Here is a 114,057-nt window from a genome sequence, read left to right on the forward strand (position 1 = left end):
TCATTTGTACGTCAACGCAAGCGAACTACGGCACGACAACAAGTACCCGGCGAGGTTCGACGTCGTGGAGTAAATCCAGCACAAAAACGACGACGAAGATCACGAATAGACCAGTTTGAATTGCCAGAGGAACAGGTTCAGGATTTGCTGAGTCGACGATTATAAAATAGCTAGCTGTGGTTTAATTCTATAGTTTTAAGGGTTGATCACATTCTCGATAGTGGAGACCTACGTGTATTTCAGAAGCTATTAAAACAATAACAAACATGATGCTTATATGCACGCTAGCTACACGCGAAGAGAGCTTATCGCAAGCGGGTCCGCAGGAGCAATAGTGGCGGTCGCCGGTTGTTCGGAGTCGGAAAGCGACCCAACTGACAGTAAATCTTTAGAAGGAAATGACGAGCCTAGTCAGCAGAGTGTCTTCCAAGAGATCGATATCGGAACTGATCTCTCAATCACCGTTGAACAATCGAATGTAGAGAAGGTGCGTATCGCTGGCCCTGACGGATCCATGATGGCACAGGAGTCACCCGGAGAAATGGATAACACCGTCACTATAGACCTCCTTTCGGGCTACACCCCAGGCCAACACGCGATCGAGGCGGTGGACTCACAGGAAGAAGTAATCGACACCGAGACAGTCACGATCGAACCTGAAATTAATTTCACCGGGTTTGGGTTTGATAAAGAGTATGAAAAACTGCGTCAGCAGGACACTAGTTGGGATTCGAGACCTGTGTTCCACGTGGAAAACACGGGGAACGGTCCCGAAAAAATCTTTCAGATCCATGCGAGTGGTGAGTATGTCTCGGGAAGATATGCACCGTCATTTGTCGTCGAATTTGACGAACCGTTTGAGGAGTACATCATAACCCAAGATGATGAAGGGGTAACTATCGCTCCCGGCGAAACAAAGCGGATTCGTGTAGAGAAGGAGCTTGTTAAGTTTGACACGCCTTGTGAAAAAGGCCTGATGTTTGATTTCACAGCTGACATGCTTGCGAGTGATGACGAAGAGTTCTCGGGTGTCGTTAGTAGTGCAGAACCGATATCTGGTTCTAATCGTGATCCGTCACTCAGAATCCGCTGTGAGGTCGACAGCGAAATCCAATAATTGGGTCGAATACGTCCCGCGACTAAGTATTTACAACGTGAGCAAGTAACACAAGAATTGGCTGTGAGCGAGTGCAACTTTGTATTCAGAATGTATAGATCTATATAACACGTATATAAGATACTCACCTTGTATTCAGCAACCAACTCTCGAACACTTCGCAAACTGGTTAAACTCTCGGTGGTCATTACACCACGCATCGAGCAGGTGATCTTGCCCAATTGTTTCAAAAATATATCATTTTGTAAACCGGTCTACGATAGCCCATTCAGATTGTGATCTGAGGGTGAATCAGCGAACGTCATCTAATCCCTAGTTAGTACGTAGAAGGGCATATACCAGATATTTCTGGCCGCTTCATTGCGATGGTGGTGTGTGTCTGTGCGTCTCTCCGTTACGACTGAACAATAGCTTTTAAAGAGATAAAATACCATTAAATTACTGAATTATTATACTACTCTGGCAGATATCGCCGACGTTGTTGAAGTTTCTCTTTCGCCGACCGCTGGTCGTAGTGACGTTCCAATACATCCATGCCGACGTCCATACGGTCGCTCACGACCTTCTCCGGCGTGTCCTGTTGCAGGTGGTACGTGATCGCCCCGCGACGGAACGGATGTGGACTCATCGCTGAGGGACAGGCGTACGCGCGGGCAGTCGAGAGAGCCTCGCAGGCTTCCTCGTCTCTGTCGTGTGGGCACTCGTTCGAGTACACACACGGGCGAGTGTACTGGTAGGCGATCGTCCGTCCGCGGTTCTTGCTCAGTCGAGCCCGTCGCGTCGCGAACAGTGGCAATCGCCCGTAATCATCCTCGACGCCCGGGTGGTTCACCTCGAGCCAGTCGTCGAGGACAGTACAGACTCGCTCGGACAGGGCGACGAAACGCTCGCTATGTGCGCCGTTCTTCAACGGCGTCCCATCGGCAGGACGGTGAACCAGATCCAGATACTGTTCGTCGGCATCGTAGTCCTCCACGTCGAGGCTGATCGCCGCACCGATCCGCAGCCCTGTATGCCAAAGGACCGAAAGCAGTGCGTGTTCCAGCGTAGCGTAGCGATATCGGTCGAGATGTTCGAGGATCTGTTTGGCACGGTCGGGATTGACGAGTTCGTCACGGGCGTCCTCCGCCGTCGTCCGCGGGAGAATGATCTTTTCGTCCATCCCGGGCTCGACCCCATCGACGCTCGCACAGAATCGGAGGAAGATTCTTAGCGTCGCGAGTTGCCCCTTCATAGTCGCTGTAGCAAGGTCGTCCCCGTTTCGTCGGTCGACACGGAAGCGATGAACGTCTCGTCCGGAGAGTTCGTTCAGGTTCTCGATGCCGTCCTGGTCGCACCAGTCCACAAATTGCTGGAGTCGGTAGCCGTGGGACTGGATCGTCGCGGCAGCGAGTTCGTTGCGTCGCTCGTCGAGGTACATCTGTCGGGCGGTCGCCGGGTCGAGTGGATCAAGATCAGTGGACATGTGAACGCTCTGGCGAAACCGGACGTTGTTGCACCCGAGTGCTCACGGGCACGAGGTCCGCGTTCGCGCCAAACTGGTGATTCTCGAGGTTCGCCACGTGGACGTCCGATTTGCGCTTGTTCGAATGCTCGAACCGAGCCATGAAGATCAATCGCCGGTTGTGGCCTTCGTTGGCTCGTTCGATTCTGACGGTACGGAGTTCGGCGTGCGCTAATGACGGCGGTTCCTTTGCAAGAACGACCTCATCCGGCAGTCCGTCGCAGGCAGAGACGTGGACACCTGACTCCCAAAACAATCGTATGAGGACACTATACGCTCCATTGATGTTCTACACCACAACACCCATATTAATGTGGTTGATAACATCATACGTCGATAGCACCCGGAAACGACGTTCGTGTGTTGGAGGGCACGGAATGACTTCGACGACGGTAGCGTCTTCCGTGTCCCTGTGCTGTCTGTGCCAGAGTCTGAGAAGTTTCCGGATGGGACCAGGTAAGTCTCCACTACGGCACCAGAGATGGCGTGACGTACGTTACGATCACTGCCACGGTGTCCACGAACGACACACACGAAAAGGACTCGACGAAGACTACGACTTCTCTGGCTACGACAACATGGAGAACCAGTTTGTATAGCGGCCGAACAACACTGCGACAAAATCACCAACTCATGACCCGAAACACGCTCATCGTGACTGTCGAATCGATCAGTACCGTCCAACAGCGCACCCGTAACGCGTTCGACCAGGCGCTCGCCGAGGATGTCTCGGCTGAAGAGGCCCCACAGCGGCTTAGCTTCGAAACGACCGATCAGCTAGCACAGGTCTTTACACCGCGGGCGATCGACCTGCTACAGGCGATCGCAGAGGGCGAGCCGGTGAGCATCCGTGAGGCCGCTCGGCTGGTTGACCGGGACATCAAGCAGGTGTCCGAGAACCTAGAGCGGCTCGAAGAGTATGGTATCGTTGAGTTCGTGGACAAGGGGCGAGCGAAGCAACCCATTGTTCACTACGACGAAATCGACATTCACCTCCCGCTTCGGGAGGCAACTGATCCAAATATAGCGCCGGCGTAACTCGGAACGGTGCAGAACCGAGAGCTAGCATGATCTCGTTCCAGTTAACAGCCGCAAGTCACAGGCCACCTACTCAGCTTGAACTGTTTGCCGAAAACTCGATATTCGTTAGTAGCTCCTGATTCACCATCACGGCCGTTCGTGCCGACATACGCATAGATGATGCTCAAGACTGTTCTCCGAGTGACCCCATTCAACACTCGTAAACGAAGAAGAACCGACTGAAGCCTATTCGGCAAGTTCGTCGGAGAGGCCCCGATCCTTGTCGATAATGCGACGAACCCGGGCTAGGAGATTCCGTGAGAAATCGTCTGGTGATTCTTTCAGTCTCATTGTACTATTTTACCCGGAGTGTTGACATTAATCTTTGCCATTAAGGGTTTAGCTTCCCGTCATCGATTTCGCCATTGGAAAGCCACTCAGCGAGTTCTTCGGTTTCGAAGCGTTGGATATGCCGAAGAATTGTAGCGACACGTTCGGACTCCTGGACAGCTGGGCCCGTCCCGTGCTGATTCAGGGAAAGACGTGTCACTGTCCACGCTGTACGCTTGTTTCCGTCCTCGAAGAAATGCGCCGAGATTAGACGACGAAGCAGTGCAGCAGCTCGGAAAATAAATATTTCGACTGACACGTCCACGGGGAAAGGTCCTTTGGGTGGCTCCTCGCATCTATCGGTAATGTCATTGATCGGCTTCCGCCGCGAGGATGACGAGATCGAGTATTTGGAGGAGGTGGAGTACAGCGAGGAACATCTAGAGGACGACCTACACAAGGTGATCCACAGTGATCCGAGGCTAGTGATGGGGACGCTCACGACCCGAGAGAACGTCGTTCTTGGGAGTAAGCTCCAGTTGCCGACCGGCAAGGAGCCGGATCTACTTGTTTGTGACAAACGCGGGACGCTCACGACGATCGAGTTCAAACGCGACCGGTCGCCCCGATCTGCCGTGACCCAACTCTTTGATTATGCATCCTCACTGGCCCGGATGGACCAAGACGAGTTTTTCGACCTCACCGACTACGAGTCTCTGGAGGAACTCTACGGGGCGTTCGATCACGAAGAAGACTCGGAGTTCGACATCGACGACTTCGAACGGGAGTTCACTGAGGGACTGGAGTCGCCCCAGCTCATGCTGGTCGCGTACACGATGACCGACGATGTCCGGCGAATGACGCGGTGGCTACGGGATGCACACGACCTGAAGATCAACTGCGTCGAATTCGATTACTACGAGAAGAACGACGCCGAGATGTTCGTCCCGACGATCATCGGTGCCGACGAGACGCAAGAAATCAAAGAGCAGGAGGAGTCACCGAAACAGAAGAAGTATAGACGGTTCTTCGGCGAGGTGCTTGAACGATTTAAAGAAGAACTCCCCGGCGTCACCAGCAGGAGTGCCAGTAGCGACAGCTGGCTCACGATTCCGGCCGGCCACACGGATGTCGAATTCGTGTGGCACTTCAAAGGGGATCCTGGCGACAAGGAGTTCCACGTCGTGATGAACTTCCAGTTTGACGAGTCCGCACAGAACGAGGAAATGCTTGAGACGATGCAGTCGGCGATCGAAGACCGTTCACTGGACATTTCCGGAGAGATCCACTCAGAAGAGTACGGCAGTAGCGGGTACACGCGACTCTATGTCAAACGTGAGGTGGGCCCACTGGACGACGCTCTGGAAGACGAGGATCTCAAAGTGTGGGCCGTTGACCGGCTGGTGGAATTCCATGAACAACTGACGCCAGTTTTAAACGAGGAATTACAATAGAACGGCGGGAAAGAATTGCCCTTAGTGATGGAAAGAACGTCTACGCAGACTATGTTCGACGATGGATCGGAGATGTGGGGAGAATCTTTTGTCAGTTCCAGATCTTAAGTTCATCATGTCCCGTATTCGTCAGGCTCTCGATCTCGCAATCGAGTCTACTGCAGAGTCGTTCCTGGAGAATCCAGCCAACTTTAGCGATGAGCGAGCCCTCGCTGAGGATATCCGTTCCCGATTGAATACACTACTGCAACCAGTTTCTGTGGTTACTGTGATGGTTGAAGAGTCGTCGGGAGCGAAGGGAAATATCACGAACCACGAAGCATATACTGCGCACTATCGAGAAACCACAGAGATTGATCGCGCACAGTGCGAGGTTGGAGGGAAAGCGTTCCCAATTGGCGGACAAGAACGGCTTGACATGGGTATTTTCTCGGACAGCATTGAGATTCGGGTTGTTGGCGGGACACAGGAGTTCAATCCGTCCGATCTGTCTACAGCACTCGAATTCAAGTACGTCAAGAACACGAACTACCTTCGTTACCGGCCCGACGACAAGGACAGCAAGTACCACGAAATTGCTGATGACATTAAACGGCTCGGGACTCTTTCCGGCCACATTGATTGCCGGTGCGTTGTCTTCTCTAACTACGACCTGTTTCGACGGGACAGGGATGCAGACGCCAAGCGGAGGCTGCTAGAGCTAGCTGATCAAAGTGGTGTAACTCTCCAATTCGTCTTGCCGGCTCCGCTCCAATCCTCAAGCTGAAACGAACTCTTCCGACGGTAAACGTCTCCGAGATAATGGATATCACCCAGCCTGGCGAGTGCGCCCGTATCCTTAAGACAACTGTTGTTGGGATTAGATGATAATTGCAAGAAACGAAGGGCACGTTCAGGGTGAATTAGCAGAATTCGCGGTTGCGGCGGATTTGGTTAAGCAAGGATGTCGCGTCTCGTATACCCACGGAAAATACAAATACAGCCTCGTCGCGGACAGCGAAGATGACCTTCACAGAATGCAGGTCAAGAAGGCGATAGGGACGGCGACAAGCCGTGGAAGTACCGGCTGTTCACTGACCGGTACGAGGATGGCGATGTCGCCCTTTCGCCAGGTATGTGTTTGAAGAGGACGCTGTATTTTACGTCCCTGATGAAGAAGTCGGATCGGAATTCCGAATCAACATTAGATCGAAGGACGAGATGAACGAGGCCAATGCTGAACGGGCCAAGCTGATAGATTACTATACCCTTGACCGGGCGCTTTCTGCTCTTACCGATAGCGAAACCTCTTGAGACGAAGAGCCGATAAACGGAGGACCACCATCGATCATACTCATACTGAATAGCACGGCGTACGTCACTGGAAATGAATCAGAGTTAATTGTGTGGTGTGTCTGTAGCTCCTGATCCACCATTTCACGGCCGTTTTCGCCAGCGCATCTATGGCTAATGAGCCAGAGCGATCTGGAAGTTCTCCGAGCGGGCCCATACAGTGTGCCGCGAACGACAGTGAGCGGCCGCTGTATCATCCCCGAGGAATTGAAGGAGACGAGTCGCGCGCAGCGATAGCGAGCACGTCTCGGCGTGGTTCACAATCCGAGCGGGCCCATGCAACAGTGAGGCGTTCTGTGGCTGTTCAATATTCCGGGTAGAACCACCTATCAACCCCAATATCGGCAAGAACGCATGTTCGGGGATAGGGGTTCGAAATCACCGACTGGACGGGCTGGTCGATTACGACAGTCTAGAACTGGCTCGACGGCCACGACATCGAGACGCGAGAGCAGAGTGAGTCCCACGACCTCGACGACGAATTGCTCGAATACATCGACTGGTTGTCGCCAAAGAAACGCGAGGACTTGCGGGCGATCGCGATCGAGAAGCGAGGGACTGAACAAGCGCGGTGACGCGGCGTCGAGCCTGCCACAGTAACAGACGCAAACCCGAGCCGTCGACCGGCTCGAAACGATCGCTGAAGAGCAAGAGTAATCTCGCCGGACAGGGGGGAGGGAAGCCCGGCGAGCGGCAATTGATGGCATCGATCGAGAGAGTCGATCGGGAAGGCCATCGGGGGCGACCACAGATAGCCATTCACGACGGATCGCGGGCGACGTATCCGTGGTCCGGACAGCAGTCGACCGTGATCGCGACGTTCGTGGGACCGGCGAGGTGGCCGGCCCAGGTAAACTCTCTGGCGGACAGGTATGTAAATCCAGTGGATAGTTTCAAAACCGGAAGCCGACGCCGCAATTTCAAGATCTGAAAATGCCGTCAGACGGGTTCTTAAGCAACGTGAAAACGGTAGTTCGGAGCCAAACAATCAATTATAGTTTTTATACTACTGGGTGGACGTGTCTGTGTCGCATGAAATTGAAAACGTTCCTCTTCGACGAGGACCGAGGCGTATCGCCCGTAATCGGCGTCATCCTGATGGTCGCCATCACGGTCATTCTCGCGGCCGTGATCGCGACGTTCGTGATGAACATGGGGCCGAGTGAGGAGCAGGCACCGACGTCGAGCTGGGACTTTGAATATAATAGTACTCTGAACTTCGTCAACGTTACTCACGATGGTGGTCAAGATGCAGTGAAGTCCGAAATATCATTCAGTGAGTCCGTTGACACGGACTTCCCAGATGATACAATTTCCGCAGGTGATAGAGCCATTATTGACGTTAGCTCCCTATCGTCGGGGGACACGCTTGAGGTCATCTGGAATTCCGATGAGGAAGACAAGTCAGATGTCCTCGCAACGTACGAGATCCCATGAACCTGAAAAGCTACCTACTTGACGACGACCGAGGCGTATCGCCCGTGATCGGCGTGATCCTGATGGTCGCGATTACCGTGATCCTCGCGGCCGTGATCGCGACATTCGTCATGAATATGGGGCCGAGTGAGGAACAGACTCCAACGGCGAGTTGGGACTTCGATGAGGGGACCAACTCATTAACGATCAAACATGATGGTGGTAGTGCCGTTCAGGCCAACGAACTGAAGGTCGTCGCGAAATCCTCGTCTGGTGGGAGTGAAGAAGTGTACTTCGATGATGCTAGTGGTGTGACTGGTTCCTGGTTATCGTCCACTAGTGAATACGGTAGTAGTGACCAAATCGAAGCGGCCGACACATACACCATTGTTGATAGTAGTGGATCGCTCTCCGGCAATGGGGCTAAAATGAGTACGTCTAGTACCGGAGGAGACCCAGGTCAATTTTCAGATATTGAGGAAGTGCAAATCGTCTGGGAATCCGCCGAAGAGGACAAATCGGATGTCCTCGCAACCTGGGAAGCCTGACGTAGCGCCGTAGAAGTTCTCTTCTCGCTTTTTTCTCACACGCCCGCGACACGTTGGTAGCCCGTGCCACGCGTCCGGGCCTCGCAGACGCTTGTCGGCAGGCGACGGCATTACTCTCAGTCGCTTCCTTCCAGACGATCGAGACCGCTGTCAGTGATGAAATCATAGGAGTTGGTTGACGACGGATTGCTTTCGCTCGGTTTGATTACACTGTCACGTCGTTTGCCGTATCGACGCGGAAGAGATCGGCCAAATCGACGAGATCGTTGAGGATATTCTGAAGCGTCCGATACGAGAACGTCACCCGGTACTGGCGGTTGAGTATCACCGGAAGAACGCAATTGACAATCAAGAGTGTATTCAAACAGTTCTAACACTCTTAACCCAGGGAACGAGTCCTGAAGTAGCCGGGAGGAACGATTCGAAGCTTACGACGTCGCTTCCGCGCGCTGTCCGCCGCGCTGGATCGCGTCGGCGAGTAGCGGGCGCATCATCCCAACGAGCGGCGCGGTGTCGCCGTCGGTCCAGACCGCCCGGTGCTTGCGGACGCCGGGCAGCGACGTCTGGATGTCGGCACTGACGAGCAACTGTGCGCCGTCGACCATCAGGATCGCGCTGACGGCACCGGGCTGGATCGGGTGAGAGTCCCACCACGTCCAGGTTTCCTGGACGCGGGCCTCGGGCAGCGCCGTGCGAAGCCGCTCGCGAACGGACTCGGCCGGCGACCCGATCACGATGTCGACGCCGCGATCGCTGGCTGCCCGCAACGCCGTGAGCAATTCGTCGGTCAGCAACTCCTCGACGGCGATCGCGAGCAGCACCTCGTCGGTCGCGTCGTCGAGCAGCCCCTCCATGCGCTCGCTGACTTCCGCGTCGCCCTCCATGACCCAGACGTCGCCGTCTTCGTCCCCCTCCGACGCCGGCGACTGGAGCCGGGGGAGCAGCGTGCCGATCCGATCGAGTACCGTCGACAGCTGCCGGTCGAGCATCGACACCGCTTCGTCGGGGTCGACCGCGCGGAACTCCCGTGGAGAGCCCTGCTGGACGTCGACCAGCCCCCGCTCTTTGAGTCCGTCCATGCAGTCATAGACGCGAGCACGCGGGACGTCCGCGACCTCGCTGACCTCCTTTGCCGTCCCCTGGCGGATGCGCTCCAACCCCACGAAACACCGGGCCTCGTACTCGGTGAAGTCCAACGTCTCGAACAACTCGACGACCTCCTCGACGACTGATCGGTCCTCCGCGGCCGAACCGGATGATTCCCCTGTCATTGTCGTGTTGACGCCCCGCCGGTTACCCACTGTTCGGGCTACGGCAGAATAATCCTTTGGACGTTTCTACGCGTATCGTAACACACGAGCCGACTCTGACAGGCCGGAGATCGGGAGAATGCGGTGTAAGCAGCCAACAATGCGGATGCCCTCGAACATAGTACGATCGAAGTAATCACTCTGTTTCTACCAAAGTAAAAAATAGACGTAACACCTAAATGTCCCCGTCGGTTACGAGAGGATACGCGAGACAGGCGGCAGACCCATCATGTCAGGAACGAATTCGGTACGGACGATAGCCGAGCACCGGACGAGCGAGCGGAGCACCGACACGAAGCAATCCGGTCGCGTCGAGACCTGTCCGGAGTGTGGCGGGACAGTCACGACCGACGACGGGCACGGCGAGCGCGTCTGTGAGCAGTGTGGCGTCGTCCTCGAGAGCGATGCAATCGACCACGGCCCGGAGTGGCGCGCGTTCACGCCGTCCGAGAAAGACGAGCGCAGCCGGGTCGGCTCGCCGACGACGAAACTCCTCCACGACGAGGGGCTCTCGACGAGCATCGGCTGGTCGGACAAGGACGCAAGCGGCCGGACGCTCTCGCCGTCCCAGCGCGAGAAGATGAGTCGCCTCCGGGTCTGGGACGAGCGCTTTCGGGCGACGGACTCGCGGGATCGAAACCTCAAGCAGGCCCTCGGTGAGATCGACCGCATGGCATCGGCGCTGGGCCTGCCCGAGAACGTCCGGGAGACCGCGAGCGTGATCTACCGGCGCGCACTCGACGAGGACCTGCTTCCGGGCCGATCCATCGAGGGGATGGCGACGGCGTCGCTGTACGCCGCCGCTCGACAGGCGGGGACGCCCCGGAGTCTCGACGAATTCGAGCCGATCAGTCGCGTCCGCCGCCAGAAGTACGCCCGCGCCTACCGGTATCTCGCCCGCCAGCTCGAACTCGGCATCGCGCCGGCGGATCCCGCGGAGTACCTCCCACGGTTCGTCTCCGAGCTCGAACTGAGCGACGACCTCGAACGCAAGGCCCGGGAACTACTCTCTGCCGTCAAGAAGACAGGCCAACACAGCGGAAAGAACCCGACCGGCCTCGCCGCCGGCGCAATCTACGCCGCCGGCCTGCTGACCGGCGATCGCATCACCCAGCAGGAGGTCGCCGAGACGGCCGACGTCAGCGAAGTCACGATCCGGGACCGGTACTCCGAGCTGCTCGAAACCCTCGAGGGCGATCAGATCGACGCCCGCAGCGAGCGCGGCGGGAACTAACGGGGCGCTGACTATTTCGACAGCCAGGCCCGACACGGCTTGGCTGTCGACACGCCGGAGGCGTATCGACGAAATCAAACGTCCGAACCGGCTACCACGCAGTGATGGATGTCCAGTTTCTCGGCGGGGCCGGCGAGGTCGGCCGGAGCGCGATCCTCGTCAACGACTCGCTCCTGCTGGATTACGGGATGCAGACGGGGACACCCCCGCAGTTTCCGGTGGGTTCCGTCGAGCCCGAGGCTGTCGTCGCCTCCCACGGCCACCTCGATCACGTCGGCTCGATCCCGTCGCTGCTCTCGGGCGACCGACGCCCGCCGATCCACTGGACGCCGCCGACCCGGGAACTCGCGCTGACGCTCGCCCGGGACACGCTGAAACTCCACGGCGGCACCTACGACTGTCCGTTCACCGCGGTCGACGTCAGGCGCGTCACCCAAGTGTCGGAGACGCACGGCTACCGCGAGCCCTTCGAGGCGGCCGGCCACGAGGTCACCTTCTTCAACGCCGGCCACATCCCCGGCAGCGCCCACGTCCTCGTCGACGACGGCGAGACCCGCTTGCTGTACACCGGCGACTTTCACACCGACAACCAACGGCTGGTCGCAGGAACCACGGCTCGTCCGGACGCCGACGTGGTCCTCACTGAGAGCACCTATTCGGACGTCTCCCACGAGGACCGGGCGACCATCGAGGAGCGCTTCACCGAGAGCGTGAAGACGACGCTGTGGGAGGGCGGGACGGTCGTGATCCCCGCCTTCGCGATCGGCCGGACCCAGGAGATGCTCATGATTTGTGAAGCCCACGACATCCCCTGCTACGTCGACGGGATGGGGAAAGAAGTGACGAAAATGCTCCGCCGACATCCCGACTTCGTCCGCGATCCCGACGCCCTCCAGCGGGCGAAATCACACGCCCGGTTCGTCGACGGTCGCGACGGCCAGCGGAAACGCATCGCGGCACAGAACACGGCGATCGTCACCACCAGCGGGATGCTCAGCGGTGGCCCCGCGATGTCGTACATTCCCGAGATCCGGGATCGACCGGTCAACAAGATCGCGCTCACGGGCTATCAAGTCGAGGGGACGCCCGGCCGGGAACTGCTGGAGACGGGCAGCGCCGAGATCGACGGCCAGCGCATGCCCGTCGCCGCGAGGGTCGAGTCCTACGACTTCTCTGCCCACGCCGACCGGGACGGTCTTCGCTCGTTCCTGGATGCCTACCGCGAGACGCAACTCCTCGTCAACCACGGCGACCGGTGTGAGCAGTTCGCCGCCGAACTCGCCGAAGACGGCTACGACGCGACGGCCCCCGCGATCGGCGAGACACTCACCGTCTGAGATCAGTGGCCGGATTCCCGGGAGACGGACGAGTCGGTTTGGTGACCGCGATCGACCACATCGAACGCCGACAGCGTCGCGTCCCGCTCGCCGGCGAGTGCGTCCCGGACGTCCGCGTCCGTCCAGCCCAGCGGGCCGAGGACGCCGGTCGCAGCCCTGATCGCCGCCTCGCGGTAGTACCCCGCGTCGTAGTCGCTCCCGTTGTCAATCTCCGGCGCGAGTCGTACCCGGCCCATCCCGTCGCGGTCGTCGTCGCGAACGACATAGACGACATCCTCGCCCGGCGCGTAGTCGAGCCCGATCGAATCCGCCCGCTCCAGCGCGGCGACGGTGCGGGTCCGGTGCGTGTAAGCGTCGACATCCTTCGAAGCGCGATTCCGGACGAGCAGGTCCGTCGTCGGGACATCGCCGGCCGCCAGAACCGCGAGGTGGGCTGCGAGCGTGTCGATCACCGCGCCAGCCTCACGCGTCTCGTCGAACGTCTCGACGAGCGAGCGCTGGAGCCCCGCGACCCACGCCGGCGTCGAGCGCTGCCGGCAGGCGAGGCCGCGCACTTTGTAGGGGTCGTCCTCGCCAGCGTTGCGCCGCCGGCCGACGTACTTCGTCAGCGCCCCGCCCTCGCCGTCGCGCCGGGGACAGAACGCCACCCACTCGAAGGCCCCCTCGTGCTCTAGGGCGATCCCGACGTCGTCGGTGATTTCCGCGGCAATAGCGTCGAGTGGTTCCTGGGTCGCCCCCTCGCGGGCCGTCACCCAGATCGAGTCGACGATGCCGTGAAGGACGCGCCAGCCGCCGGCTTCCAGGCGCTCTTTCGCCGTGAGGAGGACGTCACGGGCGTGGGCGTTGATCGCCTCGTGGACCTCGATCCGGCCGAACTTCGCGTTGCTGAACCCCTGGTAGCCGAAACACGAGACCAGAATCCACTTCAGGGCGTCTACCTGCCCCTGGATGGCACGTCGCTCGGCGGCCGAGAGGTCGTCCTCGGCCAGCCGGCGTTTCATCTCCGCCCGGTCGTCGACGATCGGCTGGAGGACGTCCGGAAGATAGCCCTCGCGATCACAGACGGAATAGCCCAGCTCGGGCACGTCCTCGCCGTCGTGACACGAGCACCGGACCGTCTCTGGCGAGAGGTTGTGCTCGCAGATGACGTTGGGGTACATCGACGCGAAGTCGAGTTCGTGGACGGCGTCGTGGACACCGACCGCCGGCGAGAGCGTCGTCCCACCCCGATCGGCGTCGTGGAGCGTCCGGGCGGTCTTGAAGCGCTCCGGTCGCCAGGCCCGCCACTGGACGAGGACGTCCCGCTCGCGGACGGCCCGGATCTGGATCGCCGTGAGGACGTTGCCGATCGACGCCCAGGACAATTCCTGGAGGGGCTTGCCCGATCGGGCAACGAGATCGAGTGCCCCCGCGAGGTTCGTCTCGCCGAGGAAGAACGTGTTCGAGCGGTCGATCACGACCCGGCCGGGGACGTTGTACCGCGCCGGGGAGTGCATCCGTCGCCCGTAGGACTCGAACGTCGACGCCCCCGCGAGTCGCTGGACGGCCGGGATTTCGTCCCGCGATTCACCGCTCGGGACGCGCTGGAGGCCGAGATCGATCCCGTACTCGGTGGCCGTCTCGTCGAGCAGGGGAAGGATATCGGCCCGTTCGACCCAGAGCACGTCCGGATCGTCGGCGGCCAGCCGCCGTCGAAGGGTCCCGAGCACCGCTTCGACGGTGTCGCCGGCCGGTCGCATCGCCGCCGAATCGGGCGAAGTGGTGGCCGTCGAAGCTGTCGGGGCCGTCGTTCGCGCGCCGATCGCCAGTGCGGTGAGATCGCCCGCAGCCGCCGCCGTCCGGGGCAGATCCAGCCGGAGCACGCGCGGGGGCCGCCCAGGCGTCGGGTCGATCCCGGTTTCCAGACAGTACCGGAACTCCGGCGAGAAATCCACGTCGAACGCCCGGTAGGGAACCCGACCGGGCGGGCCGCGATCCTCGACGAAGCGGGCGACTTCCCGGACCGCACCGACGCGATCGACGGCGATCCGGAGGACGGGCTGGTCGGCGAAGCGAAACCCCGGTGACTTCCACTCGAAGCGGAGGTCTGCAACCGCCGGGTGCATGTCGAGATCCGCCTGGAGATCCGTCAGATCGGCGATACAGGCCTCGGGGTCGAGGTCGCGGTCGGTCATCCCACGCGCCGCGACCGCGTACACCGTCGGGCGATACGCGGCCGCGCGCGATGTCGACCAGGACGGCTGCTCGACGGTGCCGTCGAGCGACCACACGAGCGGGTCGCCGTCGCCGAGGAAGTCGATCGTGAAGACCATCGCCCGAAACCTCACCCTGTTCTTTCGTGTGGAGATGTCTCATTCTCCGCCGAGATTTCGTCGTATTGGTGCCCGAGATCGTCGATCTGTGCTTCGAGGGCGTCAGTTCGATTCGCCTGCTCGCCGATCTCCCCTTCGAGTTCGTCGAGTCGCGCTTCGAGTTCGTCGAGCCGCCGTTCCTGGGCGAGCCCGATCGCGAGCAGGACCGGCACGATCGGGGAGTGGTGGTTCAAATTGCCCGCCGCGTCGGCATGCGTCCGAGCGTGTCCGAGGAGGCGATCGAAGCGCTGCTGGTCCTCGTAGCGTAGCGCCCGCCGAAAAGGGGTCCAGCGGTCCTCGACCGACCGGAGCACGTCCCGGAACGTGGGATTGGTCCGTCCCATCGCGATCACCTGATTTCCTCCGGCCCGATGGTGGGCGACTGTGCGGTCGAACCGGTTCCGCCCGCCGCGACGGAGCCGTCGGACGCGACGGCCGGATGCCGAGCCCGGAGGATCGCCGCCCAGTAGGTGATCGTCGTCTGGTGGATGCCATCCCCGACGCGGTAGACCAGCGTCTCGAAGTCGAGGTCGTCGCACACGAAGCGGGGCCCAAAGCGCGTCTCCTCGAGGCCGATCGTCGTGGCGGCCGTCTCGATCGGGTCGGTGTCGCTGTCAGTCCTGGCCCGCGTCAGGACGACCGGGATGTCGTGCTCGCGGGCGAGCGCGGCGAGGGTCGCCAGCGAGTGGGTGAGCAACCGTCGGGCCTCAACATCCCGGAGTTCCCCCTCGCGATAGAGCGCGTCCAGCGCCGGGGCGACGACGACCGCGGGGCGGTCCGTCGCGGGTGCGCCGAAGGGCGAATCGCCGTCGTCCCGGAGCCACTGGCCGACCTGCTCGACCAGGGTGTAGTGCTGGTGGGTCGTGAACGCCCGAGCGACGTGGACGCGGTCGAGTGCTCGCTCGGCCGGGGCGACGCGGGCGAAGGCGTGGGTCGTGGCATGACCGCCTGCGTCGATCCAGACGACGTCGCCGCCCGCCGAGAGCGCGGTATCGAGTGCGAGCGCGTGAAGCGGGCCGACGACGGCGTCGCGTCGCGATCGCGCGGTTCCCGCGTCGGGTTCCAGCAGATAGAGGTTGTCTTCGAGCGTGGGGAGTTCCGGGAGTGCGAGGCCGTCGTCAACGTCCACGGCGGTCGCCGCGTCGTCGACTGCGCCGCCGGATCGCTGCCGGGCACACTGGCCCGGGAGGCCCTCGCGACTCGAAGCCGGCCATCGCGGGTCCCCGATCGACGAGCCGCCTCGCCGGCTGTCCGTTCCCATCCGTCCGGTGATCGCGTCGTGTTCCATACGACAACGATCCGCCGGGACCGTCAAACCGGCTAGTGTGTCGTTTCATGGTTTCCGGATCGGCCGAAAACAGGGTGAAACCGGGGGACTGCACCGCTATCGGCGTCGTTTCCGGGTCGGTTCCGGATGCCGGGTCGCCATATTGGTTTCCGGAAGCGTCACATGGGACTCACTCCCAGAGGTCCTCGATCCCGACCCGGATCGTGACCGGCCCGTCGGGCGATTCGAGGATCACGGGCGAGCGATCCGCGATGTCTCCCGCTATACTGACCTCGTACGTCGGGGTTTCGAGGCGCACGGTCCCGACGCCGGGCTCGAGCAGGCCGATGGCGTTCCGGAGCCCCGTCGCGTAATCGACGGTCATGATCTGTTCCGGGAGGACTCGCTCGTCGGTCTCGGCCTCTGGGGCGCGCTCGACGGTGAGCCGGTGGTTCCGCCGACTGGTGTCGACCTCGGGATGGACCGCCTCGATGGTGTCACCGCCGCGTTCGATGGACAGATCCGTGGCCGGCGTCACCGCGACCGGGTCGCCGTCGAGTTCGAGTAGCGCCGCGTAGCAGCGGTACGTGTCCTCGAACATGAGGTCACGCGCGTAGGCGTATAGCCCCGGCCCGAGGTACGGAACCGTCCGCCGGTAGCTGTCGTCCGTGTCGTCGAATCCGGGCGGACCGCCGAGCCGCCGCCCGTTGAACAGTGTATGTGTTTTCCGAGCGATGCTCCCGGGCTGGAGCGATCCACCTGGCAGCGGAATGTTCTGGGGTGCGATGTGATACCACGTGTCGTCGTGCAATTTGTATAGTCCCCAGTTGTACGGGTTGAGCCCGAACGCCTGCTCGACGGTGTGATTGACGAGCGTGAAGTCGACCCGCAGCGGGAGGGTTCCCGACTCCGTTCCCGGACGGAGGAAGACCGGGGTCTCCGGGCCAGTCTCGTGGTACCAGACCGTCTTAGTCACGTCTTCGCGGGTGGAAGGCGGCGGCGGGACGTCCCGGCCCGCGTGGATGGATTCTTCGCTCGGCCCGGGCGCGGTCCGGTCCCAGATGCCGATCGACAGGTGGACTTCGGAGGTGTCGGCGGTACTGTATCGCCCGAGGACGGGCACTCGGCCGTCGAACTCGACGGTGTCGGCGACGAGCGCCCACTGCCCGTAGATGGTCTGGCCCGGGGCGAGTCGCAGGTAGTCCGGCGTGTCACGATCGGTGCGCTCCCGGACCCGCCAGACGCCTTCCCCATCACGGGCGAACGACGACTCCCTGTCGGCGAAGTCGTGTGCCGCCGTCGGCTCCAGCAGATGCACAAAGTCGCGTTCCCTGCCCGGGATCGACACGTCCAGATAGTCGTCCGGCCGGAACCAGCCGGTCCCGTCGAACAGCGAGAGCTCCTCGAAGGCGATCACGCGCTCGAAGTCGCCCTCGTTGGTGAGCGTCCCCTCGACGATAGCGGGACCGTCGGCGTCCGGTTCCGACACGAACTGAAAGCTGTCCCACAACCAGTCCTCGTCACCGCCCCCACCGCCCCCACCGCCCAACGCGTAGACGCGGTCGGTGGCCGACGACATCACGATCCGCGACCCGTCCGACTGGAGCGGATCGCGCTCCGGGTCTGGCTCGGGCGGGGTCGCCACCGTCGGCCCCGCGACGGTCGTCGTTACCCCGGGCGTCTCGTCGCTCGCGGGGGCCGTACACCCACCCAGCCCGGCGGCGAGGACCGTCCCGAGGAAGGTACGCCGGCGCATGACCCGGGAGTTCGTCCGGTGCCTGCATAAGTTTTCATCCGACTATCAGTTCCGTGACGTGGGTTCGACCCTGACTGTCGGGTCGTCACCACTCGGCCATGGGTTCCATCGCTCCCCGAAGGTGGACGAACGCACAGCTACTCCTCGGCGATGACGCGATACGTCCGGGTCGGGCCACTCCCGTCGGCCTCGACGAGATTGTACTGTTCGAGTTTCTGGAGCCACGACCGGACCGTCCGCTTCGTCCGGGGATCCTCGACCGCCGCGACGTAGCGATCGTAGACCTCCCGCGGCGGGAGCCCATCGCTCTCCTGGAGGATCTCGAATACGTTCCGTTGCTCCTTGTGGAGTGCCTCGAGGGCCCGCGACCGGACTTCCCGGCGAGCTTCGGGGATCGCATCGTCGACGTGGTCGTCGCGGACAGCGTCCGCGCCGTCGCGGTCAGCCCGCCGAGCGGCACTTCGGAGAATGCTCAGTCCGACCCGGGCGTCGCCGGCGGCGGCGTCGGCGATCCACCGGAGTTGGTCGAAGTCGACGGCATCGGCGGACAGCCCGTGGTCGACGCGGTCGGCCATGATGTCGGTCAACTCCTCGACGTCGTAGCGATCGAAGTGGATCGTCTGGGCAGTGTGAAGCCGGGAGCGGACGCGCTCGTCGAGGCCTGCCAGCAGTTCCTCCTCGTCGTTGGTGATCAACACGACCGCGAACGCCGGGAGGCGATAGAGGTCGTAGATCAGGTGGCCGTCCTCGAGCTGGTCGACCTCGTCGAGCGTGACGATCACGGGCGGGCCGTCGTAGGCTTCGAGCCGATCGAGGAGTTCGTCGTGCGGCGTCGACTGGCGGTGGACGTCGATCGTCCGACCGAGGCCCTCGAGAATCCGGTAGAGGGCTTTGAACCGCGTGTACGATTGCCAGCAGTTGACGTGGATCGACTCGACGTCGAGGGCGGTCTCCCGGAGGCGGCCGACGACGAACTTCGCGATGGTGGTCTTGCCGGCCCCCGAGGGCCCGGTAAGCAGTGCGGACTCGGGCGGTTCGCCCTCGACGACGGGTTCGAGGACGGCCGAGAGCGCGTCGACCTCGCCGTCGCGGTGGACGACGTCGTTCGGGACGAACTCCTCGCGGAGCACGCGGGCGTCCTCGATCATCAGGCGATGGCTTTCGCGGCCAGCGTGATAAGCGGCCGGGGGTCGTTTCCGGGTTTCCGAGTTTCTGGTTTCCGGGCTTCAGGATCGACGCGATCGTGGACATTCTCGAGAGCCCTGTACGCTACAAGTTGATCGACAGGGACGGGAACGGGCGTCGGACCGTGTACTCCGTATATAAGTAGGCCCGCATCCGTATGTTATCGAGTCCATAGGCTTATTCCTATGGAGAACATCACATAGGGTAACGGATGGCGTCCTACACGACCGTCGAAGACTGGCAGGCTGTCGAAAGCGGCTACGTCGTCGACGTGACCATCCGCCAAACGGAGGTTGAGAAGTATCCGAGTGGCTGGGACTACAGCCTTCACCTCGGGGAAGTCGGCGGCGACACCATCCTCCGCTACGACAACGCACACGAACGGACGAAAGGCCACGAGCGGCATACCCGGGACGGTGTCGAAACTATCCAGTTTCCGGGAATGCTGACACTCTACGACCGGTTCAAACGGGAAGTCGAAGCGCAAACCACCGTCTCGTGGGATTGGTCGGCGTAGGACGCCTCCAGGAGAGACACCATGCCCACGCTCAAAGTCACCGTCGGCGAACGCGACCGCCTCGATCAGCGCACGCGCAGCCGCATCAAAGCTGCCCAGGAGGGTGAAGATCTCGACGACGCCCAGCCAGTGCTGAACTTCGGCTCGTACGCTGAACTCAGTCGGCTCCTGAGTCCGAAGAACCTGGAACTGCTTGAAACGATCTCCGAACACGAGCCGGCGAGTATCAGCGAAGCCGCCGAGCTGGTAGATCGCGACTACAAACAGGTCCATCGAAACCTCTCTGAACTCGAAGACATCGGCGTCATCGAGTTCGACGGCGGCGGATCGGGGCAAGCGAAGCAGCCGACACTGGCGTACGACGGTCTCGAGATCGATATTCCCTTTGGGGGATCGAACGGGAACGTCGGCGCAGCCGCGCCGTGATCTAACCGTCCTCAGCGGGTTATAGAACCGTCCATGGCGAATTTTGCGATGCAAACAGGTGGAAAAGCATTCTGAACGGAGTATGATTGCAGAAGGCCGTGCAGGATGGAGAAGAGAAGGTCAGCAGAGAATCAAGAGAACTATTCGCACGAAGTGCTATAATTTAACATGCACTCTGTATTCGTTAGTTGGCCGTCATTCCCTCCGATGCAATTAAGTGGGGACCACACCGAGAAAATTTCAACTTCGTAAGAGACATCCGAGACTCCCTCTCCCAAATCATGGAACTACTCAACGTAAATATCCAAGGATACAAGTCGATTCGAGAAAATCAGAGTATCGAAATTAACGACCTCAACGTTTTACTTGGGGAAAATAACGTAGGGAAGTCAAGCGTCATCGACGCCCTTCAAGACTATCAGGACATCTTCCCCGTTGCAAATGGAAAGGTGTCAAAGTGGGCTCACAAACGAAATACAGGAAAAGAAGCTCGCGGAGAAATAAGGTTCGAACTCGAGTTCCTGTTGACTGAGGAGGAGCATCGTAAATTCCTTGAAGGCGTTAGTGAGGATTCGCAGTTGGGAGAGCAAAAACGAAACCGATGGATAGAGAATGACCAACTCCGTACAATCGAGCACGAGTTGATTCTTCATTCTCAGAGAGATCCCAAGGCACCTCTGAGAGGTGAGTCTAACATGTATGGTAACTTCCGGGATCAAACGGTTCCTCTTCGAATAGGCACCCTCCAAAGTGGCGAATATCTGAATTTCAGAAAGCTGGAGAGTGAATCGTATGGGGGTGGTGAAAGTTCCACGGACGACGATGAATTGATTGACGACGAGATATTGACCGAGAAGAGGAGGGCTTGGGCGAATCTCAAAGATGTTATGGAAGATTCTATCGAGAGTTGGAACTTCATTGAGGCGTTCAGGAATCCAGAGGGCAGGGTAAAAGCGACACGAGATTTGGACCTGGACGGGACCGGAGAGAATCTGTCTAAGGTGTTGTTGACTCTCAGAGGCGAGAAGGGGGACGCTTTCGAAAGAATCTCCAAAGAATACGCCGACATCATGGCAGGGGTTGATGGTATTCGAGCCCCCCTCCCCGAAGAAGACCAAACGACCGTTGTGGTGGATGAGAAGCAATACGATACTGGATTCAATCTAAATGAGGTTTCAGCCGGTTCCAAGGAGATTCTAACCCTTATTACGAAGATAATCCTTTCAGAGACGGACACTGATTTGTTACTAGTTGAAGAGCCAGAATTACACTTACACCCAGGGGCAGAAAGAAAGATACTGGACCTCATCAATGACGAACTCGTCAACAAGTGCCCGCAAGTGATTATGTCCACCCATTCAAGCGTTTTCGTTCATCATTTAGATGTGAAGAACGTATATCGGGTCAAACGAGAAGAAGATACCAAGGTCTATTCCACATCTACATCTGCTATCGGCGCGGACCTGAGAGAATTAGGTTATGAGTACGCTGGGATGTTCCAGTCGGAAGCAGTGGTTCTCGTAGAGGGACTGACGGACAGAGTTGCCCTCCGATGTATCGGCGAAAAGTATGGATTAGACTTTGACGAATACAACATCGGTGTACTTGAACTGGGATCAGGTTCACAGCTGGTAACTCATGCCAAACCCGTATCTCGTCTCTTAGAGGTATTCAATATTCCATACCTCTTTATATGCGATTCAGACTTGGAGGACGAACTAAAGAAAAATGGCGATCCCGCCGACACACCCGAGAAAATAGAAGGTAGAATTGTTGGTAAAGTTAATTCAGATAGTTCTAGGAAAGACGAATGGTCGGATTTAGACTGTGATGACGTTCATGCCTGGCGAGAGACAGAGTTAGAACATTACTTACTACAGGACTTAGACACCCTTGAGAACGTATTCACTACGTTGGACGTAGATGAGATCGAGGAGGACCTCGAAGATACAGAAGGCCAAAAACCAGAGGCTAGGCTCGATGATTTAATTACTAAAAACCATCCGGGAGTGTCAGAGATGAAGGACGAGGTCGATAAAACCACATATATTGAGGAAATAGCTCGAACAATCCGGTTAGAGGAACTACCGAATGAATTCCACGACGTTATGGAAGATATCGGTGCACTCGTTGACGCACGGAACATCGTGAGTGACGGGCGGCCATCGAGGGATTGAAAACATGTCTGAAAAACAAGATTCGGAGTTGAAGATGCGGTTCGACTTGAACGTCTTACAGCACCTTGGGCTTCGAATGTACACAAGTCTTCCTGCCGTCGTGTCTGAGTACGTAGCAAATGCGTGGGACGCGTGGGCGACTGAGGTTGAGATTGAGATACCTCAAGATGAGTCAATGTCTCCAAGTTATGCGATTACTATTGAAGACAATGGTCGGGGGATGACAAAGGAAGAGGTGAATGATGAGTTCCTCGTCGTCGGTCGGAACCGGAGGCAGGATGAAGATAAAGACTACGTTGAGAAAGATGGTCGGCATCGGAAAGTGATGGGGAGAAAAGGGATTGGAAAATTAGCAGGATTTGGGATTGCAGACAAAGTCCAAATCCGGACCTGCAAAGAGGGGAGATACGTCGAGTTCGAGCTAGACTATGGAGAGATGAGGGATGAGGCAAAGAAGGGAAAAGATGCAACGACTACTTATCGGCCGACCATACTTGACGAGGGAGAGACGAACGAAGCAAGTGGAACGCAGATCGTCCTAACCAACCTCGACAGAGAGAAACGTCCACGTGCAAAATACGTTCGCCAACGTCTCGCTCGACGATTTAGTGTCATCGGCGACGACTTTGAGATGGAAGTGAACGGAACGGAGGTCACCGGTGACGAGAGAAATCTCAAAGAACGGTGTGAGTTCCTACGAACATATGAGGACGAACCGATTAGAGAGGGGAGCGAATACACTGTTGACGGTTGGATTGGTACATTACCCAAACCAACACCAGATAATGTCGAAGGTGGGGTTGCCGTGATGGCACGGGGAAAGACAGCCCAAAAGCCGATTACCTTCGGAGTTGCGGAAGGCGGGACTCGTGGGCAGATGGCACTACAATATCTCGTCGGAGAAGTTCACGCTGATTTCCTTGACGACGGACAGAAAGACCTAATCGCGACTCACCGAAATGAAGTTCTCTGGGACAAGCCGGTTGCAAACGAACTTCAGGACTTCTTAGTTGCCGAAATCAAAGAAATTTGTTCTCAATGGCCTGAGAAGCGACGGGAAGAACAGATGGAAGAAATTCGGGACGAAGAGCCATATCAACGGTACATTAAACCGCTTGACGACCGTGAACAGGAATTAGCAGACTCCTTCCTCGGCGAACTCGCGGAAAAGGGAGACTACGACGACGATACTCTCGGAGAAATGGCTTCTTACGTCTCCAGTGGCGTTCAGCAAAAGTCATTTCAGAAACTCCTTGAGGAGATTGAAAATTCGAATATCTCTAACACAGAGCGCTTAGTCGAACTCTTTGACCAATATGAAGTCTTGGACGCAATGAACTCTCTCAGAATCGTTAGGGGGCGGTTCTATGCGATTCAAAAATTCGAGGAACTCATCGAGGAGGGTGAGTCCAACCTAAAGGACCTGCATGGTTTCATTAGTGACAACCCTTGGTTGATAGATCCTCGGTGGGATTATCTAGACGAAGAGCTCGAGGTCCGCAAAGAAATTCAGAAGAACTTTGACACTACGGACCAGCCTAACCGCGTCGGATTCATCAGTTTGGGTGATGCGGATTCGATTCGGTTAGTAGATATCCGACGCACAGATTATATAATCAAAAAGGAGGACCTGGATGAGTTCAAGGATTACATTGACTTCTTACGTTCTATCAGTAATATGAGTCCCATTGACGGACGAAATGTGGAGGGCTATATCGTTGCTTCTGGTGCCGCTGACGCTCGGAATGTGCAAAGCGAAATTCGGCGAATGAAAATGGATGATATGCGAATCCGGACTTACGATGATATCAAGGACATCGCTCGTAGGTCCCACCAAGCCTTCTTGGACGTATTCGAACGGAAAGCTGATCGCACGGAGAGCGAGATGCTCCAAACCTACCTTCGCGAATCCGAACAAATTGGGTTAAACGAATTTTCGTCTGGCTCAGTATAACGAAACATTCGACGTTGAGTCTAGAGGCAAAAAATTGGTCGTGTCGCAAAGTCCTCTAGAGTTCAGTAACTGACTCCCCTGAGGAAGGGGACGCCTCTGGTGTCCACTCCGAGAGGTGCCCCATGCACGCCACAATCGACGTGCGGTTGACCGTTAGCATCGACGACGACAAAACGATACCGCTGGCCACGCTTGCCGAGTTCATCACCGATCAGAACATCGAATCAGTTCTTCTCGAAGGACTCGTCGAGAGCCTCGACGCGGCTCGCGTCGAGGCGCTCTGTGGTGAAAAACACGCCCACGGCAACGGTGACCAGCGCTACCAACGCGCCGGTACCGATACCCGCACGGCCGTCACAACCGCCGGTGAGCACGAATTCGACCTTCACTACGTCGAAGATACCGCCGCTGACCACGACGAACCCAGCTACTTCCGCCCCGTCGAAGATGTTCTTAGCTTCGACGGAGAAAACCGTTATCAGCAGGACATTGCGGCCAAGAGCGTCGATCTCGCTACCTCGCTCAGCTATCGTGACGCCGCTGACCACGGCGACGGCATCCTCTCGGAGATGCCGTCGCCGACCACGATCAACCGCCGCGCCAGAGAATACGGCAGCAAGCTCAAACAGTTCCTTCCAGACTGTGTCGCTGACACAGACGCTGATGCGGTTATTCCTGACGCCACGAAGTGTCACAGTCAAGACGACGACCGCTCGTACCACTCCGTCCAAGCCACGCTCGGCAAAGATACTGCCGAGGAGTCCCGCTCCCTGCTGGATCTCTCGGTCAACGCTGACTGGGACGAGACAGCCGCCGACCTCGACGACATCGACGCAGTCACTGACGACGCGACGGTCGTCAGTGACGCTGAGGAGGGTATGGTCACGGCCTTTACCGACGAAAATCGCAATCACCAACTTGATCTCGTCCACGTCGGCCGAACACTGGACTACAACCTCTGGGACGACGGCGTGTTCTCCTTGGATCGACGAAACGAGATCGTCTCGGAGGTGATCGACGAGGTGTTCCATCTGAAGAATTCGGTCGCCAAGCACCGGCCGGAAGAGGAGTTCGCGGCGATCCGCGAGCGGATCGCGCGAACGACCGAGCGTATCGAGAAGACAGCGTGGCAGTTGGATCAGTACGGGTCAGAGAAGGCTGCGGGGTATCTTCGGCGGTGGGTGCCGTCGATCGTGACGTTTGCCGAGCAGGCTGTCGAGGGGTTCGAGGTGCCGTGGACCTCGAACCCCGTCGAACGGCTGATGGGCGAAGTCAGCAAGCGATGCAAGAACCAGTGGATGCGCTGGACAACGGAGGGATTAGAGGCGATACTCCAGCTTCGGCTGGTGAAGTACGCTGATCCAGAGCACTACCAGGCGTTCCTTGATGAACTGCTCCAGCGATCGACCAAAACAGCAATGAGCTGTGACCTCTCAATTGAGAGTACCAGAGGCAAACTCTAGACCGCTTTGCGACACGACCAAAAAATTCAATCCCGATTAGTCCATTGACCGAGTTATGAGACAAAATAGTTGGAAGAAGGTATTTTGTAATCTCCTCTGTTGGCTAGTCTCCTGTGGAGTGGACGTCTCTTCACCGACAGATTTAGACGTCGGAAGAGCTAAACGAATTCTATGACGAAAGGGAAAGTCGTCGACCTGTTCTGCGGTGCCGGTGGGGCCTCACTTGGCTTCGCTAAAGCAGGGTTTGAGGTGGTCGGCGCGGTTGATGTCGATGAGCGCGCGCTCGAAACCTACGAGGCCAACCTCTGTGGCGGGAACCTCCTCGATGAACACGAGGGTGAAGTCTCGTTTGACGAACCGTTACGCGCCGACCTCGGCCGAGGGTATGAGGAACCCCCCACCGATGACGATATCCCCACAATCGACTTCGATGACATCCGGGAATTCTTCGACCTCGATGAAGGCGAAGTAGACGTAATCTGTGGCTGCCCTCCGTGCCAGAACTTCAGTAGCCTTCGCGATACTGAGCCGTGGCCTGAAGACCAGCCGAAAGACAATTTGCTACGCGCGTTCGTGGATTTCGTCGAAGAGGAAGTACCTAACATCGTCTTCTTCGAGAATGTCCGCAATATCATGACCGCGGGGGACGACGAGCCGACCACGTACGTTGACTGGCTCACACGTTCGATGAAGAACATAGTCCGGGACCATGACTCTCAAGAAAGCGGTGGTTACGGCGTCGATCTCAGCGTACTGAACACTGCGAACTACGGCGTACCGCAACGTCGAAAGCGTACCATCGGCCTCTTCGTCTACGGTCGCTCAGATGAGGAGGTTTCCCTTCCCGAGCCGACGCACGCTCGAGATCCTGGGGAAAGTGACAAGAAAGAGTGGAAGTCGGTAAGTGAGACGTTCAGGAGAGCCGAGGGACTGAAGATGAATCTGGAGTCCGGAGAGAGACAGGTCGGTGTTGAGGGATATCCAGACGACAAAGCCCATCGCGCTCGAAATCATCGCCAGCCAACGATTGACCGAATGAGGGCGATTCGACGCCACGGCGACAGTTGGCGCGATCTCGAAGGAACTGACGACGATCATCACATCGTTGACGCCCATAACGATGTCGAGGGTGGGGCCGGTTCAGCGTACGGAATCATGGACGGCGAACTTCCCGCACCAACGCTCACTACTCGCTGTACGACTCCCAGCTGTGGTCGATTCACGCACCCAACCAAGAATCGGGGTCTTACTCCACGGGAAGCAGCGCTACTGATGACATTCCCGCGCTGGTTTGAACTCCCCGCACAGAACGACGCTGCTGAGAGAGTTGTCGGTAACGCCGTTCCCCCTGATTTTGTGGAGACAGTTATGTCCCGAGTTCCTGAGTCAGCCTTTCGCCAAAAGACAGTGGGATTTTAACTGGACGCGTTCCGGTAGCCGCACCGAAACAGTCCATTTTGTTTCGTGTCGAGCCCCATCACCCCTTTCTCCGGCAGAAAATCCTATACAATTATAAACGTGGACGGGCCGTCACCACACGACATGGATATCGACGCGGCGGCAACGCAATGTCGGGAGGTAATCGACGTGTTGAACGAGGCGGTCGTCGCCGACCGGACATTCTTCGAGGACCTCCTCGTGGGGTTGCTCGCCGGGGGACACGTCCTGATCGAGGACGTGCCGGGGACGGGAAAGACCCTGACGGCACGCTCGACGGCGACGGTGCTGGGGCTGTCGTTCTCGCGCGTCCAGCTCACGCCTGACCTTCTGCCGGCGGACGTCATGGGCAGTCAGGTGTTCAACCAGCGCGACCGCGAGTTCGAGTTCCGCCAGGGGCCGCTGTTCGCGAACGTCGTGCTCGCGGACGAACTCAATCGCGCGCCGCCGAAGACCCAGTCGGCGCTACTGGAGGCCATGGAGGAGCGACAGGTCACCATCGAGGGCGAGACCCACCCGCTCCCCGCCCCCTTCTTCGTCATCGCGACCCAGAACCCGATCGAGGAGAGCGGCACCTTCGAACTCCCCGAGGCACAGAAGGACCGCTTCCTCATCAAGACCCAGCTGGGGTATCCCGATCGGGGCGGCGAGCGGACGATCCTGGATCGGCGACTCGCGCGTGACGCGGCGACGCCGTCAGTAGAGAAACTGCTCGAATCCGGGACAGTCGATTCCCTCCGAGAGGTTCCCGAGGCAGTCACCGTCGAGGGCGACCTCCGGGAGTACATGCTCGACCTCACGCGGGAAACCCGCTCGCATCACCACGTCCGGACCGGTGTCTCCCCGCGGGGGACCCAGCGCCTGCTGGAAGCCAGCCGGGCCTACGCCGTGATCGAGGGGCGAGACTACGTGGTCCCGGACGACGTCACCCGGATGGCCGAACCGGTCCTGGCACACCGGCTGGTGCTCACGCCCGAGGCGACCGTCCAGGAGATCGAGAAGCGCGATATCGTCCGGGAGATCGTCGAGGAGACGCCAGTCCCGACAGTTCAGGCGGACGCGACCGCCTGAGGAGGATGGCCGGAAACCGCACTCGGGGGGTCGTTGCCCTCCTCGCCATCGTCGCCGTGATCCTCGCAGCGATCGCTGTGGGGCCGCTGTTCGACGCCGAGCAGGGCGGCGACCGGATCGGGCTAGAACAGCCCCCATTGGACGGCACGAATTCCCAACCCGAGGAGGTCCAGACGCCGATCCGGCCGATCCTGACTGCGATGGCCGTGATCGGAATCCTGGCGACGCTCGTGCAGTTCGTCACCGAGCCCTGGGAGAGTTTCAAATGGCTCGTCGGCGTGACGGTCGGGCTTGCGGTGACCGCCGCCGCGTTCTGGGTGATACTCTTCGGTCCGCTGGGTGGCGCGTCGACGCCGGGACCCCCATCACAAGCGACAGCAGCAGCGTCGCCCGAGACGCCGGCAGGGACGCCGGGCTTTGGCGACGGATCGGAGACGCCGCTGGCGCTGCCGGTTGGCGGGGCCACCGGAATTATCATCGCCGCGGGTGTCCTCGCCGTGGTCGTCTTCTTCGCCTGGCGGTCCGACTCGCTTCGATCGGTCCTGTCGGCCGAGGACGGCGGCGAGGCGGACGCTGTGGACTCCGACCTCTCGACGCTCGCGCAGGTCGCCGGCGACACCGCCGACCGCGTCGAGGCCGCCGAGACGCCGCGGGCCGCCGACAACGCGATCTATCGCGCCTGGGGGGAGATGGTCACGCTGCTGGGCGTCGGTGACCCCCAGGAGGCGACCCCCAGACAGTTCGAGGCGACGGCGGTCGAGGCGGGGATGAACCCCGACGACGTCCACGTCCTCACGGAGACCTTCGAGGAAGTCCGGTACGGCGACGCGGCGCTGACCGAGACACGCCGGGAGCGCGCCGTCGCCGCGCTCGAACGCATCGAGGCCACACACGGCCCCGACGAGAGGGACGCGTCGGGACGACCTGACGGGGAGTCGAACGGAGGTGGGGAGACGTGAACGAGCGCCTCCGACGGTTCGCGGTCGTGATCGGCCTCGCGTCGCTTGCGGGTGGCGGCGTCGCGATCCTGACGGGGGGCGCGGGCGGCACCTCGAGCCTGACCGCCGTCCTGTACGGAGGTGGCGGCGTGCTCGCCGGCGTCATGGCACTGGTTGTCTATCGCGACTGGCGGACGGCGAGTCGCGTCGAGCCCCCGGCGGTCGAGCGGACGCCGACGCCGCCGACACCCGGAGACGCCTTCGACCGGACGGTGGCGCAGTTCGACGGCACCGGGACGGGCTACCTCCCGGACCGTGCGGACATCCACGACCGGATCCGTGAACTCGCGGCCAGGGTTCTCGCCCGCAAACGAGGGACGACGCCGGAGGCGGCCCTCGCCGCGATCGACGCGGGCGACTGGCCGCCCGACGAGGCGACGGCTGCGTTCCTCCGGAACGCCGACGCGTCGGTCGAGGAGTCCCTCTCGGAGCGGGCCCGGGGGATCCTCAGCGACGACGGGTCGGATTTCCAGCGCCTGGTGAAGCGGACGGTCGCCACGCTCGAGGCGGAGTCCGATCTCCTCGAAGACGCGGACGAGGGGCGACTCGTTCGCAAGGCAGACCGGGAGACAGACGAACGCCACACGACAGCGCGTCTGGCTTCCCAGCTGGTCGGCGGGAGTCAGGTGTACGGCGTCGTCACCGCCGCGCGCTTTCGACCGCTGATTCCGCTGGGAATCGCGTTCGTCGGCCTGGGGCTGTTCGTCCAGGACTCCGGCGTCGTGCTCACCGGGGCCGTCCCGATCGGGGTGGCAGCGCTTGCCGGACTCGTGACGCCACCAGAAGCCGATCTCGCCGTCGAGCGGACAGTCGATCCCCTCCATCCGGATCCTGGAGACGAGGTCACGGTAACGACGACGGTTCGCAACGACGGCGACCGGACGCTGCCCGATCTCAGACTCGTCGACGGCGTCCCGGAAGGACTCACAGTGGTCGAGGGATCACCCCGGCGCGGGACGGCGCTTCGCCCCGGCGAATCGACGACGATCGAGTATACTGTGACGGCGCGCCGCGGAGCCCACGAGTTCGAACCGCTCTACGCCGTGGTCCGGGACTACGCGGGGCGGTCGGCACGCACACAACTCGTCGACGCCGGCGAGGACGCCGACCGGTCGCTGTACTGTATCCCGGCGTTACAGGCCACGCCCGTGACGGTCCCGCTGTTCGAACACGCGAGCGAATCGCTCGGCCGCATCCCCGCCGAGGGTGGCGAGGGCGTGGCGTTCTACGCGACGCGGGAGTATCGCTCGGGCGACCCGACGAACCGCATCGACTGGAAACGCCTGGCACGCTCGCCGAGCGAGGAACTCACCACTATCGAGTTCCGGGAGGAACACGCCGCGACTGTCGCGATCGCCATCGAGACTGCGGGGTCAGCCTACACCGCGGCCGAGCCGGACGACCCGACCGGGATCGAGCGGTCGATCGCCGCCGCGCGGCGGGTGTGTGGGTCGTTGCTGGGGACCGGCGACCGGGTCGGAATCGCGTCGCTGGGGCCAACGCCAGTGTGGGTCTCGCCGGGGACTGGATTCGACCACCGCGAGCACGTCGAGCGCACGCTGGCGACCGACGACGCGTTCCCGGCGACACCCCCCGAAACCGACACGTTCAGTCCGCGGTGGGTCCGGGAGTTTCACCGGCGGTTCCCCGCGGAGACCCAGATCTTGCTGGTCTCGCCGCTGACGGATCCCACCTACCACTTCGTGATCCACCGACTGCGCGCATACGGCCACCCGGTCACGGTCCTGAGTCCGGACGTGACCACGGACGAGACCGTCGGCGAGCGCTTCGTCCGTCTCGAACGTCGCCACCGGATCGAATCGCTCCGGGAGGCCGGCGTCCGCGTGGTCGACTGGGGAAGCGACGAAGAGCTGGGCGTTGCACTCACGCGGGCCGGATCGAGGTGGTCAGCGTGAGCGCCGACGCACGATTTACTCACCAGCCTGGGGCCGTCCTCAGAGCGGGTGCGCTCGTGGCTGCCCTCGGAGTCGCAGCGCTCGTGGCTCCACTGTCGACACTTTCCCTGGCCGCGAGCGTGATCGGCGTGGTCGGCCTCGCCGTCGGACTGACCCGACACGTCCGGCTGGTGACTGGACTCGGGGCCGCCGCGGTAATCGGGGCCGTGATCGCCACCGCGTTCGCGGGGGTCGCCGTCGAGCGGTTGCTCCCGGCGGTCGTCGGAAGCGTCCTCGTCTGGGAGTTCGCGCTGGGAGCGTTCACGGCGGAGACGGAACTCGACGGGGGCAGCGTCGAACGCGCCGAGTTCCTCCACGTCGCGATCGTGACTGTCGTCGCGTCGCTGGTAGCGCTCGTGGCCTACGTCACCTACGAGACACTGACAGTCGGGGTCTCGCTTCCCGGTGCAGCGCTGCTGGTCGTCGCCGCGACGGCACTGGCGCTGGGCTTGCGGGACTAGCGAGACGAGGCGACCGGCGATTGACCGCGTCCGTGGCGGCGGGGCGATCACCGGTAGACGTTAGGGCCGGGCTCCCAAACAGCCCTACCATGTCACGAACCCGCACACTCCAGCAGAGTTTCCTCGCTGGGGTGTTCCTGGTCGCGCCGCTCGTGGTGACGATCGTCGCGCTCAGACTCCTGATCGGGTGGCTGTCGGGCTTTGTCGATCCGATCGTCACGGCGACCGCGCTATCTCAATACACGGCGAACATCACGCTCGTCGCCCAGAGTATCACGTTACTCACTCTCCTGACCGTGATCACTGGGCTGGGATATCTCGCCCAGCGGTCGATCGGCGATTGGGCGTTCGCGTGGTTCGACCGGGCGTTCGGCATCGTCCCCGTCGTCCGGGTCATCTACACGAGCGTCCGGCAGATGACCGATGCACTACGGAACCGGGAGAATCGCTACGAGAACGTCGTATTGCTCGAATACCCGCGAGAGGGGCTGTTCGCGATCGGATTCGTCACTGGCGAGAGTCCGACCACGACCCAGTCAGCGACCGGCGAGGCGTACAACGTCTTCGTCCCGCACAGCCCGAACATCACCGGCGGGCGACTCGTACTCGCACCGAAAGACACCGTCCACGAGGTCGACATCAGCGTCCGCCGAGCCATCAGATTGCTGATGACGACCGGCATCGCCGAAGAGCAATCCGACGTCGACGCACTCGCGAGCCAGGCCGACGTCGACATCCCCGACGTCAGGGCCGAGGACGGCCCGGCGGGGACAGCCGACCCGGACGACGCCTGACTGCAGGGCCGATCCGGGAACGCAGCTATTGACGGCAAAAACGCCCGATTGTCCCGATCGCTAGTCTTTTAGGCTACCCTAAACAATCGGACGTACCGATGACAACCCAGGACGTCTGCGTCGTCGTGCCGACGATCAGGAACCACGAGTTCCTCCGGGCGTACGCCGAGAACGCCCGCGAGCACGGGTTCGACCTCGATCGACTGTTCGTCGTCCTCGTCACCGAGGACTTCTGTGACACCGGCACAATGGAAGCGATGCTCGACGAGGAGGGCCTCGACGGGGCCGTCTTCGACGAAAGCGACCGCGAGGCGTGGTTCGACGAGCATGGAATCGCCGCGTACGAACACCTGATCCCGGCAGCCAGTCACGCCCAGACGTCCTTCGGCCTGCTGTATCTCTGGGCCCACGATCGCTTCGAGTACGGCGTCTTCCTCGACGACGATACCGCCCCGCACGACGACGTCGACTTCTTCGGGACCCACCTCGACAACCTCGCCTACGAGGGCGACCTCACGGCCGTCGAGTCCGACGAGCAGTGGGTGAACGTCCTCCACGAGACCGAGGATCTCTACCCCCGGGGGTATCCCTACAGTGCGATGGACGAGGACCGGACCGTCTCGACCGAGCGCGTCGAGAACGTCGTCGCCTCTCAAGGCCTGTGGACCAACGTCCCGGACCTCGACGCCGTCCGGATCCTCATGGACGGCGACCTCCAGGGACAGGCCCAGACCCGCACGACGCGGGCGGACTTCGGGGAGGACTTCGTCGCGGGCCGTGGGAATTATCTCACCGTCTGCTCGATGAACCTGGCCTTCCGGCGGGAGGTCGTCCCGGCGTTCTACCAGTTCCCGATGGACGACAACCCCTGGGACGTCGGACGCTTCGACGACATCTGGTCGGGCCTCCTCCTGAAGCGCGCGGCCGACGTCCTCGGCGGGCGGATCTACAACGGCGCGCCGCTGTGTGAGCACAACAAAGCGCCGCGGTCGACTTTCGGCGACCTGGCGAACGAGGTCGCCGGCCTCGAACTCAACGAACACGTCTGGAAACTCGTCGATCGGGCGGGGGCGGACGCCGACTCCTATGCGGGAGTGGCCCGCGCCGTCGCCGCGGAACTCCGGACCGGCGCGGACGACGAGTGGGAGAACGCCGACTTCCTCACCTACTGTGGGGAGTACCTCGACGACTGGCTGGACTGTCTGGCGGAACTCGACGCCGACGCAACTCGACGTGCAACGGCGGTGATCGCCGAATGACCGACCCCGAGCGTCCCCGCGGCCACGGTGAGGACGGGCGGACGGAACGGTCCGGTCACGAGGCCGACGGGAGAGAATCGGCGAAACCCGGGCGGAATCACGGAGTTTATACGTATTTAGGCAAACCTAAATCCAAGATGACACGGAGATCGACGAGTCGGCGGCAGTTCATGGGTGCGCTCGGCGCGGGCGCGCTGGCCGGGCTGGCGGGCTGTGCCGATCCGTTCGGCGGCGACACGACGGACGCGGGCGAGGAGATCTCGGTCCCCTCACTCGCGCAGTTCCGCGGCTCCGGCGCGCTCGCGGAGGGACGACCGGCCCCGGGCGGCACGTCGATCGACGAACTGCCGGATCTCTCCGGCACGTTGAATATCTACATGGGCGGCGGCGAGGGTGGCATCTACGAGCGCTTCATCGAGATGTTAGCGGAGATCTACCCGGACTTCTCGGGGTTTACCGACGACGCCCCCTCGGCGTCCCAGGCCCAGTCGATCGTCGAGGCGGTCCAGTCCGGGGGCTCCCAGGCCGACGTCTTCTGGTCGATCGACGCCGCCTCGCTGGGCTACGTCGCCGAAAACGACGCCTACGAGCCACTCGCAGACGAAGCGCTCGAACCCGTCCCGGCGCACTTCCAGGGCGCGGACGGGGCGTGGGTCGGCGTCGCCGGCCGCGCCCGGAGCGTCCCCTACAACACCGACGCGATCGACGCGAGCGAGATCCCGGAGAAGGTTGCGCAGTTCCCCGGGACCGACGCCTTCCAGGGGACGATGGGGTGGGCCCCGACCTACGGCGCATTCAAGTCCTTCGTGACCGCGATGCGCCTCCAGGAGGGGGCCGAGACGACTCGCCAGTGGCTGGAATCGATGCGGCAGGCCGGTACCGAACGCTACCCCAACGAGTACGTCGTCACCCGGGCCGTCGCCGACGGCGAACTGACCGCCGGGTTCGCCAACCACTACTACGCGATGCGGGTGAAAAACCAGCGCCCCGACGCGCCGCTCGATCTGGCCTTCACGAGCGGTGACGCCGGGGCCTTGGTCAACGTCGCCGGGATCCTCCAGATCGAGGGCACGGAGAAGGACGCGTTGATCACGGACTTCGTCCGGCACCTGCTGTCGGCGGAGGCCCAGGAGTTCTTCGCCACCGTGAGTTACGCGTATCCGATGATCCCGGAGGTCGAACCCGTCGGCGGGCTGCCGACCGTCGACGAGTTGAACCCCCCGGACATCGATCTCGCGGCCCTCGCCGATCTCGAACCGACACTGGAACTGATGTCCGAGGCCGGCGTCCCGGGATGAGCCGCGAGGGCCGAGTCGGGGGCCGCCGTGAGCGCCTGTCGGGAGCCCCCGGCCTCGGTCGGCCGTCCGGGCTGACGCTTCTCGCCGCCGCCATCGCCGTCGCGCTGGTGGCCCCCCTGGGCTGGCTGTTTCTCGAGGTCTTCGACCTCGGCCCGCGCGCGCTCGAACTCGCCGTCGACGGGCGGACCATCGAAATACTGCTCCGCAGCGTCGGCCTCGTCGGCGTCGTCACGACGGCGAGCGTCCTCGTCGGCGTTCCCATCGCGCTGCTGACGGCCCGAACCGACCTGCCCTTCGCTCGGCTGTTCACCGTCCTCGCCGCCCTCCCGCTGGCGATCCCCAGCTATCTCGGGGCGCTCGCCGTCCTCTCGGCCTTCGGGACCGGCGGCGTCCTGACGGGCGTGCTCGCTCCGGTCGGGATCGAGCAACTCCCGGAGATCAGCGGCTTCGCCGGCGCGGCGCTCGTGCTGACGCTTTACACCTATCCGTACGTCCTCCTGACGACGCGCGCGTCGCTGCTGTCGCTGGACACCTCCCTGATCGAGGCCGCCCGGACGCTCGACGCCGGGAGACTCGAGGCGTTTCGCCGAGTGACACTCCCCCAGATCGCGCCCGGGATCGCTGCCGGGGCGCTGTTGGTCGCGCTCTATACGCTCGCTGACTTTGGGACGCCCAACTTCATGGGCGTCGAGGTGTTCACCCAGGCGATCTACGCGCGATACAACAACCTGATGCGACCGTGGGCCGCGCTGCTGTCGGTCCAGTTGCTCGGCGTGACGGCCGCGATCCTCTATCTCGAGTCCCAGGTCGGGGCCGACGACGAGGGTGCCTATCAGAGTCGGGGGACGCGGGGGGGTGCCGTCCTCGAACTCGGAGCCTGGCGGTACGTCGCTGCCCTGGTCCCGGCCGTCGTGGCGGGGCTGGCCGTCGTGCTCCCGGTGGTCGTCTTCGGGCTGTGGCTCACGAACGACGTCGGCGGCTACACGGCCGGCGGACTGGCGTTCTCCTGGACGTACGGCTGGAACTCGGTGTACCTGGCCGCCCTCGCCGCCGGCGGATCGTTGCTGGTCGCGCTGCCGGTGGCGGTCGCGGCCGCACGTGGTCGGTCCCGACTTGCGGCCCTCGCCGACCGCGTCTCCTACGTCGGCTACGCCACGCCGGGGATCGTCCTCGCCTTCGCCCTGGTGCTGTTCGCGCTCAACGCGCTCCCGTCGTCGCTGCGGACCACGGCCGAGAACCTGCTCGTGATCCTCGTCTTCGCGTACGTCGTCCGGTTCGTCCCACAGGCCATCGGTGCGATCCGGACCGCGACGATGCAGGTCGACCGCCGCCTGATCGAGGCCGCCCGGACGCTCGGGCGCACCCGGATCGAAGCGTTCCGGGCGGTGACGCTGCCGTTGATCGCGCCCGGGATCGCGACCGGTGCGGCCCTCGTGTTCCTGACGACCATGAAGGAACTGCCGGTGACGCTACTCTTACGGCCGTTCTGGTTCGATCATACGTTAGTGACCTATATCTGGAAAGTGCGTGAGGCGGGCCTCTACGGCCGGGCAGCTGTCCCGGCCCTCGCGTTGATCGCCATCTCCGGCGTGTCGATGGCCGTCATTCTCAGCCAGGAGGGTTCGAACACGTGACTGCCACACCACCATCGACTGCCGTCGATCCACAGCCCCGGACGACTGGCACAGCTGAATCAACCGGCGAGGACCCCGCGGTCCTCGAACTCGACGGCGTCACCCGACAGTTCGGGGCCGAGACTGCCGTCGCGAACCTCAGCCTGTCCGTCCAGGAGGGCGAACTCCTCACGCTGCTCGGACCGTCGGGTTGCGGGAAGACGACGACGCTTCGCCTACTCGCTGGGCTGGACGAACCCGACGCCGGGACGATTCGGGTCGCCGGGAATCGCGTCGCGGGCGAGGGGACGTTCGTCAAGCCGGAGGAGCGCGACGTGGGCCTGGTCTTCCAGGAGTTCGCGCTGTTTCCCCACCTCTCCGTGGGCGAGAACGTCGCCTTCGGCATTCAGGATCGATCGGACGACGAAATCGACCAGCGGGTGACCGACCTCCTCGAACTCGTCGGCCTCGGGGACTACGCGGACGCGAGTCCGGAGGACCTCTCAGGCGGCCAGCGCCAGCGCGTCGCACTCGCGCGCTCGCTCGCACCGGAACCCGACGTCCTGCTGCTCGACGAGCCGTTCTCGAATCTCGACGTGGGGCTGCGCGAGGAGATGCGTCGGGAAGTACGGCGGATCATCAAGGAGACCGGCGTCACCGCCGTCTCCGTGACCCACGACCAGGAGGAGGCCCTCTCGATCAGCGACCGGGTGGCCGTCATCGACAGCGGGCAAATCGAGCAGATCGGCCGCCCGGAGATTGTCTTCCAGCAGCCCGAATCACGCTTCGTCGCGGAGTTCCTCGGCCAGGCCGGGTTCGTCTCCGGGACCTTGGCAGACGGCTGCGTCGACACGCCGCTTGGGCCGCTTTCGGCCGATCGAATCGATGGACTCGGCGACGAGTACGACGGGGCCGAGATCGACGTGCTCGTCCGCCCGGACGACATCCGCGCCGTGCCGGCAGATCCGGCGGGCACCAACGGCCGGATCGTCGATCGCCAGTACACCGGCCCCTCCTTCGTCTACACGGTCGAGTTGGACTCGGGTGCCGTCCTGCACTGCGAGCACAACCACGCCGAGGAACTCGGAATGGACAAACGCGTCCGGGTTCGCCTGGCGACCGACCACCCCCTGGCCTGGTTCCCCGCGTGATGGACCGACGCCGTTTCCGCATCGCCACGCTCGCACTCGCCCTTCTCGGCGCACTCGCTGTCTGGCTCGTCTCGACGGACCTGTTTCCGTCCCACTCGCTAAATCACGACGAGGGCGTCTACCTCCAGCAGGCTGCGATGTTGCTGGAGGGCAAACTCCACCTCACGCCGCCCGTCGAGGGCGTCTTCCGGCCGTGGTTCTTCGTCGAGGGGGGCGGGAGGCTCTACCCGAAGTACAACCCTGTCCCCGCCGGGCTGTTCGCCCTCGGGGAACTGTTGGGAGGCTATCGGCTGGCACTGCCCGCCATCGCGGCTGGGATTTTGGCGGGCGTCGCCGGCGTCGTGCGCGAGGTCTTCGACCGCCGAACCGGACTCCTTGCAGCTGCTTTCGTGCTGACCTCCCCCCTCTTCCTCCTCGATACCGCGACCTTCCTGCCGTACGCGCCGACGACGCTGCTGAATCTGGCCTTCGCCTTTGCCTACCTGCGGGCCGACCGGACCGACGGCCGGCGGTGGGCAGCGGCGGCGGGCGTCGCGATCGGTCTGGCCTTCTTCGCCCGGCCGTACACCGCTGTCCTGTTCGCGGTGCCGTTCGTCGTCCACGCGTGCTGGACACTCACCCGGGACTGGCGGACCGCATTGCCCCGGCAGGCGGCGACTGCCGCGCTCGGCCTGGTAGGCGTCGCGCTCACCCTCGGGTACAACGCGGCGGTGACCGGTTCGGCCCTGACCTTCCCCTACGAGGCGTTCGCGCCGCTGGACGGCCTCGGGTTCGGGCACCGCGAACTCCTGAATCACGCTATCGAGTACACGCCGGGGCTCGCGTTCGAGGCCAACTGGAACGTCCTCGCGACGTTCGTCGACCGCTGGATCGCCGGCGGGATGGTCGGCGCGGCGCTCGCTATCGTAGGATTCGTCGTCGCCGTCCGCCGGACGTGGTCGCCCCGCGTCGCCGTCCTCGCCGGCCTCGGGGTCTCGGTCCCCGCCGGGAACCTCTACTTCTGGGGGAACTACAACCTGCTCGGCGACCTCCCAACCCCCGGCGACGGCCTGATCGCCTCGCTGGGCCCGTACTACCACTTCGATCTCCTCCTCCCGGTCGCCGCCTTCGGGGCCGTCGCCACCCTGGCGGCCGTCGATACCCTCCGAAACGCCCTCGACGCCCGTCTCGACCGCCGGGCCGCCCTCGCGGTCTTCGCGGCCGTCGCCCTCGTGAGTACGCTCGTCCTCGGCGGGATCACGGCCAGCCAGGCCGCCGCACCCGTCGAGCGAAACGCCGACGTGACGGACACGTACGAGCGGGCCTACGCGCCGTTCGAGCCCGCGCCGCCAGCCAACGCCGTCGTCCTCACACCGACGCCGTACGGCCCCTGGCTCAACCATCCCTTCCAGGCGCTCCGGAGCGATCCGGGCTACGACAGTCGGACGGTCTACGCGATGGACGATCGCCCGTTCGCGGTCGCCGAGGCGTTCCCCGACCGGGATCTCTACCGGTTCGGCTTTCGCGGGGTCTGGGACCCGCTCGGTGACTCGCCCGAGGCCGCCCGGCTCCAGCGCGTCCAGGAGCGCTCGGGCGAGTCGGTCACCCTGAACGCACGCGTCGGCCTCCCCGAGCGGGTCACGAGCGCGACCGTCACCGTCGAGACGGCCGACGGGACGGCCCACTACGTCGCGAGCGACACCGGCGACGACCTGGCGTTCGAGGTGGCCATCGAACCCGAGACGGTCCGGGTGATCGGCCCGCTCGAAGCCGTCGGCGAAGAGCTGCCGGCAGTCGGCGACAGTGACGACGTCGAGGTGACGGTCTTCGCCGACGACGGCGTCGGCGGATTCGAGTACCGGCTGTCGGTGCCAGTCGAAACGGAGGGCGGGCAGGTGCGCGCGCTGACGCCCAGCGTCGAGTACTGCCTCGACGCCCGTGCCTGCGGCGGCGCGGCGATGTACGTACCCGAAGAGTCACCGGACGGCGTCTTCGTCCGGACCGAGCTGCGAGCGACGAACGAGACACAGGAAGAGACATGACCCACGAACTCACCAGACGCGACGCGATCGCAGCGCTGTCGGCCGTCGGGGCGTCGCTGGCCGGCTGTGTCGCGCCGGTAGCGGATGGCGACGAGCAGGCAGACGAGGAGGCGGACAGCACGCTCTCAGATCACGACCACGAGACGCTGACTGCCGCCGCGGAGGTGCTGTATCCCGACGATGTAACCGAGATCGAAACGTTCGTCCAGCGCTACGCGACGGGACGGACGGCCGACCGGCCGGAACACGCCGACGGGATCGCCGACGCCGTCGCCTACCTCGACAAGTACTGTCGGGCGTGGTACGACGCCAAGTTCACGGCGTTGTCGCCGGACGAGCGTGACGAGGCACTCCGGCGGATGGGGGCCGACGACGCCGACCCTGATCCCGACGGAAGCGACGTCGAGCGCCTGCGCTACTACGTGATCAACGACCTGCTATTGGCGCTGTACGCCTCGCCGACCGGCGGCGAGTTGGTCGGGATCGAGAACCCGCCGGGCCACCCGGGCGGGCTCGCGAGCTATCAACGGGGGCCACAGTCGTGAGCGGTGGTCGTCGGTCGAACGACCGCGCGGATCGCACACCGATCGAAGACGCAGACGTCTGCATCGTCGGCGCTGGTCCCGCCGGCGCGCTGATCGCCCACCGGCTGGCCGCCGTGGGCCACGAGGTGGTCGTCCTGGAGGCTGGGCCGCGATTCGACCCCGAAGCCCGGATCGAGCAGATGGAAGACGCGCTGCGGCCGGCCCATGGCCGACCCGACGTCTGGGGGATGGGGGGCGAGCGCGACGCCTATACGTCGAGTGGCGATCGACACTACCCGCTCAATCACACTCGCGTGAAGGGCGTCGGCGGGTCGACGCTGCACTGGCAGGGGATGGTGATGCGCCTCCACGAGCGCGATTTCGCCGTCGCGTCGCAGGATGGCGTCGCCGCCGACTGGCCCATCGAGTACGACGACCTCCGGCCCTATTACGCCGAAGCAGAGACGGCGCTGGGGATCGCCGGTGCGAGCGACAACCCGTTCGAGCCGCCACGCGAGCAGCCCCACCCGATGGCTGCCTTCGAGCCATCACACAGCGATTCGATCTTCGCCGAGGCCTGCGAGGCCCTGGGGATCACGACCCACTCGGTACCCAACGCTCGCAATTCCGAGCCCTACGACGATCGATCGGCCTGCGTGGGCTACGGCACCTGCCAGCCCGTCTGTCCCTCCGGCGCGAAGTACGACGCCACGAGTCACGTCGAGAAAGCCGAGGCAGCAGGGGCGCGAGTGGTCGACCGCGTCCCGGTCCAGCGCCTCGAACACGACGACGCGGGCGAGGCGGTGACGGCGGCGGTCTACGCCACGCCCGACGGTGAGACGTATCGCCAAGAGGCCCGGGAGTTCGTCCTCGCGGCCGGCGGCGTCGAGACGCCGCGACTCCTCTTGCTGTCGGACTCGCCACAGTATCCCGACGGCCTGGCGAATTCGAGCGGGCTCGTCGGGCGGTACTTCCACGAGCACCTCTTTGCCGGGACGAGCGGCGTGATCGACCGGGAGACCCGCCAGCACCACGTCGGATTCAACACCACCGAGTCCCACCAGTTCTACGACGAACCGGCGGCTGGAACGGGACAGGGGATCCCCGCGGCCGAGGCCGACGCGGACGATCTCGGGCCGATCAAACTCGAATTCCGCAACTACGGCGGTCCCTCACCGGTCGGCCTGGCGCTGTCCGACGGCGGCTGGGGCGAGGCGCTACGGGAGCGAGTCGCCGACGCCTACGGCAACCACCTCACGGTGGGAGCGCTTGTCGAGCAGACGCCGCGGCGGGAGAACCGCGTGGCTCTCGATCCCTCGATCACCGACGACCACGGCAATCCCGTCCCGGAGATCCACTGGGATCTCGACGATCGCACCCGGCGGACGCTCCGGCGGGCCAACGCGATCCAGGAGGGGATTCTCGAGGAACTCGACGCCGAGATCACCTGGCAGATCGGCCCCGAAAACACAGGGCCAGCGTTCCACCACATGGGGACGACGCGGATGGGGGCCGATCCGGAGGAGAGCGTCGTCGACGGGCGGGGCCGGACCCACGATCTGGCGAACCTCTGGCTCGCGGGGTCGAGCGTCTTCCCGACCGGCGGCGCGATGAACCCGACGCTCTCGATCGCTGCCCTGGCGTTGCGGGCGGCCGACCACGTCGCGGAAAAGCTGTGACACGGATTCGTCCTGGGCGCGTTCGACAACAGCCCCGTTTCGGGCCGACCGCCGGGCAAAGAATGATCACCGTTCGCTGAGAAGCACGATCATGGCTACAAACCCCAGCGACTGGAACCTCCGACGGTTCAACGCCGCGATGGCCGTCCTGCACTTCCTGCAGGGCGCACTGATGGTGTACCTGAGTTCTTCGCGGGAGTGGACGATCACGGCGGTCTACCAGGAGTTCGATACGACGACCGAAACGCTCTCGCCGGTCATGGAGTCGATCGGGACGATCGAGTTGGCCTACCTGGCCGCCGGGTTCCTGTTCATCTCGGCGATCGCCCACGCGCTGATCGCGACCGTCCTCTACGATCGGTACGTCGCGTATCTCGAGCAGGGGATGAATCCCTATCGGTGGTACGAGTACGCCGTCAGCGCGTCGTTGATGATTGTCCTGATCGCGATGCTCGCCGGCGTCTGGAACCTGGGCACGTTGATCGCGCTGTTCGGCCTCGTCGCCGTGATGAACCTCTGTGGGCTGGTGATGGAACGCCACAACGCCCTCACCGAGGAGACCGACTGGAGTTCGTTCATCGTCGGTTCGCTCGCCGGCGTCGTCCCCTGGATCACGATCGCCGTCACGATCGTCGGCACCTACTCCTTCGGTGAGGGGAGCCCGCCGGACTTCGTGATCGCGATCTACGTCTCGCTGTTCGTGCTGTTCAACCTCTTCGCGATCAACATGCTGTTACAATACCGGGGCGTCTGGAAGTGGAAAGACTACCGCTTCGGCGAAGTCGGCTACATCGTCCTGAGCCTGGTCGCGAAGTCACTGCTCGCCTGGCAGGTCTACTTCGGCGCGCTCAACTCGCCAGTGTAGCGGCCAGAACGCGGCTTCGCCCCTTCTTTAGGCCAACCTAAAGACTCAAGTGTACCCCGACGAACGGGAGAGTAATGAGCGACGACGGAGAGAGTGACCACGGAACCAGGACGGATGCGTACACGTTCGCGGACGTCAGCGTCGTGATGGGGACCTACAACGAGCGCGAAGCGATCGGGGCCGTCCTCGAAGACATCGAACGCGTGACCGACGGACAAGCCGAGGTGGTCTGCGTCGACAGTTCGAGCGACGGGACGGCAGAGGTGGCTCGCGAGCACGGGGCCAGAGTGATCGAACAGGAACCGCAGGGCTACGGCGTGGCCGTCCACGAGGCGATCGCGACGCCCGACCGGCCGGTGATCGTCACGACGGACTGTGACGACACCTACCCGATGGAGCGACTGCCGGACTTCCTGGCAGCCATCAACGATGGGTACGACGTGGTCAGCGGCGACCGGCTCACCGGCGGGGCCGAGACGATGCCCCGGTTCAATCGGCTGGGGAACCACGCCTTCGCGTGGCTGGCGAGTGCCCTGATCGGCGAGCGCGTCCACGACACGACCACGGGGATGCGGGCCTACCGCCACGAGGTCATCGACGCGATCGAGTGGACCGAGAACACCGGGCTCTCGGCCGAGTTGCTCCTTCGGCCGCTGGTTCGTGGGTATCGGGTCACGGAAATCCCCATCGACTATCGCGAGCGCGTCGGGGAGACGACGCTCGACCCACTCGCCGGTGGGGCCGCGATCGCGAAGTCCATCGCCAAAGTCTCTCTTCAGGAGCGCTGGCAAAGTCGATCCGGGAGTGAGCCAGCAGGGCTCGACCGAACAGTCGACGGGCAGTCTCGCTAGTAGTGCGCACGGAGCGCCTCACTTCCGCAAGAAATCGGGCAACTCCTCGCGTTCGAGTCCGTCCTCGAGTCGCCGTTCGAGCATCTCGATAGAACCGAGCGCGTCCGGGAGCGAGTCCCGCCCCTCGGGGACGTCTTCGGCGTCGACGGTCGTCTTCTCGCCGTCCCCCTCGATCAACTCGTCCCAGACCGCCGTCGACGCCTCGACCTCGTCGCGTCGGCCCGCAGCCTTGCGTTTGCCCTCCTGGTAGGCGAGTTCGATGAGACTCCGATCGTAGGACCGGCCCGTCGTCTCCAGGACGCGTTCGTACTCCTCTGGATTGGGGTCGCCGAGCACCGCCGCCACGCCGAGAGCGAAGGCACGCTCGGTGGCCTCGTCCTTCCCGAGTGTCTCCCAGTCTGTGCCGTAGGTGCGTTCGTACATTATGTCTGGACCTTGCTATCGGGGAACACCCGCAAGCCCTGCTCGGAGAACTCGATCTCACGGATGTCACAGTCGATAGCGGTCCCGCGCATCTTGATGACCTGCACGCCGCGGGTCATGCTGCCCGAGTCCAGGAAATTGTGGAAGAAGATGACGCCGTGTGCGAGGTAGTGCTCGTCGGAATACGCGCTGGGATCGGTCATCTCCGAGATCAGGACGATCGTCGCGTCGGTCTGTTTCAGCGCCGAGAGAAAGCCCGTGATCTCCTCGGAGACGTCGGTGAAAAAGTGCTGGAGTAGCATCGTCGAGTCGATGACCGCCCGGTCGATGTCGTTGGCTTCGATGTAGGCCACGAGCCGATTCGTCAGGCCGCCGTCGCTCCCGAACTGCGAGATCGTCCGCTTGCCGCTCTCGGTCACGAGGTTCAGAAACTGAACCGTATTCGACTGCATCGCCCGGTCGAACCCGAACTCGAAGCCGGCCATGTCCTGGCTCAATTCGGACTTCGTCTCGTGCATCGTCACGTACAGACACGTATCCCCCTCTTTGGCACCCTGGGTGATGAACATCGACGAGAAGGTCGTCTTCCCGCTGCCCGGCGGCCCACTTACCACGTAGAGCCGGTTCGGCAGCAGTCCACCCTCGACGAGTTCGTCGAACCCCGGCACGCCACTGGCCAGACGCATACCGGACGAAGACACCGTCACCACTAAGGCCTTTCTTCGTCGTTCTCAGGAGTGATACCGCCGGGCCCATTCGAAAGGCGTAGCGTGACGGACGCCTACCGGTACTCCCTGGTACACTCCCGACAGTAGGTGTAGCTCGGATCGAACTCGTTTTCGGCCCCACAGTGTGGACACCGGACCGTCTCGCCTCCCGTCAGGTGGTCGGTGTCCCGCGATTCGACTGTCTGGCGCGGCCCGCGCTCGCCAGTCTCCGGGGTCGTGCGCTCGAGTGACGTCTTTCCCTCCCCGAGATACCAGTAGATGAGCAACTGAAAGAGCAGAAATCCCAGGACGTACGCGACGATCCAGCCCCAGACGGGAGCCATGTGTTATCTTTTAACGTGCTCGTACTTGGATTTTCGGATCGGGACCGTCCTGGCGGCAGTCACGCTTCCTCGTCGAAGTCCTTGAACGCCGTCGCGAAGTCGTCGTCGTCGAAGGAGCCGATCGTCTCGTCGAGGCGCTCGCGAAGTTCGTCGCGTCGATCGAGCAACCGCCCGTAGGCGTCGTTGTGTGCCAGTTCGGTTTCGCTCTTGTTGGATCGGAGCGTGGCAACCTTCGAGGACACCCGGTAGAGTTCCTGGAACTGCTTCTCGTAGGACTGGAAGGTAAGCAGGCGTTCGATGGTCTCGAACAGTTCCTCGCGGGAGACTGGTTTGGTGATGTAGGCGTCGAAGGGCATCTCGATGATGTCGAAGTCCGGATCGACAGCCGTGACCATGGCCACCCGGCAATCGAGGCCCCGATCGCGGATCCGTTCGAGCACGTCGTCACCAGAGAGTCCCGGCATCCGGCGGTCGAGCAGGACGACGTCGACGGTATCGTCGAGCGTCTCTAAGGCCTCCTGGCCGCTATACGCCGTCAGAACGCTGTACTCACCCTCCAGCTGGGCGGCGTAGGCGTCGGCGACGTCCGGCTCGTCGTCGACCACCAGAACGATGGGAGCAACACTGGCTGACATCTGCGTGCCCGAAGTTGGTGTGGCACGTCCCATAAGGCTTCGGGCGTCCGTGCGGCGAACCCACCAGCGCCTGGCTGGTCCGCCCACTCCCCGCCGGTGGAATCGGCCGGCAACCGGGGAGCTATGTCGATCGAAGTTCTACGACAGGTATGGTCGAAGTCACGTATTACTGTCCGTACTGCGGGGCCGTCACGAGCGTCGAACGGGACGCCACACTGGAAGACGCCTCCGTGACGCGAGAACCGCTCGCCGACCGGGAATACGCCGCGACGACGGACGACGTCGAGGCCGCCGACGGCATCGAGTTCGTCTGTCTCGGCGACGTCGAAGGCGACGCGGTATCGCCGGACAGAAACAGTCCCCGCCAGCGAGCAACCGACCGCACTGGCGGCCCGCGACCCGACCGCGAGGGTTGTGGCCGAACGTTCTACTTGAACTATCGGCAGTCGCCGCCGCCGACAGTCGGGCCCCGGCAGTGACTCACTATCCCCCTACATGATCGACCTGCGGACGCTGCCCGAGCGACTCGTCCCGGCGTGGTTCCGGGACGGGTTGGCGGCGTTCGAGGCGTTTCTGGAGCCGCGGCCGCTGCCGGAAGCCGACGCCGTACTCTGGACAGTCGTCCTCGTCGGGTCGGCATTCGACGTCGTAACGACGATAGTCGGGGTCGCGTCCGGTATCCCAGAAGGGAACGCGGTCGCACGAGCGTTCATGGAAACCTACGGGACGCCCGGTATCGGCGCGCTCAAGCTCGTCGCGCTGGCTCTCCTGGTGGTAACCTGGCACTACCTCGCCGCGGAATCGGCGCGAGTCGTCCTCGCCGGGTTCGCCGTCGTCACGCTGGCGGTCGTCGGACTCAACACGCTCACGCTCGCCGGCGTGTGAAAGTTGCCCACGCCCGAAACCGAAAGAATAAAAACATCAGTAGTTGATATTCTGTCCATCCGGACAGCGGCATCGGAGCCGCTTCCGGGGGTGGTGGGAAAATGGGAAAACACCAGACGACGACCGAGCGGGTAGTATCGACACCGTCTCGTATCGAACCGGTTGGCCGCCTCGCCGAGTGCGTCTCGCTCTCGACGCTCACCGCGGTCCTCTGGGCGACGGTGCTCGCCGCGTCGGCGACGGACGTGGTGACGACGACGATCGGCCTCCAACGGGGACTCGCCGAGGGGAACGCACTCGCCCGAACGCTCGTCGAGTCGTTCGGGATCGGCGGTCTCGCCGGACTGAAACTCGCCGCGCTGGGAGTCCTGGCTGGGACTTGGTATGTCGTCGACGAGCGACAGGGACAGGCCGCCCTCGCGGGCTTCGGCGGCGTCACCGTGATCGTGGTCGGCTGTAACGTCGCCACGATCGCGACGATGTGACTCGACAGCTCACTCCGATCGCGGAGGTGCACGGCCGAGGATCCGGTCCGCGAGACTCCCGAGAGCCGTCAGCGCGACGTTGACGTACAGCCCGACGAGAAACGACACGCCGGCGGCGAACCGCGGACCGGCGACGCCCTCGACGCCGTCGAACGCGCCGACCAGGAGGTAGACGCCGGCGGCGAGGACCCAGGCGGCCGGAATCCGCATCGCCAGCCCGACCAGGTCCTCCCAGCAGTTCCACTCGGTGTACCGGTCCAGTCTTCCCATCAACTTCGTGAAGATGTACCCCAGCGCGCCGAAGCCCGCATACAAGTAGACATAGACGGGAACGACCACCGGGCTCGGGTCAGCACCCCTGGCGGGGATCGCGACCGCCCACTCGAGGACGCCGGTCGAGAGCACGAGACCGACAGCCGTCAGCGCCCCGAAGACACCGATGACGACCCAGTTTAACAGCGACCACTCGGCCCCAGCTTCGGACCGTTCCTGGCCAGCTTCCGTCCCCGCGGCCCCCGTTTCGGCGGCTGCTCGACGTTCACTCACGGAAACTATTTCAGAATTACACAAGTAAAATCCATCGTTCCCCGATCACGGCGACCCGAGCGGCCCGCCGGTCCCGGACCACCACGGTTATCCATATCCCACCCGTCTCCCCGAGCATGAGCGACCTGACAGCGACTATCGAGACGACCCACGGCGACATCGAGATCGACCTCTACGACGAGCGCGTGCCGAGAACCGTCGAGAACTTCGTCAACCTCGCGAAACACGACCCCGCGGCCGACGCCGACCCGGCCCCCGAAACTCCGACCTGGGAGGACCCCGAGACGGGCGAGACCCGCGGCGACGCCTTCTATCAGGACACCCCGATCCACCGGATCATCGAGGGCTTCATGGTCCAGATGGGCGACCCGACGGGGACCGGCCGCGGCGGCCCGGGGTACACCTTCGACGACGAGTTCCACGACGAGTTGGGCCACGACGGCCCGGGCGTGGTCTCGATGGCCAACTCCGGCCCGAACACCAACGGCTCGCAGTTCTTCATCACGCTGGACGCCCAGCCCCACCTCGACGGCGACCACGCCGTCTTCGGCGAGGTCGTCGACGGGATGGACGTCCTCGAGGAACTCGGGAGCGTCGAAACCGGGCCGCGTGACGAGCCCAAAGGCGACGTTCGACTCGAAGCCGTCCGGATCAACGACTGAGGCTGCGAAGCTGGCTATTCGACCCGCGCTATTCCTCCTCGCGCCACTCCTCGGCGAGCAGGCCGTACCAGTGGACGTCCCGGAACCCGCCGTCGGCGAAGACGGCCTCGCGGTGGACACCCTCGTGAGTGAAGCCAAGGTTCTCAAGGACCTGTCGGGACGGCTGGTTCCCGTCGAACACTTTCGCCTCGATGCGGTGAAAGCCGAGGTCTCGAAAGCCGTAGTCGACGAGCGTGCCGACGGCGTCGGTGGCATAGCCGTTGCCCTGCTCGTCGGTCGCGACCCAGTAGCCGAGTTCGCCGCGGCGTGAGTCACCCGAGACCTCGTGGAAGCTCACCATCCCGACCGGCTCGTCCGCCACGGAGATCAGGAGGTGGATCGTCTCCTCGTCCGAAATCGTCTCCTCGAAGAATTCCGTGAGTTGCTCGCGGTTGGACGGGAACGGCCACCCGAGCGTCCGCCAGACGGCCGGCTCGGCGCGCTCGCGCTGGATAAATTCGAGATCGTCTTCCTCGATCGTCCGCAACGTCACCGTCTCGCCGTCGAGAAACACTGGTCCGGGCATCCTGCGGGGATTCGAGCAGTTCCCGCTTAAGCGTGGCGGGGTCCAATCGGGAACGGCTGTCGACGGGACGCCACATTATAACAATAAATATGGCATATTGAGAGTACGTTTAGAAGAGTTGTATAAATAGAAAATAAAACCAATTGATGAGCAGATTCTTGGAAGTATAGCCAATACCAGTACGTTTAAGAACGTGTCTTTGCTAAGGGATACCATAATGTCGGACGAGAAAAAACTGAATCGACGAAAGTTCCTCGCAGCGACCGGTGCTGCGACGGCGAGCGTCGGACTGGCTGGATGTTCGAGCGGCGACGATACGGACACGCCTGCTGACACCGAGACCGACGCGCCCGAGGAAACGGACGAACCGGCAGCGACCGAAACCGACGCTCCGGAAGAGACTACCGAGTCGACGGGCTACGAACCACCGAGTTCGTTCCCCTATGGGATCAACGAGGCCCAGGTCGGTGAGGCCCAGCGAGTGATGGAAGAGGCCGACTACGGGCCGGACAACACCTACGACCTCGACTGGCTGCAGTACCAGAGCCCCGCGTGGAAGGAGATGGCGAATACGATCCGCGCGCGTCTGGACTCCGCGTACATCAACATGAACATCAGCGACGCGGACTTCGGGTCGCTGCTTGAGACGACCGAGAAGGGGAACCACGAGGCCTATACGCTGGGGTGGGTCGCCGACTACCCCGGAGCCCAGAACTTCCTGCAGCTCATCGACCCGGAGAACACCATCTACGACGCCGAGGGCTACACGCCCAACGGCGCGCGGCTGTTCTGGTCCGAGGACGTCCAGGGCGACGAGGAGATCCGCCAGTACATGACCGAGCAGTTCGACCGAATCCAGAACAACCCCGGCCTCGGTGAGGAAGCCACGAGTACGCGGAACGACGCCGCTGTCAAGATGGAGCGGGCGTTGTGGGACTCGGCGGCACTCCTGCCGGTCTATCACACCGTCGACCAGCTGTTCTGGTACGATCGCGTCGACTTCAACCCGCCCGGCGGGATGGGGCCCTCCCGAGCGAAGGAGAACGTCTCGGTCAACGGCATCGAAGGCAAAGACGTTCTCAACGGCACGTCGGCCACGTTCAGCTCCCTCGACCCGATCGCGTCGGGCAACACCGCGAGTGGGGGCAAGGTCATCAACCTGTTCGACGCACCGATGAACTACGTCAACGGGACGACGGAAGTCGAACCCCTCATCGTCGAGGACTACTCGGTCAGCGACGACCTCACGGAGTACGAGTTCACGCTCAAGGAGGGTATCCAGTTCCACGGCGATTACGGCGAGGTCACCGCCGACGACGTGGTCTACTCGATCCAGCGGCTCGTCGAGTCCAGCAACTCCACGAACACCTACTTCCCGCTGTCGGTGCTCCAGATCGAGCACGAGACCGACGACGAGGGCAACGTCGTGTCCGGTTCGACCGCCGTCGAGGCGACGGGCGAGTACACGTTCACGGTCTCGCTCGCCGCACCGTTCGGCTACGCGCTCGAGGTGCTCGCGTACTCGGCGTTCTCGGTCGTCCCCGAAGGCATCGTCGGCGACGTCGAGGGCTACGACGGCGACATGGAGTGGCAGGAGTTCTCGACGAATCCGGTCGGTTGTGGCCCGTTCGTCTTCGAAGGGTGGCAGGAAGGCAACGGTGGCGAGTTCCGCGCCTCGGCCTTCGCAGACTACCACGGCGATGCGGCGGACTTCGGCCTCCACGACGCCATCATCACCGACACCACCGCCCTGTACAACTACTTCCGCAACGGGAACGCCGACGTCGCCGCCATCCCGACGTCCCAGTACGACCCCGCACTGGCCAACGCGGAGTCGACCAACGAGCAGGGCCAGACGCTTGGCACGTACGGCCCACTCGACGACGGGACGGAAGTCAACATGTCCGAGACCCCCTCGATCAACACCTACTTCATCGGGTTCAACATGGAGGAGGTCCCCAAGCCCGTCCGCGAGGCGATGGCCTACGTGCTCACCCGTGAGGATTTCGTCGAGAGCGTCTTCAAGGGTCGCGGCGAGGCCGCCTACCACCTCCTCCCCAAACAGGTCTTCCCCGGCGGTGCCGAGAACTACGACGCGAACTACCAGGGATAAGCCCGTACTCTCCGGGTTTCGATCCGGCAAGCCGGATACAATCGTTATTGTTAAACCCGCATAGCCGAAATCATGAGCGAATAACTTACACATGCCCTCGAGGATGGAGTCATCGTCGTGGCAGGCGATGTTGTTCCGAAGAGACGTTCGTACCGCAGTGTCGGCCGGGCCGTCACCGGGCCGTCACAGAGACGCGGACGGCACGTACGCTCCCCCGAGGGTCGATTCGCGCGACCGTCACTCGGTACCGTCCGAGGGTGAGGGCAGATGAATCGGCTGCTGTATCTCGCCAAGCGACTGTTGCTCGCGGTCCCGGTCTTCCTGTTCGGTGTGACGATGAGTTTCATCGTCCTGTATCTGGGCCCGATCGACCCCGTTTTGAACATTCTCGGACAGGACGCGACGCCGGAGGACGTCCGTCAGTTGCGGATCGCCCTCGGACTCATCTATCCCGACGGCTCGACGGTTCCGCTGTGGGATCAGTACCGAAAGGTCCTCATCGATCTGGTGACGTTCAACTTCGGCCAGTCGTGGATCATCCAGCGTGGGACGCCGGTCAGCGATCTCATCATGAACCGGATGCCCGTGACGCTGTGGCTCGGGTTCTGGTCGGTCGTCGTCGCACTGATAGTCGGCATTCCCGGCGGCCTCTATGCCGGTCTGCGGGCCAACACCTGGCGGGATTACCTCACCTCGGGAGGGGGGATCATCTGGCGGGCGATGCCGAACTTCTGGCTCGCCGTGATGTTCGTCGGCCTGCTCTCGGCCGGCGGTCTCCTGTCGTTTTACCCCGACTTCATCGTTCGGACCGACGTGATCGGGACGTCCGATTCGATCTCAAACATGGTCGGCGAGATCGAACTCTTCACTCGTATCCCGGAATTCCAAACAACGGTCACGGGTCCACAGTTGACGAACATCGCCATCGCGATCAAGTGGATCCTGCCAGCGGCGCTCGTGCTGGGATCCTCGTCGATGGGCAACGAGATCCGGATCGGCCGGACCGCCGTCCTCGAGAGCATCAACTCGAAGTACGTCGAGACAGCAAAGGCCAAGGGCGTCTCCGGGCGGCGCATCGTGACCAAACACGTCGGCCGCAACGCCCTGATCCCACTCCTCCCGATCATCATGAGCGAGTTCTACCTGCTGATCGGGGGGTCGGTCCTCGTCGAGAAGGTCTTCTCGATCCGGGGGCTCGGCAACATGTTCTTCCGTGGTGTCCTCGGTCCGGACATCCCCCTCGTGATGGCACTCGTCTTCCTGTTCATCATCGTCCAGGTCACCGTCAACATCGCCCAGGACATCCTGTATACGTTCATCGACCCGCGGATCACGCTGGAGGACACTGAGAGGTGACATCGATGTCGGACACTGAATCTACCACGACGCGCGAAGAGTTGACCGGGTTCGAACGCGTGCCGCTCCGGACGCGAATCGCCGAATCCCCGCGACCGTTCCTCCGGTGGTTCTCGGTCCTCGTCGTCTTGATCGCCGTCGAGTTCGGCACGTACGCGAAACTCGCGTTCACCCTGGTCGAAGCGACGTTCGTCGGCGTGACGGCGTTTTTCGAGCTTCTCGCCGGGACGGTCTCCAGTAGTGCGGCGAGTGCGATCCTCGACGTCCAGGCTGCCGGGGCCGAGTTCCTCGGCGGATTGACAGAGTGGGCTGGCTCACTCCCGACGCTGTTCGGCCGGGAAACCATCCCCAATCAGGGGTATCAACTCGGTCCGGGCGGCACCTGGGACGGGACAGTACTGGGGATCGAGCCCCCGGAAGCAATCGCGGATCTGCCGGTCGTATTCGATTGGAAAGGGACGTTCCTCGGCCTCGAACCCGCGCTCGCGTGGGCGTTGCGCCTGACGCTCATCGTCGCCTACGCGATGTTTCTGGCCTACTGGCTGTTCCGCGGCTGGACGGTCTTTCGTGACCACTACCGCCAGGCCGACTGGACGCCGACCGACGACATGATCGGGCGGCTCAAGGGCCACCGCTGGGGGCAGTTCGGCATCCTCGTCCTGTTGTTGTACCTGACGATGGCGATCTTCGGGCCGGCGCTCGGGCCGACGACCGTCGAGCAGAACATCCAGAGTTCCTACAGCCACGAGATCAAGTACTTCGACGAGGAGGCGGAATCCGTCGAGACGATCTTCGTCGGCGAGGCCAATTTCAACTCGAAGTCCAAGGGGAGCGGTGAAAACGTCGGCCCGATGACCTACGACGACTTCGACCGGTTCCATCCGTTCGGGACGCTCAACAACGGTCGTGATCTGTTCACGTTCCTCATGGGCGGGGCACGCATCACGATGATCGTCGCGGGGATGGCGATCGGGATCGCGACGCTCATCGCGGCCACACTGTCGATGATCTCGGCGTACTACGCCGGATCGGTCGACCTCACGATCTTGACAACGGCCGACGGGATCGTCTCGGTCCCCCGGCTGATATTGTTGATCATGGTGAGTGCCGTCTTTGCAAACCACTGGCTCGGGAACATCCTCGACGGCGGGTTCATCCTGGCGCTGGTGTTTGCCTTCACCACGTGGCCGCTGCTGTGGCGGGCCGTGCGTGGCCCCGCGCTCCAGGTCGCCCAGGAGGAGTGGGTCGACGCGGCCCGGAGCTTCGGTCAGCGCCCGCGCACCATCATGCGCAAGCACATGCTTCCGTACATCGTCGGCTACCTCCTGGTGTACGCCTCGATGACGACCGGGGGCATCATCATCAGCCTCTCGGCGCTATCGTTCCTCGGGAACGGGCTCGGCATCAGCGCGCCGACGCCGGCCTGGGGGCGAGCCGTCTCGCTGGGCCAGAGTTACGTCGCGACGTCATCCTGGCACATCTCGCTGCTCTCGGGGCTGATCATCGTCGTGCTCGTGACCGGCCTGAACGCCTTCGGTGACGGGATCCGGGACGCGATCGACCCCGAGACCGAGAGTGCCGAGGCCGAGGAGGCGGCCGCTGGAGGTGGTGCCTGATGTCCCGTGAACGCACCGCCGAGAGCGTGCGTGACGAGGGCGAGCCGTTACTCTCAGTCCGAAATCTCCAGACGGTCTTCCACACTGACCGGGAGACGATTCGGGCCGTCGACGACGTGAGCTTCGATGTCTACCCCGGCGAGACGGTCGGCATCGTGGGCGAGTCGGGATCGGGCAAGAGCGTCACTGCTCGCTCGATCATGGGGCTGGTCGACTCCCCCGGCGAGGTGCTCGCGGAGTCGTCGATCCGGTTCAACGGCGAGGAGCTGACGAGCCTCTCGGACGCCGCCTATCGCGACGTCCGGGGGAGCGGTATCGGCATGGTGTTCCAGGACCCCCAGCAGTCGTTGAACCCCGTCTACACGATCGGCAACCAGATCAGGGAAGCCCTGGAGATCAACCGGGGTATCACGGGCGCGGAAGCGACCGCGGAGGCGACGGACTTACTCGAGTCGGTCGGCATCCCCGACGCGAAACGTCGCCTCGACGAGTACCCCCACGAGTTCTCCGGCGGGATGCGCCAGCGCGCCGTCATCGCGATGATGCTGGCCTGTGAGCCCGACCTGCTGATCGCCGACGAGCCGACGACCGCCCTGGACGTGACGATCCAGGCTCAGATCCTGGACTTGCTGAAGGAGCTCCAGAAGGAGCGCAACCTCGCGATCCTCTTTATCACTCACGACATGGGCGTCATCGCCGACATCTCCGATCGCGTGAACGTGATGTACGCCGGACAGATCGTCGAGAAGGCCTCGGTCGAGAACCTCTTCGAGCGCCCGAAACACCCCTATACGCGGGCGCTGATCGAGTCGATCCCCGGCGAGCACTCCCGCGGGGAGGGGCTCAACACCATCGAGGGCGAGGTGCCGACGCCGAACGCGCCGGCCGACCACTGCCGGTTCGCCCCGCGGTGCCCGCAGGCGTTCGGGGCCTGCGACGAGATGGCCCCCCAGCACATCGACGTCGGCGAGACAGTCGAACACACGGCAGCGTGTCTGCTGTATCCGGAAGGGGAAACAGAGACGGAGCGACTCGAACACCATCGCGCACTCGCGAGTGGCGAGGACGTCGACACGGAAGGTGAGCACCGATGAGCGGGGACCTACAACGGACCGACCAGGTGGCCGAGAGCGGCGAGACGCTGATCGAGGTCGAGAACTTGAAGAAGTACTACGGCGGTGGCGGCGTCTTCGCCAACCCGTCGGTAAAGGCCGTCGACGGCGTGAGCTTCTCGATCAAGCGCGGCGAGACACTCGGCCTCGTCGGCGAGTCCGGGTGTGGGAAGAGTACGCTCGGTCGGACGCTCGTCCGCCTAGAGGAGGCCACCGAGGGGACGATTTCCTTCGACGGGACCGACATCACGACGCTCTCGGGCGAGGACCTGAAAGACTGGCGTCGTAACGCCCAGATGGTCTTTCAGGACCCCGAATCCAGCCTTAACGACCGGATGACCGTCGGGGAGATTATCCGCGAGCCGCTGGACGCCCACGACTGGAAGACCAAGACGGAGCGCCAGGAGCGGGTGCTCGACTTGCTGACGTCGGTCGGGCTCCGGGAGGAACACTACTACCGGTATCCCCACCAGTTCTCGGGCGGCCAGCGCCAGCGCGTCGGCATCGCGCGGGCACTCGCGCTCGAACCGGAGTTTCTCGTCCTCGACGAGCCGGTCAGCGCGCTGGACGTCTCCGTCCAGGCGAAGATCATCACGCTGCTGGAGGACCTCCAGGAGGAGTTCGACCTGACGTACCTCTTCATCGCCCACGACCTGGCCGTCGTCCGTCACATCTGTGATCGCGTCGCGGTCATGTACCTCGGGAAGATCATGGAGATCAGCGACACCGAAGCGGTCTACGAGAACGCCCAGAACCCCTACACGCAATCGCTCCTCTCGGCGATTCCGCGACCCGATCCCTCGACGTCCTCTCACCGGATCACGCTCCCGGGGACCCCACCCAGCCCACGCGATCCGCCGACGGGGTGTCAGTTCTCGACGCGGTGTCCGGCCAAGATCCGGCCGGAGGGCTACGACCACGTCGGCGAAGAGACCTGGGACGCGATCGAGCGCTTCCGGGAGGTCGTCCGCGAGCGGTCGCGGATGAGTCTCGGGACAGTCGATCGTCTCAAACGCCAGCTCGGCACGTTCTCGGCGTACGACGACATCGACGAGACGGTCGCGGACCTCTTTGGCGACCTCGAGGTACCCGCGGACGTCCGCGAGGAGATCGATGCTGCCGCCGAGCTGGTCAAAGACGGCCGCCCCGCGGACGCACGTGACCACCTCGGGGAAGCGTTCAACGGCGTGTGTGACCTGCAACGCCCCGACTTCCATCCGGTCGGCGAGCACGAGCATATGAGCTACTGTCACCGTCACGACGCCGAATACGAGGACGTCGAGCCAGTCATCTCCCGCCGGACCAGTGACTCCTAACGGCTACCGCTACGTCGAGTTCGCGCTGTGGGTCGGGAGCGTCGCGACGGCGATCGTGGTCGTCCTCGCGATTCCGTCTCTGATCGTCGGCAACGGGCTGGTGACGCTGAAGTACGCCCTGTTCGTGGTCGGCTTTCTGTTGTTTGGCGTCGGCTCGTTCGCCATCCAGCCGACGCCTCGCGGCCGAGGACCCGTCTCGCGGCTGTTCTCGATGAGTCTCGACGGTGGGAAGGCGTTCGGGTTCGAACAGCGGATTCAGGAGCTCCCGCCGCTAGACGGCCGAAACCTCCCGTTCGAGGACCGCGTGAGCCGTAACGTGAAAGTGTTCGTGACCAGTTTGATCGTCCTCGGCGTCTCGATCCTCCTCGAGGTCGGCCTGGGTGTCACAGCTGGGTGAGGACGGCGAGCCACCTTTATTGGTATCGGCCCGTATCGACAGACATGGTTAGACTCGGGCCCGACGATGTCGAACTCGACGACGGTGAGCAACTGCTTCGGTCCAGCGACGCGGCCCAGAGCGGGTGGGAGCAGACCCTCGAAGACGTCGAGGCGATGGCGCGCGATCGGGCCGAGTCGGGGTTCGAAACACTCATCCTCACTTCGGACAACACGACACCGAAGCCGCCCGAAGCCGACGATACTGACGAATGGGGCCTGGTGTATATCGTCCCGAGCAATCAGGCGAAAGAGTACGAAGATTTCGCCGAGGACGTCGCGTTCACGGAGACGGTCGTCTATCAGGCGACCAGTTCGGGCCACGCCTTTGTGGTCACCGAGTGCATCGACCCCGAGCGCGAGCGGACACTCTTCGTGGCCGGGACCTACCGACTCCAGCACGCTGCGCCGCTGGTCGAGGCCGCCCTCGAGCGCGGCGAGATGTACACCCACGTCAAGAAACTCGACGGGACCGAGGTCGCATCGATTGCCCACGACGACGCCGAGCAGTTCTTCCCCGACCCGGACGAGTACACGGCCTACAGCGCGTGAACCCGTCGCAGGTTGGGGCGGTCGCTCGCCGCGGGGCGTTTCGAAACCTTCAATTGTGCCAGCCGTCTACCGGAGAGTGCAACGAGCGAGCCAGGGTTGGTGGTCTAGGTTGGTTATGACACCTCCTTGACATGGAGGAGGTCGGCGGTTCAAATCCGCCCCAACCCATATTTTCCGGCGAGCAAATTCGCGAGCCGGTAATGTGGTCACAGAGGCGCAGCCACCGACTAGATTTATATTCCAGCCGTCAGTTTTTCAAACAATACACATGCCGCCCATCCACACAGACGGGTTGACGAAATACTACGGCGATGTACGCGGTGTCGAAGACCTCTCGTTCGCGGTCGAGAAGGGCGAAGTGTTCGGGTTTCTCGGGCCGAACGGGGCCGGCAAGACGACGACGATCCGGACGCTGATGGGCTTTATGTCGCCAACGGAGGGGACGGCGACCATCCTCGATGCGGACATCAGGGACGCGGCGGCGCTCAGGTCGGTCCGGGGAAACGTCGGGTATCTCCCGTCCGAGCCGAGTTTCAACGAGAACGTCACCGGCCGACGATTGCTCGAATACCACGGGTCGCTTCGTGGCGACGTCCGCAGCGACGAGATGCTCGAACTGTTCGATCCGCCACTCGACCGGAAGGTACGGGAGTACTCCCGCGGGAACAAGCAGATGCTCGCCATCGTCGTCGCGTTCATGCACGACCCGGACGTGCTCATCATGGACGAACCCACCTCCGGGCTCGACCCCTTGAAACAGGAGCAACTACTGGAGTTCATCCGCACCGAACAGCAGCGCGGCAAGACCTTCTTTTTCTCCTCGCACATCCTGAGCGAGGTCCGGAAGGTCTGTGATCGGGTGGCGATCATCCGCGACGGGCACCTCGTCGAACTCGAGGACGTCGAGTCGCTGCTGGACCGCAGCGGGAAAGTCGTCCGGGCGCGTCTCGGCGGCGACTTCGACGCCGACAGTCTGGCACTCGAGGGCGTCCACGACATCGAAGTCAGTGGCGACGCCAGCGGGGGCGAGCGTGGCGACGGACACGGCAGTGATGGCGCGGGCAGTATCGGCGACGGAAGCGACACCGCCGACAGCGACGGGAGCGGCGACGCAGCCGCCGCGAACGAGGCGACGAGCGTGACGTTCACCTACACTGGCGCGTACGAACCGCTGCTGGAACACCTCCTCGAATACGACATCTACGACCTGAGCATCGAGGAGGCCCCGCTCGAAGACGTCTTCATGCGCTTCTACGGCGAGAACCCGGCCGAGCGGGTCGAGCGGGTCGAAAACGGCGAGATCGAGGAGCATGAGAACGGAGAGATCGAGGAGCACGAGAACGGCGAGCCAACCGACAGGGCGGAGGAGGCCGATGCTTGAGACGACGCGCTTCGAATCCGAGCGGCTCGTGCCCGCCGCGGCGGTGATCGGACTGGGGCTGGCGGCCTTCGGCGGGATGATGACGCTCATCGCGCCCGGTATCCTCGGGGACGTCGACATCGCGGCACTCTTAGAGCAGTTCCCGGCCGCGATGGTCGAGGAGATGGGCCTGGGGAAGATGGGAACCATCGAGGGCTTCATCGCGCTCGAACTCTACGAGTACGTCTGGCTGCTCGGCCTCGGAGCGTACGTCGCCTACACCGCCGCCGGCTTCATCGCCGGTGACGTCGAAACCGGGCGGATGGACACGCTGCTCGCCGCGCCGATCTCCCGGTGGCGACTCCTCGTCGAGAAGTACCTCGCGTTGCTCACGCCGATCGTCGTCGTCAACGTCGTCGTCTTCGCGGGTGTCGCCGGGGCGGCCCAGGTCATCGACGAGACGATCCCGCTCGCCGACCTCGTCGCGGTCCACGTCCTGTCGGTGCCCTACCTGCTCGCTTGTGGCGCGTTTGGCATGCTCGCGTCCGTCGCTGCCCCGCGGCGGATCGTCGCCGAAGGCGTGGCCGCCGGAACCCTCGTCGGGGCCTTTCTCTTCGAGATGCTGGTGACCAACACCGACCTGGGGTGGCTCGGGGCGGTAACGCCGATGCGGTACTACGATCCGCTTGCGATCCTCACCGAGGGAACCTACGATCCTGCCGGCGGAGTGATTCTGTTTGCCGCCGCAGTCGTGTTGCTCGTCGGGAGTGCCTGGCTGTTCGGGGAGGTTGACGTCCAATGAGCACCGAGACCCCTGAGACCACGAACAGCAATCAAGCAACCAGTCCGCTCCTCGTCGTCGCCCGCTTCGAGGGACGCAACCGACTCCGAGTGACGGGGATCCTGGCCGTGCTGTTCTCGCTGTTCGGCCTCATGTACGTCTGGATCGGCCCCCAGATGATCGAGGCCGGGTTCTCGGAGTTGCTGGACGCGATGCCACCGGTCGTCACCGAACTGTTCGGCTTCGAGAGCCTCGAATCGATCGAGGGCTTGCTCGCCAGCGAGTTCTACACGCTCGGGTGGATCGTCGGCCTCGGCGGGTACCTCGCCTACAGTGCTGCCGGGACCGTCGCGGGCGACCTCCGAGACGAGCGCATGGACACGCTGACGGCCGGCCCCGTCGCTAGGCGGAGTGTCTTCCTCGGGAAGTACCTCGCGCTCCTCGTGCCCATCGTCGTCCTCAACGTCGTCGTCCCGGTCGTCCTGTACGTGGCGTCGTTCGCCATCGAGGAGTCGCTCCCGCTCGTCGACCTCGCGATCGTCCACGCGTTTTCGGTCCCGTATCTCCTCTTCTGGAGTGCGATCGGTCTCGCCCTCGGCGTCGTCGTTCGCCGTGGTCGGACCGCCGGTCGGGTCGCGCTCGGGGCGGTCTTTTTCGGGTGGCTCGCCGAGTCGATCATCTCGACGACCGACTACGACTGGCTCGGCGGCCTCTCGCCGATGCGGTACTTCGACCCACCGGGCGTGCTCGTCCACGGGACCTACGACGTCGCCGGGGCCGGCCTGTTGCTCGGTGGCGCGATCGTGGCACTCGCCGTCAGCCTATACTACTTCGAGGGGCACGATCTCTGAACAGGCCAAGGACGCGACCTCCGAAGGGCTGCCCGATACCGAGACCGTTTTCGGCCGTCCAGATCAACGTGTGGCCGTGCTCGCAGTCGTCGCCGACACTCACGGGACCGAGGACGCTCGACTCGCCAGCCGGGTCGCCGACGTGATCGCGGACGCCGAGAAAGTGCTACATACGGGTGATTTCACGACTGCAGCAGTCTACGACGCCTTCGATCGTCGCGCCCGCGAGTTGATCGCCGTCCACGGCAACAGTGACGAGGACGCCCTGCGAGAGCGACTGCCCGCTGTGCGGACGATCGAATGGGAAGGCTGGTCACTCCTGCTCGTCCACGGGCACGAACACACCGCCACGTCTCTCCCGTTGCTCGCCCGGGAACGTGGGGCCGATCTCGTCATCGCAGGGCACACCCATCGGCCGGCGATCGAGCGACTCGGGGGGCTGCGCGTCGTGAATCCGGGGAGTCACGCCGACCCGCGTGCCGGTCCGCCGAGCCACGCCGAACTCCGGACGGAGAACGGAGTGCTACGCGTCGAAATCCGGGATCGGGCAGGCGACGTGATCGAACGGGAGCGCGTGTCGGGGGAGTGATCTGAGTAGGGGTGGAGAGCCGAAGCGGGTGCCGGCCACGTCGAACGTCGGGTGGACGGATAAAGGCTTCACCGGAAGGTCAAACAGCTGTTTGAATCGCCTGCCGGGATCGAAACCATCACTCCGCTGTCGGAATCCAGGGAGGGGCGAATCGGCCCCGAGACGTCAGGGCGACGAAACATCTAAGATTTCAGGCCGCATTCGGACAATATGGTCGATCCTGTGCTGATCGGTATCGTCGTCGTCGTCCTCGGGTTCGTCTTCGCGACGTACCTGTTCGTGCGCCGGATCGCGACCGGCTTCAGTCAGGGCATGCGCGAAGGCAAACGCGGCGGGTGATCGACTCGCCACGGGACGAAACTGGTTTGGCCGGCGGTCGAGAAGTCTCTGCCGTCATGGACCCGCGCATTCGTGAACACGCACAGCTCATCGCCGATGCGGTCGATCTGAGCGACGGAGACGACTTTCTCATCAAGAGTGAACCGGCAGCCGAGGAACTCGTCGTCGCACTCTACGAGATCGCCGGCGACCGCGGCGCACACCCCGTCTCGATCCGGACCAACCGAAGCGGTCGCGCCATCCGAAACTACCTCCAGGCCGCCGACGCCGCCGACGTCGACTTCGAGACGCCGGCTCACGAACAGGCCCTGGTCGAGGCAGCCGATTGCCACGCGGTGATCCGCGCCCACGAGAACGTCACGGAACTCGAAGACGTCCCGCCCGAGGTCAATTCTGACTACGAGAAGGCCCACCAGCCGATCCTCAACGAGCGGTTGACCGACCGCTGGACGCTCACCCAGCATCCCACGCCCGCCGACGCCCAGCTCGCCGAGATGAGTTTCGAGGCCTACCAGAACTTCGTCTACGACGCGATCCTCAAAGACTGGGACGAACAGCGAGAGTTCCAGGCCCAGATGGTCGACATTCTGGAGGAGGCAAGCGAGGTCCGGATCAAAAGCGGCGACACCACCGACGTCACCATGTCCGTCGCCGGCAACCACGTCCTCAACGACACGGACAGCCACAACCTCCCCGGCGGCGAGGTCTTCACCGCGCCGCTCCCCGACTCCGTCGAGGGCGAGGTCCTCTTCGACAAGCCAGTCTATCGCCGCGGGCGCGAGATCACCGACGCCCGACTCGTCTTCGAGGACGGCGAGGTCGTCGAGCACAGCGCCTCGAAGAACGAGGACCTCCTCACCAGCATCCTCGACACCGACGAGGGAGCCCGCCGCCTGGGCGAACTCGGGATCGGGATGAACCGCGACATCGACCGCTTCACCTACAACATGCTCTTCGACGAGAAGATGGGCGATACCGTCCACATGGCGGTCGGCCGCGCCTACGAGGACAACGTCGGCGAGGGCAACGAGCAAAACGAGTCGGCCCAGCACGTCGACATGATCGTCGACATGAGCGAGGACTCGTTTATCGAGGTTGACGGCGAAGTGGTACAGGAAGACGGCACGTTTGTCTTCGAAGAGGGATTCGAAGCGTAAGCAGCCACGACGAGCTGGCAAACGCGCAATCTCGAACGGGCGCTCTCGAAACTATTAATCGCGTTCCCTCGGTCGGGGATGACATGGACCCGCGCGTCGACCGACACGCCGAACTCATCGTCGATCGCTGTACAGACGTCTCCGAAGGCGACAACGTCGTCCTCCTCTCCGGACCGGAAGCCGAAGACCTCAACGTCGCGCTTTTCGAGAAGATCGGGGAACGCGGGGGGATGCCGATACGGGCTACCCAGGGCGGGCGCGAGCACCGCTCGTTTATCCGGGCTATCGACACCGAGGCACTGACCGAGCCGAACCATCTGGATTCGCTGCTCGAAGCCACGGACGTCTTGATCATGGTTCGGGCCTCGCGCAACGTCGCGGAGACCAGCGACGTCGCCCCGGAGTCGATGCAAGCCTTCGCACAGATCATGGAACCGATCCAGGATCACCTCGAGGGCGAGAACACCGACACCGTCATCACCCAACACCCGGCCCCCGGCGACGCCCAGAAGGCCGAGATGAGCACCGACGGCTACACCGACTTCGTCTACGACGCGATCGATCAGGACTGGGACGCTCAAGAGGAACACCAGCGCCAGCTCGTCGAGATCCTCGATCCGGCCGCTGAAGTCCGCGTCGTCGCCGGCGAGGAGACGGACGTCACGATGTCTATCGAGGGTAATCCGGCGGTCAACAGCGTCGCCGACGAGAACCTCCCGAGTGGCGAGGTGTTCACCGCGCCGATCCCCGACTCCGTCGAGGGGACCGTCCGCTTCGACATGCCCGTCGTCCGCCACGGGCGCGAGGTCGAGGGTGCCTATCTCGAGTTCGAGGACGGGGAGGTCATCGCCCACGAGGCGGAGCAAAACGAGGCGGTCCTGACGGGCATCCTGAACACGGACGGCGGCGCGCGTCGCCTGGGCGAACTCGGCATCGGGATGAACCGCGACATCGATCGCTTCACCCACAATATGCTCTTCGACGAGAAGATGGGCGATACCGTCCACATGGCGATCGGCAAGTCCATCGAAGAGTCTGTCGGCGAGGACAACCCGAAAAACGAGTCGGTGGTCCACCTCGACATGATCGTCGACATGAGCGAGGACAGCTTCATCGAAGTGGACGGGGAGCGGATACAGGAAGACGGGACGTTCGTCTTCGAAGACGGGTTCGAAGGCTAAGGTCGGGAGCATCCGGCGAGCGAAGCGAGGTTCGAACGAAGTGACGAACCTCGAATGTGAGCGGTGTAACCGTGAGCGAAGCGAGCCGGTTCACCGAGCGGGAGCGTAGCGACCGCTCGGGTGATTTTTCGCCCACGTTTTTACGACGAGTGGTAGCCGAGCGAAGCGAGGCTACCCGAGGAAGTAAAAAGGTGGACAGGCACGGTGGGATTCTCACCGAAGGAAGACGTTCCGGGCATGCGGCCTCGCTGCCTCACGGCTGCGCCGTTCGGCTTTCGAGGTCGCTTCGCGACCTCGTACCGCTCGGCCGGTCCGGGACTGCGACTTCCAGGCTTCGAATCCCCTGCGTGGTTGTTCAGCACGCCTCGTGTTCACTCGGCGGCTTCACGGGCACGGTGGGATTCGAACCCACGAACCGTCGGATTAGAAGTCCGACGCTCTGTCCGGACTGAGCTACGTGCCCCCGTCGGATATGACGGGAGCGATTACAAAAAGCGCCCGGATCGAGATGCCACTACGCGCCGGCCTGGGCGTCCCCGCTTTCGAGTCTGGACTCGGCGATCGCGAACGCGAGCGTACTGAACAACCCCAGCAGCGTCCCGGCGGTGAGCAACAACGCCAGATACGACAGCGTGACCCGGCCGAGAACGTAGAAGCTGACGGCATGGGCGACACCGGCGATCGCGAGGATGTAGAAGGGCGCGTTGAGATGCCGCCACCGGAATCGGCCGGCGAGGTACTCGTCGGTGACCTGGCCGAGACTGCTGGTGATCCCTGCTGCTGCCAGCCAGTGGATCGCGCCGGCCACGACGGCGGCGACGGCCTGGGTCACCCCCAGTGTCGCCGAGTCCATGCCGCCACGGACGGCATCGAGCATCTCCAACCCACTTGCGGCACCGATCGCAAGCAACACCCCGGCGACGACGTACGTCACGATCGTCACCCGGCCGGCGTACAACCCGGTTCGGGCGCGTTCGACAGTCTCGTCGATAATGTCTCCAAGCCCGAGCCCTCGCGAAAGGATGTAGATGCCGAGCAGCCCCGAGGCGAGCCCGAAAACGTCGCCGGGCATCCCGAGGAAATTCGCGATGACAGCCAGCGGATAGATGAGCAACAAGATTCCGAGTGGGACCAGAATCGCGCCCCGCGTCTCGGGGTCGTTTAGCACCTGCTTGATAGTGTAGTACATCGATTCGAGGTCCTGGGCCTGGCGGACGACGACCCGCCGCACGCCGTCGATGTTGACCCGCGAGCGGATGACGGGCACCACGCTCTCGTCCTGTGCGCCGTCGGTGACCACGATCGCCCGGACGTCCTCACCGGTCGTCAGTCCCGCGAGGACGGTGTCGATCTCCGCGCCGACGGCCCGGTTGGCGGCGACGTCGCTGCCCTCGATTCCGGTCACGGCGGCGACCTCGACGGACTCGCCAGTCCCGCGGAGTTCGTCGTAGAGGTGGATCCCCTCGAACAACACGTTGAGGTCGCTGTCCTCGGGATCGGCAGTGGCGAACTCGACCGCGGCTTTCTCGACGGCATCACGGCCGACCACCGGCGTCTCGATGCCGGTCTTCCGGCCGATGTCGTCGTCGAGATCAACACACAGGACTAGCAGCATCTACCGACCGTACGCGACGGCCGTATAACACTTTTCTGGGTGCGGGACAGAGCACTCGAGAATACCATGGTGACTCTGGAGTGCTGTCGCCGTCAGAAGTGGGTCCGGGCGTCCTCGTGAACGGAGTGAACGAGGGCTCGAGAGAGCAGAGCTCTCTCGGCGGATTTGAACCACGCCCACGTCGCTCGTTTCACTCGCTCGTGGTCTACCTCAAATCCGCCGACGCTTCGTAGACGCGGCGCTCGTAAATGAGCGCCGCGAGAACTCAGTGGGTCCGGGCGGATTTGAACCAAAGAAAGACTCACTTCGTTCGTCTTTCAGGGTTTAAACCGCCATGCCATTCGCTCCTCACGTCCGTTCGTCGCAGAATGGGTCCGGGCGGATTTGAACCACGAGAACTTCGCTCTGCTCGTTCTCTGGGCTCAAATCCGCTTGTCCACACAGACGGCACTGGCTCCTCACTCCGCTCGGAGCAGTTGCCGTCAGAAGTGGGTCCGGGCGGATTTGAACCACCGACCTCGGCCTTGTAAAGGCCACGTCATAACCAACCTAGACCACGGACCCGTGTTCGAACCAACTGCATCCGGCGGAATAACCCTTACTTTCTGATCCGAACGCTTTCACTTCCCCCACCCATCTCCCCGGACGTGCACCGCAGTCAAGTCCTCAACCTGCTCGCCGTCGCCCTGCTCGTCCTCGCAGCAGTGCTGGCGCTGACCGGCCCGACCAGTCCACTCGCCCCGCTGCTCTCCCCGCTGTCCTACGAGAACGCGACACTCTCGATCCACGACGAGAACGGCACGGAACTCGGGACCGTCGACGTCCGCGTGGCCGACACCGAACGGGAACGCTACGTCGGCCTGAGTAACACCGAGTCACTCGCGGAGGGCGAGGGCATGCTTTTCGTCCACCCTGAATCCGGAAGCTACGCCTACGTGATGCGAAACATGGCGTTCCCGATCGACATCGTCTTCGCCGGCGAAAACGGGACGATCACGACAATCCATCACGCCCAACTCCCCGAGAACCCGGACAATCCACAGCAACGCTACCGCGGCCAGGGCCAGTACGTGCTCGAAGTCCCCTATGGCTGGACGAACTCGACCGGTATCCACCCCGGGGACCGAGTTTCGATTCCCGATTCCGTCGCGAACTGAGAGGAATCGTTTTCACGACGCGGCCGCGCCGTGGAGACATGCACCTCACCGAGTCGACCTGGCCCGACGCCGACGCGGTCGAGACCGATCTGGCCGTCCTCCCCGTCGGAAGCACCGAACAGCACGGCCCGCACGCGCCGCTCGGAACCGACGCCATCATCGCCGAGGCCGTCGCCGACGCGGCGGTTGCGTCCTTTCCGGGCGAGGTCGTCGTCGCGCCGCCGCTCACTGTCGGCGTGAGCGAGGAACATCGCGCCTTTCCGGGGTCGTTGTGGGTCAGCGAGGACACCTTCCGGGCGACAGTTCGCGAGACCGTCGACAGCCTCGCCCACCACGGCTGGAATCGCGTGGTGATCGTCAACGGCCACGGCGGCAACGTCGGTCCGCTCGAGGAAGTCTGTGCCCGGATCTCCCGCCACGACGACGCCTATTCGGTCCCGTTCACCTGGTTCGACGCGGTCGACCCCGACGACGTCTCGATGGGCCACGCCGGGCCACTCGAAACGAGCGTGCTCGAACATGTCGCGCTGGATCTCATTGACGAGAACGGGATCGAGGCTGCCCGCGAGGGGGCTGCCAGGCGCTGGGGCGAGTGGACGAGCGGTGTCAATCTCGCCTACGACGTCGAGGAATTCGCCCCGAACGGCGTCGTCGGGGATCCGACTGCAGGTAGTGCCGACCTCGGCGAAGAACTGCTCGGCTCGGCCCGGGACGCGCTGGTGTCGCTGCTGGAAGCAGTGGCCGAACGCGATCTGTCCGGTGACTAACCGGCTATTCGTCGCTTTCGTCGTCTCCCGCGTCGTCTCTCTCCTCGTCTGCGGATTCGAGTTCACTCCGGATCTCTGGAACAGTTCCCGCAAGGTCGCTCACTTGCTCGCGAGCGGCCGAGAGGTCGGCGATGAGATCCTCGACGGCCTCGATATCGTCCTCCAGATCGCCGGCATCGTCGAAGGCATCGGCACGTTCGCCCATCGTGTACCACTTCTTGGCGTCCCGGAGGTGGGTCTCTGCCTCACCCGGGTCCAGCCCCGACCGAAGGGCATTCAGGACACCGAGCGTGTTGTCGGCCTCGACGTCCCAGACGTCGTCGGGGTCGGGCAGCGCCTCGCGGGCCGCGTCGAGGTGTTCCTCGACGTCGCTGCGCATTTCGGTCGCCGCTTCGCCGAAGAGATCGTCGTCGTCGAGTGTTGATTGACTCATAGACACCTCTTCACACGCTCTCGGTTAAAAGATTGCCCGAAATTCAGGGGCCATTCCCTCAATCAGCGCCCGAGGGACGCCGGTCGGCGAGGACGTCGAAGTCGGCGTTGGTGTCCCCGAGCACTAACAGCGCGAACTGGCGGTGAAACACCCGGATCGGAACGTAGATCGCGGCTGCTGCGACGAAAAGAACGAGAAGATACGCCCCGAACAGAACCGCGAGCACTGCGATCGCTGCGGCCGTAATCACGCCGCCCTGGAGCGCGCCGACGCCGACGACCACGGCGACGACGGCGAACGGAATCAAGAGTGCGACGGCGGCGATCCCGAGGACGATACTCCCGACGATCCCCGTGACGATGTGCAGGCCGAAGGCCACCAGCACGTACGCGCCGTACTCTTTCCACTGGCCGGTGAGCGTCGGCCAGAACCGCCGCCAGCCGGCGATGACGCCGCGATCTTCACGGAGCATGATCGGGACGACGAACTCGGTGGTGAAGCCGTTGGCCAGTGCAACTGGAATCCCGACGACGAACCCGAGCGGAAGGAGGACGAGGACACCCACGACGATCCGGGCGATCGACGGCGAGACGGCTTCGCCCGCGAACAGCGCCGCGATCACGTCACCGAACAATAGCAAGAACGCCCCGCCGAAGATCGCAAACGCCACAGCCCCGAGAACGAGCCGAAAGGCGAACAGCCGGAGTCCGCGACCGATGTAATGGCCGAAGTACGCCCGGACGTTGATCTCGGCGCTCGACAGCGACTCGACGAAGACGAACTCCATGATCGCGCCGATCGCGCCGACGACGAGCCCGAGGAGGACGAGCACGGCGATGACGCCGAGAACGACGGCCACCGCAGTCGCCGTGAGTTCCGGCAACTCGATGCTGAATTCCGGGATCGAGTCACCGGGGACCGACCCAGCACTGGCGGGGGCGTTTCCGGTCGTCGAGAAGACACTCCCGCCGCCGCTCCCCCCGAGCAGGAAGAAGACGATCACGGCGAGGCGGGCCCACCGGCCGCCGTCGAAGGGCAGGAGGAACGAGCGAGTCATGTCGACGGCGTCGTCGATGCGGTCGATCGCTGCGAGAGCCATACCTGTGGGGTCCGTCCCCATGGGACTTAGCTCTAGGCCGTCAGGAGGCCATTACGCCGGTTCCTCGACGTCGACCAGCCGCATCCGGGGATAGCCCTCGTCCATCTCCATGACAGCGGTCGCCTCCAGTCCCTCGTAGCCCACCACGATCTCGACATCGGCGAACTCGCCGGTGAACTCCGTGTAGCCGACGTCCGGGTCGACTGCCGCCTCGATGGCTTCGGTCTTCATCGCGACGGTCACCGCCTCGCAGTGTGGCTGGTTCTCGATCGCACTCTCGATGGCGTTCGCGAGATCAGTCGCGCTCGCGGAGCTGATCGGCGTGCCCGCGAACTGATGATAGAGCGCGCCGAACTTGATCCCGAGTTCGAACGTCGCCCGGTGGGCGTCGGTCGGTTCCATACCCTCTCTGGGGCCGGCGACGGCTAAAACGTTGGCCGACGACGGGCAACCCGCTCACCGCGCGAACGACGGCCTCACCACCGATGGTGAACGTGGTCGTAGAGGTGCGCCTCGTAGATGTCCCGGACTGCGCCGTGGGTCTCGTGGGAGAGCTCGGGGAAGTCCGCCGCGGCGGCGTTGGCCTCGACGTGGTCGGGTGAGGTCGAACCAGGGATCACCGTCGAAACGGCGTCGTGGTCGAGAATCCACCGGAGCGTGAACTGCGCCATCGACATCTCCTCGGGGACGTACGGCCGCAGGTCGTCGACGGCCTCGAGACCGGCCTCGAAGGGCACGCCGGCGAACGTCTCGCCGCCCGCGCGGCCGATCCCGGCGTCGACGCCACCCTCGGCGGCGCTCCGGCGGTGATCGTCCTCGTCGAAGTCCTCGATCCCGTCGAAGGCGTCGGCGAGCAGCCCGGAAGCCAGCGGGACGCGCGCGATGATGCCGACGTCGTTGGCTTTGGCCCGCTCGAAGAACCGCTCGGCCGGTCGGTGACGGAACGGGTTGAAGATGAGCTGGACCGTCTCGACGACGTCGTACTCGATGGCTTTGTCCGCTTCCTCGACCTTCTCGACGCTGACGCCCGCGTGGGCGATCTCGCCTTCCTCGCGGAGTGCTTCCAGCGTCTCGAACGTGCTGGGATCGTAGAAGGCCTGTGTCTCCGGGCAGTGCAACTGCACGAGGTCGAGCGTCTCGACGCCGAGGCGCTCCTGCGAACCCGCGATGGATTCCCGGAGGCCCGCTTCGGAGTGGCCGCCGTCCTCGTCGGGGGCGGCCTTCGTCGGGACGAAGATTCCATCGCGACCGCGTTCATCGAGCACCTCCCCGATGAGGCGCTCGGCGCGGCCGCCACCGTAAACTTCGGCGGTGTCGATCAGATTGACGTCCGCGTCCAGCGCGGTTCGAATCGCTTCTTTTGCCTGTTCGTCGCTGACGTCGCTCCAGACGGGACCGACGTTCCACGTGCCGAGACCGACCGCCGAGACGTCGATTTGGGTCGATCCGAAAGTTCGGTACTCCATAGCGTCACAGACGACGGCCGGGGCGAAAAACCCCGGGATTGAGCGGTGACCAGATTCGCCCATGACGGCTGAATAGTGCTATTCCGTCGTCTACAGCTCGAAAGGGGCCGCTCACTCGACCTGGCCCGGACGAAGCAAGGACCCGAACGAAGTGAGGGCCGCAGCGAGCGCGTGGCCGAGCAGAGCGAGGCCACGTCTACTCGAACGGGGAGCGAAGCGACCCGTGAGAGTCCCGGACAGTCGAGCGAGCGGGGCTTTCTTGCTGTTCGCAACTGTGCTTCCAACGCAGCCTACATCCCAACAAACAATCTCAACGCGAACGGTTCCCATGACGGGATCGATTTGCCTTTAATCCCGGCGGCGGTGTGATCAGGTATGACAGACGCCGAGGACCGCGACCCGCCGACGTACGAGCGATTCGGCGAGGTGGCCGATCAGTACGACCCCGACAGCGTCCGTGATCGGGTGTTCGCCCACTGGGACGCCGTCAACGCCTACGAGCAGACCAAAGAACACCGCGCCGATGGTGAGGACTTCTTCTTCGTCGACGGGCCGCCCTACACCTCCGGGGCGGCCCACATGGGCACCACCTGGAACAAGACACTGAAGGACGCCTATATCCGGTACCTCCGCATGCAGGGCTACGACGTGACTGACCGGCCGGGCTACGACATGCACGGCCTGCCCATCGAGACGAAAGTCGAGGAGAAACTCGACTTCGAGAACAAAAAGGACATTCGGGAGTTCGGCGAGGAGAACTTCATCGACGAGTGCAAGGCCTTCGCCGAGGAGCAACTCGAGGGCCTGCAGGAAGACTTCAAGTCCTTCGGCGTCTGGATGGACTGGGACGACCCGTACAAGACGGTCAGCCCCGAGTACATGGAGGCCGCCTGGTGGGGTTTCGAGCAAGCCCACGAGAAGGGACTGGTCGAGCAGGGCAAGCGCTCGATCTCACAGTGTCCCCGGTGTGAGACCGCCATCGCCAATAACGAGGTCGAGTACGAGGACGTCTCCGACCCGTCGATCTACGTCAAATTCGACCTCACCGATCGCGAAGGAAGCCTCGTCATCTGGACGACGACACCCTGGACGATCCCCGCCAACACCTTCGTCGCCGTCGACGAGGGCCTGACCTACCAGGGCGTCCGGGCCGAGAAGGACGGTGAAACGGAAGTCCTGTGGATCGCCGAGTCCTGCGTCGAGGACGTCCTCTCGAAGGGGCGGTACGACGACTACGAGGTCGTCGACGAGGCGACCGGCGAGGAGATGGTCGGCTGGGAATACGAGCACCCACTTCGCGAGGAAGTCCCGGACGCGCCCGAGGGCGAGGACGCGCTACAGGTCTACACCGCCGACTACGTCGAGGCCGACCGGACCGGCCTGGTCCACTCCGCGCCGGGACACGGTGAGGAGGACTTCGAGCGCGGCCAGGAGTTGGGGCTGGACGTCTTCTGTCCGGTCGGCGGCGACGGTGTCTACGACGAGGCGGCCGGGAAGTACGCCGGCGAGTTCGTCAAGGACGCCGACACAGCGATCATGGACGACCTCGACGCGAACGGCAACCTCCTCTCGCGCGGAACGACCCACCACAGCTACGGCCACTGCTGGCGCTGCGATACGGGCATCATCCAGATCGTCACCGACCAGTGGTTCATCACAGTCACCGACATCAAAGACGAGATGCTCGAGAACATCGCGGACAGCGAGTGGCACCCCGACTGGGCGCGGGACAACCGCTTCCGTGATTTCGTCGAGGAGGCCCCTGACTGGAACGTCTCCCGGCAGCGCTACTGGGGGATTCCGATCCCGATCTGGACGGCTGAGGACTGGGACGGATCCATGGACGACGCCATCGTGATCGGCGACCGGGAGGAACTCGCCGAGCGCGTGGATCAGGACGTCGATCCGGAAAACGTCGACCTCCACAAGGGGACCGTCGACGACCTGACGATCACCGAAGACGGCCGGACCTACGAGCGCGTGCCGGACGTCTTCGACGTCTGGCTCGACTCCTCGGTCGCCTCGTGGGGCACCCTCGACTACCCCGAAAACGAGGCGGACTTCGAGGAGTTGTGGCCGGCGGACCTCATCATGGAAGCCCACGACCAGACGCGCGGGTGGTTCTGGTCCCAGTTAGGGATGGGAACCGCGGCGGTCGGCGAGATCCCCTACGACGAGGTGCTGATGCACGGCTACGCCCTGATGCCCGACGGCCGCGGGATGTCCAAGTCCAAGGGCATCACCGTCGAGCCACAGGAAGCGATCTCCGAGGGCGGCGCGGACCCGATGCGGGCGTTCCTCCTCTCTCAGAACCCCCAGGGCGAGGACATGCGCTTCTCCTGGGACGGGATGGACTCGATGGGGCGCAACCTCAACATCCTCTGGAACGTCTTCCGGTTCCCGCTGCCGTACATGCGGATGGACGGGTTCAGCCCCGATGAAACGACCGTCGCTGACGTCGACCTCGAAGAAATCGACGAGTGGGTGCTCTCCCGGCTCCAGACCGTCGAGGCCGAGATGGGCGCACACTTCGAGGACCGCCGCCAGGACCGCGCCATCCAGGCGCTGATGGACTTCGTCGTCGAGGACGTCTCCCGCTTTTACGTCCAGGCCGTCCGCGATCGCGTCTGGGCGGAGGGCGAGGACGGCTCGAAGTCGGCCGCCTACGCCACGCTCTATCGCGTTCTCGAGGAGACCGTCGCGCTGCTGGCACCCTTTACGCCCTTCATCGCCGAGGAGATCTACCAGTACCTCACCGGCGACGCCGGCTTCGACACCGTCCACATGTGCGACTGGCCCGAGCCCGACGGGAACCTGCGTGACGTCAGCCTCGAGAACGAGATTTCGGTCGTCCGGGCCGCCGAAGAGGCCGGCTCGAACGCTCGCCAGCAGGCCGAGCGCAAGCTCCGGTGGCCGGTCAAGCGCGTCGTCGTCGACGTCGACGACCAGGAGGTCGGCGGGTCGATAGAGTTGCAGGCCGACCTGCTGGCCGACCGCCTGAACGCCCGCGAGATCGAGGTCGTCGATCCCGAGGAGGCGTGGGGTGAACTCACCTACAGCGCCGAGGCCGACATGAGCAAACTCGGCCCGGCCTTCGGCGACGAGGCGGGAGCCATCATGAACGCTCTCAACGACGCCAGCGTCGCCGAGCCGTCGATCGAAGCCCTCGAATCGGCCGTCGCGAACGAGCTGGGTCGGGGCGTCGACCTCACGGCGGAGATGGTCGAGTTCGTCCGCAACACGCCCACGGGCGTCGCGAGCACGGAGTTCGAAGCCTTAGAGGGTGGCGGCGTGGTCTACGTCGATACGACCCTCACCGAGGACATCGAGAGCGAGGGCTATGCCCGCGAGGTCGTCCGGCGCGTTCAGGAGATGCGCAAGGACCTCGATCTGGCGATGGACGCCCGGATCCGCGTCGAGTACGAGATCGAAGACGATCGCGTCGAAGGGCTGGTCGAAGAACGCGAGGGTCTGATCGCCGAGGAAGTCCGGGCCGATTCGTTCGGCAAGGTCGAGGACGGCTACCGCAAGGAATGGGAAGTAGAAGGCGTCAAAGCGGAGATTGCGGTCGAAGAAGTCTAATCACCCAGTTCTGTAAACAATTCCTCAGTTCGTGTCTCCGAAATTCAGTACCTTGCAACCGAGACGCCGTCGACGGGCCGGTCGTGACGACGACCGATGTCGGGGACGTCCTCGGGATCACGACCGAGGCCGCCCGCGGAAAGCTCAACGAGCTCGTCGGCAACGGTATCCTCCGGCGACGCAAGACCGGACGGACGGTCGTCTACTGGGAGACTAAAGAGCGGGACAGCGACGACTGAACGGACGGCGACTCCGCGTAGGACCAATAGCACCAGGCGTCAGCTGTCAGTCGGATCCAGCGGCGGACACGCGCTGTCCTCGACGCCGAAGGAGTCGATCTTCGAGGAGAAGTGCCGGTAGGCGCGCTCGACGCAGTCCTCCATGTGATCGGCCACCTCGTCGGGGTCGGTCGCCTCGTAGACGGCCGGCTGCTGGGCCGCACTCGGGCGGGCCACCTCCTCGACGAGACCGTGTTCGGCGAGCGTATCGAGATACCGGTAGGCCGTCGCGAGCGCACAGTCGACCTTCCCGGTGAGTTCTTCGGCGCTCAACGGCCCCTCGGCCTCGAGCAGCTCCCGATAGACGGCCTGCTCGGACGTATTGAGCCCGAAGACGCGCTCGAGCGCCCTGTCTGCGGTCGTCTCGGTGACCACCATCTCCTGGATCGGCTGTGCCATCGTCGATACTACCGGCCTCTCGTACTTAATATTTGGTTTTCCGAATATTCGGATAGTGGGACAGTCGCGACGCCGCTTCGGGAGGTGGCGAGCGCTCGAGACGGCTTGCACGGAGAAACACGTATCAGTCCCACGGTCCTACGCGTTCCAACGATGATCGAGCTCAGGGAGGATTCGCTGTACGATCGACAGGCGGATCTCTGTACGGTGTTCTCTAACGCGAAGCGACTCAAGCTGCTCGATCTCCTCAAGGAGGGCGACGAACAGACGGTCTCACAGCTTCAGGAGGCCACAGGCATCCCCCAGTCGACGGTCTCCCGGCATCTCAAGCTGATGCGTGACCAGGGGGTCGTCGAGAAGCGAAACGACGGCGTCCACAGCTACTACACCCTGCGAGACGAACGCGTCGCGACGAGTATGGAACTGATGCGCGACGTCCTGATCGACCGACTCGAACACGACGATCAGCTCGCTGTCACCGAGTAAGCGTCGCTACGGCGGGACGCTCGATCGCGACAGTCGCCGTTGCTGGAGGCCACGCGGTCTCTGTTCTCGGAGTCGTCCCAAGATTCAGTCAACGCGTGAGAGGACACTTCGGAGACGCAAGTCCTCGACGGAAACTAAGGGCTGATTATCAAGAGATCTAATATAGATAGTAATTCTTATTAAGATCTGGTTCAATATTATTATTGACTTGCCGGACCAACCACCAAGAGACGTTGCGACCGATAGGGACACACCATGACAGGAACGAAAACAGGGCAAACACGACGGGATCGCATCGCACTGGGCGTCAGCGCTGTCACCGCGATCCTCTTCGTCGGCGTGCTGGCGGCCGGAATAGTAACGGGACGCACGACGCTCGTCGTCGTCGTGAGCTTTGGTTTCCTCGCGATGGCCGCGGGCGTGACGATCAGCCTCTTCGCTGACTTCAGCACACCCAACCGCCAGGTCTGGGGCTACGGTCTCGCCAGCGGTGCGATGCTCGCGAGCGCCGCGGCCCTGCTCGCACCGAAAGCCATCGGCCGCCACCCGGAGTACGGCGGGTTCGCCATCGCACTGGGGTATCTCCTGGGATACGCCGGCCACGAACTCGGCTACTTCGTCACCCACTACGACCTCCCGCTGAACGCCGCCGTGAGTGAACTCACGCTGCACGCCCTCGCTGCAGGGTCGATCATGGGCGTCGTCTACGGCTCGATACCCGATCTCTCGGCGCTGTTCGGCTTTGGCATTCTCGCCCACAAGTTCCCGGCTGGCTTTACCAGAATGAGGCGAGAATGCCCCTTCCTCAAGGAGCGAGTATTGCGAGTGAGTAGGGAGGGGATGAATCGCCGCACAAGATACAAACCATTAAGTAAATATATCAACAATCAATAGACTGCGATGGAGTACAGTCACCGTTACCCTGCATACCCGACACAAGAGGTAGCGGCTGAACTGGAACATCATATCGACATTCATCGCCAAGCGTACAACTACACTCTGTACGAATACGAGAACGTGGATGCCGACGACATCGGCTCCGCGTACAAACACCACTACCGACTTCCCGATTGGAAAGACGAGTTCTCCGTCTTCTCGGAGGTCAACTCGAAGGCTTTGCAACGAACCGTCACACGGTTCTACGACAACCTCGACGGACTCTCCGAACAGAAAGAGAACGGTCGAACGGTCGGGAAACTCAATTGGAAGTCACCGAGAGAGTTCCAAAGTATGACGTTTTCGCAGTCCGGCTTCGAACTCAAAAACACGAGTGGCCGACACGCGACACTCTGGCTCTCCAAAATCGGTGACATTCCGATTCGCTATCACCGGGAGATCCCTGACGAAGCGGATATCAAAGAAGTCACGGTCAAGAAGGAGACAACCGGTGACTGGTTCGTCTCGTTCGGACTGGAAACCGACGAAACTGACCTACCCGAGAAGCCCGACGTGGATTCACTGAACGTGAACAATAGCGTCGGGATTGACCTCGGCATCCTGAACTACATCCACACCTCGAACGGTAAAACCGTGGACTGGCTCGACCTCGAAGACGAATACGAGCGTCTGCGCCGTGAACAACGCAAGTTGTCGCACAAGGAGCAAGGGTCGAATAACTACGAGAAACAACGCCGGGAAGTGGCGAAGGTCAAGCGTCACATCCGGCGGAAGGTGCTGGACTACCAGCACAAGATTACGACATGGCTTGTCCGCGAATACGACGCCGTATTCGTCGAGGACTTGAACGTGAAGGGGATGCTGAAACAGTCGCATAATGCTCAGAACAAGCAGGATGCGGCGTGGCGACAGTTCATCACCCTTCTCGAATACAAGGCTGGCCTGTATGGCTGTCACGTCAAGCAGGTTGAAGCACGAGGGACGACGACGGAATGTGCGTCGTGCGGTGTGGAGACTGCGAAGCCGATTTGGGTTCGGGAGCACTCTTGCCCGAGTTGTGGGTTCGAGTGTGACCGGGATGCGAATGCGGCGATGAACGTACTGCAACGCGGTTTTTCTGAACTAGGGCTGGAATGGCCCGAATCCACGTCTGTGGAGACTGCGCTCCCTACGGACACCACTTCGGTGTCTGCAAAGCGCGTCATCGAAACAGGAAGCCCCACCCTCAACGAAGCCACAACAGTGGCTGAGTAGGGTGGGGTAGTTCACGCGGTCGTGAGTACCTTCCTCGGCGCGGCGGCGATTTTCGCCCTGTGGCAGAGCCTCATGCTGGTGTAGGGCCGACCACCCGAGTCGGTGCGACCGTTTCGTATGCGAACGCATCCTGTCGCCTGTTCGACGGCAGGGGACCCCCGCCTGTCCGATGGCAGGGGACCCCCGCCTGTCCGATGGCAGGGGACCCTCGCCTGTTCGACCCGGCGAGACGTCGCTTCGGCGATAAACAATCGTGGGAGTTGCGGCAATCGTTGCCGTTTTCCGGGCCCGACGACGACTCGGCAGTAATGAGCGCCCACGGCGAGTGTCGTCGGACGACGAGCCCTCGGAGGGAAGCCGACCGGCCGTTCGGACACCGCATGTCGAGCCGACCCAAGAGGACGTGGGGCGCAGCCGATCGAACGGGGGTGTGACCGGGAATGAGAGCCACTCGACCGGTCGAATCCGTCGGGAGTGGACGGCGATGACCGAGCGCGCTCAGTCGGGGCGGGGATTGATCCTGCTGAGCGTGGCCGCCGGGTGGCTGTTCGCCCAGGGGTTGCGATTCGTCCTGCCGGGGATTCTGCCGACGATCACGGCGTCGTTCCCGTCCACGAGTGATACCCAGGCCGGGATCGCCGTCACGGTGCTGTGGGCGACGTACGGCGTCGTGCAGTTTCCCGCCGGCATCGCGGCCGACCGGATCGGCGAAGCGCGGGTGCTGACGGCGAGTTTGCTCCTGGGAGCGGCGAGTCTGCTCGCGTTCACGTTCACCCCGGTGTTCGGGCTGTTCGTCGTCGCGACCGGACTGTTCGGTGCGGCGACCGGCCTCTACGGTCCGCCGCGGGGGACCTTGCTCGCCCGCGTCTTCGCCGATCGAGCCGACCGGGCGATCGGACTCACACTCGCGGCCGGCAGCCTCGGGGCGGCCGTCCTGCCGGCGATCGCGTCGCTCGTGGTCGACGGATTCGGCTGGCGGGCGACGCTCGGGCTCGCGGCCCCCGGTTTCGCCCTGGCCGGCGTCGCGGTCTATCTCACGGCCGGGCGTGCCGAGAGCGGCGAGAGAAACGAGACGCCCGATCTCGACGACAACAGTGACGCTACGGACAGTTCAACCGTCACACAGTCGATCGGATCGTCGCTGTGGGTCGCCGCGAAATCGATCTGGAATCCCCAGGCGGGGCTGGCGACGCTCGCGGCGATCGTGATGTACTTCGGCTATCAGGGGATCACCGCCCTCGTCACCACGTATCTCGTCGATCACAAGGGCTTCGTCCAGGCCGAGGCCGGCGTGCTGTTCGGTGGCCTGTTTCTCGTGGGCGCACTCTCCCAGTGGCTGGCCGGCCGGATCGCCACGAACCGCCGGTCTGCGCGGGTGTTGGCCGCGATCGCCGCCGTGAGCGTCCTGCCGCTCGTTGGGCTCGTGGTCTTCGATCACCGCCTGCTCGTCGCGGCGAGCGTGCTCCTGATCGGCGTCCGGATGGGCTTTGCACCCGTCTCGAACGCGTTCATCATCCGGTGTCTCCCGCCCGACGTCGAGGGGACCGCCTGGGGTGTCGTCCGGACAGCCCTGTTCGTCGTGAGTTCGCTCGCCTCGACCATGGTCGGCGTGCTCGCCGACGCCGGCCAGTTCGACGGCGCGATCCTGGGGCTCGCGGGACTCACCGGCGTGGCCGCGATGCTCTATCTCGGGCTGCCGTCGTGTCAGGCTCGCCGCCTGCTCGATCGCGTCTAGTGGAACTCCACCGCGACGCTCTCGTCGTAGCAAACGGCGGGAGCTCACCCGTGGGTCGCTGACGTGGGTCCACTCTGTCGAGGGGGACGACCGACTCGCCGTCTTCGAATGCGTGTCGCGAGCCCCGAAAAGCGACTTGGCGTCGACCGTGACACCGGTGCGGTGAATCGAGGTGGCCGAGCGATGAATCGTGGCGGCTGAAAAAAGGGCGGCGACGCGTTCAGTCGTCGGCCGGCGTCGCGCCGCTGGCGTCGTCGTACTGCATCTTCGTGTGGGCCAACTTGCCACCGTCGGCGAGGATCTCGCGCTCGCGTTCGGAGGCGTCGAGCGTCGCCGTGGCTTCCCACTCGTCGTTGACCCGGACCGTGAACTCCTCGGCACCGGACCGGACCGCAGCGGCGACGTCCTCGACGATCTCGACGTCGTCGCCCTGGTCGATCTGCTCGTAGGTGTCCTCGTCGATCTCCAAGGGGAGGAGCCCGAAGTTGAACAGGTTCGCCTTGTGGATCCGGGCGAAGCTCCGGGCGAGGACGCCCTCGACGCCGAGGTACATCGGGCAGAGGGCGGCGTGCTCACGCGAGGAGCCCTGGCCGTAGTTCTCGCCGGCGACGAGGAACCCGCCGTCGGCCTCCAGCGCGCGGTCCGCGAAGTCCTCGTCGACGCGCGAGAGGGTGAACTCCGAGAGCTTCGGAATGTTCGACCGGTACATCAGGATGTCCTGGGTCGCCGGGATGATGTGGTCGGTCGTGATGTTGTCGCCCATCTTGAGCAGGGCCGAGCCTTCGAGTCGCTCGTCCATCGGGTCCTTCAGCGGCACCTCGCCGATGTTAGGCCCCTTGATGAGTTCGTCGTCGACCGCGTTCTCGGGCTCGATGATGTCCGTGTCCGCACCGTAGTACTCATCTGGCAGTTCGAATCCGGGGACATCCATGTCGAGTTCGTCGGCCAGGTCGCGCGGGTCGACGATCTCGCCGGCGATGGCCGACGCCGTCGCGACTTCGGGCGAGCAGAGATAGACCTTGTCGTCCTCCAGGCCCGACCGGCCTTCGAAGTTGCGGTTGAACGTCCGCAGGCTGACCGAATCGCTCGCGGGCACGTGGCCGATACCGATACAGGCCCCACAGGTCGACTCGGAGAAGTTGACGCCGGCGGCCATCATCTCGGAGGCCCAGCCCTCGCGGGCGAGCATCTCGGAGGCCTGCTTCGAGCCGGGTGCGACGATCATCTCCGTGGTCGGGTCGATCTCGCGGCCCTCGAGCATCTTCGCCGCGGGCAGGATGTCCTCGTAGGCCCCGTTGGTACACGAGCCGATGATGACCTGCTCGACGTCCTCGCCCGCGACCTCACGGACCGGGACGATGTTGTCGGGCATCGACGGCGTCGCGATCAGCGGTTCGAGATCCGAGAGGTCGACGACGATCTGGTCGGCGTACTCGGCGTCCTCGTCCGGCCCGATCTCGACGTAGTCCTCGCCGCGGCCGAGACGTTCCAGGTAGTCTTTGGTCTCCCCGTCGGTCGGGAAGATCGACGTCGTCGCGCCGAGTTCGGTCCCCATGTTGGTGATCGTCGTCCGCTCGGGGACCGTCAGCGACTCGACGCCCGGCCCGGAGAACTCCAGGACCTTGCCGACGCCGCCCTTGACGGTGAGCCGCCGGAGGAGTTCGAGGATGACGTCCTTGGCGGTCGCCCACTCGGGCAACTCGCCCTCTAAGCGGACGTTGACGATCTCGGGCATCTCGATGTAGTAGGCTCCGCCACCCATCGCAACCGCGAGGTCGAGCCCGCCCGCACCGATCGCGAGTTCGCCCAGCCCGCCGGGCGTCGGCGTGTGACTGTCCGAGCCGAGCATCGTCTTGCCGGGTTTCGCGAAGTGCTCCTTGTGGACCTGGTGGCAGATGCCGTTCCCCGGCCGCGAGAAGTACGCGCCGTACTTCCCGGCCGCAGACCGCAGGAATCGGTGGTCGTCGGTGTTCTTAAAGTCGAACTGATAGGTCTGGTGGTCACAGTACTGGGCGGCAAGCTCGGTCTGGGCCTCCTCGAGTTCGAGCGCCTCGAACTGGAGCCAGACGAGCGTCCCCGTCGTGTCCTGTGTGAGTGCCTGATCGATCTCGATTCCGATCTCCTCGCCGGGGGTGAGTTCCCCGTCGACGAGATGATCGTCGAGAATCTTCTCTGTGAGCGTCTGTCCCATATCGTTCGGAAACAGGCCACGCATGGACATAAATCCCCTGTGTTGACGCGAATACTGCGGGTTCGCCCTCTGGCGGTTTTCGAGACGTGGGTGATCGACCATGTAGATCGAGTGCCGTGGTGCGATCGCGTCTCCAGGGCGCTGGGGTCCGACGCGTCCCCGGTGTGTGCTTTGGCGTCCCGGCCCGGAACGTTCTTTGCCGTCGTGGGCGATCCCCGAGACGATGTTCAAGAGTGGTCGCTTCATCGCCGCACAGCTCGAGGACCTTCGGGACGACCAGGTCCAGCCCAACGGCGTCGACCTGACGCTCGAGGCCGTCTTCGAACAGACCTCGGCTGGCCGCATTGGCCGAGACGGCAAGACCGTCGGCGAGCGCGAGCCGATCGACGCCGAAGACGGGTGGTATCGCCTCCCCCCGGGCGGGTACGTCGTCCGGTACGCCGAGACCGTCCGGATCCCGGAGGATCACGTCGGTTTTCTGCTCCCGCGGTCGTCGCTGTTGCGCAACTCCTGCATGCTCGACACCGCCGTCTGGGACGCCGGCTACGAGGGCCGTGGCGAGGGACTGCTGGAAGTCCACCACGAGATCGAACTCGAAGCCGGCGCGCGCATCGCCCAGCTCGTGCTGGCCGACGCCGCCCACTCGGGTACCTACGAAGGCGACTACCAGGGCGAACACGTCGCCTGAGCCGGGCTGTCGTGCCCACTGGCGTATATAGTGCATGAATATACAAGTACCACCATTATGCCCCAGGCCGTAGCACTCACTTCTACGGTGTCGGCACGGTTCGCGATCGACCGGAGCTAGTGCCTCTGACATATTCACCCGCTCCGGCAATCGACACCGTCTGGGAAAGGGGGGTACCCTGAAGCGGTCCTACCCTTCCGGAATGATGATTACTCAGCGACTGTCAACGAGTACGCGACATGTCGAACCAGACCTTTTATGTCTCATAGATACGACTGGCCGACACGAGAAGGGGCCCCGAATGATCGCCTGTTGTACCTTCGACGTCGACCTGCTGGGACCGACGTTCGATCGGCACCCCGAGTGTGCGGTCGACGTCGAGGGGATCGACGCCGGGCAGTCGGTCCCGTTACGGCTGGTGTATGTGTTTAGCCCGAACTGATTTCGATGCTGTCTCATAGGAGGCGCATAAGTTGGGCTGTATGAACTGGCAGCAGAGGTTCGTGATGATCCTCAGGGATGGGCTCCGTCGTGGAGCCCATCCCGTTGCCTCTGCTGTCTGTACTGGAAGGTGGGATCTTTGAACAGAGATAATCTCACCAAAGAGGAGTTGTTCTCCCGGTTTTTACAACTTGAACAACGAGTCGAAGAGGTTGAACAAGAGAACGCACAGCTTCGAGAGAAGTTACAAGAGAAAGACGAGCGGATCGAAGAACTCGAAACACGTCTTCGCAAATACGAGAATCCGCACACTCCACCCAGCAAGCGACGGTCGGGGACCGACGAGTCCCCGACCTCGCAAGATGACGAAGACGACGATCTCCGAACTGACGGTGGCACTCCCGGTCGGAAAGACGGTCACGATCCGGAGTGGCGTTCTACAGCTGATCCCGACGAAGAAATCGAAGTCACCTGTGACCGTTGTCCCGAGTGTGGCGACCACTTCGACGAGTCGGTGGGCGTCAGCCCCCGACTCGTCGAGGAGATCCCTGATCCGCAGCCCCCAGAGATCACCCGGTACAACCGCCACTACTACCAGTGCGATTCCTGTGGAACAGAGACAGTTGCGGCTCACCCCGACTGCCCCGATGAGGGGCAGTTCGGGGTGAACGTCATCGCTCAATCAGCTCTGTCACGGTACGATCACCGCCTTCCTTACCGGAAGATCGCTGATCGCTTCGAGCAACTACACGGACTCGAACTCTCGGGTGCATCCGCGTGGCACGCGACCGAGCGCGCTGCACGCGCCGGTCGCTGTGAGTACGAGCAGATCCGTCAAGAGATTCTGGATGCTGACGTGGTTCACATCGACGAGACAGGCATCAAACGCGACGGTGAACAGGCATGGATTTGGACGTTTCAGACCGTCCAACATACGTTGTACGCGGTCAGGGAGAGTCGTGGAAGTGATGTTCCCGCGGAAGTCCTCGGCGAGGACTTCGCGGGAACGGTGGTCTGTGACGGGTGGACGGCGTACCCAGCTTTCAGCAGCAACCTCCAGCGGTGCTGGGCGCACATTCTTCGAGAGGCTGAAGACGCCGCGGAAAAGCAGGCGGAAGGTGAACCGATCTACCAGGCTCTCAGACAGGTATACGTCGCTCTCCAGGCCCGGCTGGAGAGCGACCCAAGTCCTCGTGAGAGAGCAAACCTCCAGCGTGTGGCGCGAAGAGAGCTTGAATCGCTGATTGACCGGTCAGTACCCGACGGACCAGTGGCAACACTGCTCGGGAAGATCGAAGGAGGTCTCGACCACTGGCTCACCTTCGTCGGTGAGCCAGCGGTCTCTCCGACAAACAATGCCGCAGAGAACGCGCTTCGGGAGCCAGTAGTTCTCCGGAAAATCATCGGAACGCTCCGTAATGAACGAGGAATGTTCGTTCACGAGACGGTCTTGTCCCTGCTGGCGACGTGGCGCCAGCAGGGACGCAATCCATACGAAGAGCTTCGTCGAGTCGTCAGCAACAATGAAATGATCTCACGGGCTCACGCTGTGCCGGCTGTCGAGACCTCGGGGTAAACACGTACCGGCTGGTTTTCTGGGCGCACGGCGTCGACGACGACACGCTCGAAGCGACGCTGCGGGCTGATCCGACCGTCGCGACGGTGAAGCGCCTGTCCTCGAAGGCGTCCGGGACGCTGTACCGGTCGACCCACGCGGACCTGCCGACAGTCGCCGTCTACAACGCCGCGATCGAACACGACGTGCTGGTGCTCGCGGGCAGCAGTGACGGGGACGGCTGGAACGTCCGACTGCGAATCCCCGACCGTGAAGCGCTGTCAGTGTTCTGTGATCGATGTGCACAACTCGGGGTCGACGTCTCGGTGCGGTCGATCAGAGACCGGAACGAGGCCCCACTCGACGACGAGTTCGGTCTCACGACGTCACAGCGGGAACTCCTTGCGCTCGCGTGGGACCGTGGCTACTTCTCGATTCCACGGGACGCGTCGCTGTCGGAACTCGCGGCCGAGCTCGGCATCTCTCAGCAGGCCGCCTCCGAACGCCTACGTCGTGGCCTCCGGACGATGGTCTCGAACACCGTCTGTGAGGACGATGTGATCGCGAACTGTCGATCGCCCTGACGGGGCAATTGTGCTGGCGCGATACCTCGAAATGTAAACAGCCGGGAGGGCAACTCAACCCGGGCGAACGCTGACCATCGGCGGGGAGGGAATCGGGAAGGGGGAGACGGCACATGGGGCCGCCGTCGGAGCGTCCGCAGGACGGGTGCTCTTTCAACGCGCGAAACTGGTGGGTGGCCATTTATATGCGAGGCTCCTCCCTTCGAGCACATGACTTCGGAGGAGCACTACGTCATTCCTGGGAGTGCGGGCGACGAATGGGTCCGCCCGCAGCCTGTCGACGAGCTCGTCGTCGACGCCGTCCTCGACGCCACTGACTACGAGGCGGACGAACTGGACCCGCTCTCGTCGTACGTCGATCTCGACGAACTCGTCGCGGTCTTTGCGGACGAGACCGACGCGACCGACCTCTCCTTTACTGTCGAGGATCACGACGTGACCGTCCACCACACCGGCGACATCGACGTCGAATCCCACTCCTGACGGGCGCATCGCCCAGCGCGATCGATCGTGACCGTCTGTGAGCGCACATCCAGAGCGGTCGTGACCTGGACCCGCCTCTCGACGATTTCCTCAACGTCTTTATCCCAGGGGTCGAGACATAAGGCATGACCCGGATTGCACTCATCGCCCACGACGACGAGAAGCCCGAGATGATCGACTTCGTGCGCGCCCACAAGGACGTCCTCTCGGGGTTCGACCTCGTCGCCACTGGCACGACGGGCAAACGAATCATGGAGGAGACCGGTCTCGACGTCGAGCGCAAACAGTCCGGACCGCTGGGCGGGGACACCCAGATCGGTGCGGAAGTGGCCGACGAAGCCCTCGACGGGATCGTCTTCCTCCGCGATCCGTTGACCGCCCAGCCACACGAGCCCGACATCACGGCACTGCTCCGCATCTGTGACGTCCACGACACACCGATGGCGACGACCCGAACCTCCGCCGAGTTCCTGATCGAAGGGCTGGCAAACGAATAACGGACCGCCGCCGGCTTTCGAAATCCTTTTTTCGGCCCTCGTCGTCTCTGGATATGCGCCGCCTTAGCTCAGACTGGGAGAGCACTCGACTGAAGATCGAGCTGTCCCCGGTTCAAATCCGGGAGGCGGCATTTTCTTGCGAACGAAGTGAGCAGTGAAAACGCCCCCGACCGCGATTCGAACGCCGGGAGTCGCAGCCGAGCGAAGCGAGGACCGTCTCCCGGAAGTTCATCCGGGAGGCGGCATACCACTTTTTACTTCGTCGGGTTCGCCTTCGGCGAACCACTCCTCGCAAAAACTTGGGGAAAACGGCCGGACGCTCACTGCGTTCGCGCCCGGTGAAACCGCAACTCGCCTCGCTCGTCGCGGTATGACAAACTAACTGAAGATCGGGCTGTTCCCGTTCCCGCGAGCGGGAAGTCGAAAGACGAGCGCCAGCGAGTCTTTCGGGAGTTCACGATACGAGAGGCGGCATTTCTCTGAACTCGACTGGTGAGCGAAGCGAACCCAGCGAGTTCTGCAAGTGGTATCCGAGCGGATTTGAACTAGACCAGAAAGGCCCAGCGAAGCGAGCATTTCTGGGCGTGATTCACAATACGGGAGGCAGTATTCCTCGCGATGACGTCACTCTCGGGACAACAGTGCCGGTACCCGATTACAATCGCTTCGAGATACGGGACCGTTTGCGAGCGGAAGACGTGGAACGTCGGATCGGTCCGGAAGACGTAGAACGGGCCCGTTGAACTGGCATACGCTGAGTCCTGCCTGACGTAACAAAAAAGGGGGTCCCGTGCCACCTCCACATGTGCATCGAGAGGGCCATGTCGGGGCTGCCTTGCTCGCCTACGCGCCGGTCGGGTTGATCGTCTTCGTCGCGGGGTTCGAGGGAGCCGCAATGGCCGGTGCAGTCGGGGCCGGTCTTCTCGCGATGGTTCCGGATTACGACCAGCGCGTCCCAGGCATCACGCATCGTGGGATCACCCATACGGTCTGGTTCGCCACCCTCGTCGGGATCGGGCTCGGTCTCGTCGGTCTCGCGATCGGCTCGAATGACGGCATTCTCGCGGCGATCGGCCTCGGCGTGTTCTGGCTGGTGGTCGGGACGGTCACGATCCTCTCACACATCGCCGCAGACGCGCTCACGCCGATGGGTGTCGAACCGTACGCGCCGGTCCGTGACGACCACTACTCCTACGACCTCGCCCGAGCGGCGAACCCGATCGCGAACTACGCCTTACTCGGTGTTGGCGTGATCACGTCGGGGCTGGCGCTGGTAGCAGGCAACGCGATTGCGAGTGTCCTTTCCTGATTTGGCCGAGCATCGCAGTCTCATATCGGATACAGCACGAGAATCACGACTTCAGCCGTGGGTGAGCTGACGTGAAAACACAGCCCCAGCACAGACCGGCGTCGACCGCGAGCGATCGACTCACAGGGGAGACAGATTCCAGCCCGATCAACTGGACTGGACCAACTGATATATCCGGATCCGGGCAAAGCGAGGGATATGGACGTCGATCGAGTCACCGCCCTGAGTGGGATCCTCCTTGTCGTGGGCCTCGTCTTGATGACCCTCCCGATCGCTCTACCGGCTGACGTCCCGGACGACCGCGTCGAATTCTACGTCGAGAGCGATTGGAGCGACTATGCCGACCAGACGACCCTCGCCTACGCGAACCTCAGCGAGGACGGGCGTGCCGTCTTCGAGGCGGCGCGGCAGGCGACGCCTGCGACGATCAATCGGTCAGTCGCGACCGCTCCGGAATCGTTGACGCCGCCGCCAGATCCCATCGAGATCTACAACGTACACGATGACGGGGCATTTTACCTCCTCCAGGTCAGACATCTCACCGACGAGGCGGACTTCCTGACCCAACGTCTCCCACGGGTGGGCGCGCTCGGTGTCGGGTTTCTCTGTCTCGTCGGGGCCGCGTACTCGCGGTTCGAAGTCTAACGCGATCGGTTCTGGCGGTCCGCACTCGAGTCAGCAAGGCCACTCGTGCCAGCGTAGAACACCGGCGGCTTTTGTTCGCTGGGACAGACACACCTGCCTGGAACGCGAAGTCACGACGATCAATGCCGACCGATGGGACACTCCCGGCAGAGACACGGCTCGGGCGAACGGCCCTGCGGGTGGCCGACCTCGCCGCAACGACCGACTTCTATCGCGAGGTTGTCGGTCTCACACTCCTCGAGCGGTCGGCGGAACGGACGACACTCGGGGCCGGTGACACTCCGTTGCTCGTACTGGAACGCGACGAGACCGCTGTCGAGCCGAGTCGCTCAGCCGCCGGGCTCTTCCACACCGCGTTCAGGGTCCCGTCGCGAGGGGCACTTGGCGACGCGCTGACCCGGGTTCGAGAGCGAGGGCACCTCGACGGCGCGTCGAATCACGGCGTGAGCGAAGCCCTCTACCTCACCGATCCGGAAGGCAACGGCGTCGAGATATACCGGGATTTCCCGCGTGCGGAATGGCCGACCAGCGACGACGGCCGCGTCCGGATGTGGACCGAACCGCTCGATATCGAGGGGGTTTCAGAGGCAGCCACCGGGATGGACGGCGTTCCCGACGGGACCGACCTCGGCCACGTCCACCTCGAAGTGACGTCCCTCGCGGCGTTCCGGGAGTGCTACGTGGACACGCTCGGGTTCACGGAACAGACCACCCTCCCCGACGCGTCGTTCGTCGCCGCCGGGGGCTATCACCATCACGTCGGTGCCAACACCTGGGGACAGCGAAGCGCACCGGCCAGCGGTCGCGGACTGGCCTGGTTCGAAGTACTCCTGCCGGATACACGGACGCTCGAGGCGGTCGAAAACCGCGTCGCCGCCAGTCAGTATTCGGCGACCCAGACAGCGGCGTCCCTCTCAGTGACGGGGCCGGACGACATCGAAGTACGTTTTCGCGTCACGTCGTAGCCGACCGCTCCCGCGAGCAGTGCTCGATCAAACACTGATTTGAGCCACCACCGAACTTTTCCAATCCCTGGATAGTTGTCAGTCCAAATGCAACGCCGCCGTTTCCTTACAGGCCTCGGCAGCGCCGGGGCGATCACGACAGCGGGGTGTGGGTGGGGCTGTCGCGGGCGAGCGGTCGTCCGCCGTCTCGAACACGGTCGTCGAAGCGAGTGCTGCGTGGACCGCTGAGCGTGCTGAACAGTGAAATGCTCCGCCGGCGTTCGCTGGCCCCGGTGAGTGAACAGAGAACGCGTCACTCCCAACCCTGGCACGGATCCGCAGGCGACCGATAGATTGATCCATTTGTGTCCCAACAGTCACAACACAATGATGCTCCCGACCCACGCGCTCGCGGGGATGGCGCTGGCGCTGCCAGTGGCGACCGTCGCGCCGGAGTTCGCCGGCGTCGCCCTTCTGGCCGGCCTGCTCGGGGGCAGTGTCCCGGACTTCGACATGTACGTCGGCCACCGGAAGACACTGCACTACCCCGTCTACTATGCAGCCCTGGTGGTCCCCGCAGTCGCACTCGCCGTCGCCGTCCCGGCGGTCTGGACGGTCGGCGCGGCCGTCTTTCTGATCGCCGCGGCTGCCCACAGCCTCGCCGACGTCTTCGGGGGTGGACTCGAACTCAGGCCGTGGGAGGGGACATCCGACCGGGCCGTCTACGATCACTACCGAGGGCGATGGATCGCCCCCCGTCAGTGGGTCAGCTACGACGGCTCGCCCAGCGATTTCGTCCTGTCGGGCGCGCTCGCGGTCCCACTCTTGTTTTCGATCGACGGGCCCCTCAGCTGGGCGGTGCTCGCGGCGCTGGCGGTCGCGGGCGTCTACGCCGCCGTCCGTCGATACCTGCCGAGCGTCGCCGTCCGCGCCCTCGACGTCATCGGCCCGCGGCTCCCCGAGGACGTGCGGTCGGCCGTCCCGTCACGCTATCGCGACGCCCACCCGGAAGCGTTCGGTTCGAATATGTCCGATTGACCGGGGAGATCGACTGTCCGGTTGGGCGGATGGCCGAGTTACGACCGTTCCGGCGGGCCATCCCGAACGACCGGCTTCCGTCCAGTCCCCGAAGTGGACAGTCACGGTGTCGCCGGTAGACTCATGGGGTTACCGGGAGTTATCATCGACGTACTGGGCTGAGCTACGGTGTTCGATTTCCTCACCTTCCTCGCACTCTCGCTCCAGGGGGCGATCCTCGGACTGCTGGTCGTCGCCGTCCGCCGTCGAAACGTCCCGGCCGCCGTCAACGCCCTGGCGTCGCTCGCACTCGCCGTGGTCCCGACGGCCCTGGAACTCGGCTTTCGTGCAGTGGGCGAGCCACTCGCCCTCGACCCGCTGCTCGCAGTCTGGCTCGGCGTCGCCGGATTCCTCCACTCGATCGGCATGCTCGGACTGTACGACTCGACGTGGTGGTGGGATCACCTCACGCATACCATCTCGGCAGCGCTCGTCGCGGCGTTTTTCTACGCCGCGTTGCTCGTCGCCGTCCCGTCCGTACCAGCGCGCACACCAGTAGTGGGCGTCGGTGCGATAACCGTCGCCACGACGTTTGCTATCGGCGTCTTCTGGGAGCTGATCGAGCTCGTGGCCCGCGACGTCGCCGATCGGCTCGACGTCGATCCGGTCCTCGTCCACTACGGCTGGCGCGATACGGCGATCGACCTCGTTTTCGACGTGGTGGGTGCGGTCGTGATCGTCGTCCTCGACGTCCAGGTCTTCGTTTCGATCGTCGAACAGTTCCCCGCCCTGACTGAAGGGATGGTCATCGCGAGCGGGTGGGGCGTCGCGATCGTGTCGGTCGCGATGGCGCTGTTCGTCACCGTCGGATCGATTCGCACCTAATCGCGTGCGGACCGAGCCGCCGGACGCGAGCCACCGGTCGACCCGACAGGACTCCGGGGAACCGCCGGACGCGAGCCACCGGCCGGCCGGACAGGTCTTCTGGGAGCCGCCGGCCGAAGGTTCTTGACGCCGTTTCACGTTGGAGAGTGTATGGCCACGAAGGCGTTGCTGTCCGAGCCCCGGGTGCTCGCCCACGCGAAACAGCGGCTGTTTCCCGAGCCGACGGCAGCGGACACATACGCGGTCGTGGACACGCAGTTCGCCAGCGAGGAGTGGCTCGCCGGCGAACCCATCGAGCCGGCCGTCCGTGAGCAACTGGCCCCTTTCAATCACGTCCAGGTCGGCTCGGGGTATCCCGACCTGCTCGGCGTGCGACGGCTCGAATCAGCGTTACTCGCCGTCGAGCGCTTCGGCGACGACCCGCCGCTGGTCGCACTCGAGGCGAAGGGCTACACGGGCGACCGGACGGTCGACGTCGAGCGGGGGGTCGTCCAGGCGTACGATCGACTCAACGAGGCGAACGCGGCGTACGTCGCCGCCCCGAAGCCGGCGATCTCCAACTCTGCCCAGACGCTCGCGCGCGAACTCAACGTCGGCGTCCTGGGTGTCGACGCCGGTGGGACGGTCGATGCACTCGAAGTCCCCCGCGTCGTCGGCAATCGAACGGTCGAGGCGGCGTCGGCGATCCGATTCCAGGCGACGGCCCAGGGCGTCGCCGAGAAGTCCTTCAGTCTCAACCACCCGAAGAACTACCTCGCCTACCCGCTCGCGCTGTATCATCCAGATCCGACCGACGAAGTGCTCGCGAAACACGTCGTCAGCGCCACGGACGGGGCCAGACAGGGCGCGGCGTTCCTGGGGCTCGTCGACGCGGATCCCGACGGCACCACGCTCACTCCGCTGGGCAGCGAGGTGGTGCGGTTCGCCCGCCACCGATACGGGACCGTCGCGGACGCGCTCGCGGCGTTCGAGGCCTGGCAGGGGTCACGGACGCGATTCTCCGAACTGGCTCCAGAGTGGGGCCAACTCACCAGACGAGTGCTGTGGTCGTATCCGGCCACGAAACTCATCGTCTCCGAGCTCCAGACGATGCACGACGACGGCATCCCCGAACCGTCGCTCGTCGAGCTGGTCACCTGGCTCCACGTCCACCATCCGACGTTCACCGTCGAACTGTTCGTCCGCGGGAGCGATGCGGCCCGCTCGCGCGTCCTCAACGAGGATGGGGAGCTCAGAGAGTCAGCACTGAGAGACGGGAACGTCTATCACGCACCGACGGTCTTCCAACTGAAAGCGATGCTCTATCACGCGGGTATCCTGACGGACCGAGGTGCAGAACCCCATCGGCTCGATCCCGAGGCAGACGTCTGGCAGTTGGTCGAGCCACTCGACCACCGTGGGTGAGAACGCCGATCCGGAGCCTTCCAGTGGGAATTAATACGAGCAACGTGTAGTCCGGAGGTATGATCGACGAATCCATGCGGACGCTGTCGTCGCCGGAGACCCCCGAGGTGAACCGATGACGGTCGCCGTCATCGGGGCCGGAATGTCCGGACTCTCGACGACGCACTTCCTCGCACAGAAGGGAGCCGACGTCAAAACGTTCGAGGCGTCGGCCCAGCCGGGCGGCATCGTCCGGTCGACGACCGTCGACGGTCACGTCCTCGAACGGGGACCGCAGCGACTCCGCCTCTCGAAACCCGTCGAATCGCTGGTCGAGACGCTGGATCTCGGCGACGAGTTGCTCGTCGGCGACGACGACCAGCCCCTCTTTGCCTACTACGACGGGAAGCTCCGTCGGATGCCGCTGTCGGTGCGGGACGCGATCACGACGGATCTCCTCTCGTGGCCCGGGAAAGCCCGCGTCCTGCTCGAACCGCTGACCGGCGGGGCGAAGCCGGACGAAACTGTCGGGGCCTACCTCACGCGGAAGTTCGGAAGCGAGGTCGCCACGCGCTTCGCGGGGCCGCTCTACAGCGGTCTCTACGGCACCGACGCCGACGACATGTACGTCGAGTACTCGCTTGGCAAGGCGCTCGATCGCTTCGGCGTCGAGGGCAGCCTGCTGGTTTTCATGGTGAAGAAGTTGCTTGAAGGCGTCGAGACGCCGCCGATCGTCTCCTTCGAGGACGGTCTCCAGCGCCTCCCGGAAGCGATGTACGAGGCCCACGCGGAATCGGTCGACCTCGAGACGCCCGTGACCGGGGTCGAACCGGACGGTGACGAGTACCTCGTCAACACAGCGGACGGGACCGAGCGGGCCGAGACCGTGGTGTTCACCACGCCAGGCCCGACGACGGCCGCGCTGCTCGAAGATAGCGATCCCGAGGCCGCCGAAACAGTCAGCCAGTTCGCCTACAACCCGATCGGCGTCGTTCATCTCCACTCGGCGTTCGACGGGACGGGCCACGGCTTTCACATCATCGACGACGGCTTCAAGACGGACGGCAGCACCTGGAACCACAGTATGCTCGGCCGCGACGGCGTGTTCACGTCCTACGTCGGCAGCGGCGATTCGGAGTTCCTGGATGCCGATCCCGCGGTCATCGGACGGCGAGCGGCCGAGGAGTTCGAGACGGTCACCGGCGCGGCGGCGACGGTGCTCGACGCGGCCGTCCTCCGGCCCGGCATGCCGGCCTACGACCGCTCGTGGGCCGCACTCGACGACCTCGCGCTCCCGGACGGGATCGAGATCTGTGCGAGTTTCATGAGTCGGGCCGGGATCGTCGGGCGGATCGCCGGCGGCAAGCGGACGGCAGCGGCCGTCGCCGACGAATAACGTCACCGCTCCCGTCGAAGCCGTCACTGCCCGCGCGACAGTCGGGTGCCGATCCGCCGCGGGAGGCCCGCCTCGTCGACGGCGTCCATCACCGCGCCGACGTCGTAGCGCACGCGGCGCTGCTCGACGGTCATCGCGTCGAGATCGAGTAGGGCGTAGGCCGCGCCCGGATCCCGGTCGCGCGGCTGACCGACGCTGCCCGGGTTCAGGACGATCCCGTCGCCGTACTTCTCGTGACTCTGGACGTGGGTGTGGCCCAGCACCAGGACGTCCTCTTCGCCGAGGAGCCCGGGGCTGAACTCCGAGGGACGGGTGTAGTGATCGGGATCGTCGGGATGGCCGTGGACGACCTTGAGGCGACCGTCGAAGAGCGTGCGCTCGGTCGGCAGGTCCCCGAGCCACTCGCGGTCCGTCTCGGAGAGCTGTTCGCGGGTGTACTCGACGCCGGCCTCGGCCAGTTTGTTGAAGCCGGAATACGCCCCCGTGGCGACTGCCCGGTCGTGGTTGCCCTGGACGGTCGGCACGTCGCGCTCCCGGACCCAGTCGACGCAGAACTCGGGCCAGGGGTTGTACCCGACGACGTCCCCCGCACAGACGATCCCGTCGACCTCGGGCATGTCCCCCGCGACCGCCTCCAGTGCCACTTTGTTCGCGTGAACGTCCGCGATGACGGCGATACGCATACCTCCACACAGGAACCGGGGGCCTTAGAATCGGTCGGTTTGATCGGACGTTCACTCACTGTCAACGAGACGGTGGTATATGGGCGTGAATTGACGTAGTTTTAGGTACTTCCCTCGGGATCGACCGGCCGGCCGTCCCGGGTCGGCGGTGCGATATGGTCGATGAACGACTCTACGTCGGGCTCTTGGACACGGACGCTGACGTGGATCTCGCCGAGTTCGTCGGGTTCGCCCACCGAGAACGTCACCACGCCCTCGAAGGCCGCCTGCTTTTTCAGTGTGAAGCTGAACCGATCCCCCTGAAGATTGTCGAAGAACACGCCCCGGGCCGTATCGAGGATCTCCCGCCGGTGGAGGAGTTCCGAGAAGTGTTCGAGGTCGTGGGCCTCGGCGTGGAGTTCGCCCGGTCGCTGCTCGACGTCGGCGTTCGGGAAGACGTTCGTGATCGCGTCGGCGACCCGGTCGGTCACTTCCGTATCGTAGACGGGGGCCGTGATCTCGACGTCGACGCTGTAGACCTCGCTCATGCGTCCACCTCGATGAAACCCTCGCTCATCGGTCTCCCTCCACGAGTTCGACGCGGTCGTCCGCCGCGAGCGCCGACGGGCCGTCTGTCAGCAGCGTCTCGATGCGTTCCTGGAAGTCATCGAGGCTGTCGACGTTCTCGATCGTGACGTCGGCCATCTCCATCGCCGTACCCATGCCGAAGCCGCGTTCGCGCTCGTCGCGGTCCGCGAGGCTCTCGCCGCCGTCCTCGACCGCGGCGTCCCGCCCCCGCAGGTCGAGTCGCTTCGCCCGCGTCTCGAAGGGTGCCTCGACACTGACGAGCAGGAAGTCCTCGCCGAAAGCTGCCTGGAAGCGTTCGACCTCGACGTCCGAGCGGATACCGTCGACGACCACGTGCTCGCGTTCTTCGAGTGCGTCTTCGATGTGGGGAAGCGAGGCCACGGCGATGGCGGCCGGCCCGTTCTCCTCGCGCAGCGCTTTGGCGACCTCGCCGTGATGCGTCGCCGGGTCCAGCCCGCGGTCACGACACGCTCCCCGGATCACGTCGCCCATCGTGACGACCGGCACGTCCAGTGCGCGGGCCACCGCGGCGGCCTCGCTCTTGCCGCTGCCGGGCAGCCCCACGATTCCGAAGACTGTCATTGCGGGAGATTGGCCGAGGTCGGCTATAAGAACTGTCATCTTCCGTCTCGACACGGCGATCGTATTCCCCGTCGTCGGTGGCAATTCGAATCACACGATCGTCTTATTTTCTGGGTGAATATCGTGGTCTTTTTCTAAATATCACAGACCGGCTCTGCCCACAGAATATTGTGTTTGCATACCGCGACGTATGTGCATCGGTAACAAACATTAATAAACAATTATTACGATCCGGCTCTCACTGTTGAGTATGGCGACAAGCCAGCAAACCCAGTCGGGGTATCACACGTGCAGTTGTGGTGAGTCCTTCGAGACGACGGAGGACCTGCTCGAGCACGGACGAGAAGCCCACGGCCTGCACGTATTCTGAGGGTTGCTGGCAGCGTGGCTGGCCACCGTTTTTGCGCAGAAAGATCGCTCGAGATCGACACCGTATACCCGCGTCGGCGTGAGCCACTGGACTCGGGTAGTCACCTCGAGAATCCGTACTCGTCGACCTCCTCTTCGCTCTCGTCGTCGTTCTCGACTGCCTGTTTCAGAATGTAGGGGGTCACGATTGCGTCGAGGGCGGCGACGCCGAGGACGATCCATCGGAGTGATCCCTCCAGAAACAGGATCGCGACGGCCGCGAGGACGGCAGCGCCGGAGAGGCCGATCAGCCTGCGAACGCGTGCGTCCGCCAGCGGGTTGTCGTCAGTCATGCGGTTGGCCGTTTTTCTTCCTGAACGATAAAATCCGATGGTCGCGGCTCTTCGTGCCGACAGTCGTGGTGTCGCCGACGGGATCACTCCTCGCTCGGATCGACCTCGGTGACCAGCCCCGGCTCGTCGCTGGCGATGACGATGATCTGATCGGTGACGTCTTCCATCGTGTTGGCGAGGTCGTCGAAGAGGATCGCGAGTTCGCGGTACATCAGCGCCTCCGCAGTCTCCTCGTCGGCGAAGGCGGTCCGGATGACGTCGTTTTTGATCGAATCGCACCGGCTCTCCATGTCCCGGATCGCCTTGATCTCACCGTAGAGGGTGTCCGAGCCGCTGGTCGTTCCGAGCCCGTGGACGAACCGTTCGACGACCTCCTCCAGAGTCTCGGTCATGTCCGCGACGTGTTCGGCCATCTCGCGCAGTCCCTGGTAGCACTCGGTGTCAGTCGGCGGCTGCATCATGGCGATCTCGTCGGCGATGCGTTCGGTGACGTTCGCCAGCGAGTCGACCTGCTTGTAGAACTCGATGAGTCCCGACTGGTTGTAGTTGATCCGGGTGTTGAGCAGCCCCATGTCCTCGGGGTCCGAGTTCGTGATCGAGCTGATGATCGAGCGGATCATCGTATCGCCCTCGCTCTCCAAGTCGCCGATGCGCTCGACCGTCGCCGCGTAGTCCTCGCCGTTCTCGTACTCTTCGAGCAACTGTGGGAGCAACCCGAGACAGTCGTCGAGTCGCTCGAGATACGCGTCCGTCTGGGATTCGAGCTCTCGTCCGAAATCGGATTTTTCGGCCATACGCGATGTCACGTCCCCCGAATGGAAAGAGTATTCGTTCCGTTCCCGACTGGAACCACACGATTCGTGGTTTGCAACCAGTGACGCGGGCACTCGCGTCAGTCGCCGCTACCGGTCTCGACAGGTGCCCCGACGAGGTTGCCCCACTCGGTCCAGGAGCCGTCGTAGTTGATGGCGTCCTCGTAGCCCAGCAACTCGTGCAGAGCGAACCAGGCGACCGAGGAGCGCTCGCCGATCCGGCAGTACGCGACGGTCGTACTGTCCCCGTCGATGCCGTACTCGCCGTAGAGCTCTGCCAGCTCGTCGAAGTCCTTGAACGTGCCGTCGTCGTTCGTGACGGCCGCCCAGGAGATGTTCTGGGCACCCGGGACGTGGCCGCCGCGCTGGGCGGTCTCCTGGAGACCCGGCGGCGCGAGAATCTCACCGCTGTATTCCTCGGGGCTCCGGACGTCGACGAGCGGGACGCCGCGCTCGATCGCGTTCTCGACGTCTTCGCGATACGCGCGGATGGACTCACGCGGCCCGCTTGCCTCGTACTCGACAGCCGGGAAGTCAGGCACCTCGTCCGTCGTGGGATAGTCGTTCTCGACCCAGTACTCGCGACCGCCGTCGAGGAGTCGGACGTCGTCGTGGCCGTAGTACTTGAACTGCCAGTAGGCGTAGGCGGCGAACCAGTTGGAGTTGTCACCGTAGAGGACGACCGTCGACTCGTCGCTGATGCCATGGGAACCCAGCAGGTCCGCGAAGTCGTCCTTGCGCAGGATGTCCCGCGTCGTCTGGTCCTGCAACTGGCTCTCCCAGTTGAACCCGACTGCGCCGGGTGCGTGGGCTTCCTCGTAGGCCTCCGTGTCCACGTCCACTTCCACGAGCCGGTGGCCGGGATCGTCACTCTCGAATGCGTCACGGTTGTTCTCGACCCACTCCGCCGAGACGAGAACGTCGTTTGCGTACTCAGTCATGATGCAATCCTCTCTACAGGCGATACCCATAAAGACGCTGACGTAACGGCAGGTACGGCCACTCCTCGGCCGTAGGGGCAGGTGTTGCCGTCTGGCGGTCGATGCCATCTCACCCGGACTGACGGAATCGGGTACCGGGTCGCCGTCGTCGTGTGCGAGGCGGCCCCGGCCACCCAGATGGTGCAGGTGTTGCCGCCATCTCGGAGCACTGGCAGTCGAGGGTGAGGGCCACACGTTCAAACCCGACGCACGCGAACACTCGGCCATGACAGATTTCGTCTCGGTGGGGTGGCTCGCCGACCGCCTCGAAGCCGTTCACGTCGTCGACGTCCGCGATGCCTGGGAGTACGAGGGGATCGGGCACCTCCCCGATGCGGTGTCGATCCCCTTCGATTCGTTCCGGGCCAGCGAGGGCGACGCGGGCATGCTCCCCGGCGCGGACGTCTTCGCCGACTTGCTCTCGGCGGCTGGAATCACCGCTGCGGACGACATTGTCGCCTACGACGACACCCACGGCGTCTTCGCCGCGCGCTTTCTCGTGACCGCCGAGTTGTACGGTCACGATCCGGGCCGGCTTCACCTCCTGGATGGTGACTTCAGCGCCTGGCAACGCGAACGGGAGACGACCGACGAGTCGCCAGACGTGACACGGACCGACTACGAGATCGAGCGACCGGCCGAGTCGCCGCTGGTCGGTCGCGAAACCGTCGCGGCGGCGATCGATACCGACGCGGTGATCGTCGATACGCGCGAGCGAGAAGAGTACGAGGAGGGCCACATCCCGGGAGCCGTCCAACTCGACTGGCGGACGCTCGTCGACGACGAGACACGGGGACTCAAACCTCGCGAGGAGATCGAGACGCTCCTCGAATCCGCGGGCATCACGCTCGACTCCCGGATCGTGCTCTACTGCAACACGGCCCGGCGGATCAGCCACACCTACGTCGTCCTCCGGCACCTGGGCTACGACGACGTGGCGTTCTACGAGGGGAGTCTCACGGAGTGGGCGGCGGCGGGCGAACCGATCGAGACGGGGGTGTAGCGATCGCCGTCGGTCCTGGCAGGGTGTCGATCAGGACTCTGTGGTCTCCACGGCGTCGGGGTGCTGTTCAGAGGCCAACAACTCGACGGACTCCGCGAGTAGCGCCACCACGACAGGCCCGGCGATGATGCCGATCGCCCCCAACGAGAGGACCCCGCCAGTGAACCCGATGAAGTAGAGGCTCCCCGGCAGGTCGGCAGTGAGTTCTGAGAGCCGCGGCCGAATGAGCACGTCCGGCAATCCGGCGATGAAGACGAGCCCCACTGTGCCGACGAGGATCGCACCCGTCACGTTCTCGGCGAACACTTCGGCGAGCACCAGAACGCCGATTAGGACGCTCGGGCCGATGATCGGCACGAACTGCAAGATCCCACTCAACACTGCGAGCGTGACTGTCGCGTCGTAGCCCAGCGCGAAAAAGACCGGAAGCGCGATGAGGAACGTCCCGGCCCCCGTCGCCCCCTGGAGAATATAGATGCCATAGAGCGTGTCCCGGAGCCGTTCGTGTAACGCCGCGAGGATGTCGTGATACTCGGCGGGGACAGTCCGGTGGAGGGCCCGTGCGGGCATCGTCGGCTTGAGTAAGAGTGCGTACACCAGCAGGACGAACAGGAAGAACTTCAACGCGAGCGCGGGCGCGGCACTCGCCGCGTCGATCGCCAGTCCCTCGGCCGTCTGCTGTGCCGTCTCGAAGACTGTCGAGACGTCGACCGCGTAGGTCCGCTCGAGGACTGTCAGCGAGAACTCCTGTGGGATGTCCGAGAGAATCGCGAAGAACGTCGATCGCCTGGCGTAGACGGCGTACCCGATCGGTGCCAGCACGGCCAGCGCTACGACGAACGCCACAGCAGTGCTCACGCCGGCAGCGATACGTGCTCCGACGCCGCTGGCCGCGAGCCGGCGACGGATCGGATACAGGACGTACGCGACTGTGATGGCGAAAAAGACCGTCCCGAAGACACTCCACAATGTGAGGACGGCGAGTGCGGCTATCCCACCGAACAGACCGACTAACGCGAGAACTCGACGAGACGGCGGCATAGCGCCCTTTCTCGTGGACGCCGCTTAACGCTTTTTGCGCTTGCATTGCGGTCGCTGGGACGACACCTCGTTTGTGATTTTTCTTCAACTCTGAGATCCGATCGACGAATATGTTTGTTCTCGGGCTGTGAATAGTCGAACTGGCCAAAATCGCTCGTTAGATGTTGATTCGTGATCAGTCTATCACATTCTACCATATATATTTTCAAGCAGTGGGAATACGGTACATTCCTTTACATGAAGTACCGGTAAGTACTACCCATATGGCAACGCTAGACCGCGTCAAACAGTCATTGCGGTCGGAGGAGTCCGACGTTGGGGCTGATTCGGGCGTCATTCCGGCCGACGCCGGGGTCGGGGACGTCTGTGACGAGGAGGTAGCGACGGTCCGGGAGATCCTCGTCGACGTTCCGACTGCCAAGGAAGGGGTCATTCCGGCGTTGCAGGACGTCCAGGAGGCGTATGGATACCTGCCGAAGTTCACGATGGAACTCATCGCCGAACACACCGGGACGTCGATGGCCCACGTCTACGGGACGGCCTCGTTTTACTCGCAGTTCCACATGGAGCCCCGTGGCGACCACACGATCAAGGTCTGTACGGGGACGGCCTGTCACGTAAAGGGGGCCGACGAGGTTTCCGAGGCCTTCTGTGACGAACTCGACGTCGACCTCGAAGAGGTCACCGACGACGGCCAGTTCACCGTCGACCACGTCCGGTGTATCGGTGCGTGTAGCCTCGCTGTCGCCGTTATGGTCGGCGACGAGGTCTACGGTGACGTCCAGCCAGACGAGGTCGACGAGGTCATCGAGGAATACCGATAGGAGGAATTAGGAATGTCAACTGTACTCACCGAACCACGTCGCGTTCGTACCGAAGACGACCTGGCCGACTTACAGACCGAGGGCGAACAGTCGTTGTACCCGGAGAAGACGAAGGTCCTCGTCGGGATGTCCTCCTGTGGGAAAGCCGCCGGGGCCGACGACGTTTACGGCCTGTTGTCGGCCGAACTCGGGCCGAGCGAGGACGCCACGGTCGAGAAGACCGGCTGCATGGGCTTCTGTGACCGCGAACCACTCGTCGAAGTCATTCGTCCCGACGGCGTCTCGATCATCTACGAGAACGTCACCGAGGCCGACGCGAGTCGGCTGGCGAGTGCGGTCGAAGACGGTAAGTTGCCCCAAGAAGGGGCCCTCGCCGCCAGGAGCCACGCCGAGGACTGCGACCACGACCACGGCGTCCCACATATCGACGAGGTCCCCTTTTACGAGTCCCAGCAACGGGTCGTGCTGGGCAACAGCGGTCTCGTCGACCCCGAGAGCCTCGAAGAGTACGTCGCCCGGGACGGCTACTTTGCGCTCTGGGAGTCACTCTCGGAGGGGTCGCCGACGGAAGTCATCGAAGAGATCAAGGAATCGAACCTCCGGGGTCGCGGTGGCGGTGGCTTCCCGACGGGGATGAAGTGGGAGTTCCTCGCCGGCAACGACGCCGGGCTGAAGTACCTCATCTGTAACGCCGACGAGGGTGACCCCGGCGCGTACATGGACCGGACGCTGCTGGAGAGCGATCCCTATGCGGTGCTCGAGGGCATGACCATCGCGGGGTACGCCCTGGGCGCGGAGAAGGGGTACATCTACGTGCGCGCGGAGTACCCCCTCGCGATCGAGCGCCTCCAGCACGCCATCGAGCAGGCCCGAAAGGCCGGCCTGCTGGGCCAGGACATCTTCGGCGAGGGCTTCGACTTCGACCTGGAGATCAAGAAGGGCGCGGGGGCGTTCGTCTGCGGCGAGGAGACCGCGATGATCAACTCCCTGGAAGGGGGTCGCGGGATGCCCCGGCCACGGCCACCGTACCCCGCCGACGAGGGGCTGTGGGCCGAGCCGACCAACGTCAACAACGTCGAGACGTGGGCGAACGTGCCCGCAATCGTCCGCAACGGCGCGGAGTGGTTCGCCGACATCGGCACCGAGGAGTCCGGCGGGACGAAGGTGTTCTCGGTCACCGGCGACGTCGAGAACACCGGCCTCGTCGAGGTACCCCTGGGCACCCGCTTGGAGGAGGTCGTCTTCGAGATCGGGGGCGGGACCACCGGCGGCGAGTTCAAGGCCGTCCAGACGGGGGGCCCCTCCGGCGGTGTCATCCCCCGCGAGCACGCCCAGACGCCCATCGACTACGAGACGCTGATGGAACTGGGGTCGATGATGGGCTCCGGTGGGATGATCGTCATGGACGAGTCGACCTGTATGGTCGACCAGTCGCGGTTCTTCCTCGATTTCAGCGTCGACGAGTCCTGCGGGAAGTGCCCGCCGTGTCGGTACGGCACCACTCAGATGCTCGAGATGCTCGAGGCGATCACCGACGGCGAGGCCGACCCCGACGTCATCGCCGAACTCCGGTCGCTGGGCGAGTCAATGGAGGAGATGTCGCTGTGTGGCCTGGGTCAGACCGCGGCCAACCCGGTGATGAGTACACTGGATTACTTCGAGGACGAGTACCGCGCCCACGTCGAAGACGAGGAGTGTCCCGCCGGGGACTGCGAACTCGGCAGTGGCGAACACGCGGGGACGTACAAGATCATCCCCGACGAGTGCATCGGCTGCCAGCAGTGTACCGACGCCTGTCCGGTCGACGCCATCGCGGGCGAACCGGGCGAGGTCCACGAGATCGACCCCGCAGCCTGTATCGGCTGTGGGCAGTGCGTCGAGGCGTGTCCGGTCGACACCATCGAGGTGAGGGGTTGAACAATGAGCGAGTCAGCAAGTCCAGACGAGATCGACGACGGCGTCACCCTGACCATCGACGGTCAGGAGGTACAGGCACGCGAGGGCGAGACGATCCTTGAGGCTGCAGAGCGGGTGGGCATCGACATCCCGACGCTGTGTGCCTACGCCGACCTGACGAACGTCGGTGCCTGCCGGATGTGTCTGGTCGACGTCGACGGCGAGCGCCGCGAGACCGCCTGTACGACCGCCGTCGCCGACGGCATGGAGATCGAGTACGACACCGAGGACCTCTGGGAGCAGCGCCGGACGATTCTCGAGCTGATGTTCACCGAGGAGAACCACTACTGCATGTACTGCGAGATGGAGGGCGACTGCGAACTCGAGGCCATGTTCAACCGCGCCGGCCTCGACAGCGATCGCTTCCCACTCGAGTACAAGGACATCGAGCCGGACACCTCCAGCGAGTACATCACGATGGATCTCGACCGGTGTATCGGCTGCGGTCGGTGCATCCGGACCTGCGAGGAAGTCGTCGCCAACGACACGCTGAACTTCGGCAATCGCGGCCGCGAGACGACGATCATCGCCGATTCGGGCGTCCCGCTCGGCGAATCCTCCTGTACCTCCTGTGGCGCCTGCGTGCAGGCCTGCCCGACGGGGACGCTGTACAGCCCGCTCAGCGCCTACAAGGGCCGCGAGCGGGACTGCGAGGTCGAGACGACGACCTGCAGCGAGTGTTCGGTCGGCTGTGAACTGGCGGTCTACACCAACTCCGGCCGGATCGTCAAGATCGAAGGCGTCGAAGGCGGCGCGGACGGCGGCCAGCTGTGTGAGATGGGTCGCTTCGAACTCCTCGACGACCGTCGGGAGCGGATCACCGAGCCGCGAGTCGACGGCGAGACGGTCGATCTCGACACGGCCATCGAGACGGCCAGCGCGGAACTCGCCGACGCCAACTCGGTCAACGCGGTCGCTTCCGATCGACTGCCGACCGAGACCCTGGACGCGTTCGCGGAGGCGATGGACACCCTCGAGGCCGCTCTCGAGATCCCCGGGGCAAAGCGCCGGGCCACCGAGGCGGCGATCCGCGAGGAACTGGCCGCCGACGGCCATGCGGACCTGCAAGCCGAGTCGATCGAAGATATCCTCGACGCGGAAGGGATCGTCGTCTACGATACCTCGATCGTCGACAGTCACCCCGTGGCGGCGTCGTACGTCCGCCGCGCGGCGAAAGACGGGGCCGACCTGGTCACCGTCGACGGCGAGGAGGATCGCCTGAAACGCTTCAGCGACGACAGCCTGACCGTCGGCTCGCCGCTGGCCCAGGCTACCGCGGAGGCTGCGGGCGCGATGGCCGACGGCGGCAGCGCGTCGCCGATCGCGGGCGTGGCCGAGGCCGCGACCCGCACCCTGGACGCCGAAGAGAGCGTCGTCGTGCTCGGCCCCGAGATCGAGGACGCAGACGCACTCGTCGATGCCTACGGGCTGGCGGCGATGACCGAGAGTCAGATCGTGAGTCTCGACCGGGGTGTCAACCGCGCCGACGTCGTGGCCGACGGCGTCGACGAACCGGCCGAGGTCGCGTACCTGCTGGCCGGCGACGATCGCGACGAGGACCTGGATCGAGCGATCGAGGTGGCCCGGCAGGCTGACACCGTGATCGCCCAGGCGACCCGCGAGTCGGCGCTGACCGACATCGCCGACGTGGTCCTCCCGGCGCTCGACTGGTTCGAGCGCGAGGGGACGATCGTCGACGCCGACGGCGAGCAACGGCCGGTCGATCGCGTGCTCGAACCGCGCGGGGCGGTCGACGCCGATCTCGACGTCATTGCGGCGCTTCAGGAGGTGGCCGCATGAGCGCACAGACTGAAGCTGACGCCCGCAACGACGACCGGACGACCGTCGCGACGGTGTGTCTGGGCGGCTGTTCGGGGTGTCACATGGAGTTTCTGAACGTCGATCACGGCCTCGTGGAGCTGGTCGAGGACGTCGACATCGTCGCGAGTCACATGATCGTCGACGAGAAGGGCGTCCCGGAGGCCGACGTCGGCATCGCCGAGGGCGTCGTCACCAACGAGGAAAACGTCGAAGTCGCCGAAGAGCTCCGGGAGAACTGCGACACCGTCGTGGCCTGGGGCGACTGCGCCGCGCTGCGCGGGATCATGTCCCTGCGAAACTACCAGGACCGCGACGAGATGTTAGAAGAGACCTTCATGGGCGAGGCCGACGACGAGAGCGAGGTGCCCTTCGGCGACGACGAAGGCGTTCCGGAACTCCTCGAGGAGGCCAGACCGCTCGACGAGTTCATCGACGTCGACGTCTACGTGCCCGGGTGTCCACCGGACGCAGACGTGATGAAGGAGAGCCTCGAAGCGCTGGCTCGTGGGGAGACCCCCGAGATCGAAGGCGAGAAACTACAGTACGACTGAGGAGATACAAATGAGCAAGAAGGAAGTCATCGATCCGGTCACGCGCGTCGAGGGGCACGGCAAGATCACCATCCACCTCGACGACGAGGGGAGCGTCGAGGACGCACAGTTCCACGTCACGGAGTTCCGTGGCTTCGAGGAGTTCGTCGAGGGCCGTCCCATCTGGGAGATGCCCGAAATCACCGCCCGCATCTGTGGCATCTGCCCGGTCAGCCACCAGCTGGCCGCGGCGAAGGCCGCCGACGACGTCATGGACGCCGACGTCCCCGAGAGCGCCCACAAGCTCCGGGAACTACTCCACATGGGCCAGGTCCTCCAGAGTCACGCACTGAGCTTCTTCTACCTCTCGAGTCCCGACCTGGTGCTTGGCTACGACGCCGATCCCGCCGAACGCAACATCGAGGGGGTCCTCGAAGAGAACCCACAGCTGGCCGAACGCGGGATCGACCTTCGGAGCTTCGGCCAGAATGTCATCGCCGCGCTGGGCGAGAAGAAGGTCCACCCCGACTTCGCGGTCGCCGGTGGCGTCTCGAACACGCTCGGTCGGAAAGACGGTGAGGAACTGCTCGAGGAGAGCCAGCCACTCGCCGGGTACGTCCGGGAGACGATCGACCTCCTCGAGGACATCTTCGCGGAGATGGACGACGACACGCTGGATTATGCCACCTACCCGACGGGCTACATGGGCCTGGTGACCGAGGAGGGTGGCCTCGAACACTACGACGGGGACATTCGCCTGGTCGACGAGGCGGGCGACCGACTCGAAGAGATCGACGACGGCGACTATCGGGACGTCATCGCCGAGCGTTCCAAGGAGTGGAGCTATCTCAAGTTCCCCTACTACAAGGAACGGGGCTTCGAGGACGGCCAGTACCGCGTCGGGCCGCTCGCGCGGCTGAACGCCGTCGACGACATCTCGACCCCACAGGCCCGCGAGGAGTGGGTCGAATTCATGGACGCCGCCGACGGGGCGGTCCACGAGCGCTCGACGTACTACCACTGGGCGCGCCTCATCGAGATGCTGTACTGCGTCGAGCGCATCCAGGAACTCCTCGAGGACGACGACGTCTACGACGGGATCACGAACGTCCCGACCAAACCCAAGGCGGGAACGGGCGTCGGCGTCATCGAAGCCCCGCGCGGGACGCTCATCCACGAGTACACCATCGACGACGGCGGCACGGTCGAGAACGCGAACTTCATCGTCGCCACCACGCACAACAACGGCGCGATGAACAAGGGTGTCACCTCCGCCGCCGAGACGTTCATCGACGGCCCCGAGATCCCGGAGGGGATCCTCAACAAGATGGAGAGCGTCATCCGGTGTTACGACCCGTGTCTGTCGTGTTCGACACACGCGATCGGCGACATGCCCCTGGAACTCGAACTCGAACAGAACGGCGAGACCGTCGAGACGATCACCCGCTGACGCCAGCCCGCGACAGCACACACTCACCACATCATGAACGCACTGCTACTCGGCCTCGGAAACGACATCAAGCGCGACGACGTGGTCGGCCTGGAAGTCACTGAAGCGCTCGAAGAGCGCTTCGGCGACCGGCTGGACGTCGAGACTTACACGTCCGGCCGCCTCATGCTCATCCAGGAACTCAGCGGGTACGATCAGGTGTTCCTCGTCGACGCGATCAAGACCGACGGGGGGACGCCCGGCGACTACTACGAGTTCTCCCCCAGCGAGGTCGAACCGAGCGACGAATCCGGCGGGCTGGCGACCCACAACGTCGGACTCGGGACGCTCCAGACGCTCGGCGAGGCGATGGGCCAGTCCATGCCCGAGATCACCATCTTCGCCATCGAGGTCGAGAACCCTTTCGAGTACGGCGAGGGGATGACCGACGTCGTCGAGACAGCCGTACCAGATCTGATCGAGGAGATCGGCGACGACATCGAGGCGGCGCTTTCGGCGACTGCGGCGGCGTGAATTTTCGGAAGTACTGCAGCCAGTAGAGCAGCAGTGGATTATTCTTCGAGCAGGGTTGTCTCGCGGCTTTTCGACCCAATTCGACGACCAGTTTAGATTCGTGCGAGAACCATCCATCGAAACAGCCGACGAAAAAACCTACGTTACAGTGAATTTATTCCGGGAGTGAATTATCGGAACGATCGGTGGGATGATGCTAAGCCCCAGATCATCGGCAGCGTACCGGATGGGTTCTTCCGAGGTCGAGGATCAGTGACCGTCTTCGAGCCAGGTTCTGGAAACAATGGGAACGGGCAGGGTCGTGGGAATGGTTCGGGTCGAAAAAACGGAAACTCAGGGAACGGTAAGAGATAATACACATCCGAGAAGTATTACAACCGTTAGACAAACGATGAATACCGGAAACCGCGATCCCACATGAAAGATACAACTGCAATACTGGGGATAGTACTCCTAAGTCTGTTGATCGCAGCTAGTGGGACGGCTGTAGCAGTATCGAGTGTGACACAACCCGGTGAGTCTCCAGAAATGGTCACTGCCATAAAATCAGGAGGGGACCATACCACACAGTTGGATCAGTCGGATAATTCGTCCATCCGGACGGAACCACCGTCCGAAGCCGTTGGGGGGCGGTTATGGGTCCATTCGTTCGACGACGGTTCGTCCTCTGCAACGTTCAACGTGAGGGTTGACTATCCAGCACGGTCACAGGCAGAAGCTGAGGCAGCCCGAAATGGATCATTCAATCCTGACTGGTACGACGGGCAACAACGAGTCCAGCGAATATTTCAGCAGACCGCCGACGAAGAGGATTCATTGGAACATGTGACCAACAAGTCAAGATTGGTTTCGACAAACTACTATACAGATGAAGTAACAGAGGCTGAATACGGCTGGGTAGAGTTGCGAACCGAAGTGACGTGGGACAATTATGTAGAACCAGGTGAAGACCTCGTCATCGGTCCTGCGTATCATCGCTCGCTCGCGAATAGTTCGACAGGAGCAGCGTGGACGCTCGAGGTGAACGTACACGAGTCATGGGAGCCGTCCGTGGTGAATGGTGAGCCACACACTCAACCGGTTGGCCATGTTCTATGGGGGTATACCTGGGAGAACGTCACCAGCCAGACCGGCACGCTGCTTGCATTCGACTCGCCAATCACTGAAACAACAACCGACGCGAGTGGACCGTTCGGACTTGCTGGTGGTACTGTCTTGACAGGAATCGCGATTTTGATTGCCGGTTTCCTCAAAGGGTCTTTCACTTAAAGGGACGAGTTCTTTGTGCAGAGTATTGCCATGACACATTCGAACCCACCCACGCGCCGCGCATTCCTGGCGAGCGGCCTCGCCGGCGCAGGCACCGGTGTGGCTGGCTGTCTCGACCGGATTCCGTTGCTGGGTGGTGAGCAGCCGCCGCCGTTCGGTCCGGTCGAACACAGCTGGGGTATGGCCGGGCGGGACGCCGTCAACACCGCCTCAAATCCCGGAAGTTGACGGCCCGACCGACGATCCCGACATCATCTGGGAGTACGACACCGGCGAGAAGCACCCCCGGTGCCGATTCGATGCTTTCCGTGCTAGCCGAACCGTGATTGTGGCTTCGACAAAGGTAGTTTGAAAGCCGCTGTCAATGGACGACGGCCGGAGTGCCATATATTATTCGCGTACGGCGAGGGGATGACCGACGCTGTCGAGGCGGCCGTCCCGGCGCTGATCGAGGAGATCGGCGACGACATCGAGAGAGCGCTCGTGGCGACCCCGGCGGCGTGATTCGTTCGGGAGTTCCTCTTTCTGGTCCTGCTGTGCCTGTAGCAGCGTGCGCTTGTCCCGCAACTCGTCAATGGGGCGTTGCATCCGCGTAGCGAGCGCGTCTCTACGCCGGTTCCGAGTATCGACCCCGATAGTGGCTCCCTCACCGGACACGGCAACTCTAATTAGATGTAATTAGATTTTTGTGGGCGGCGTCCACAGGGTCCCCTACATATGCAACACCCGTTTGGCTGGTTGCCCCGTCGCCCGGATACTGCTCCCCGGACCGGCACACGAATCGGAGGTGAGAGATGGACAAACATCGGCGTTCGATCGTGAAGGCGGCGTCCTACCGGTTGTTCGCCACGTCGCTGGTGTTTCTCGTTGCCTTCGTCTACACCGGCCAGCTCGGCTCCTCGGCGAAGATCGGGCTCACGGCCGCGGTCGGAAAGACCGCCCTCTATTACGTCTGGGAGCGACTCTGGGCGAACATCCAGTGGGGCGTCGCCGAGGGCTGAGAATCGCGTTTGTTCGAAAGCCCTCTGAGAAGCTCTGGGCCGATGCTGGTGGCGCATCACCGACAGCTCTTGGCGGATGATCGCCGCCGAATCACAGGGCGTCGTCGGTGAAGGGCGCTTCCATCTTGCCGATTTCAAGGATCACTTCGTCACCGGTGCCGAGGATCTCGGCGACTTCGCCGACGACGACGAGGTCGAACTCCGGCGTCGGCCCGACGGCGAGAGCGTCGCCGATCTCGATCTCCTCGAGGATGTCCTGAAAGTGGACCCGAGCGCGGCAGTCGGTCGGGTGGTGGACGTTCGTGAGCGTGATCTCGTCGACGGTGACGTCGACGCGGTCGTAGTTCTGGGCGACGACAACCTTCTCGCCGTCGGCGTCCTGGTCGCGTTCGAGCGCGTGAAAGGCTGTCTCCGTCGGTTCGTACCCGCCGCGTGGTCCGGGCACGCTGTCGACCAGACCCAACGCTGACAGCTTTCGCATCTGATTTTTGACTGACCCTTCTGTCCGGTTGACCTGCTCGGCGATTCGGGCACTTTTGACCGGCGAGTCCGACTTCGAATACTCGTTGACGAGTGCGGTCAGTGTGTTCTGGTGCGGTGGAGAGAGATCCAGCGTGTTCGAATCCATCAGTGATGAGTAATAATGATAGACAGCTATTTATAGGGTTCGGGACTCGGAGACGCGTTGGGAGACGGTACCGTACGACCTCACCCGCGCGACTCACTCGAAGTCGGCGACGAACTCGTCAGTCGACTCCCGCCAGGCGGCGACGAGTTCATCCTCGAAGGCGTCGCCTTCCCCGACTTCAATCTCGTCGTGGTCGTCGAGCCATTCGACGGTCCGTTCGACGCCGTCTTCGAAGGAAACGGTGTATTCGAAGTCCAGATCCCGCCTTGCTTTGCCGTTGTCGAAGACCGTGCTGTACTGGAAGTGGTCCCGGAGCATCTCCGTGCGATCCGGTGCAACCTCGCGGAGGACGTCCGTCGGGATGTGGACGAGATCGGGTTCCGGCGCGTCGAGCGCGGCTGCGACCCGGCGGTGATACTGGTTCCAGGTGATGACCTCCTCGCTGGTGACGTGGTAGGTCTCGCCGTAGGCGACCTCGTTGCCGACGGCGTTGACGTACGCCCGAGCGACGTCGTCACGGTGACACGAGCCCCACAGTGAGGTGCCGTCACCGTGGACGACGATCGGCTTGCCCTGGCGGATGCGCTCGAGATAGTAGGTGTCACCGCCGAAGGTGTGGAAGATGGCCCCGCCCTCGCCGTAGGTACTCCACGGGCGGATGATCGTCACGTCGAAGGCACCCTCACGTTCGGCCTCACGGAAGCGATCCTCCGCGGCGGCCTTGCCCTCGGCGTAGTCGCTGACCGGCGGTTCGCGGGTAGCGTCTTCAGTCACCGGGTTTCGTTCGGGCGGTCGGTGATAGACGTCGACCGTGCTGGTGAAGATGAACTGCTCGATGTCCCCGCCGAAGGCGCGAATGTCGCTCTCGGCGTCCTCGAGGCCGAAGCACATCATGTCGACGACGACGTCGACGTCGACGTCTGCGACCGCCGATTCGAACGCGTCGTGATCGAAGCGATCACCGTGGATCTCCGAGACGGTCTCGGGGATTTCGATGTCAGTCTCCCCACGGTTGAAGATCGTCACGCCGTGGCCCGCGTCGACGAGTTGTCGCGTGATGCCGGTCGAGATGACGCCCGTGCCGCCGATAACAAGTACGTCCATAGCCCGAGTCCGGGCGGGAGCTACATGACGGTTTGGCCTCGTGTCTGTGCATAGTGTCCTCGAAAACTGCAGCCAACACAGTGCTTACCCGTCGTTCGTTCCAAGGGGCCACAGACAGCCATGAGCGACCCCACACCCGACGCGTCCGAGACGGACGACGCGCCCATCACGCTGTATCGACTCCAGGCCTGCCCGTTCTGTGAGCGCGTTGCGCGGAAACTCTCCGAGTACGACCTCGACTATCACTCACGCTTCGTCGAGCCGTTGCACTCCAAACGTAACGCCGTCAAGCGCGTCAGCGGTCAGCGCGGGGTTCCGGTCATCGTCGACGACCGAACCGGCGTGACGATGAGTGAGAGCGAGCGTATCGTCCAGTACCTCGATCGAACCTACGGGGAGGCCTGAAGATGGAGCTGCCATTCGACGTCGTCGACCTCGAACCGGCCGATCACCCCCAGCCCGGCGAGACAGCGCCGGACTTCGAGCGCCCGCTGGTCAACGACGAGTACTGGGAGGACGTCGCGCTGTCGGATCTCACGGCAGAGGGTCCCGTCCTCCTCGTGTGCTTCCCGATGGACGGGAGTTTCCCGGCGACGTACGTCTGGAACGAGATCGACGACCGCGGGTGGGGGCGCGAGGGCGACCTGACCGTCGTCGGGCTCTCGATCTCTTCGCCCTACGAGCACAAGGACTTCATCGCGGAGGCGGCCCTGCCCTATCGGCTGTTCAGCGACCCACAGAACGGCGTCGCCGAGTCCTACGGCGTCGTCCACGATCTCGACGGGATGGCAGGTGTCAGCGAGGCACGCCCGGCCGTGTTCCTCATCGAGGCGGATCGGACCATCGAGTACGCCTGGGCAGCGAGCGAGTGGCCCGAATTCCCGGACTACGACGCGATCGCGGCGGCGATCAAGGAGCTATAGGTTTCCGACGACGGCTCGATTTCGCCGTCAGACGTCGATCTCGCGGAGCGACTCCGTCTCGCCGCAGTAGGGGCACTGGAAATCGGAGACAGTGACGTCGTCGGGCATCTCGTAGGTGTAGTGGAGTTCGAACATGTCGAGTTCGCAGTCGTCGTTCTCACAGGCGACTTCGAGGGTTGCGGGCATACGAGCCGATTGCGGCGGCTCCCGGATAAGCGAGTGGGTCACGGCAGCGATTTTCCCGAGTCATACTGCCGGCTGTAACAGACTGACGGAATTCGCCACCCCGGTGTGGCGAATATCGGTACGAACGTACAGCCGGCAGTATCAGTGTCGTCACTCACGGCGTGGAAACGATGGCTGCGGGGAGTAAGCCCCCTTCTGTTGTCGGCATTCGGCTACGCGTCCGCGTCGTGTCCGGACTACCAGTCACGCGGACTTGCACCGGCGAGGATTCGCCGTTCCATCCGTTCTCGCCCGTCGACGCGCCGGATGGCGCGCCCAGTTCGTCGTGGGCGTGGGTCCCGTCGGGCCCCACGTAGCGACGCGCCCTCGGTGGGTTAGCTTTCCGTCGTTTGTTCGCCCGCTCGATCGGCCGCCTTGCGGCGGGGATCGACCGCACTTTCTCACTTCGGGGTCGCACACCTCATCGGTCGGGGCGAGTGGTCTCGTTTCTGTTCCAGTGCCGGCGGTCTCCCGCCCCGGGCTTGTGCCCGGTCGCCTGCCCGGACGGTGGGGGGACTTTCCTCATGCCCGTTGATCCGCTCCGGCGAAGCCGAAACGCACGTCCCGGGCACGGGAGCCGGGCTCCCGCTGCCACTCGTCGGTAGGCCGTCCGGAGAATTAAGGGGTTCGATCGGCTGGGCGACGCTCCTGGAGTCGCCTTACAGTGCCTGCTTGACCTGCTGGAGGAACTGCTGGGGCGGCAGCGCACCCGTGAACTCGCCGTCGGTCCCGTTGACGTTGATCTGGGGGACGCCGCGGACGCCGAATTCCTGTGAGAGTTCCATGAACTCCTGGGACTCGACCGCGTTGGCCGTGACGTTCTCGTTGGCCACGGCGAAGTTGTGGGCGGTCTGGACCGCACCCGGACAGTGCGGGCACGTCGGCGTGACGAAGACGGTAATGTCGACCGGCTCGTCGATTTCGGCGACCTCTTCGAGCACGCTCTCGTCGATGTCGGGCTCGCCGGTCGAGACCGTGATCATGTCCTGAAGGAACGAACTGAACTCCTGGCCCGACGGAATCCCGAAGTACCGGACACCGTCGATGTCGTCACGCGTGATGACCGTGACCGGACCGCCGTCGTAGTGGTCCGCGCCGAGTTCGGCCGCCAGCGGATCGTCCATGTCGTGGACCGCCATCTCGATCGCGTCACTGAGGTCAGCGACGTCCTCGATCAGTGCGACCGTCTCTTCGCAGTACTCACACTCGTCCTGGGTGAAGACGTGGACGTCGATCGGCTCGTCCAAGTCTTCGAGAAGTTCTGAAACTTCCGCTCTGTCGTCGTCGTCGAGTATTGACATCGTACCTTCCCCTAGCAGCTACAGCGCAATTATATTTTGCGATCTTCACAATACCATGCAATCGATGTACATGGACCGGACGAATCCCGATCGAACCGGGGAACGGAATCACTCGTCAGGGGGAGCGGATCGTGGTGGTCTCCTTCACGAGGGGGCGGACCGAGATGGTCGCCTCACTCCGGAGGACGGACCGGGACGGTCACCTCGTCGTTTTCGAGTTCGTCGACGTCGGCCGTGATCGTCACCTCGCCGGATTCACGGTCGGCCTGGACGATCGCCAGCGCAGTCCCGTGGGAGGCAGATCGCCGGGAGCCGGTGTAGGACTCGTCGCTCGCCAGATCGCCGTTGTCGATGCCGGCGAGATCGCCAGCGCCGCTGACGGAGAATTCAATCTCGTGGTCGGCTCGTGGGACGACGACGCCGTCGTCGTCGACGATCCGCGCGTCGACGTACACCAGATCCTGGCCGTCGGCCGTGATGGCTTCGCGGTCGGGATCGAGGTCGACCCGGGCGGGCTCACCCGCCGTTTCGAGCTCGTGGGTCGCGACGACCTCGCCGTCGGTCTCTGCGACGGCCCGAAGCGTCCCCGGCTCGTAGGGGACGTACCACTCGATCATGTGGTCGGGGTTGTCCGCGAGATGCTGGACGCCGATTGTCTCGTCGTTCTGATAGAGCGTGACGCGTTCGGCGTTGGTGAACGTCACGACGTGGACGAACCCGCGGGAGTCTTCCCGATCGGGGAACGTCCAGTGCGCCGAGAGGGCCGGCCACGACCAGGCCGGGCGGGCCGGCGCGCGCTCGCGGTCGGGATCGAACGCCGCGATCTCGACCATCGGCTCGTCGCTCCAGACGCTCCGATGGAAGGCAGCCGGCGGCTTGGGGACGCCGCAGGTGTCGATCAACCCGGTCGGCCAGCCCTTGCTCGGCCACTCGCGGGCTTCCCCCAGGTAGTCGAAGCCGGCCCAGATGAACTGGCCGGCGACGTCCGCCCGCTCGGCGACGTCGAACCACGGATTCCGCGGGACGAACGCGAGCGGATCGTCGCCCGACCCCCGGAAGAAGGGGCGACACTCCGAGCCGACGATCGGGATGTCGACGCCCCGCTCGCGGAGTTCGTCGTAGTGGTGTTCCATGTAGTTGCCCGAGAAGAGATCGACCCGCTCGGCGACGGCCTCGGCGTTCTCGAGGATTCCCTCGTGGCCATCCCCCCACGCCGGGCTACCGTAGGTCGCCGGCCGCGTGGGGTCGAGGTCGTTGGCTGCCTCGACCAGC

At 63.5% G+C, this 114,057-nt stretch carries 115 protein-coding genes, 4 tRNA genes and 1 other RNA gene (1 of these 120 cut by a window edge); 83 read left to right on the forward strand and 37 right to left on the reverse strand.

What is annotated here, in order from left to right; translation table 11 throughout:
• The first annotated feature begins 277 nt into the window (after positions 1–277).
• Positions 278–1,117, forward strand: a complete 840-nt coding sequence (locus HTIA_RS08825) for a hypothetical protein (protein WP_008524522.1) — start codon at positions 278–280, stop codon at positions 1,115–1,117.
• A gap of 454 nt (positions 1,118–1,571) precedes the next feature.
• On the opposite strand, the gene HTIA_RS08830 is transcribed toward HTIA_RS08825, so the two are convergent.
• A complete protein-coding gene (locus tag HTIA_RS08830; protein WP_008524525.1) occupies positions 1,572–2,582 on the reverse strand; it encodes a tyrosine-type recombinase/integrase in 1,011 nt (336 codons plus the stop codon).
• A 672-nt stretch (positions 2,583–3,254) separates the two neighbouring features.
• Between HTIA_RS08830 and HTIA_RS08840 the strand changes: the two genes are divergently transcribed.
• On the forward strand, positions 3,255–3,659 hold the full coding sequence (locus tag HTIA_RS08840) for an HVO_A0114 family putative DNA-binding protein (RefSeq protein WP_008524527.1): 405 nt from the start codon (positions 3,255–3,257) through the stop codon (positions 3,657–3,659).
• A 373-nt stretch (positions 3,660–4,032) separates the two neighbouring features.
• Here HTIA_RS08840 and HTIA_RS17180 read toward each other — a convergent pair whose 3' ends face one another.
• A complete protein-coding gene (locus HTIA_RS17180; protein ID WP_021029454.1) occupies positions 4,033–4,296 on the reverse strand; it encodes a Fic family protein in 264 nt (87 codons plus the stop codon).
• A gap of 40 nt (positions 4,297–4,336) precedes the next feature.
• Between HTIA_RS17180 and HTIA_RS08845 the strand changes: the two genes are divergently transcribed.
• The 6 genes from HTIA_RS08845 to HTIA_RS08860 all read left to right on the forward strand — a co-directional run bounded on the left by HTIA_RS08845 (position 4,337) and on the right by HTIA_RS08860 (position 8,721).
• Positions 4,337–5,425 carry a DUF4268 domain-containing protein gene (locus HTIA_RS08845; RefSeq protein WP_008524528.1) on the forward strand — a complete coding sequence of 363 codons (1,089 nt, stop codon included), beginning with the start codon at positions 4,337–4,339 and terminating at the stop codon, positions 5,423–5,425.
• Between the two features lie 115 nt (positions 5,426–5,540).
• Complete coding sequence (locus HTIA_RS08850) at positions 5,541–6,191, forward strand: hypothetical protein (protein ID WP_021029455.1); 651 nt, start codon at positions 5,541–5,543, stop codon at positions 6,189–6,191.
• A gap of 97 nt (positions 6,192–6,288) precedes the next feature.
• Positions 6,289–6,549: a group I intron-associated PD-(D/E)XK endonuclease gene (locus HTIA_RS17450; RefSeq protein WP_158413123.1), complete on the forward strand. Its 261-nt coding sequence runs from the start codon at positions 6,289–6,291 to the stop codon at positions 6,547–6,549.
• A complete protein-coding gene (locus tag HTIA_RS16655; protein ID WP_008524530.1) occupies positions 6,542–6,718 on the forward strand; it encodes a hypothetical protein in 177 nt (58 codons plus the stop codon). The genes HTIA_RS17450 and HTIA_RS16655 overlap by 8 nt, the downstream gene beginning before the upstream one ends.
• Positions 6,719–7,789: 1,071 nt before the next feature.
• Positions 7,790–8,194 carry a type IV pilin gene (locus HTIA_RS08855; protein WP_008524532.1) on the forward strand — a complete coding sequence of 135 codons (405 nt, stop codon included), beginning with the start codon at positions 7,790–7,792 and terminating at the stop codon, positions 8,192–8,194.
• Positions 8,191–8,721: a type IV pilin gene (locus HTIA_RS08860; RefSeq protein WP_008524533.1), complete on the forward strand. Its 531-nt coding sequence runs from the start codon at positions 8,191–8,193 to the stop codon at positions 8,719–8,721. Before HTIA_RS08855 ends, HTIA_RS08860 begins: the two co-directional genes overlap by 4 nt.
• Positions 8,722–9,149: 428 nt before the next feature.
• Here the strand turns inward: HTIA_RS08860 and HTIA_RS08865 are convergent, their stop codons facing one another.
• Positions 9,150–9,992 carry a TrmB family transcriptional regulator gene (locus HTIA_RS08865; protein WP_008524535.1) on the reverse strand — a complete coding sequence of 281 codons (843 nt, stop codon included), beginning with the start codon at positions 9,990–9,992 and terminating at the stop codon, positions 9,150–9,152.
• Positions 9,993–10,260: 268 nt separating this feature from the next.
• Here HTIA_RS08865 and HTIA_RS08870 point away from each other — a divergent pair, with 268 nt between their 5' ends.
• Positions 10,261–11,265, forward strand: coding sequence for a transcription initiation factor IIB (locus tag HTIA_RS08870; RefSeq protein ID WP_008524536.1), 1,005 nt, complete (start codon positions 10,261–10,263; stop codon positions 11,263–11,265).
• A 104-nt stretch (positions 11,266–11,369) separates the two neighbouring features.
• On the forward strand, positions 11,370–12,602 hold the full coding sequence (locus HTIA_RS08875; protein WP_008524538.1) for an MBL fold metallo-hydrolase: 1,233 nt from the start codon (positions 11,370–11,372) through the stop codon (positions 12,600–12,602).
• A gap of 2 nt (positions 12,603–12,604) precedes the next feature.
• Here the strand turns inward: HTIA_RS08875 and HTIA_RS08880 are convergent, their stop codons facing one another.
• From HTIA_RS08880 to HTIA_RS08900, 5 genes are all read right to left on the reverse strand, one after another.
• Entirely contained in the window at positions 12,605–14,914 is a 2,310-nt protein-coding gene (locus HTIA_RS08880; protein ID WP_008524540.1) for a type B DNA-directed DNA polymerase, read from the reverse strand.
• Positions 14,915–14,925: 11 nt separating this feature from the next.
• The gene (locus HTIA_RS08885; protein WP_021029457.1) at positions 14,926–15,297 is read right to left on the reverse strand and encodes a hypothetical protein; all 372 of its coding nucleotides are present in this window, start codon (positions 15,295–15,297) and stop codon (positions 14,926–14,928) included.
• 5 nt (positions 15,298–15,302) lie between these two features.
• Complete coding sequence (locus HTIA_RS08890) at positions 15,303–16,241, reverse strand: P-loop NTPase family protein (RefSeq protein WP_008524544.1); 939 nt, start codon at positions 16,239–16,241, stop codon at positions 15,303–15,305.
• Between the two features lie 169 nt (positions 16,242–16,410).
• Positions 16,411–17,976 (reverse strand): hypothetical protein, encoded by a 1,566-nt coding sequence (locus HTIA_RS08895; RefSeq protein WP_008524546.1) that lies wholly within the window; start codon positions 17,974–17,976, stop codon positions 16,411–16,413.
• Positions 17,977–18,113: 137 nt separating this feature from the next.
• Positions 18,114–19,124 (reverse strand): Cdc6/Cdc18 family protein, encoded by a 1,011-nt coding sequence (locus HTIA_RS08900; protein WP_008524549.1) that lies wholly within the window; start codon positions 19,122–19,124, stop codon positions 18,114–18,116.
• A gap of 248 nt (positions 19,125–19,372) precedes the next feature.
• On the opposite strand from HTIA_RS08900, the gene HTIA_RS08905 reads away from it, so the two are divergent.
• The 20 genes from HTIA_RS08905 to HTIA_RS09000 all read left to right on the forward strand — a co-directional run bounded on the left by HTIA_RS08905 (position 19,373) and on the right by HTIA_RS09000 (position 43,675).
• Positions 19,373–19,678 (forward strand): toxin-antitoxin system TumE family protein, encoded by a 306-nt coding sequence (locus HTIA_RS08905; protein ID WP_008524550.1) that lies wholly within the window; start codon positions 19,373–19,375, stop codon positions 19,676–19,678.
• 21 nt (positions 19,679–19,699) lie between these two features.
• Positions 19,700–20,104 carry an HVO_A0114 family putative DNA-binding protein gene (locus HTIA_RS08910; RefSeq protein ID WP_008524551.1) on the forward strand — a complete coding sequence of 135 codons (405 nt, stop codon included), beginning with the start codon at positions 19,700–19,702 and terminating at the stop codon, positions 20,102–20,104.
• Between the two features lie 281 nt (positions 20,105–20,385).
• Positions 20,386–22,281 (forward strand): AAA family ATPase, encoded by a 1,896-nt coding sequence (locus HTIA_RS08915; RefSeq protein WP_008524552.1) that lies wholly within the window; start codon positions 20,386–20,388, stop codon positions 22,279–22,281.
• A gap of 4 nt (positions 22,282–22,285) precedes the next feature.
• Positions 22,286–24,235 carry an ATP-binding protein gene (locus tag HTIA_RS08920; RefSeq protein WP_008524553.1) on the forward strand — a complete coding sequence of 650 codons (1,950 nt, stop codon included), beginning with the start codon at positions 22,286–22,288 and terminating at the stop codon, positions 24,233–24,235.
• Between the two features lie 122 nt (positions 24,236–24,357).
• Complete coding sequence (locus tag HTIA_RS08925) at positions 24,358–25,698, forward strand: ISH6 family transposase (protein WP_008524214.1); 1,341 nt, start codon at positions 24,358–24,360, stop codon at positions 25,696–25,698.
• Positions 25,699–25,869: 171 nt separating this feature from the next.
• A complete protein-coding gene (locus HTIA_RS08930) occupies positions 25,870–27,117 on the forward strand; it encodes a DNA cytosine methyltransferase (RefSeq protein WP_008523705.1) in 1,248 nt (415 codons plus the stop codon).
• A gap of 123 nt (positions 27,118–27,240) precedes the next feature.
• A complete protein-coding gene (locus HTIA_RS08935; RefSeq protein WP_008523703.1) occupies positions 27,241–28,206 on the forward strand; it encodes an AAA family ATPase in 966 nt (321 codons plus the stop codon).
• A 5-nt stretch (positions 28,207–28,211) separates the two neighbouring features.
• Positions 28,212–29,165, forward strand: coding sequence for a DUF4129 domain-containing protein (locus HTIA_RS08940; RefSeq protein ID WP_008523701.1), 954 nt, complete (start codon positions 28,212–28,214; stop codon positions 29,163–29,165).
• Complete coding sequence (locus HTIA_RS08945) at positions 29,162–31,120, forward strand: DUF58 domain-containing protein (protein ID WP_008523699.1); 1,959 nt, start codon at positions 29,162–29,164, stop codon at positions 31,118–31,120. The genes HTIA_RS08940 and HTIA_RS08945 overlap by 4 nt, the downstream gene beginning before the upstream one ends.
• A complete protein-coding gene (locus HTIA_RS08950) occupies positions 31,117–31,620 on the forward strand; it encodes a DUF7519 family protein (RefSeq protein ID WP_148290948.1) in 504 nt (167 codons plus the stop codon). The genes HTIA_RS08945 and HTIA_RS08950 overlap by 4 nt, the downstream gene beginning before the upstream one ends.
• 89 nt (positions 31,621–31,709) lie before the next feature.
• Positions 31,710–32,414: a DUF502 domain-containing protein gene (locus HTIA_RS08955; protein WP_008523696.1), complete on the forward strand. Its 705-nt coding sequence runs from the start codon at positions 31,710–31,712 to the stop codon at positions 32,412–32,414.
• A gap of 98 nt (positions 32,415–32,512) precedes the next feature.
• The gene (locus tag HTIA_RS08960) at positions 32,513–33,673 is read left to right on the forward strand and encodes a hypothetical protein (RefSeq protein WP_008523694.1); all 1,161 of its coding nucleotides are present in this window, start codon (positions 32,513–32,515) and stop codon (positions 33,671–33,673) included.
• Between the two features lie 137 nt (positions 33,674–33,810).
• Positions 33,811–34,971, forward strand: a complete 1,161-nt coding sequence (locus HTIA_RS08965) for an extracellular solute-binding protein (protein WP_044950762.1) — start codon at positions 33,811–33,813, stop codon at positions 34,969–34,971.
• Entirely contained in the window at positions 34,968–36,605 is a 1,638-nt protein-coding gene (locus tag HTIA_RS08970) for an ABC transporter permease (protein WP_008523692.1), read from the forward strand. Before HTIA_RS08965 ends, HTIA_RS08970 begins: the two co-directional genes overlap by 4 nt.
• On the forward strand, positions 36,602–37,735 hold the full coding sequence (locus HTIA_RS08975; RefSeq protein ID WP_008523691.1) for an ABC transporter ATP-binding protein: 1,134 nt from the start codon (positions 36,602–36,604) through the stop codon (positions 37,733–37,735). Before HTIA_RS08970 ends, HTIA_RS08975 begins: the two co-directional genes overlap by 4 nt.
• Positions 37,735–39,756, forward strand: a complete 2,022-nt coding sequence (locus HTIA_RS08980) for an ArnT family glycosyltransferase (protein WP_008523690.1) — start codon at positions 37,735–37,737, stop codon at positions 39,754–39,756. Before HTIA_RS08975 ends, HTIA_RS08980 begins: the two co-directional genes overlap by 1 nt.
• Positions 39,753–40,301 (forward strand): gluconate 2-dehydrogenase subunit 3 family protein, encoded by a 549-nt coding sequence (locus tag HTIA_RS08985; protein WP_008523689.1) that lies wholly within the window; start codon positions 39,753–39,755, stop codon positions 40,299–40,301. The genes HTIA_RS08980 and HTIA_RS08985 overlap by 4 nt, the downstream gene beginning before the upstream one ends.
• Positions 40,298–41,959 carry a GMC family oxidoreductase gene (locus tag HTIA_RS08990; protein WP_008523688.1) on the forward strand — a complete coding sequence of 554 codons (1,662 nt, stop codon included), beginning with the start codon at positions 40,298–40,300 and terminating at the stop codon, positions 41,957–41,959. The genes HTIA_RS08985 and HTIA_RS08990 overlap by 4 nt, the downstream gene beginning before the upstream one ends.
• Positions 41,960–42,050: 91 nt before the next feature.
• Complete coding sequence (gene heR / locus HTIA_RS08995) at positions 42,051–42,824, forward strand: heliorhodopsin HeR (protein WP_008523687.1); 774 nt, start codon at positions 42,051–42,053, stop codon at positions 42,822–42,824.
• A 74-nt stretch (positions 42,825–42,898) separates the two neighbouring features.
• A complete protein-coding gene (locus HTIA_RS09000) occupies positions 42,899–43,675 on the forward strand; it encodes a dolichyl-phosphate hexose transferase (protein WP_008523686.1) in 777 nt (258 codons plus the stop codon).
• Positions 43,676–43,693: 18 nt separating this feature from the next.
• On the opposite strand, the gene HTIA_RS09005 is transcribed toward HTIA_RS09000, so the two are convergent.
• The 4 genes from HTIA_RS09005 to HTIA_RS09020 all read right to left on the reverse strand — a co-directional run bounded on the left by HTIA_RS09005 (position 43,694) and on the right by HTIA_RS09020 (position 45,784).
• A complete protein-coding gene (locus HTIA_RS09005; protein ID WP_008523684.1) occupies positions 43,694–44,098 on the reverse strand; it encodes a hypothetical protein in 405 nt (134 codons plus the stop codon).
• Positions 44,098–44,784: an RAD55 family ATPase gene (locus tag HTIA_RS09010; RefSeq protein WP_008523682.1), complete on the reverse strand. Its 687-nt coding sequence runs from the start codon at positions 44,782–44,784 to the stop codon at positions 44,098–44,100. The genes HTIA_RS09005 and HTIA_RS09010 overlap by 1 nt, the downstream gene beginning before the upstream one ends.
• 95 nt (positions 44,785–44,879) lie before the next feature.
• Positions 44,880–45,149 carry a DUF7577 domain-containing protein gene (locus HTIA_RS09015; RefSeq protein WP_008523680.1) on the reverse strand — a complete coding sequence of 90 codons (270 nt, stop codon included), beginning with the start codon at positions 45,147–45,149 and terminating at the stop codon, positions 44,880–44,882.
• 59 nt (positions 45,150–45,208) lie between these two features.
• The gene (locus HTIA_RS09020) at positions 45,209–45,784 is read right to left on the reverse strand and encodes a response regulator (RefSeq protein WP_021029581.1); all 576 of its coding nucleotides are present in this window, start codon (positions 45,782–45,784) and stop codon (positions 45,209–45,211) included.
• A gap of 149 nt (positions 45,785–45,933) precedes the next feature.
• Between HTIA_RS09020 and HTIA_RS09025 the strand changes: the two genes are divergently transcribed.
• The 3 genes from HTIA_RS09025 (at position 45,934) to HTIA_RS09035 (ending at position 47,154) form a co-directional block, all read left to right on the forward strand.
• Positions 45,934–46,263, forward strand: a complete 330-nt coding sequence (locus HTIA_RS09025) for a hypothetical protein (RefSeq protein WP_008523677.1) — start codon at positions 45,934–45,936, stop codon at positions 46,261–46,263.
• Between the two features lie 16 nt (positions 46,264–46,279).
• A complete protein-coding gene (locus HTIA_RS09030) occupies positions 46,280–46,669 on the forward strand; it encodes a DUF5658 family protein (protein WP_008523675.1) in 390 nt (129 codons plus the stop codon).
• 101 nt (positions 46,670–46,770) lie between these two features.
• Complete coding sequence (locus HTIA_RS09035; protein WP_008523674.1) at positions 46,771–47,154, forward strand: DUF5658 family protein; 384 nt, start codon at positions 46,771–46,773, stop codon at positions 47,152–47,154.
• Between the two features lie 9 nt (positions 47,155–47,163).
• Here HTIA_RS09035 and HTIA_RS09040 read toward each other — a convergent pair whose 3' ends face one another.
• Complete coding sequence (locus HTIA_RS09040; RefSeq protein ID WP_008523672.1) at positions 47,164–47,700, reverse strand: hypothetical protein; 537 nt, start codon at positions 47,698–47,700, stop codon at positions 47,164–47,166.
• A gap of 116 nt (positions 47,701–47,816) precedes the next feature.
• Between HTIA_RS09040 and HTIA_RS09045 the strand changes: the two genes are divergently transcribed.
• Positions 47,817–48,362: a peptidylprolyl isomerase gene (locus tag HTIA_RS09045; protein ID WP_008523670.1), complete on the forward strand. Its 546-nt coding sequence runs from the start codon at positions 47,817–47,819 to the stop codon at positions 48,360–48,362.
• A 28-nt stretch (positions 48,363–48,390) separates the two neighbouring features.
• Here the strand turns inward: HTIA_RS09045 and HTIA_RS09050 are convergent, their stop codons facing one another.
• Entirely contained in the window at positions 48,391–48,927 is a 537-nt protein-coding gene (locus HTIA_RS09050) for a GNAT family N-acetyltransferase (RefSeq protein ID WP_008523668.1), read from the reverse strand.
• Positions 48,928–49,144: 217 nt separating this feature from the next.
• On the opposite strand from HTIA_RS09050, the gene HTIA_RS09055 reads away from it, so the two are divergent.
• The 15 genes from HTIA_RS09055 to HTIA_RS09120 all read left to right on the forward strand — a co-directional run bounded on the left by HTIA_RS09055 (position 49,145) and on the right by HTIA_RS09120 (position 63,685).
• Positions 49,145–51,040: an ABC transporter substrate-binding protein gene (locus HTIA_RS09055; protein WP_008523667.1), complete on the forward strand. Its 1,896-nt coding sequence runs from the start codon at positions 49,145–49,147 to the stop codon at positions 51,038–51,040.
• Positions 51,041–51,307: 267 nt separating this feature from the next.
• A complete protein-coding gene (locus tag HTIA_RS09060; protein WP_008523666.1) occupies positions 51,308–52,396 on the forward strand; it encodes an ABC transporter permease in 1,089 nt (362 codons plus the stop codon).
• A 5-nt stretch (positions 52,397–52,401) separates the two neighbouring features.
• Entirely contained in the window at positions 52,402–54,012 is a 1,611-nt protein-coding gene (locus HTIA_RS09065; RefSeq protein WP_008523665.1) for an ABC transporter permease, read from the forward strand.
• A complete protein-coding gene (locus HTIA_RS09070) occupies positions 54,012–55,106 on the forward strand; it encodes an ABC transporter ATP-binding protein (RefSeq protein ID WP_008523664.1) in 1,095 nt (364 codons plus the stop codon). The genes HTIA_RS09065 and HTIA_RS09070 overlap by 1 nt, the downstream gene beginning before the upstream one ends.
• Positions 55,103–56,440: an ABC transporter ATP-binding protein gene (locus HTIA_RS09075; protein WP_008523663.1), complete on the forward strand. Its 1,338-nt coding sequence runs from the start codon at positions 55,103–55,105 to the stop codon at positions 56,438–56,440. The genes HTIA_RS09070 and HTIA_RS09075 overlap by 4 nt, the downstream gene beginning before the upstream one ends.
• Complete coding sequence (locus HTIA_RS09080; protein WP_008523662.1) at positions 56,430–56,837, forward strand: DUF7555 family protein; 408 nt, start codon at positions 56,430–56,432, stop codon at positions 56,835–56,837. The genes HTIA_RS09075 and HTIA_RS09080 overlap by 11 nt, the downstream gene beginning before the upstream one ends.
• Positions 56,838–56,881: 44 nt before the next feature.
• A complete protein-coding gene (locus tag HTIA_RS09085; protein WP_008523661.1) occupies positions 56,882–57,427 on the forward strand; it encodes a DUF7529 family protein in 546 nt (181 codons plus the stop codon).
• A gap of 93 nt (positions 57,428–57,520) precedes the next feature.
• A tRNA-Val gene (locus HTIA_RS09090) sits at positions 57,521–57,595 on the forward strand.
• Positions 57,596–57,695: 100 nt separating this feature from the next.
• A complete protein-coding gene (locus HTIA_RS09095; RefSeq protein ID WP_008523660.1) occupies positions 57,696–58,808 on the forward strand; it encodes an ABC transporter ATP-binding protein in 1,113 nt (370 codons plus the stop codon).
• Positions 58,801–59,589 carry an ABC transporter permease subunit gene (locus HTIA_RS09100; RefSeq protein ID WP_020936267.1) on the forward strand — a complete coding sequence of 263 codons (789 nt, stop codon included), beginning with the start codon at positions 58,801–58,803 and terminating at the stop codon, positions 59,587–59,589. The genes HTIA_RS09095 and HTIA_RS09100 overlap by 8 nt, the downstream gene beginning before the upstream one ends.
• Positions 59,586–60,419 (forward strand): ABC transporter permease subunit, encoded by an 834-nt coding sequence (locus tag HTIA_RS09105; protein ID WP_008523658.1) that lies wholly within the window; start codon positions 59,586–59,588, stop codon positions 60,417–60,419. Before HTIA_RS09100 ends, HTIA_RS09105 begins: the two co-directional genes overlap by 4 nt.
• A gap of 76 nt (positions 60,420–60,495) precedes the next feature.
• A complete protein-coding gene (locus HTIA_RS09110) occupies positions 60,496–61,008 on the forward strand; it encodes a metallophosphoesterase (protein ID WP_020936268.1) in 513 nt (170 codons plus the stop codon).
• A gap of 210 nt (positions 61,009–61,218) precedes the next feature.
• Positions 61,219–61,347 carry a DUF7859 family protein gene (locus HTIA_RS17300; protein WP_008523655.1) on the forward strand — a complete coding sequence of 43 codons (129 nt, stop codon included), beginning with the start codon at positions 61,219–61,221 and terminating at the stop codon, positions 61,345–61,347.
• Positions 61,348–61,403: 56 nt separating this feature from the next.
• A complete protein-coding gene (locus HTIA_RS09115) occupies positions 61,404–62,504 on the forward strand; it encodes an aminopeptidase (RefSeq protein ID WP_008523654.1) in 1,101 nt (366 codons plus the stop codon).
• Positions 62,505–62,587: 83 nt separating this feature from the next.
• The gene (locus HTIA_RS09120) at positions 62,588–63,685 is read left to right on the forward strand and encodes an aminopeptidase (protein ID WP_008523652.1); all 1,098 of its coding nucleotides are present in this window, start codon (positions 62,588–62,590) and stop codon (positions 63,683–63,685) included.
• 387 nt (positions 63,686–64,072) lie between these two features.
• On the opposite strand, the gene HTIA_RS09125 is transcribed toward HTIA_RS09120, so the two are convergent.
• From HTIA_RS09125 to HTIA_RS09135, 3 genes are all read right to left on the reverse strand, one after another.
• Positions 64,073–64,148: transfer RNA gene (locus HTIA_RS09125), tRNA-Arg, on the reverse strand.
• Between the two features lie 51 nt (positions 64,149–64,199).
• A complete protein-coding gene (locus HTIA_RS09130; protein ID WP_008523650.1) occupies positions 64,200–65,300 on the reverse strand; it encodes a DUF373 family protein in 1,101 nt (366 codons plus the stop codon).
• A gap of 489 nt (positions 65,301–65,789) precedes the next feature.
• A tRNA-Val gene (locus HTIA_RS09135) sits at positions 65,790–65,864 on the reverse strand.
• 83 nt (positions 65,865–65,947) lie between these two features.
• Between HTIA_RS09135 and HTIA_RS09140 the strand changes: the two genes are divergently transcribed.
• Both HTIA_RS09140 and HTIA_RS09145 read left to right on the forward strand, forming a co-directional pair.
• Positions 65,948–66,457 carry a DUF192 domain-containing protein gene (locus HTIA_RS09140; protein ID WP_008523649.1) on the forward strand — a complete coding sequence of 170 codons (510 nt, stop codon included), beginning with the start codon at positions 65,948–65,950 and terminating at the stop codon, positions 66,455–66,457.
• Positions 66,458–66,495: 38 nt separating this feature from the next.
• Positions 66,496–67,224: a creatininase family protein gene (locus HTIA_RS09145; RefSeq protein WP_008523648.1), complete on the forward strand. Its 729-nt coding sequence runs from the start codon at positions 66,496–66,498 to the stop codon at positions 67,222–67,224.
• A gap of 4 nt (positions 67,225–67,228) precedes the next feature.
• Here the strand turns inward: HTIA_RS09145 and HTIA_RS09150 are convergent, their stop codons facing one another.
• The 4 genes from HTIA_RS09150 to HTIA_RS09165 all read right to left on the reverse strand — a co-directional run bounded on the left by HTIA_RS09150 (position 67,229) and on the right by HTIA_RS09165 (position 70,222).
• A complete protein-coding gene (locus tag HTIA_RS09150; RefSeq protein ID WP_008523647.1) occupies positions 67,229–67,657 on the reverse strand; it encodes a DUF5790 family protein in 429 nt (142 codons plus the stop codon).
• 58 nt (positions 67,658–67,715) lie between these two features.
• Positions 67,716–68,756 (reverse strand): DUF7544 domain-containing protein, encoded by a 1,041-nt coding sequence (locus tag HTIA_RS09155; RefSeq protein WP_008523646.1) that lies wholly within the window; start codon positions 68,754–68,756, stop codon positions 67,716–67,718.
• A gap of 51 nt (positions 68,757–68,807) precedes the next feature.
• Entirely contained in the window at positions 68,808–69,158 is a 351-nt protein-coding gene (locus HTIA_RS09160) for a dihydroneopterin aldolase family protein (RefSeq protein ID WP_008523645.1), read from the reverse strand.
• Positions 69,159–69,232: 74 nt separating this feature from the next.
• The gene (locus tag HTIA_RS09165) at positions 69,233–70,222 is read right to left on the reverse strand and encodes an aldo/keto reductase (protein ID WP_020936271.1); all 990 of its coding nucleotides are present in this window, start codon (positions 70,220–70,222) and stop codon (positions 69,233–69,235) included.
• Between the two features lie 375 nt (positions 70,223–70,597).
• Here HTIA_RS09165 and ileS point away from each other — a divergent pair, with 375 nt between their 5' ends.
• Both ileS and HTIA_RS16735 read left to right on the forward strand, forming a co-directional pair.
• Positions 70,598–73,804: an isoleucine--tRNA ligase gene (gene ileS, locus HTIA_RS09170; protein ID WP_008523643.1), complete on the forward strand. Its 3,207-nt coding sequence runs from the start codon at positions 70,598–70,600 to the stop codon at positions 73,802–73,804.
• A gap of 83 nt (positions 73,805–73,887) precedes the next feature.
• Positions 73,888–74,043 carry a hypothetical protein gene (locus HTIA_RS16735; RefSeq protein ID WP_008523642.1) on the forward strand — a complete coding sequence of 52 codons (156 nt, stop codon included), beginning with the start codon at positions 73,888–73,890 and terminating at the stop codon, positions 74,041–74,043.
• A gap of 39 nt (positions 74,044–74,082) precedes the next feature.
• Here the strand turns inward: HTIA_RS16735 and HTIA_RS09180 are convergent, their stop codons facing one another.
• Positions 74,083–74,481 carry a helix-turn-helix domain-containing protein gene (locus tag HTIA_RS09180; RefSeq protein WP_008523641.1) on the reverse strand — a complete coding sequence of 133 codons (399 nt, stop codon included), beginning with the start codon at positions 74,479–74,481 and terminating at the stop codon, positions 74,083–74,085.
• Between the two features lie 153 nt (positions 74,482–74,634).
• On the opposite strand from HTIA_RS09180, the gene HTIA_RS09185 reads away from it, so the two are divergent.
• The 4 genes from HTIA_RS09185 (at position 74,635) to HTIA_RS09200 (ending at position 78,853) form a co-directional block, all read left to right on the forward strand.
• Positions 74,635–74,967: an ArsR/SmtB family transcription factor gene (locus HTIA_RS09185; RefSeq protein ID WP_008523640.1), complete on the forward strand. Its 333-nt coding sequence runs from the start codon at positions 74,635–74,637 to the stop codon at positions 74,965–74,967.
• Between the two features lie 255 nt (positions 74,968–75,222).
• Positions 75,223–75,861, forward strand: a complete 639-nt coding sequence (locus tag HTIA_RS09190) for a hypothetical protein (protein ID WP_008523638.1) — start codon at positions 75,223–75,225, stop codon at positions 75,859–75,861.
• Between the two features lie 6 nt (positions 75,862–75,867).
• On the forward strand, positions 75,868–77,118 hold the full coding sequence (locus tag HTIA_RS09195; RefSeq protein WP_008523636.1) for an RNA-guided endonuclease InsQ/TnpB family protein: 1,251 nt from the start codon (positions 75,868–75,870) through the stop codon (positions 77,116–77,118).
• Between the two features lie 484 nt (positions 77,119–77,602).
• Positions 77,603–78,853: an MFS transporter gene (locus HTIA_RS09200; RefSeq protein ID WP_044951085.1), complete on the forward strand. Its 1,251-nt coding sequence runs from the start codon at positions 77,603–77,605 to the stop codon at positions 78,851–78,853.
• 220 nt (positions 78,854–79,073) lie between these two features.
• Here HTIA_RS09200 and HTIA_RS09205 read toward each other — a convergent pair whose 3' ends face one another.
• A complete protein-coding gene (locus HTIA_RS09205) occupies positions 79,074–81,044 on the reverse strand; it encodes an aconitate hydratase (protein ID WP_008523632.1) in 1,971 nt (656 codons plus the stop codon).
• Positions 81,045–81,267: 223 nt separating this feature from the next.
• On the opposite strand from HTIA_RS09205, the gene HTIA_RS09210 reads away from it, so the two are divergent.
• The 14 genes from HTIA_RS09210 (at position 81,268) to hemG (ending at position 92,871) form a co-directional block, all read left to right on the forward strand.
• Complete coding sequence (locus HTIA_RS09210; RefSeq protein WP_008523631.1) at positions 81,268–81,732, forward strand: deoxyuridine 5'-triphosphate nucleotidohydrolase; 465 nt, start codon at positions 81,268–81,270, stop codon at positions 81,730–81,732.
• 301 nt (positions 81,733–82,033) lie between these two features.
• On the forward strand, positions 82,034–82,174 hold the full coding sequence (locus HTIA_RS16660; protein WP_008523630.1) for a hypothetical protein: 141 nt from the start codon (positions 82,034–82,036) through the stop codon (positions 82,172–82,174).
• A 129-nt stretch (positions 82,175–82,303) separates the two neighbouring features.
• Positions 82,304–83,749, forward strand: a complete 1,446-nt coding sequence (gene tnpC / locus HTIA_RS09215) for an IS66 family transposase (protein ID WP_008528725.1) — start codon at positions 82,304–82,306, stop codon at positions 83,747–83,749.
• Positions 83,750–83,808: 59 nt separating this feature from the next.
• The gene (locus HTIA_RS09220; protein WP_242401922.1) at positions 83,809–84,312 is read left to right on the forward strand and encodes a helix-turn-helix domain-containing protein; all 504 of its coding nucleotides are present in this window, start codon (positions 83,809–83,811) and stop codon (positions 84,310–84,312) included.
• 210 nt (positions 84,313–84,522) lie between these two features.
• Complete coding sequence (locus HTIA_RS09225; protein WP_008526383.1) at positions 84,523–84,795, forward strand: HalOD1 output domain-containing protein; 273 nt, start codon at positions 84,523–84,525, stop codon at positions 84,793–84,795.
• Between the two features lie 125 nt (positions 84,796–84,920).
• Complete coding sequence (locus HTIA_RS09230; protein ID WP_008526384.1) at positions 84,921–85,292, forward strand: methylglyoxal synthase; 372 nt, start codon at positions 84,921–84,923, stop codon at positions 85,290–85,292.
• 57 nt (positions 85,293–85,349) lie between these two features.
• Positions 85,350–85,423 (forward strand) — tRNA-Phe (locus HTIA_RS09235).
• Positions 85,424–86,097: 674 nt separating this feature from the next.
• Entirely contained in the window at positions 86,098–86,601 is a 504-nt protein-coding gene (locus HTIA_RS09240; protein ID WP_021029561.1) for a metal-dependent hydrolase, read from the forward strand.
• Positions 86,602–86,799: 198 nt separating this feature from the next.
• Positions 86,800–87,246, forward strand: a complete 447-nt coding sequence (locus tag HTIA_RS09245) for a hypothetical protein (protein ID WP_008526386.1) — start codon at positions 86,800–86,802, stop codon at positions 87,244–87,246.
• A 122-nt stretch (positions 87,247–87,368) separates the two neighbouring features.
• On the forward strand, positions 87,369–88,211 hold the full coding sequence (locus HTIA_RS09250) for a VOC family protein (RefSeq protein WP_008526388.1): 843 nt from the start codon (positions 87,369–87,371) through the stop codon (positions 88,209–88,211).
• Between the two features lie 366 nt (positions 88,212–88,577).
• Positions 88,578–89,228 (forward strand): membrane protein, encoded by a 651-nt coding sequence (locus HTIA_RS09255; protein ID WP_044950770.1) that lies wholly within the window; start codon positions 88,578–88,580, stop codon positions 89,226–89,228.
• A gap of 168 nt (positions 89,229–89,396) precedes the next feature.
• Positions 89,397–90,092: a hypothetical protein gene (locus HTIA_RS09260; RefSeq protein ID WP_008526393.1), complete on the forward strand. Its 696-nt coding sequence runs from the start codon at positions 89,397–89,399 to the stop codon at positions 90,090–90,092.
• Positions 90,093–90,242: 150 nt separating this feature from the next.
• Positions 90,243–91,496 (forward strand): hypothetical protein, encoded by a 1,254-nt coding sequence (locus tag HTIA_RS09265; protein WP_044950772.1) that lies wholly within the window; start codon positions 90,243–90,245, stop codon positions 91,494–91,496.
• A gap of 115 nt (positions 91,497–91,611) precedes the next feature.
• A complete protein-coding gene (gene hemG, locus HTIA_RS09270) occupies positions 91,612–92,871 on the forward strand; it encodes a protoporphyrinogen oxidase (protein ID WP_008526395.1) in 1,260 nt (419 codons plus the stop codon).
• Between the two features lie 23 nt (positions 92,872–92,894).
• Here the strand turns inward: hemG and HTIA_RS09275 are convergent, their stop codons facing one another.
• The 6 genes from HTIA_RS09275 to HTIA_RS09300 form a co-directional block, all read right to left on the reverse strand.
• Complete coding sequence (locus HTIA_RS09275) at positions 92,895–93,554, reverse strand: metallophosphoesterase family protein (protein ID WP_008526396.1); 660 nt, start codon at positions 93,552–93,554, stop codon at positions 92,895–92,897.
• 101 nt (positions 93,555–93,655) lie between these two features.
• Complete coding sequence (locus HTIA_RS09280; RefSeq protein WP_008526397.1) at positions 93,656–94,081, reverse strand: RNA-binding domain-containing protein; 426 nt, start codon at positions 94,079–94,081, stop codon at positions 93,656–93,658.
• 25 nt (positions 94,082–94,106) lie between these two features.
• Positions 94,107–94,703, reverse strand: a complete 597-nt coding sequence (locus HTIA_RS09285; protein WP_008526398.1) for an AAA family ATPase — start codon at positions 94,701–94,703, stop codon at positions 94,107–94,109.
• Positions 94,704–95,173: 470 nt separating this feature from the next.
• Entirely contained in the window at positions 95,174–95,404 is a 231-nt protein-coding gene (locus HTIA_RS09290; RefSeq protein WP_008526400.1) for a hypothetical protein, read from the reverse strand.
• Between the two features lie 83 nt (positions 95,405–95,487).
• Entirely contained in the window at positions 95,488–96,198 is a 711-nt protein-coding gene (locus HTIA_RS09295) for a DUF47 domain-containing protein (protein ID WP_008526402.1), read from the reverse strand.
• Positions 96,199–96,296: 98 nt separating this feature from the next.
• A complete protein-coding gene (locus HTIA_RS09300) occupies positions 96,297–97,157 on the reverse strand; it encodes a sulfurtransferase (RefSeq protein ID WP_008526403.1) in 861 nt (286 codons plus the stop codon).
• 265 nt (positions 97,158–97,422) lie between these two features.
• Here HTIA_RS09300 and HTIA_RS09305 point away from each other — a divergent pair, with 265 nt between their 5' ends.
• Positions 97,423–98,199 (forward strand): sulfurtransferase, encoded by a 777-nt coding sequence (locus HTIA_RS09305; protein WP_008526406.1) that lies wholly within the window; start codon positions 97,423–97,425, stop codon positions 98,197–98,199.
• 30 nt (positions 98,200–98,229) lie between these two features.
• Here HTIA_RS09305 and HTIA_RS09310 read toward each other — a convergent pair whose 3' ends face one another.
• On the reverse strand, positions 98,230–99,240 hold the full coding sequence (locus tag HTIA_RS09310) for an AI-2E family transporter (RefSeq protein ID WP_008526407.1): 1,011 nt from the start codon (positions 99,238–99,240) through the stop codon (positions 98,230–98,232).
• A 263-nt stretch (positions 99,241–99,503) separates the two neighbouring features.
• On the opposite strand from HTIA_RS09310, the gene HTIA_RS09315 reads away from it, so the two are divergent.
• The 8 genes from HTIA_RS09315 to HTIA_RS16375 all read left to right on the forward strand — a co-directional run bounded on the left by HTIA_RS09315 (position 99,504) and on the right by HTIA_RS16375 (position 107,831).
• Positions 99,504–100,064 (forward strand): NADH-quinone oxidoreductase subunit NuoE family protein, encoded by a 561-nt coding sequence (locus tag HTIA_RS09315; RefSeq protein ID WP_008526408.1) that lies wholly within the window; start codon positions 99,504–99,506, stop codon positions 100,062–100,064.
• A gap of 12 nt (positions 100,065–100,076) precedes the next feature.
• A complete protein-coding gene (locus HTIA_RS09320) occupies positions 100,077–101,981 on the forward strand; it encodes an NADH-quinone oxidoreductase subunit NuoF (protein ID WP_008526409.1) in 1,905 nt (634 codons plus the stop codon).
• A 3-nt stretch (positions 101,982–101,984) separates the two neighbouring features.
• The gene (locus tag HTIA_RS09325; RefSeq protein WP_008526410.1) at positions 101,985–103,820 is read left to right on the forward strand and encodes a 2Fe-2S iron-sulfur cluster-binding protein; all 1,836 of its coding nucleotides are present in this window, start codon (positions 101,985–101,987) and stop codon (positions 103,818–103,820) included.
• On the forward strand, positions 103,817–104,392 hold the full coding sequence (locus HTIA_RS09330; protein ID WP_008526411.1) for an NADH-quinone oxidoreductase subunit B family protein: 576 nt from the start codon (positions 103,817–103,819) through the stop codon (positions 104,390–104,392). The genes HTIA_RS09325 and HTIA_RS09330 overlap by 4 nt, the downstream gene beginning before the upstream one ends.
• Before the next feature lie 10 nt (positions 104,393–104,402).
• On the forward strand, positions 104,403–105,821 hold the full coding sequence (locus HTIA_RS09335; RefSeq protein ID WP_008526412.1) for a Ni/Fe hydrogenase subunit alpha: 1,419 nt from the start codon (positions 104,403–104,405) through the stop codon (positions 105,819–105,821).
• A gap of 33 nt (positions 105,822–105,854) precedes the next feature.
• Positions 105,855–106,334 carry a hydrogenase maturation protease gene (locus HTIA_RS09340; RefSeq protein WP_008526413.1) on the forward strand — a complete coding sequence of 160 codons (480 nt, stop codon included), beginning with the start codon at positions 105,855–105,857 and terminating at the stop codon, positions 106,332–106,334.
• 528 nt (positions 106,335–106,862) lie between these two features.
• Positions 106,863–107,603: a hypothetical protein gene (locus HTIA_RS16370; RefSeq protein WP_158413124.1), complete on the forward strand. Its 741-nt coding sequence runs from the start codon at positions 106,863–106,865 to the stop codon at positions 107,601–107,603.
• A 30-nt stretch (positions 107,604–107,633) separates the two neighbouring features.
• A complete protein-coding gene (locus HTIA_RS16375) occupies positions 107,634–107,831 on the forward strand; it encodes a hypothetical protein (protein WP_021029557.1) in 198 nt (65 codons plus the stop codon).
• Positions 107,832–107,993: 162 nt separating this feature from the next.
• Here HTIA_RS16375 and HTIA_RS16840 read toward each other — a convergent pair whose 3' ends face one another.
• Complete coding sequence (locus HTIA_RS16840; RefSeq protein WP_021029556.1) at positions 107,994–108,191, reverse strand: hypothetical protein; 198 nt, start codon at positions 108,189–108,191, stop codon at positions 107,994–107,996.
• Positions 108,192–108,397: 206 nt separating this feature from the next.
• On the opposite strand from HTIA_RS16840, the gene HTIA_RS09345 reads away from it, so the two are divergent.
• Positions 108,398–108,604, forward strand: a complete 207-nt coding sequence (locus HTIA_RS09345; RefSeq protein WP_008526415.1) for a DUF2061 domain-containing protein — start codon at positions 108,398–108,400, stop codon at positions 108,602–108,604.
• A gap of 91 nt (positions 108,605–108,695) precedes the next feature.
• On the opposite strand, the gene HTIA_RS09350 is transcribed toward HTIA_RS09345, so the two are convergent.
• Complete coding sequence (locus HTIA_RS09350; protein WP_008526417.1) at positions 108,696–109,232, reverse strand: Rrf2 family transcriptional regulator; 537 nt, start codon at positions 109,230–109,232, stop codon at positions 108,696–108,698.
• Positions 109,233–109,325: 93 nt separating this feature from the next.
• The gene (locus HTIA_RS09355) at positions 109,326–110,336 is read right to left on the reverse strand and encodes an NAD-dependent epimerase/dehydratase family protein (protein WP_008526419.1); all 1,011 of its coding nucleotides are present in this window, start codon (positions 110,334–110,336) and stop codon (positions 109,326–109,328) included.
• A gap of 120 nt (positions 110,337–110,456) precedes the next feature.
• Here HTIA_RS09355 and HTIA_RS09360 point away from each other — a divergent pair, with 120 nt between their 5' ends.
• Positions 110,457–110,741: a glutaredoxin family protein gene (locus HTIA_RS09360; protein ID WP_008526420.1), complete on the forward strand. Its 285-nt coding sequence runs from the start codon at positions 110,457–110,459 to the stop codon at positions 110,739–110,741.
• Between the two features lie 2 nt (positions 110,742–110,743).
• Positions 110,744–111,259: a redoxin domain-containing protein gene (locus HTIA_RS09365; protein ID WP_008526421.1), complete on the forward strand. Its 516-nt coding sequence runs from the start codon at positions 110,744–110,746 to the stop codon at positions 111,257–111,259.
• Between the two features lie 27 nt (positions 111,260–111,286).
• Here HTIA_RS09365 and HTIA_RS16845 read toward each other — a convergent pair whose 3' ends face one another.
• The 4 genes from HTIA_RS16845 to HTIA_RS09375 all read right to left on the reverse strand — a co-directional run.
• The gene (locus HTIA_RS16845; RefSeq protein ID WP_008526422.1) at positions 111,287–111,445 is read right to left on the reverse strand and encodes a DUF7559 family protein; all 159 of its coding nucleotides are present in this window, start codon (positions 111,443–111,445) and stop codon (positions 111,287–111,289) included.
• A gap of 172 nt (positions 111,446–111,617) precedes the next feature.
• Positions 111,618–112,077, reverse strand: an RNA gene (gene rnpB, locus HTIA_RS15515) — RNase P RNA component.
• Positions 112,078–112,143: 66 nt separating this feature from the next.
• A complete protein-coding gene (gene pdo / locus HTIA_RS09370; protein ID WP_008526423.1) occupies positions 112,144–112,785 on the reverse strand; it encodes a protein disulfide oxidoreductase in 642 nt (213 codons plus the stop codon).
• A 173-nt stretch (positions 112,786–112,958) separates the two neighbouring features.
• Positions 112,959–114,057, reverse strand: the end of a protein-coding gene (locus tag HTIA_RS09375; RefSeq protein WP_020936282.1) for a glycoside hydrolase family 2 TIM barrel-domain containing protein. It continues 1,265 nt past the right edge of the window; 1,099 of the gene's 2,364 nt are visible here — the last part of the coding sequence; its start codon lies beyond the right edge, outside the window; it ends in the stop codon at positions 112,959–112,961.

The sequence above is a fragment of the Halorhabdus tiamatea SARL4B genome, from assembly GCF_000470655.1.
In the GTDB taxonomy this organism is placed as follows: domain Archaea; phylum Halobacteriota; class Halobacteria; order Halobacteriales; family Haloarculaceae; genus Halorhabdus; species Halorhabdus tiamatea.

Coding starts and splice junctions, on each gene's coding strand:
- HTIA_RS08825 (WP_008524522.1), top strand. CDS start 278: ATGCACGCTAGCTACACGCGAAGAGAGCTTATCGCAAGCGGGTCCGCA.
- HTIA_RS08830 (WP_008524525.1), bottom strand. CDS start 2,582: ATGTCCACTGATCTTGATCCACTCGACCCGGCGACCGCCCGACAGATG.
- HTIA_RS08840 (WP_008524527.1), top strand. CDS start 3,255: ATGACCCGAAACACGCTCATCGTGACTGTCGAATCGATCAGTACCGTC.
- HTIA_RS08845 (WP_008524528.1), top strand. CDS start 4,337: ATGTCATTGATCGGCTTCCGCCGCGAGGATGACGAGATCGAGTATTTG.
- HTIA_RS08850 (WP_021029455.1), top strand. CDS start 5,541: ATGTCCCGTATTCGTCAGGCTCTCGATCTCGCAATCGAGTCTACTGCA.
- HTIA_RS17450 (WP_158413123.1), top strand. CDS start 6,289: ATGATAATTGCAAGAAACGAAGGGCACGTTCAGGGTGAATTAGCAGAA.
- HTIA_RS08855 (WP_008524532.1), top strand. CDS start 7,790: ATGAAATTGAAAACGTTCCTCTTCGACGAGGACCGAGGCGTATCGCCC.
- HTIA_RS08860 (WP_008524533.1), top strand. CDS start 8,191: ATGAACCTGAAAAGCTACCTACTTGACGACGACCGAGGCGTATCGCCC.
- HTIA_RS08865 (WP_008524535.1), bottom strand. CDS start 9,992: ATGACAGGGGAATCATCCGGTTCGGCCGCGGAGGACCGATCAGTCGTC.
- HTIA_RS08870 (WP_008524536.1), top strand. CDS start 10,261: ATGTCAGGAACGAATTCGGTACGGACGATAGCCGAGCACCGGACGAGC.
- HTIA_RS08875 (WP_008524538.1), top strand. CDS start 11,370: ATGGATGTCCAGTTTCTCGGCGGGGCCGGCGAGGTCGGCCGGAGCGCG.
- HTIA_RS08880 (WP_008524540.1), bottom strand. CDS start 14,914: ATGGTCTTCACGATCGACTTCCTCGGCGACGGCGACCCGCTCGTGTGG.
- HTIA_RS08885 (WP_021029457.1), bottom strand. CDS start 15,297: ATGGGACGGACCAATCCCACGTTCCGGGACGTGCTCCGGTCGGTCGAG.
- HTIA_RS08890 (WP_008524544.1), bottom strand. CDS start 16,241: ATGGAACACGACGCGATCACCGGACGGATGGGAACGGACAGCCGGCGA.
- HTIA_RS08895 (WP_008524546.1), bottom strand. CDS start 17,976: ATGCGCCGGCGTACCTTCCTCGGGACGGTCCTCGCCGCCGGGCTGGGT.
- HTIA_RS08900 (WP_008524549.1), bottom strand. CDS start 19,124: ATGATCGAGGACGCCCGCGTGCTCCGCGAGGAGTTCGTCCCGAACGAC.
- HTIA_RS08905 (WP_008524550.1), top strand. CDS start 19,373: ATGGCGTCCTACACGACCGTCGAAGACTGGCAGGCTGTCGAAAGCGGC.
- HTIA_RS08910 (WP_008524551.1), top strand. CDS start 19,700: ATGCCCACGCTCAAAGTCACCGTCGGCGAACGCGACCGCCTCGATCAG.
- HTIA_RS08915 (WP_008524552.1), top strand. CDS start 20,386: ATGGAACTACTCAACGTAAATATCCAAGGATACAAGTCGATTCGAGAA.
- HTIA_RS08920 (WP_008524553.1), top strand. CDS start 22,286: ATGTCTGAAAAACAAGATTCGGAGTTGAAGATGCGGTTCGACTTGAAC.
- HTIA_RS08925 (WP_008524214.1), top strand. CDS start 24,358: ATGCACGCCACAATCGACGTGCGGTTGACCGTTAGCATCGACGACGAC.
- HTIA_RS08930 (WP_008523705.1), top strand. CDS start 25,870: ATGACGAAAGGGAAAGTCGTCGACCTGTTCTGCGGTGCCGGTGGGGCC.
- HTIA_RS08935 (WP_008523703.1), top strand. CDS start 27,241: ATGGATATCGACGCGGCGGCAACGCAATGTCGGGAGGTAATCGACGTG.
- HTIA_RS08940 (WP_008523701.1), top strand. CDS start 28,212: ATGGCCGGAAACCGCACTCGGGGGGTCGTTGCCCTCCTCGCCATCGTC.
- HTIA_RS08955 (WP_008523696.1), top strand. CDS start 31,710: ATGTCACGAACCCGCACACTCCAGCAGAGTTTCCTCGCTGGGGTGTTC.
- HTIA_RS08960 (WP_008523694.1), top strand. CDS start 32,513: ATGACAACCCAGGACGTCTGCGTCGTCGTGCCGACGATCAGGAACCAC.
- HTIA_RS08965 (WP_044950762.1), top strand. CDS start 33,811: ATGACACGGAGATCGACGAGTCGGCGGCAGTTCATGGGTGCGCTCGGC.
- HTIA_RS08970 (WP_008523692.1), top strand. CDS start 34,968: ATGAGCCGCGAGGGCCGAGTCGGGGGCCGCCGTGAGCGCCTGTCGGGA.
- HTIA_RS08980 (WP_008523690.1), top strand. CDS start 37,735: ATGGACCGACGCCGTTTCCGCATCGCCACGCTCGCACTCGCCCTTCTC.
- HTIA_RS08985 (WP_008523689.1), top strand. CDS start 39,753: ATGACCCACGAACTCACCAGACGCGACGCGATCGCAGCGCTGTCGGCC.
- heR (WP_008523687.1), top strand. CDS start 42,051: ATGGCTACAAACCCCAGCGACTGGAACCTCCGACGGTTCAACGCCGCG.
- HTIA_RS09000 (WP_008523686.1), top strand. CDS start 42,899: ATGAGCGACGACGGAGAGAGTGACCACGGAACCAGGACGGATGCGTAC.
- HTIA_RS09005 (WP_008523684.1), bottom strand. CDS start 44,098: ATGTACGAACGCACCTACGGCACAGACTGGGAGACACTCGGGAAGGAC.
- HTIA_RS09010 (WP_008523682.1), bottom strand. CDS start 44,784: ATGCGTCTGGCCAGTGGCGTGCCGGGGTTCGACGAACTCGTCGAGGGT.
- HTIA_RS09015 (WP_008523680.1), bottom strand. CDS start 45,149: ATGGCTCCCGTCTGGGGCTGGATCGTCGCGTACGTCCTGGGATTTCTG.
- HTIA_RS09020 (WP_021029581.1), bottom strand. CDS start 45,784: ATGTCAGCCAGTGTTGCTCCCATCGTTCTGGTGGTCGACGACGAGCCG.
- HTIA_RS09025 (WP_008523677.1), top strand. CDS start 45,934: ATGGTCGAAGTCACGTATTACTGTCCGTACTGCGGGGCCGTCACGAGC.
- HTIA_RS09030 (WP_008523675.1), top strand. CDS start 46,280: ATGATCGACCTGCGGACGCTGCCCGAGCGACTCGTCCCGGCGTGGTTC.
- HTIA_RS09035 (WP_008523674.1), top strand. CDS start 46,771: ATGGGAAAACACCAGACGACGACCGAGCGGGTAGTATCGACACCGTCT.
- HTIA_RS09045 (WP_008523670.1), top strand. CDS start 47,817: ATGAGCGACCTGACAGCGACTATCGAGACGACCCACGGCGACATCGAG.
- HTIA_RS09050 (WP_008523668.1), bottom strand. CDS start 48,927: ATGCCCGGACCAGTGTTTCTCGACGGCGAGACGGTGACGTTGCGGACG.
- HTIA_RS09055 (WP_008523667.1), top strand. CDS start 49,145: ATGTCGGACGAGAAAAAACTGAATCGACGAAAGTTCCTCGCAGCGACC.
- HTIA_RS09060 (WP_008523666.1), top strand. CDS start 51,308: ATGAATCGGCTGCTGTATCTCGCCAAGCGACTGTTGCTCGCGGTCCCG.
- HTIA_RS09065 (WP_008523665.1), top strand. CDS start 52,402: ATGTCGGACACTGAATCTACCACGACGCGCGAAGAGTTGACCGGGTTC.
- HTIA_RS09070 (WP_008523664.1), top strand. CDS start 54,012: ATGTCCCGTGAACGCACCGCCGAGAGCGTGCGTGACGAGGGCGAGCCG.
- HTIA_RS09075 (WP_008523663.1), top strand. CDS start 55,103: ATGAGCGGGGACCTACAACGGACCGACCAGGTGGCCGAGAGCGGCGAG.
- HTIA_RS09085 (WP_008523661.1), top strand. CDS start 56,882: ATGGTTAGACTCGGGCCCGACGATGTCGAACTCGACGACGGTGAGCAA.
- HTIA_RS09095 (WP_008523660.1), top strand. CDS start 57,696: ATGCCGCCCATCCACACAGACGGGTTGACGAAATACTACGGCGATGTA.
- HTIA_RS09100 (WP_020936267.1), top strand. CDS start 58,801: ATGCTTGAGACGACGCGCTTCGAATCCGAGCGGCTCGTGCCCGCCGCG.
- HTIA_RS09105 (WP_008523658.1), top strand. CDS start 59,586: ATGAGCACCGAGACCCCTGAGACCACGAACAGCAATCAAGCAACCAGT.
- HTIA_RS17300 (WP_008523655.1), top strand. CDS start 61,219: ATGGTCGATCCTGTGCTGATCGGTATCGTCGTCGTCGTCCTCGGGTTC.
- HTIA_RS09115 (WP_008523654.1), top strand. CDS start 61,404: ATGGACCCGCGCATTCGTGAACACGCACAGCTCATCGCCGATGCGGTC.
- HTIA_RS09120 (WP_008523652.1), top strand. CDS start 62,588: ATGGACCCGCGCGTCGACCGACACGCCGAACTCATCGTCGATCGCTGT.
- HTIA_RS09130 (WP_008523650.1), bottom strand. CDS start 65,300: ATGCTGCTAGTCCTGTGTGTTGATCTCGACGACGACATCGGCCGGAAG.
- HTIA_RS09145 (WP_008523648.1), top strand. CDS start 66,496: ATGCACCTCACCGAGTCGACCTGGCCCGACGCCGACGCGGTCGAGACC.
- HTIA_RS09150 (WP_008523647.1), bottom strand. CDS start 67,657: ATGAGTCAATCAACACTCGACGACGACGATCTCTTCGGCGAAGCGGCG.
- HTIA_RS09155 (WP_008523646.1), bottom strand. CDS start 68,756: ATGGCTCTCGCAGCGATCGACCGCATCGACGACGCCGTCGACATGACT.
- HTIA_RS09160 (WP_008523645.1), bottom strand. CDS start 69,158: ATGGAACCGACCGACGCCCACCGGGCGACGTTCGAACTCGGGATCAAG.
- HTIA_RS09165 (WP_020936271.1), bottom strand. CDS start 70,222: ATGGAGTACCGAACTTTCGGATCGACCCAAATCGACGTCTCGGCGGTC.
- ileS (WP_008523643.1), top strand. CDS start 70,598: ATGACAGACGCCGAGGACCGCGACCCGCCGACGTACGAGCGATTCGGC.
- HTIA_RS09180 (WP_008523641.1), bottom strand. CDS start 74,481: ATGGCACAGCCGATCCAGGAGATGGTGGTCACCGAGACGACCGCAGAC.
- HTIA_RS09185 (WP_008523640.1), top strand. CDS start 74,635: ATGATCGAGCTCAGGGAGGATTCGCTGTACGATCGACAGGCGGATCTC.
- HTIA_RS09190 (WP_008523638.1), top strand. CDS start 75,223: ATGACAGGAACGAAAACAGGGCAAACACGACGGGATCGCATCGCACTG.
- HTIA_RS09195 (WP_008523636.1), top strand. CDS start 75,868: ATGGAGTACAGTCACCGTTACCCTGCATACCCGACACAAGAGGTAGCG.
- HTIA_RS09200 (WP_044951085.1), top strand. CDS start 77,603: ATGACCGAGCGCGCTCAGTCGGGGCGGGGATTGATCCTGCTGAGCGTG.
- HTIA_RS09205 (WP_008523632.1), bottom strand. CDS start 81,044: ATGGGACAGACGCTCACAGAGAAGATTCTCGACGATCATCTCGTCGAC.
- HTIA_RS09210 (WP_008523631.1), top strand. CDS start 81,268: ATGTTCAAGAGTGGTCGCTTCATCGCCGCACAGCTCGAGGACCTTCGG.
- HTIA_RS16660 (WP_008523630.1), top strand. CDS start 82,034: ATGATCGCCTGTTGTACCTTCGACGTCGACCTGCTGGGACCGACGTTC.
- HTIA_RS09225 (WP_008526383.1), top strand. CDS start 84,523: ATGACTTCGGAGGAGCACTACGTCATTCCTGGGAGTGCGGGCGACGAA.
- HTIA_RS09230 (WP_008526384.1), top strand. CDS start 84,921: ATGACCCGGATTGCACTCATCGCCCACGACGACGAGAAGCCCGAGATG.
- HTIA_RS09245 (WP_008526386.1), top strand. CDS start 86,800: ATGGACGTCGATCGAGTCACCGCCCTGAGTGGGATCCTCCTTGTCGTG.
- HTIA_RS09250 (WP_008526388.1), top strand. CDS start 87,369: ATGCCGACCGATGGGACACTCCCGGCAGAGACACGGCTCGGGCGAACG.
- HTIA_RS09255 (WP_044950770.1), top strand. CDS start 88,578: ATGATGCTCCCGACCCACGCGCTCGCGGGGATGGCGCTGGCGCTGCCA.
- HTIA_RS09265 (WP_044950772.1), top strand. CDS start 90,243: ATGGCCACGAAGGCGTTGCTGTCCGAGCCCCGGGTGCTCGCCCACGCG.
- hemG (WP_008526395.1), top strand. CDS start 91,612: ATGACGGTCGCCGTCATCGGGGCCGGAATGTCCGGACTCTCGACGACG.
- HTIA_RS09275 (WP_008526396.1), bottom strand. CDS start 93,554: ATGCGTATCGCCGTCATCGCGGACGTTCACGCGAACAAAGTGGCACTG.
- HTIA_RS09280 (WP_008526397.1), bottom strand. CDS start 94,081: ATGAGCGAGGTCTACAGCGTCGACGTCGAGATCACGGCCCCCGTCTAC.
- HTIA_RS09285 (WP_008526398.1), bottom strand. CDS start 94,703: ATGACAGTCTTCGGAATCGTGGGGCTGCCCGGCAGCGGCAAGAGCGAG.
- HTIA_RS09290 (WP_008526400.1), bottom strand. CDS start 95,404: ATGACTGACGACAACCCGCTGGCGGACGCACGCGTTCGCAGGCTGATC.
- HTIA_RS09295 (WP_008526402.1), bottom strand. CDS start 96,198: ATGGCCGAAAAATCCGATTTCGGACGAGAGCTCGAATCCCAGACGGAC.
- HTIA_RS09300 (WP_008526403.1), bottom strand. CDS start 97,157: ATGACTGAGTACGCAAACGACGTTCTCGTCTCGGCGGAGTGGGTCGAG.
- HTIA_RS09305 (WP_008526406.1), top strand. CDS start 97,423: ATGACAGATTTCGTCTCGGTGGGGTGGCTCGCCGACCGCCTCGAAGCC.
- HTIA_RS09310 (WP_008526407.1), bottom strand. CDS start 99,240: ATGCCGCCGTCTCGTCGAGTTCTCGCGTTAGTCGGTCTGTTCGGTGGG.
- HTIA_RS09315 (WP_008526408.1), top strand. CDS start 99,504: ATGGCAACGCTAGACCGCGTCAAACAGTCATTGCGGTCGGAGGAGTCC.
- HTIA_RS09320 (WP_008526409.1), top strand. CDS start 100,077: ATGTCAACTGTACTCACCGAACCACGTCGCGTTCGTACCGAAGACGAC.
- HTIA_RS09325 (WP_008526410.1), top strand. CDS start 101,985: ATGAGCGAGTCAGCAAGTCCAGACGAGATCGACGACGGCGTCACCCTG.
- HTIA_RS09330 (WP_008526411.1), top strand. CDS start 103,817: ATGAGCGCACAGACTGAAGCTGACGCCCGCAACGACGACCGGACGACC.
- HTIA_RS09335 (WP_008526412.1), top strand. CDS start 104,403: ATGAGCAAGAAGGAAGTCATCGATCCGGTCACGCGCGTCGAGGGGCAC.
- HTIA_RS09340 (WP_008526413.1), top strand. CDS start 105,855: ATGAACGCACTGCTACTCGGCCTCGGAAACGACATCAAGCGCGACGAC.
- HTIA_RS16370 (WP_158413124.1), top strand. CDS start 106,863: ATGGTCACTGCCATAAAATCAGGAGGGGACCATACCACACAGTTGGAT.
- HTIA_RS16375 (WP_021029557.1), top strand. CDS start 107,634: ATGACACATTCGAACCCACCCACGCGCCGCGCATTCCTGGCGAGCGGC.
- HTIA_RS16840 (WP_021029556.1), bottom strand. CDS start 108,191: ATGCAACGCCCCATTGACGAGTTGCGGGACAAGCGCACGCTGCTACAG.
- HTIA_RS09345 (WP_008526415.1), top strand. CDS start 108,398: ATGGACAAACATCGGCGTTCGATCGTGAAGGCGGCGTCCTACCGGTTG.
- HTIA_RS09350 (WP_008526417.1), bottom strand. CDS start 109,232: ATGGATTCGAACACGCTGGATCTCTCTCCACCGCACCAGAACACACTG.
- HTIA_RS09355 (WP_008526419.1), bottom strand. CDS start 110,336: ATGGACGTACTTGTTATCGGCGGCACGGGCGTCATCTCGACCGGCATC.
- HTIA_RS09360 (WP_008526420.1), top strand. CDS start 110,457: ATGAGCGACCCCACACCCGACGCGTCCGAGACGGACGACGCGCCCATC.
- HTIA_RS09365 (WP_008526421.1), top strand. CDS start 110,744: ATGGAGCTGCCATTCGACGTCGTCGACCTCGAACCGGCCGATCACCCC.
- HTIA_RS16845 (WP_008526422.1), bottom strand. CDS start 111,445: ATGCCCGCAACCCTCGAAGTCGCCTGTGAGAACGACGACTGCGAACTC.
- pdo (WP_008526423.1), bottom strand. CDS start 112,785: ATGTCAATACTCGACGACGACGACAGAGCGGAAGTTTCAGAACTTCTC.